Origin of the sequence: Sphingomonas turrisvirgatae, assembly GCF_001721295.1 — a bacterium.
Classification (GTDB): domain Bacteria; phylum Pseudomonadota; class Alphaproteobacteria; order Sphingomonadales; family Sphingomonadaceae; genus Sphingomonas; species Sphingomonas turrisvirgatae.
Window position 1 is genome coordinate 1 of the sequence record NZ_MDDS01000004.1, and the last position, 112,605, is coordinate 112,605.

The following is a 112,605-nucleotide window of genomic DNA, read 5'->3' on the forward strand; positions in this document are numbered from 1 at the left end:
GGCGTTCGCCGCCGAACTTGAACAGCAACGGGCGGGGTTAACCCCGCCCGTTGCTTCACCTGCGCTCATGCGCGACAACACCGGTCGGTCTCTGGTTGCCGCTGGATGAAAGGCGGGGGTCACGTCAGGGGATGTTTACCGGAACTTATCGGAACTCGGAGACTCTAAGATACTCTAAACAAATGACGTTTGGAATTCACCGGAACGCACTAGAACGGCGGACTAAAGCCTCCGTCTCCGCCATCCGCCACTCAACCGCCACCTGTGGCGGAAGTGCGACATTTCACACATTTCGGGTCGCATGCGGAATGGCTGCGACCAATTGGCAACCCGCTCGTTCATGGCGCAAGGAGGTTGCATGGACCAGGATCGTATCGTTGCCGTCGGACTGTTGACTCAGGGGGACCTCGATCGCCTGGGTACGGGGTTTCGCAACGTGATTCCGGTCAAGCGCGACGCGATGTTCGACGATCTGCTGGCGCAACTCGACCAGATCGAGATCGAGCCGGCCGAGCATGGCGTGATGCTGCGATCCGATCATCGCGGCTGATCTTGCGCAGCGGCTTGCCCGCATGCGCCCGCGCTGCCAGAACGGGCCTACGAAAATAGAATGAGGTATGCCGTTCATGCGCCTTGCGCTTCTGGCTCTGCTGGGCCTTGCCGCCTGCAACACGCAATCGTCCGCTCCCGCGGTGGCGTCCGACACGGCCGCTCCCGCCATCCCGCTGGATACGATGAAGGAAGCGGTGCGAACCCTCTCGTCCGACGCGTTCGAGGGGCGCGCGCCGGGCACGCCGGGCGAGCAAAAGACGCTGGATTACCTTGTCCAGCAGTTCCAGAAAGCCGGGCTTCAGCCGGGCAATAACGGCAGCTGGTTCCAGGATGTGCCGCTGGTGGCGATCACCGCGAAAAATGTGAGCCCGTTGAGCTTTACCGGCGGCGCGCAGCCGATGGCGCTCAGATACGGCCCCGAATTCGTCGCCGGCACCTATCGCGTGACCCCGCGGATCGACGTTAAGGACAGCCCGGTGGTGTTCGTCGGCTATGGCATCAACGCGCCGGAAAAGGGCTGGAACGACTATGCCGGCCTCGACGTGAAGGGGAAGACCGTCGTCATCCTGGTCAATGATCCGGACTGGCAGACGGCAGAGGCAAGGGGCGAGTTCAACGGTCGTGCGATGACCTATTACGGCCGCTGGACCTATAAGTATGAGGAAGCGGCGCGGCAGGGCGCCGCCGCCGCGATCATCGTTCACCAGACCGAACCGGCGGCCTATGGCTGGAATGTCGTGCAATCGAGCTGGACCGGCGAGCAGCAGGTGGCCGACGCCGCCAATGGCCATGCCGATCAGTCTGCGGCGATCGGCTGGATCCAGCTCGACAAGGCGAAGGCACTGTTCGCCAGCGCCGGCCAGGATTTCGACAAGCTCGCCGCCGCCGCGAAGGTAAAGGGGTTCAAGGCCGTCCCGCTCGGCAACGTCAAGGCATCGGTCAGCTTCGACAACACCATTCGCCGGCACGCTTCGAAGAACGTGATCGGCATTCTGCCCGGAGCCAAGCGGCCGGACGAATATGTCCTCTATACCGCGCATTGGGACCATCTCGGCCGCTGCGAAGCCGCTGCGGATGGCGACGACATCTGCAATGGGGCGATCGACAATGCGACCGGCACCGCCGCGCTGATCGCACTGGCCCAGGCGAACAAGGCAGCGGGCGCGCCCGACCGCAGCCTGTTGTTCATGGCGGTGACGGCTGAGGAAAGCGGCCTGCTCGGCTCGAAATATTATGGCGACAATCCGGTGTTTCCGCACGCCCGCACCGTAGGCGGGGTCAATATGGACGCGCTTAACATGACCCCGCCTGCGCGGAACGTGATCGTGGTGGGCAAGGGCAAGTCCGGGCTGGAGACGTATCTCGACCGCGCGCTCGCGCAACAGGGCCGGACGGCGAGCAACGAGCCGAACCCGGAAAAAGGATTCTACTACCGCTCGGATCACTTCATGCTCGCTAAGCACGGCGTGCCGATGCTGTATTTCGATGCCGGCGACGACCTGATCGAGGGCGGCACGGCGGCGGGCAAGGCGGCCGCGCAGGAGTACGAGAAGAACCGCTACCACGGTCCCAAGGACGAGTTCGACCCGAACTGGAACTGGGCTGGGGTGGAGAAGGACCTGCAAATCTATTACGCGGTCGGCCGCATGCTGGCGATGACCACCGACTGGCCCAATTGGAACCAGGGCGATGAATTCCGCGCCGTCCGTGACGAGTCGCGCGCAGGAGCCAGGTAAGCCAGATGAAGCCGACGCCGCCGCCCGAATGGGCCAAGCACAAGGCCGTGTGGATCGGCTTTCCCAGCCATCCGGAACTGTGGGACTCGCTCGGTGCCGCTCGCGCCGAAGTCGCTGCTTTCGCCCGCGCCGTCCATGCCGACGGGGCGGGAGAGAAGGTGCTGCTCGTCGCCGCCGATGAAGAGGCCGCCACGGCCGCGCGGCTGCTCGCCGGCGACGCGGCGCAGATCGTCGTCACGCCGTTCGGTGACATCTGGCTGCGGGATACCGGCGTGATCCTCGACAATCAGGGCACCGGCCATGCGTTCGAGTTCAATGGTTGGGGCGGCAAGTACGAATATGAGGGCGACACCGAGGTCGGCGTTGCGCTTGCCGACAAGCGCCGCATTCCGGTGGAGCCGCATGGCTGGGTGCTCGAGGGCGGCTCGCTCGACTGGGATGGTACCGGGCTGGTCGTCACGACCGAACAGTGCCTGCTCAATCACAACCGCAATCCCGGCCTGTCGATGCGCGAGGCGGAAGAGCGATTGTACGAGGACCTGGGCTTCGATCGCGTGCTCTGGCTCGGCAACGGCCTCACCAACGACCACACCGACGGGCATGTCGACAACCTGGCCCGCTTCGTCGGCCCCAACCGGCTCGCGATTCCGGTGGCGGAGGAGAACGATCCCAACTGGCTGATCTATCAGGACGCCAAGCGCCGCGCCGAGGCTTTCGGCGTCGAGGTGGTGTCGATCCCCTCGCCGGGCCGCGTGATCCATGGCGATGAAGTGGTGCCGGCAAGCTATATGAACTTCTACATTGGCAATGCCGCGGTGATCGTGCCGATCTATGGCCAGCCCAATGACCGCAAGGCGGTCGAGACGATCGGCGCGCTGTTCCCGGGGCGCGAGGCCATCGGCTTGCGCGCCGATCGTATCCTGACCGGCGGCGGCAGCTTCCACTGCATTAGCCAACAAATCCCCAAATAGCCTCACCGCGGTGGCTTGGCGCGAGGCGATGGCCAAGCCGCTCAGAATCGCGGCTTAGGCGTGCGATCCTTGTTGCGCCGGTCCGACAGGTAGCTTTGCCCGGTTTCCTCGGCGCGCACGATGTCGAACAGGCCGATCGCCTCGAACAGCTTGGCGAAGTTGCGCGCGCCATAGTTGCGCGGGTCGATCGGCGCCTGTCGCTTCGCCGCGCTGCCGGCGGCGGAAAGCGGGGCCCAGCCGTCATCGCCCGCCGTCGCCTCGACCGCCCCGCGCAGCACGGCGACCAGCTTGGCATCCTGGCTGAGCGGCTTGGACGGCTTGGTCTCGACCGCGTCGGGCTTGGGCGCGGGTGTCGCCACGGGCCGGGGAGCGGTCGGCGCGGCCGATGCCGGGGGTTCGCCCTTGGCCGCTGCGGCGTCTTCCTCACCCAGCCGGTCGAGATAGAGAAAGGCGGTACAGGCGTTGACGAACGGCTCGGGGGTCTTGCGCTCGCCAAAGCCGTAAACGTCGTGGCCGTTCGCGCGCAACTGCATCACCAGCGGCGTGAAATCGCCGTCGCTCGACGCGATGCAGAAGGCATCGAGCTTTTGCGTGTAGAGCAGCTCCATCGCGTCGATGACCAGCGCGATGTCGGTCGCGTTCTTGCCCTTTGAATAGCTGAACTGCTGGATCGGGCGGATCGCATGCTCCTGCAGCTTCGCGGTCCAGCCTTTCAGGCTCGTGCTCGCCCAATTGCCATAAGCGCGACGGATGTTGGCGACGCCATATTTGGAAAGCTCCGCCAGCATCGCGGCGATCTTGCCGTGCGAGACATTGTCGGCGTCGATGAGCAGCGCGATTCGTCGATCGCGGGCGTGGAAGGTGCCTTCAGGGTCCATGCCGCATCCTCGCATGTCCGCCGCGCGCGGTCGAGCGATCACGCGCCGGCTGTCGCGACGCCGGGGTGACGAACCGCGGCCCCGCGCTTACATAGCCGCCATGACCCAGATCACCGTCGCCGCGCTGCAACTCGCCTTCTCGAACGACATCGACCGCAACATCGCCAATGTGTCCGAACTGGTGCGCGAGGCGGCGGGGAAGGGCGCTCAGGTCGTGCTGCCGCCTGAATTGTTCGAGGGCGAATATTTCTGCCGGGTCGAGGACGAGGGCCTGTTCGCCACCGCCAGACCGACGGCCAGCCATCCGGCGGTCACCTCGATGCAGGCGCTCGCTGCCGAGCTTCGCATTCACATCCCGACCAGCTTCTTCGAGGCCGACGGGCCGCATTTCTATAACAGCCTCGCAATGATCGGCCCGGATGGCAAGGTCGCCGGCGTCTATCGCAAGAGTCATATCCCGGACGGTCCGGGATATGAGGAGAAATACTATTTCCGCCCCGGCAATACCGGGTTCAAGGTGTGGGATGGCCCAGCGTCAGACGCGACGCTTGGCGTCGGGATCTGCTGGGACCAATGGTATCCGGAAACCGCGCGCACGATGATGCTGATGGGCGCGCAGCTGCTCTTCTATCCGACCGCGATCGGGTCGGAGCCTTATGATGCCGATCTCGACACCAGCCGCATGTGGCGTCGCGCAATGATCGGTCACGCCGTGTCCAACGTCGTACCGGTCATCGCATCGAACCGCATCGGGACGGAGGGCGACCAGCGCTTCTATGGCCACAGCTTCATCTGCGACGAATGGGGCGACATCCTTGCCGAATTCGGCGGGGAGGAAACGGGCGTGCTCACCGCGACGCTGGACCTCGATCGTGCGCGCAAGCACCGCGCCGGCATGGGCTTCTTCCGCGACCGCCGGCCCGAACTCTACCGCCGCATGGTCGAGGATGTCTAAACGCGGCCGCGCAATGCCAGCGCGCGCGCGAACACGGCCTCGAACATGTCCGCCGTCAGGCGCCCGGTATTCTGGTTGTAGCGTGAGCAGTGATAGCTATCGATCAGCACGCGCCCGTCCGGCATGCGATGCTCGGCCAGATGGCCGAAGCGGCATTTGGGCAGCTTGCCGCCCAGGATCTTGACCGCACTCTGATGTGCGATCTGGCCGAGCGCAATGAAGATCCGCGCGGGGATCGCATTGGCCTGGGCGTCGGCGAACGGGCGGCAATTGCGCGCTTCTTCGGGCGTCGGCTTGTTCTCGGGCGGCAGGCACTTGACCGAGTTGATGATGATCGTGCCCTTGAGCGTCAGCCCGTCGTCCGGTCGCGCTTCGTAAGCGCCTTCGCTCAGCCCGAACTTCGCCAGCGTCGCGAACATCAGGTCGCCGGCATAATCCCCGGTGAACGGCCGCCCGGTCCGGTTGGCGCCATGCTTGCCCGGCGCCAGGCCGATGATGCCGAGCCACGCCTGCGGATCGCCGAACGCCGGCACCGGCGCGTTCCACCAGTCGGGGTGCTCGGCCCGCAGCGTCTGTCGCAACGCCACCAGACGCGGGCAGCGCGGGCAGTCGCGTGGCGGCTCGGTATCGGGCAATGGGCTTGGCGGAACCATGCGGCCGCGATAGGCGCGCGGGATGACCGCCTCAACCCCGCCCGATCGCGCGGTGCACCGCTACGTCATCGCGCTCGGCTCGAACCGGCGGGGCGTGCACGGCGCGCCGGCGGCCGAAGTGCGGGCGGCGATGGCGGCGATTGGGCAGGGGCAGGTGTCCCCGATCCTTGTTACCGCGCCGCTCGGACCTTCGCGCCGACGCTTCGCCAATGCCGCGATGCTGATCGAAAGCGACGAGCAGCCCCCGCAATTGCTTGGCCGTCTCAAGGGCATCGAGCGCGCGTTCGGCCGTCGCCGCGGCCGTCGGTGGGACAGCCGCGTCATCGACCTCGATATCATCCTGTGGTCGGGCGGAGCGTGGTCGAGCCCAAAGGTGCGCAAGGGTGCGCTGACCATCCCGCATTCGCAGTTCCGCCGCCGCGATTTCGTGCTGCGTCCGCTGCTTGCGCTCGTCCCCGGCTGGCGCGATCCGATCACGGGCCATACGGTCCGCCAGCTTGCCGCGCATCTCGCTCGTTCGGGCAGTTGACCGCGCCGGGCGGGGACCCTAAGCGCACCCGACCCCATCAAGTGCGGGCTCGTAGCTCAGTTGGTAGAGCAACGGACTTTTAATCTGTAGGTCTCGGGTTCGAGCCCCGACGAGCCCACCACTTGATGGCAAGCCGACCCCGATCGGCTCTTCAGTCCGCCACCGTCCACGTCCGCTCCAGCTGCGCGAAATAGCTGCGCATCGCGTCCGCCGCGCGCTGCGTCAGCGTGATGTGCGCGCGGCGCTTGTCGCCCGGATCGGGCTCGCGCCCGAACAGCCCGGCATCGTGCAGCGTGCCGATCCAGCGCAGCGCCGTGGTCGGCGGGACGGCCGCGGCAATGCACAGGCTCGACACCGACACCCGCCGCCGCTCCAGCCGCGCGGCATAGAGGTCGAGCAGCATGTCCCAGGCCGGATCGGCGAACAATTCGGCCGAGAAATGCTGTTCGCGCAGGCGCCGCGCACGGATCGCAGCGCGCACCGTACGCGGATCGGGGTCCGGCGCGCTGGCAGGCTCTGCACGGAAGCCGCCGCCAGTCTCGCGCAGGCCGACGCTCGCATCGAACGACGGGCGCTCGGCCGCAAGCTGGCTCAGCACTTCGGCCAAGCGCGCGACCTCCTCGTTCAACAGCCGCAGCCGCTCGGCCTCACGCTCGCGCGTCGCATCGTGCAGTCGCGCGCCGGGCTGGGGCAGCGCGGCGAGCAGGGCCGCGGCGTGCTCGGCCGGACTTGCATCGCACAGCAGCGTCGCGGCGCTGGCGATCAGCGGCGAGGCGACCGCATCGATCGCCGCGGCGGGCAGGGTGGCGACGATGCGGCATTCCCGCTCATCCGCCCAGGCGGCGAGCGCCGCGGCAGTCTCGCTCGCCAATTCGGGCGGGATGCCGGTGGCGTCGAATGCGATCAGGTCGAGCGCGATCTGCTGGGCAATGCGGGCGTCGGCCGCTTCGGGGGTCACTTGCGCCACCAGGCGCGCGCCTGATGCTGCGATCCCCTCGGCATTGGCCACCATCCGCTCCGGCGCTGCGACCAGCAATACCGTCGCGGCCTGGGCTTCCCACCTTAGCGCCGGCTTAACTTGCCTATCCATCGTCCGAAAACCTCCGCTTTGCTCGGCATTGCGGATGATCCGACTGTCGCGCCCTTGCCGCAAAGCGAGAGGTCGCGCCGATCTTGACCCATCCTGGAACAACTATCTCCAGAACGGACCGGGAACGCAAGTGTCACGACGTGCGGTACTGTGCCGAACCGGCATCAGTCCAGGCTCTTGACGATCTCCTCGACCATCTTCTTGGCGTCGGCCAGCAGCATCATGGTGTTGTCCTGGTAGAAGACGTCGTTGTCCACGCCGGCATAACCCACGCCGCCCATGCTGCGTTTGATGAACAGCACGGTCTTGGCCTTGTTCACGTCGAACACCGGCATCCCATAGATTGGCGAGGACTTGTCGGTCTTCGCTGCCGGATTGACCACGTCGTTCGCGCCGATGATGAAGGCGACGTCGGTCTGGGCGAATTCGCTGTTGATGTCCTCCAGCTCGAACACTTCGTCATAGGGCACGTTCGCTTCGGCGAGCAGCACGTTCATATGGCCGGGCATACGCCCTGCGACCGGGTGGATCGCGTACTTCACGCGCACGCCATGTTCTTTCAGCTTGTCGCCCATTTCGCGAAGGACGTGCTGCGCCTGCGCGACCGCCATGCCGTAACCTGGCACGATGATGACCTGTTCGGCCTGTTGCATCAGGAACGCCGCGTCCTCGGCCGATCCGCGCTTCCAGGGGCGGTCGGTCTTGGCCGCGCCAGCCGCGCCACCGCCGCTGTCGCCGCCGAACCCACCGGCTATCACGCTGATGAAGCTGCGGTTCATCGCCTTGCACATGATGTAGCTGAGGATCGCGCCAGACGAACCCACCAGCGCGCCGGTGATGATCATCGCCGTGTTACCCAGCGTGAAGCCCATCGCGGCGGCGGCCCAGCCCGAATAGCTGTTCAGCATCGACACGACGACCGGCATGTCCGCGCCACCGATCGGGATGATCAGCAGGAAACCGATGACGAAGGAGAGGACGAGGACGGTCCAGAACACCCATTCGGGTGCGCTCAGCTCGATCGTCAGGAAGGCGATCAGCCCCAGGATCGCGGCCAGCGTACCCAGGTTGATGACATGCCGTCCCGGCAGCATGATCGGCGCGCCGCCCATATTGCCGTTCAATTTGAGAAACGCGATGACCGATCCCGAAAAGGTGATCGCACCGATCGCGACGCCCAAGCCCAGCTCGATGCGGCTGACCGGCAGGATCAGCCCGGCATATTCGCTGCCGGCTGGGAAGGCGATGCCGAATGCCTGTGGATTGAGATACGCCGCCACGCCGACGAGCACGGCGGCAAGCCCGACGAGGCTGTGAAAGCCCGCGACCAGCTGCGGCATGTCGGTCATCTTGATCTTGCGCGCGACGATCCAGCCGAAGCCACCGCCGATGGCAATTGCGCCGACGATCTCAGGCAGCGACGCGAGCTCGTGCGTGACGAGGGTCGTCACGACCGCGATCAACATGCCGGCCATGCCGAAACGGTTGCCGCGACGGCTGGTCGCCGGTGAGGACAGGCCGCGCAGCGCGACGATGAAACAGACGCCCGCGATCAGATAGGCGAGCGCAACCCAGGGGTTGACGGGAGCAGCCTCGTGCATCGGCTCAGCCCTTCTTCTTGTACATGGCGAGCATGCGCTCGGTGACGGCAAACCCGCCAAAGATGTTCACGCTGGCCAGCGCGACCGCGACAAGGCCGAGCCACTTCGCCGTCTCGCTTCCCGCCGCGGCGCTCGCGATAAGCGCGCCGACGATGATGACCGAAGAAATGGCGTTGGTCACCGCCATCAGCGGCGTGTGCAGCGCCGGCGTGACCGACCAGACGACATAATAGCCGACGAAACACGCCAGCACGAAGATCGACAGGATCGAGATGAAGTCCATGTCAGCGCCCCCCTTTTTGAGCGTGTTATTGTCAGCCGAGCAGCCGCTCGTTCACGATCTTGCCGCCCTGGGTCAGGCGGATCGCGTCGCCGATTTCGGCGTCGAGCACGGGTTTGTTCGCTTCCTTGTCCCAGAAGGCGGACAGGAAGTTGTAGAGGTTGCGCGCGAACAGTGCCGACGCGTCCGATGCCAGTCGCGAGGCCACGTTGCGGTGGCCGACGATCTTGACGCCGTGCTTCTCCACGACTTCGCCCGCAACCGCGCCCTCGACATTGCCGCCGCTCTCGACCGCCAGGTCGACGATGACGCTGCCCGGCCGCATGCTGGCGATCTGAGCATCCGAGATCAGGCGCGGGGCGGGGCGACCCGGGATCAGCGCCGTCGTGATCACGATGTCCTGCTTGGCGATATGGGACGACACAAGTTCGGCCTGCGCCGCCTTGTACTCGTCGCTCATCTCGGTGGCATAGCCGCCCGATCCTTCGCCTTCGATCCCCGCCACCTTCTCGACGAAGATCGGCTTCGCGCCGAGCGAGAGGATTTGCTCCTTGGTTGCGCTGCGCACGTCCGTCGCCGACACCTGCGCGCCCAGGCGGCGCGCGGTGGCGATCGCCTGAAGGCCGGCAACGCCGACGCCCATCACGAACACCTTGGCAGCCGAAACCGTGCCCGCCGCGGTCATCATCATCGGAAAGGCGCGGCCATATTCGCCGGCCGCATCCAGCACCGCCTTGTAGCCGGCGAGGTTCGACTGCGAGGACAGGATATCCATCGACTGCGCACGGGTGATGCGCGGCATGAACTCCATGGCCAGCGCCTCGACGCCCAGTGCGGCATATTCATCGACCCGCGCTCGGCCCCCATTTTCTCCGGCACCGAATGGGTTTAGCCCGGCGGCAAGCCACGCACCCTGCTTGATGCCGTTCAGCGACGCGGGGTCCGGCCCCTGTACGCCCAGCACGATGTCAGCGCCGTTCAATGCCTCGGCTCGGCTACCGATGCTCGCGCCAGCGCTGGCATAACCAGCATCATCGAACGACGCGCTCGCGCCGGCTCCCGCCTCGACCGCAACCTGCGCGCCGAGCGCCACGAATTTCTTCACCGTCTCCGGCGTAGCCGAAACGCGCCGCTCCCCGGCGGCGGTTTCCTTCAGGACCGCGATCTTCATCGCCTGCCTCCCCCTTATGATTGCCGGCGTCCGCCGGGCTCCGCTTCAAGCGGCAACGTCGCGGCGCTGCGTTCCGGCAGCGCGGCGAGCATCACGAAGCGATGAGGAAGACCACCAGCAACGTCACCAGCACGGTCAGGATCGTTCCGACCTTCAACAGGCGGATGAACCCGCCATAGGTGCCTTCATGCGCTTTCATGTCGCCGCTTTGGGCCATCGAACTTCCCCTTGATGTCACGCGTTGAGTGCCTCTTAGACGCCGGCTCTTCCCCCCTCAAGCCCCGCGCGCTTTGGCACGCTTAAGTCCGTCTTTACCCCGCCCGGTCTAGGCCGATGCCCGAAACCGGGACGTTTGGGACAGGGACGCACATGACTCGCAATGGCCAGCGCCAATTGATGCTGATCGACGACGAGCCTGCACAGCGCCGGCTGGTGGCGGCGATTGCGGCGCGGCGGGGCTGGCGCACGGTCTTCGCCGGCGACAGTGAAACGGCGCTGGCGGCGCTCGGCACGCCCGATGGCATGGCGCTGGACGCGATCGTGCTCGATCACTGGGCACCCGATTTCGACGCGGCTGCGCTGATCGCCGAGCTGCGCGCCAATCGACCCATGCTGCCGATCCTGCTGCTGACGGCCAACGGCTCGGTCGCCGCCGCGGTCAGCGCGATGCGCGCCGGCGCCACCGATTTCCTGGTCAAGCCGATTGCGGCCGACCGCCTGCTGGCCGCGCTCGACACCGCGATCGGCGCCAAAGTCACGGGCGAGTTGCGCCCGCTCACCGAAAAGCTCACCGCCAACCTCGCCTTTGACGAGATCGTCGGCAGCGCCCCGCAATTTCGCGCGGCGCTCGCCATCGCGGCCAAGGCGGCGCGCGCCCGTGTTCCCGTGTTGATCGAGGGGGAGAGCGGCGTCGGCAAGGAAGTGGTGGCTGAGGCTATTCACGCCGCGTCCCCCCGTCACGCCCGCCCGATGGTACGCGTAAATTGCGGCGCGATCCCAGCCAACCTCGTCGAATCCGAGCTGTTCGGCCATGAAAAGGGCGCGTTCACCGGTGCGTTCGAGCGCAAGATCGGCCGATTTCAGGAGGCGGACGGCGGCACCATCTTCCTGGACGAAATCGGCGAGATGCCATTGGACGCTCAGGTCAAGCTGCTGCGTGTCGTCCAGTCGGGCGAGGTCCATCCGATCGGCGCGCGACACCTCAGCCATGTCGATGTCCGCATCATCGCCGCGACCAACAAGACGCTGACGGCAGAGGTCGAGGAGGGCCGCTTCCGCGAAGACCTCTACTACCGCCTCAACGTCGTTCAGGTGACAATCCCACCGCTGCGCGACCGCGGCGGGGACATCGCGCCACTCGCCCGCCACCTGCTCGCCCGCATCGCCGAACAGCCGGGCCTGCGCCCGCTCGGCATCACCGACGATGCGATTGCGCTGCTCGGCAGCTATGACTGGCCGGGCAATGTCCGCCAGCTTCAGAACGCGCTGTTCCGCGCCGCAGTGCTATGCGACGGCGACGCGCTCACGCGCGCCGATTTCCCACAGATCGCTCAGCTTTCCGGCGGGCGCGGGGCCGGCCCCCACGCCAGCGGCGGGGCGGCATCGGGGGCAGGGGTCACGCTGTTCCGCCCCGATGGCAATCTGCGCGCGCTCGAAGAGATCGAGGCCGATGTCATCCGCCTCGCCATCGGCCATTATCGCGGCCGCATGACCGAAGTCGCCCGGCGCCTCGGCATCGGCCGTTCGACGCTCTACCGCAAGCTCGGCGAACTGGGAATCGACCAGAACGCGGCATGACCGATGCGCGGTCGGATGTTGATCCGATCGCGCAGGGGCGGCATCATGGTAACCGGTTTCCATGCCCGGAGAGACAATGATGCGTGCGACGTTCCTTGCCCTGCCGCTTGCCCTTGCGGCTTGCTCGCCAGCCCCTGAGGCAGGCAATTCGACCGGCGATTTGGCCGACAACGGCGTGCTCGCCGCCGGACCGGAAACGGCGATTACCAATGTGTCGCAGGGCGACTTGCCGCCCGGTCTCGCCGATCTGGTGGAAGCGACCGTGCCCGGCATGAAGATCGCCGAAGCCGAGCGCAAGGAGCGCGAGGGTCGTGTCTATTACGATGTCGAAGGCACCAGGGCCGACGGCAGCGAGGTTGAGATCGACGTGTTGCAGCAGCCTGACGGCAAGCTCGTCGCGGTCGAGATCCAACGCGACATCGCCTGGGCGACCGCCCCGGCACAGGTCCGCGCGGCGGCCGCGGCCAAGGCCGATGCCTTCACCCCCGAACGCGTGATCGAAAGCCGCCAGGTCGATACCGGCGCGACGATCTACGAACTGTTCAAGCCGGGCGAGAAGGACGAGCCGGCGATGGAAGTGAAGTGGCAGGGCGGCAAGGCCGAGGTGCTCACCGAGCGCGCGATCCACTGATCCCACCCCCTTGACGGGCTGCGAGCCGGCTCCCCATCCTCGCGCGTATACGTGAGGAACAACTAGAACCGTCATGCAGCTCGTCATCGTCGAATCGCCCGCCAAGGCGAAGACCATCGAAAAATACCTGGGCAAGGACTATCGCGTCCTCGCCTCCTACGGCCATGTTCGCGACCTGCCGCCCAAGGACGGTTCGGTGAAGCCGGACGAGGGCTTTGCGATGGATTGGGAGACCTATCCGGACAAAGCCAAGCAATTGAAGGCGATCACCGACGAGGCCAAGAAGGCCGATCGCCTGATCCTCGCGACCGACCCCGATCGTGAGGGCGAGGCGATCAGCTGGCACGTGCAGGAACTGCTCGCCAAGAAGAAGGCGCTGCCCAAGGAGGTCGAGCGAGTCACCTTCAACGCCATCACCAAGAAGGCGGTGACCGACGCGATGGCGGCGCCGCGCCAGCTCGATACCGATCTGATCGACGCCTATCGCGCCCGCCGCGCGCTCGACTATCTCGTCGGCTTCACCCTCTCGCCGGTGCTGTGGCGCAAGCTGCCCGGTGCGAAATCGGCCGGTCGCGTGCAGTCGGTCGCGCTGCGGCTGATCGTCGAGCGCGAGCGTGAGATCGAACTGTTCAAGGCTCAGGAATATTGGAGCGTGCTCGCCCATCTGGAGCATGACGGCACCGCGTTCGACGCGCGGCTCGTGCGGTTCGAGGGCAAGAAGCTCGACCGCCTGTCGATCGGTGACGAAGGCACGGCGATGCGCGCCAAGGCCGCGGTCGAGCAGGGGCGGTTCACCGTCTCCAGCGTCGAGACCAAGCCGGCGACGCGCAACCCGCCGCCGCCGTTCACGACGTCCACCCTTCAGCAGGAAGCCGCGCGCAAACTCGGCTTCTCGGCCAGTCACACGATGCGCGTCGCGCAGGGCCTCTATGAGGACGGTGCGATCACCTACATGCGTACCGACGGCGTGCAGATGGACGGCAGCGCGATCGACGCCGCGCGGAAAGCGATCCACGACCGCTATTCGGGGGCCTATGTCCCGGACAAGCCGCGCCAGTACCAGGCGAAGGCCAAAAATGCTCAGGAAGCGCACGAGGCGATCCGCCCGACCGATTTCAGCAAGGATCGCGCGGGCGGCGGCGACCATGCCAAGCTGTATGACCTGATCTTCAAGCGCGCGCTGGCAAGCCAGATGGCGAGCGCGCGCATGGAGCGCACCACGGTCGAGCTGGAGGAACCGACTGGCCAGGACGCGCTGCGCGCCACCGGTCAGGTCGTGATCTTCCCCGGCTATCTCGCGCTCTACGAAGAAGGCCGCGACGATGAAGGCGACGATGACAGCCGCCGCCTGCCGGTCATCCGCAACGGTGACACGCCGGCCAAGAAGGGCGTCGATGCCGAACAGCATTTCACCCAGCCTCCGCCGCGCTTCTCGGAAGCCAGCCTCGTCAAGCGGATGGAAGAACTCGGCATCGGCCGTCCCTCGACCTACGCTTCGGTCATCCAGGTGCTGAAGGACCGCGCCTATGTCCGCATCGAGAAAAATCGTTTCTTTGCAGAGGAAAGCGGGCGTTTGCTCACGGCATTTCTCGAGCGGTTCTTCGAGAAATATGTCGATTACGACTTCACCGCCGGGCTCGAGGAAGAGCTGGACGACGTATCCGGTGGCCGCGCCGGCTGGCAGGCGATCCTCGAAGCATTCTGGAAGGATTTCCGCCCGCGCACCGACGAGGTGATGGAACGCAAGCCGAGCGAGGTGACCGAGGCACTCGACCAGTTCCTCGAACCCTATCTCTTCCCGGACAAGGGCGATGGCAGCGATCCGCGCGCTTGCCCGGCCTGTGCCGATGGCAAGCTCGCCTTGCGCGGCGGCAAATTCGGCGCGTTCGTCGCCTGCTCCAACTATCCCGAGTGCAAGTTCACCCGCCGCTTCGGCCAGCCGGGTGGCGAGGATGGTGGCGACACCGGCCCGGAAGTGATCGGCCAGGATCCCACGACGGGCGAGGATATTGTTCGCCGCTCAGGCCGGTTCGGGCCGTACATCCAGCGTGGCGAGGGCAAGGAGGCTGCGCGCGCCTCGATCCCCAAGGATGTTCCGGAGCTCGATCTCGAGCTTGCGATCAAGCTCATCAACCTCCCGCGCACGATTGGCGACCATCCCGAAACCGGCAAGCCGATCACGGCGTCGATCGGCCGCTACGGCCCGTACCTCGCGCATGACGGCAAATATGCACGGCTGCAGACCACGTCCGACGTGTTCGAAACCGGCATGAACGCCGCCGTCGTGAAGCTCGCGGAAGCCGCCGCCGGTGGCGGTCGCCCGCAACGTGGCAGCCGCGAGCCGTTGAAGGTCATGGGTGCGCACCCGGTCTCGGGCGCCGAGATCAAGCTGATGGAGGGCCGCTTCGGTCCTTATCTAACCGACGGCACGACCAATGCGACGCTGCCCAAGTCGGTCGATCAAGCCGCGCTGACGCTCGAAGAGGCAGCCTCGCTCATCGACATCAAGGCAGCCGCCGGACCTGCGAAGAAGAAGGGCAAGAAGGCCGCGCCGAAGAAGGCCGCAGCCAAGGCGCCGGCCAAGAAGGCGGCAGCCAAGAAGCCGGCCGCGAAAAAGGCGGCGGCCAAGGCCTAGCGTGACCCCGTCATCCCGGCCGCGTGCCGGGATGACGATCAGCTTTCGCCAAAAGGCTGCTCCATGAGCCCCGGCAGCAAGGGCAACAGCTCGCGCGCCAGGAACCCGATCGGCCCGATCCGTTCGCCCAGTATCCGCCCGGCTTTGCCATGCAGCCACACGCCCCACGCGCTCGCGACATGTGGCGCGACCCCGCGGGCCAGCAGTCCGCCGATGATGCCGGCCAACACGTCACCCGATCCGCCGGTCGCCAAGCCCGGCCCGCCGCCGCGATAGGTCAGCGTCGGCTCGCCCGGCGTCGCGATCCAAGTCTGGGGCGACTTCAGTACCACGGTCGCCCCGAATCGCGCCGCCGCCGCCTCGGCCAGTTCGGCGCAGACATCGTCCGGGTCGCAGTCCATCAGCGCGGCCGCTTCCCCGGGATGAGGCGTCAGTACGATCGGCGCGCTCGCTGCCAGGACTTGCGCCTGCGCGTCGCCCACCGCCGCCAGCATCGCCGCATCCAGCAGCATCGGAACCTCGGGCGCTGCGTCGAGCAAACCGGCCAGGATCGCCGCCGCCTCTGCGTCCATGCCCATGCCGGGCCCCAGCACCAGTGCGTCGCATCGCTCGACCAAGCCCGCGATCGCCGCGCCGGCGTCTCCGGCCATCTCGCCCTCGTCGTTGACGGGCAGGGTCAGCACCGCCGCTTCGGGAAAGCGCAGGCCCAAGCCCAGCATCGCCGGTTCCACGCTCGCCAGCTGCACCTTGCCAGCGCCCACGCGAAACGCCGCCTCGCCGGTCAGCAGCAGCGCCGCCGGCACGGTCAGCGACCCGCCCGCTGCCAGCAGCCGCCCGCGTGCATTCTTGTCCGACGCTTGCGCCGGATCGGGCAGGGGATGCGCCGCGAGCCATTCGGTATCGAGTTCGATCATCCTCGCGCGCCCACCATTGCATCGGGCGCCGACGTCACCGCCGCCTCGTGGCCGCGTTCCATCGGTGCCGTGACGTTGTAGCGGACAAGTTTCAGTCCGCCGTCCTTCCCGTGCGCGGGATCGAACGCATATTCGGTCACCGCGCAGTTCGCGACGTCGCCCGCCTTGTCGATCGCGAGGATCTCGGCTTCCGACAGATTTTCGATGATATAGCGCATGCACAATACCACCACCTGATGCGCCACGATCAGCACGTCGCGCCCGGCATAGTGCAGCGACACCGTGTCGAGCAGTGCGCGCAGGCGAAAGATCACGTCGCACCAGCTCTCGCCACCGGGCGGGCGGTGATAGAATTTGCCCAGCAGCTTGCGGAACTCGGCCTGGCGCGGCTCCTCGGCATGGATGCCCGCAGTGGTCAGCCCGTCGAGGATGCCGAACTCCTTCTCGCGCAGCCGCTCGTCGCTGCAGATGCGCTCGTCCGGATCGGCACCGCCCGCCTCGCGAAACAGCCGGGCGGTCTCCTGCGCGCGAAGATAGGGGCTGGATAGGATGACGTCCGGCCGGCCATTGCCATGCCCCGCCGCGAACCAATGGCCCAGCGCGCGCGCCTGATCCTCGCCCAGCGGCGACAGCGGCACGTCGACGTCGCGAATTTCCAGGGGGATGCGCATCCAGCCCTCCGCATGGGCCAGATCGCGCGCCACATTGCCGGCGCTCTGGCCGTGCCGCACGACCCACAGCCGGCGCGGCCAGCGGCTATGCGATGGGTCGCTCATGGGCCTTCGTGGAGTGGGTCGGTGCCGGGCGGCGGGGCGTCGAACGCCATCGCCGGGCGCGCATCGGATGCGCCGCCGATCGTCTCGCCCGAGCGGGCGGCATTGCCCAGCGCAGCCTCGACCATGCGGGTCCAGGTCGCACCGTCGCCGGCCCGCGCCATCGCCGCATCGGGCTCGCGCAGGGTTCTCAGGATGGCGACCGCGTCGTCGCGAAAGCTTGGCCAGGCTGCGTCGACCGCCTGCGCCGCGGAACAGTCCGCGCCCTCGGCATTGGCGCTCAGCTGCCGGCCCGCCAGGACGCGGGCGATGCGCTCGACCGCGTCGGTCTGCGCGATGTCGTCGGATTGGGGCATGATCAGGCTCCTTTGCCCGATCAACGCGTCTATTCCGGCGTGGTTTCCAGCGGTTGGATCAGGCGGCGCGAACGGTGGTCAGCTGCAGCCAGGATCGCGCCAGCTTCTGGGCCTCGACAATCTCGCGCGCGGTCATGTCCTCGGCCACTTCGCTGCGCATCTCGCAGGCGCGGTCGCTGCCCTTGAGCGCGGCGATGTTGAACCATTTATGCGCTTCGATCAGGTCGACGTCGATTCCTGCTGCGCCGCTCGAATAGACCATGCCCAGTTCATAGGCCGCATCCGCATTGCCGCGCGCTGCGTCGGCCATGCGACTGTCGATCAGGAATTGCGCGCTCTTGTAACTATTGCCCATGACGATGCCCCACTTTGTATCTGTATCCTCATGGGACGCAGCGTGGGGCATTCATGCTAACCAAAGCGTTAACGCTGTTCAGCGGCGCGGCCGAACCCGCATTTTCGCCCGAAGGCACAATGCCATGAACGGGCACGCGATCGCTTGCTTGTGACTTCGTGTGGGCGTTTTCCTACTCGGATTGGCCGATGGCGATGTTGTCGATCAGCCGCGTACCGGCGATGCGCGCCGCGGCGAGCAGCCGGCGCGGTTTGCCCGCGACCGGATCGGCCAGCGTCTCGGCATCGACCAGTTCGACATAGTCCACCTCGAACCCCGCGGCCTCCAGCGATCCGCGCGCAGTGGCCAGCGCCGCCACGACCTCGTCGCCCTTCTCGATCGCCCGCGCCGCAATGCCGAGTGCGCGGGGCAGGGCGACCGCGGCCGCCCGTTCCTCGCCGGGCAGGTAGACGTTGCGCGAGGACAGGGCGAGTCCGTCGTCGTCGCGCTGGGTCGGCACGCCGCGAATTTCGATGTCGAAGTCCAGGTCGGCGACCATGCGGCGGATCACCGCCAGCTGCTGGAAGTCCTTCTCCCCGAACAGCGCGATGTCCGGCCTCACCTGGTTGAACAGCTTGGCGACCACGGTCGCGACGCCGTCGAAATGCCCTGGCCGGGCCGCGCCGTCCAGCGGCTCGCTCACCCCCGAAACGCTGATATTGGTCGAGTGCCCCTCGGGATACATGACTTCGACGGGCGGCAACCACAGCACGTCCACGCCAGCCTCGGTCAGCATGCGCGAATCCGCCTGTTCCTTGCGCGGGTATTTGGCGAGATCCTCGTTCGGCCCGAACTGTTTGGGATTGACGAAGATCGACACGACGACGCGCTGGCCGGCCTGTTTCGCCGCCGCCACCAGCGCCATATGCCCGGCGTGCAGCGCGCCCATCGTCGGCACGAACGCGATCCCCGCGCCTGCCGCCCGCAGTCCCGAAACGGCATCGCGAAGGTCGGCAAGCTGACGGATGGTTTGCACGGGCGTTGGGCCTTGGATATGGACTTTGAAGCGCGGCTCTTATGGGGGTAGGGCCGGGTGAGCAATCAAGGAAGTTAAGCGTTGAGCGAAGCAGCAAACCCGTTGCACGTCCCTAACCCGTTGCACGTCATCGTTTTTGCGAACGAAAAGGGCGGCACCGGCAAGTCGACCACGGCCGTGCACACCGCCATCGCCCTCGCGGCCAAGGGCGCGCGGGTCGCTTGCCTCGACCTCGACCATCGCCAGCGCACGCTCGGCCGCTATCTCGACAATCGTCAGGCGACGATCCTGCGCACGGGCAGCCCGCTGCCGATGCCGCGCTACGAAACGCATGACGGCGAAACCGAATCGCGTTTCAACGAGCTGCTCGAGCAGTTGAGCGAGGGAACGGACTTCCTGATCGTCGACACGCCCGGCCGCGACGACAAGTTCGGTCGCATCGCGATCACCAACGCCGACACGCTGATCACGCCGATGAACGACAGCTTCGTCGATTTCGACCTGATCGGCCACGTCGATCCCGACACGTTCAAGGTGGTGCGCCCCAGCTTCTATTCGGAGTTGATCTGGGATTCGCGCAAGCGCCGGGCCAAGGCGGACGGCGCGACGATCGACTGGATCGTCCTGCGCAACCGCATGCAGCATATCGAGGCACGCAACATGAAGCGCGTGTCCGAGGCGATCGACCAGCTCGCCAAGCGAGTCGGTTTCCGCGTCATTCCCGGCCTGTCCGAACGCGTGATCTATCGCGAGCTGTTCCCCAAGGGGCTGACCATGCTCGATTCCCGCGAATTCGGCGCGATGGGGCTGGCGCATGTCGCGGCGCGGCAGGAACTGCGTGAGATGATGGCCGGCATGGCGTTGCCCGAACTCGCCAGCGCCACGCCGCTCGTCGCCTGATCGCGGCGCCCGGTGGTCTTCAAGCTTCTCGTCGGTCTGGCCATCGCCTGGCTCGGCTGGCGCATGTGGCATGGCTGGGGCCGCCCGCTGCCCGGGTCGCCCCGGCCTTCGGCGCCGCCCGTCCTGCCGGCCGGGCCGGACGCGGACGCCCGCGCCGTCCTGGGTGTCGGCCGCGACGCCGGACCGGACGAGATCCGCGCCGCGCACCGCCGGCTCATCGCCAGCGTGCATCCCGATCGCGGTGGATCGCCTGAACTGACGCGGCAGGTGAATGCCGCGCGTGACACATTGTTGAAAAACAAGGCTGACAGTTGAACTTTTTGTTGCGACTGCGAATTAACCCGTCACCTGTTTGCTGGGAGGCACCATGACTCACCGTTTCGACCCGACCTCGCTGCGCGAGTATGACATTCGCGGCATCGTAGGCCAGGCGCTGGGGACCGATGACGCTCGCGCGATCGGCCGCGGTTTCGCGACCCTGCTGCGCCGTGCGGGCGGGCATCGCGTCGCCGTGGGCCGCGACGGTCGCGTCTCTTCGCCCGAGCTTGAGGCCGCGCTGGTCGAGGGGCTGACTGCTTCGGGCTGCGACGTGGTGCGCGTCGGCCTCGGTCCCACGCCGATGCTCTATTATGCCGAAGCCACGCTAGAGGTGGATGGCGGCATTCAGATAACCGGCAGCCATAATCCCGGCAATTACAACGGCTTCAAGATGGTGTTTCAGCACCGCCCGTTTTTCGGCGCGGACATCCAGACGCTGGGCAGGATGGCGGCCGAGGGCGACTGGGAAGAGGGCGAGGGGACCGTCACCGACGCCGATATCCTGGACAACTACGTCGGCCGCCTGTTCGCTGGCTATGCCGGCGGCACCTTCCGCATCGGCTGGGACTGCGGCAATGGCGCGGCCGGCCCGGTGATCGAGAAGCTGGTCAAGCTCCTCCCGGGTGAGCATCACACGCTGTTCACCGATGTGGACGGCAATTTCCCCAACCATCATCCCGATCCGACCGAAGAAAAGAATCTGGCGGACCTCAAGGCGCTCGTCGCCGAGAAGAAGCTCGACTTCGGACTGGCCTTTGACGGCGATGGTGACCGCATCGGCGCGATCGACGGGCAAGGCCGTGTGATCTGGGGCGATCAGCTTCTGTCCATTCTGGCTGAACCTGTGCTGCGCAAAGACCCGGGCGCGACGATCATCGCGGATGTGAAGGCATCGCAGATGCTCTACGACCGGATCGCCGAGCTGGGTGGCAAGCCGGTGATGTGGAAGACCGGACACAGCCTCATCAAGACCAAGATGAAGGAAACCGGCGCGCCACTCGCCGGCGAAATGAGCGGCCATATCTTCTTCGCGCAGGACTATTACGGCTTCGACGATGCGCAATATGCCGGCGTCCAGCTGATCAACGCCGTGCATCTGATCGGCAAGCCGCTGACTGAGATCCGCGGCGAGATGCCGGCCTTTGTCAACACGCCGGAAATGCGCTTCCAGGTCGATGAGAGCCGCAAGTTCGCTGTGGTCGACGAAGTGCTCGCGCGCCTGAAGGCGGACGGGGCAGACGTCGATGATACCGACGGCGCGCGCGTCAACACGCCCGATGGCTGGTGGCTTCTGCGTGCCTCGAACACCCAGGACGTGCTTGTCGCCCGCGCCGAAGCGCGCAGCCAGGATGCGCTGGATCGTCTGCTCGGCCAGATCGACGCTCAGCTGGCCGCCAGCGGCCTCGAACGCGGTCCGCAAGCCGCCCATTGATCACTGTCCCGGCCGGCGCTGTTGCGTCGGCTGGTCCCGCTCATCCGAAGCTTCGTTTGAAGCTGATCGCGGGGATCAAATAGCGGTTGCGGTGGCGAAGCTCGAACGACGACGGCGTCCTCGTCCGCCGGTCGGGGGCATAGAAGGTCCGCTCGCGTCGTGATGGCGTGGCGGTCAGATTGTCGATGCTCAGCGTCAGGGTGGTGCGCCGGTCCGGCCGATATTCGGCAAAGGCCGTTACATAGGGCGGCACCGAGTAATTCTTGTCGACCTCGTTCAGCCGGTAAAAGCTTCCCGGCGTGCTGCCATCGACGCTGAAGCCCCAGGCGAATTTGCCCAGGTCCTGACGAAAGCTCGCCTGCGCCAGAAAGTCGTTATTCCCCGAAAATCGCCGCGTCTCGCCGGTATAGGGATCGACCACCGACGTGCCGACATAGCTGGCGTAAAGCGTCAGCCGACCGCCCTTGATGCCCAGCTTGGCCAATGGCGCGTCGATACGTGCCCGCGCGATCTTGACCGTCCCGCTGCCCAGATTGCCTGGCGCGTCAAATCCCTCGGGCGTCAGCACGCGGTCTTGCACCTTTTCGATGCGGTTGTACCCCAGCTCCAGCTTGATGAGGCCATCGCCCAGGATCGGCCGCTCGATGGTCAGGAGCGACTCCCACGCCCGCTGCGGCAGCAGCTGCGCATTGCCGCCGTTCACGCGATCGTTGGTCAGCTCGGCGCTCGAAATGAAATCCTCGAACTGCAACTGCGCGACCGTGCGCTGCACCGACAGCTGCAGCCGCCACTTGTTGCCCGGCCGCCAGTCCAGCACCGCGCGCGGCTTCAGGAACGACAGCGATCGCTCGGCCTGCGCGTCGCCCGTCACCGTCAGGCGCGACGTCTCATAGGTCGCGGCCAGGTCCAGCCGCAGGTTCTTCGCCAGCGCGCGTCCGGCATTGACGAACGCCTCGCCGCGATATTCCTTTACCACCGCATCGTCGACCGGCAGGTCGATCCGTGTCGCGGCGCCGCCGCTCGCCAGGCTGAACAGGTCGACCTTGCTCGCCAGCCGGTTGATGACCCCCTCCGCGCCGAGCTCGACGGTCCAGCCGGTGGCATTGGGCCGTGACCACACCAGCCGCGCCAGCGTTTCGCTGCGTTCATCGTCCAGGAACTGCTCGAACCCGCCGATCGTACCGCCATTCACGCGCAGGTATGACCGATCGGCGTTGCGGCGGTTGCGCTGTGTCGCCAGTCCGATCAGCTTGATGCCGCCACCGGCGAGCGGCCGCGTGATGTCGCCGCCGACCTCGTAATTCTCGGACTGATAGCGTTGCGACAATCGATCGTCGCGCAGCGGTCCGCTTGCGGGTGTCACCGCGCTGGTCTGGTCCAGGCGGAAGCGGTCGATCGCGACGCGCGCATTCAGGTTCGCGGTGCGGAACGCCCCGTCGTCATGCGCCCAGGATGCCGACAGCGAAGCGTTGGGATCATTGATGCGGTTGACCTTCTCGCGAGACTCGATCAGCGCCCCGCTCGGCAGCGCGGTAACCCGGTCATAGCCCCGCTCGGTCGTGCGATTGTTGTTGAACTGTGCCGCGACGTTGAAGGTCGACTTGCCCGTCTTCAGCAGCGCGGACACGCTGCCCTCTGGTAACACCTTGCCGGTATAGTCGCGCAGCACGGCGCCCTCGATCGTGCCGGCCAGCCCGCCGCCGGCGGTCAGCACCAGGTTCAGCACTTGCGCCTTGCCGGCATATTCGGCGCCGAACTGTTCGCCCGCCCCGACCTCGACGCGCAGCACGCGACTGGCCGGAATGCGCGACAGGATGGTTTCAAGCGACTCGCTTTTCGAACTCGGCCGTTGGCCGTTGATGACGACATTGCCCGCGGCCGCCGCAAAGCCGCGCACGCTCTCGTCGGCGCTCTGGATCGAGAAGCCCGGCACGCGCGCCACGATCTGCAGCGCGTTGGCCGGCGCGAACTGCGTGAAAAAGGCTGCGTCATAGACCTGCCGCGCCGCATTGCTCGTGACCGGCTGCTCGAGCGGCGCGGGGGCAGGATCGCCGGGCGCCACGACCTGCGCCATCGCCGGGAGTGCCGTCGCCGAAGCCATCACGCTCATCAACACCCTCATGCCGGCCTCCGCGACTACGAATGTAATCACACTGTATTAATACAGCAATACACAACGTCAAGCCCGTTCCGGCGCTGGCTCGTGGGGGTAGTCAAATCACGCGCGAACGCCCACATCGGGCGAATGGCCGCCACGCCCCAGATCATCCGCGTCATCGACCTCGAAACCACCGGCAACGCCCCGCCGCAGCATGGCGTGGTCGAGATCGGGTGGCAGGATGTCGCGCTGGGGCCGGACGGCCGCTGGGCGTTGTCGGGCGAGGGTGGTCAGCGGCTGGTCAATCCCGGCCGCCCGGTCCCGCCGCTCACCATGGCGATCCACCATATCCGCGACGAGGATGTTGCCGACGCGCCGTGGTGGCATGATGTCGCCCGTCCGATCCTCGATCCCTGGCCGCGCCGCGTCGCCCTCGCCGCGCACCGCGCGAGTTTCGAGGAGCAATTCTGCACGCCCTCGCTGACCCGCGGTGCCGACTGGATCTGCACCTACAAATGCGCGCTTCGGCTGTGGCGCGACAGCCCGGGCTTCTCCAACCAGTTCCTGCGTTACTACCGGATGCCTGAGGGGCTTGAGCATGAACGCGGCCTGCCAGCGCATCGCGCCTTTCCGGACGCCTATGTCACCGCGCACCATCTGCGCGACATGCTGAACGAGGCGAGCGTCGAACAGCTGATCGAATGGTCGAAGCTTCCCGGCCTGCTCCCACGCGTGCGCTATGGCCCCGATCGGGGCAAGGAATGGCACGAGCTGGACGAGGACGCGCTCGAAACCTTCGCCCAGGACCGCGACATCGACATCCGCTACACCGCGCAAGTCGAACTCGACCGCCGCCGCGGGCGTCAGACGATACCTACGCCGGACCGCCAGCCGCAGCTTTTCTGAAGCGGGGCGCTGGACGCTGCCACCGGTGTCAGTAAAGTAGGCTTATGCTTGCTCGCCATGCCGCTCCCCTCGCCGCCGCGCTGATCCTGCCGCTCGCGATTGCCGCGCCGGCCGCCGCCCAGTCGCCCGTGCTCAGCGCGCAGTTCACGTTCGAGCACGCGCCCTATGCGCAGGTCCATGCCTCGACCCTGGTTGAAACACGGGCGGGCACGCTGCTGGCCGCCTGGTTTGGCGGCACGCATGAAAAACATCCCGATGTCAGCATCTACCTGGCGCGGTACCAGGACGGGGAGTGGCGGCCTGCCAGACTGGTCGCGGACGGCGTTCAGCCCGATGGCAAGCGTCATCCGACCTGGAACCCGGTCCTGTTCCAGCCAAAAGACGGTCCCTTGATCCTCTATTACAAGGTCGGCCCGGATCCCGAGACGTGGTGGGGCATGGAAATGACCTCGAACGATGACGGACGGACATGGAGCAAGCCGCGCCGCCTGCCCGACGGCATCCTCGGCCCGATCAAGAACAAGCCGGTGGAACTCGCCGACGGCAGCTGGCTCTCGCCAACCTCGGCTGAGGCACCCGGGCGCAAATGGACGCTCCATTTCGAACGCAGCGCCGACCGGGGCAGGACATGGCAGGCAACCGCGCCGGTCGAATCGCCCGAAGGGATCATGGCGATCCAGCCCAGCATCCTGTTCCACAAGGACGGCCAGCTTCAGGCGATCGCCCGCACGCGGCAGGGCGCGCTCGGCGTCACCTGGTCGAAGGACGGCGGCAGGCACTGGGGCCCGCTCATGGCAGTCGACTTGCCCAGCAACAATTCCGGGACCGATGCCGTGACGCTTCGGGACGGACGCCAGCTGATCGTCTACAACCACACCGCGCATCACCCTTCGCGGCTGGGCAAGGGCGGCGTGCGCTATCCGATCAACGTCGCCCTGTCCGACGACGGACTCAGCTGGCGCAAGGTGGTGACGCTCGAAAGTGCCGTGCTGCCCGCCGGCTATGCCTATCCCGCCGTCATCCAGACCCGGGATGGACGCGTGCACATCAGCTATACCTGGGACCGCCGCCGTATCCGCCACGTCGTGATTGATCCGGCACGGCTGCCACGCGGCGACTCGGCCGATACGCCGCTTGCCGTGCCAGCAAACCCGCCGCCGCCCGCTACCGTCTACGTGCCGTGATCGCCGCGCCGCCCTGACCCGTCATCCCGGCGAAAGCCGGGATCTCAGGCGGCTCCATCCGACCGTCAGCCGCCCGGCGAACGCTCAGTACTTCACGCGCTTCGTCTTCACCTTGCGCGCTTTCAGCATCGCCTGAACGCTGTCGCGCCCGGCGAGATGCCCGGCACCCACCGCGACGAACACCGTGCCCGGTTTCGCCAGCCGCGCCTTGATCCAGTCGGCCCAGCGCGCGTTGCGGTCCGCCAGCAACACTTTCGCCAGTTCCGGCGATTCGCGCAGTCCTTCGTTCATCAGCGTGCCCAGTCGCTCGGCGTCGCCGCTCGCCCAGGCCGAGATCAGCTTGGCGAACTCGCCCGGCGCCTCGTCCATCTTGTCGATCGCATCGGTCAACAGCTTCATCTGCGCCGCTTCCGGCAGCGCGTCGAAATAGCCGAATTGCTGGTCGACCGTCTCAAGCCCGCTCACCGGCTTTTTCGCCGCCTTGGCCGCCGCGTCCAGCGCCGCCTCGACTCCGCTGTCGGGGGCATAGCCGGCCCTGATCAGAGTCAGCATCGACAGCTGCGTGCCGGCAAGCCAGGGGTCGAACCGGTCTGCCACCGCTTGCGGCACGCCGGCATCGGCCATTGCCTTCAAGAACGCCGCACGCTTGTCGGCCGGCAGCTTCTCGCTCAGCGGCGGGCCGCTCATGGCGATGCCGTATTTCATCATCGCCGGCTGCACCGTGGCGAGGTCCGGCGTGCTGCCCAATTCGGTCACCAGCTCGCCGCTCGCATCGAACGCTTGCCTCACCGCCTCGTCGAACCAGCTAAGCCCGGGCTTGAGCAGGTGCACCGTCCCGAACAGATAGATGGTCGTGTCCTTGTCCTTCACCACCCATAGCGCCGGATCGGCGTCCTGCGTCGCCGCCGCAGCTGCGGGAGCAGGGGCGGCCGCCTGCGCGAAAGCCGCAGGCGCGTGGAACAGCAACGCAAAGGCTGCGGCACGGGCGAGAAGATTGCGGCGCATCGAAACTCCGATTTGATTTGCGCCTGTCTAGGCGATGGCCGCATCCGCCGCCACGCCCTTTCCGCGCGGAATGGCCGTCACCACAGCCGCGATCAGCGTCCCGATGCAAAGCTGGTAGGGAAAGGCGAGCGCAGTCTGTCCGCTCACGAACGGCTGGAGCAGCAGGACGGTCACGAACCCGGCGATCAGCCCGGCGATCACCGACATGGCGGTCCCGCGCCGCGTGAACACCGCGACGAAATAGACGCCCAGCAGCCCAGCATAGGCGAATACCATCACCTGCAGCGCGAATTCCAGCAGCGGCATGTCGCTGTGCCGCTGCCAATAGAAGCTCAGCACCGCCGTCGCGAACATCGCAAGGCCGACCGCCGCCATGCCCCAGCGCCCGGCGCGCACGAAATGCTTCGGCGTCACCGGGCCGCGCGCCTCGCGCCACGGCTGATAGAAGTCGGCGATCATCACCGACGACATGGCGTTCAGCGCCGAATTGGTCGTCGCCACTGCTGCCGCCGTAACCCCGATCGTCACCAGCCCGCGCAGGCCCGGCGGCACCTGCGTCAGGATGTAGTGGACGAACACCGTCACCTTCTCGCCTGAAAAGCTGGTCGCTGCCTGGTTCGCCTCGCCCATCAAATCGGGGCGAGCATAGAAGATGTGCAGCAACAGCCCGATCGTCACGAACATCGCGATCAGCGGCACGCTGGCGAGCTGCGACAGGATCAGCCCGCGCGCACCGGTTTTGGCGCTGGGACTGGCAAGCAGCCGCTGCGTCGTATCCTGGTCAAGGCCGGCATTGGCGATGTTGAGCAGCAGCAGTCCGGTAAAGATCGCCAGCACCGTGAAGGGCTTCGACAGATCGGTCGAAAAATCGAACAGTCGCAGCTTGTCCACGCCGCCCGGTGCGTGGCGCAGCGCGTCGATCAGCTCGGCGTTGCTTGCCGGGATCGACAGCCGCAGGAACACCAGCACCGCCAGTGCCGAGCCGGCATAGATCACGAACTGGATGAGGTCGTTCCAGATCACGGACTTGAGGCCGCCGTGAAAGGTGAACAGGAAACTGACCAGCATTACGCTCGCGGCCGACGCAATGATCGCATGCGCCTCGATGCTGCCGAACGCGACCATGGCGATCGCGATCGCTGCCAGATACACGCGCGCGCCACCCGCCAGCACCCGCCCGATCAGGAACATGCCGCCGGCCGCCTGCTTGGCGCGCGCATCGAACCGCGCCTCCAGCAGCTCGTACACCGTCGTCGCGCGCATCGCGTAAAAGCGCGGGATCAGCACATGCGCGACGAACAATGCCGCCAGGATCGGCGCGACTACCGCCCCCAGATAAGTATAATCGCCGCGATAGCCCTGATCCGGCGCGCCCAGAAAGGTTGCCGCGCTCTGCGTCGCCGACAGCACGGATACTGCCGCCAGCCATGCCGGCACGCTGCGCCCCGCAAGGAAATAATCGCGCGTATCCGCCGCCTTGAACCGCGAGAATGCCCAGCCGCCGATCAGGATCACGGCGAGATAGGCGGCGACCACGATCCAGTCGAGCGTTGCGAATTGCGGCATCATCGGCAGGGTGTAGCAGCCGTTACGCCGCTGTCATCAAAGTCCCTCTCCCACCGGGAGAGGGAGGGAGCCGCGCAGCGGCGGAAGGGTGAGGGCAGGGGCGCGGACGCTTACGCCTTCGCCAATGCCTCGCCGATCAGCTTCCGCGAATTCTCGACGCCGTACAGCGCGATGAAGCTGCCCATGCGCGGCCCCTGGCTCGACCCCAGCAATGTTTCGTACAGCGCCTTGAACCAGTCGCGCAGCGCTTCCTTGCCGAAGTGCGTCTTGCCGATCTCGTACACCGCGTCCTGGATCGTGTCGGCACTCGCATTCGGCCCCAGCGCCACCAGCTGCGCGTCCAGATCGCGCAGCGCCTCGACCTCCACACCTTGTGGCGCGCGGCGGTTTAGCGTCGGCGCGATGAAGTCGCGGCCATAGGCCAGCGCATAGCCGATCAGCGCGTCGAGCGCCGGGTGCTTCTCGGGCGTCGCATCGGGCAGATAATTGGCGAGATAGCCCCACACCTGTTCCTTGGTCGCTTCGCCCATCACGCCGACCAGATTGAGCAACAGGCCGAAGGTGACCGGCAGCGTCTCGCCCGGCACGTCGCCATTGTGGATGTGATGCACCGGATTGCCCAGCTTCTGCGCCACTTCCTGCGTCGGATAGTTCGCGCGGAACTGCCAGTAATCGTCCACCGCGCGCGGGATCACGCCCATGTGCAGCGCCTTGGCCTTTTTCGGCTCGCGATAGATGTAGAACGCCAGGCTCTCGTCGGGGCCGTAGGTCAGCCACTGGTCCAAGCTCAGGCCATTGCCCTTGGACTTCGAGATCTTCTCGCCCTTTTCGTCGAGGAACATCTCGTAGTTGAAGCCCTCGGGCGGTCGCCCACCCAGCACGCGCGCGATCTTGCTCGATTGCACGACCGAATCGATCAGGTCCTTGCCCGCCATCTCATAGTCGACGCCGAGCGCAACCCAGCGCATCGCCCAGTCGACCTTCCACTGCAGCTTGGCCTTGCCGCCAAGGATCGACTGCTCGATCCGCTCGCCCTCGTCGACGAAGGCGATCAGGCCGGTCTCGGCGTCCACCACTTCGACCGGCACCTGCAGCACGATGCCCGACTTCGGCGAAATCGGCAGCACCGGCGAATAGGTCGCCTGCCTCTCGGCACGCAGCGTCGGCAGCATCACGTCCATGATGCCTTGGTAATGCCGCAGCACGCCCTTCAGCGCGTCGTCGAACTGCCCGCCGGTATAATAGTCGGTCGACGACACGAATTCATACTCGAAGCCGAACCGGTCGAGAAACTGGCGCAGCATGGCGTTGTTGTGATGCGCGAAATTCTCGTATTTCTCGAAGGGATCGGGCACCTGCGTCAGCGGCTTGCCTAGATATTCGGCCAGCATCGCGCCATTGGGCACATTGTCCGGCACCTTGCGCAGGCCGTCCATGTCGTCGCTGAACGCGATGAGGCGGGTAGGGGTGTCGCTCAGCGTCTCGAACGCGTGCCGCACCATCGTCGTGCGCAGCACTTCGTTGAACGTGCCGATATGCGGCAGGCCCGAGGGACCATAGCCGGTTTCGAACAGCACCGGCGCACCCTGCTTGCCCTCGGGATAGCGCTTCAGCAGCTTGCGCGCCTCTTCATAGGGCCAGGCCTTGGAGTCGAGCGCGGCGGCGCGCAGTTGGGCAAGAGGGTGTTCGGTCATGCGTCGGCCATCTGGCTCACCTGCCGCCAAATCGCAATCTAGGACTCGCATGCCGCATTGACAGTGCCGCCGGCAGCGGGATGGTAGCGGTATCATAAAACTGAGGGAGCGCGTGGATGATGCGGGTCGGTCTGGCATTGGCGGCACTTGGCATGACAGGGTCCGCGCTCGCCCAGGAACGGCCGCCGGCTGGTTCGCCGCCGGTCATCCCGATCGCCGCGTCCAAGATCATCCTGGTCGGCGATTCGACGACCGCCGTGGTCGGCGGATGGGGACCCAGCTTCTGCGCCTATAACGTCACTTCCTTTGCTGCCTGCATCAACCTGGCGCGCGGCGGCCGTTCTTCGGGCAGCTATTTGTGGGAGGGATCGTGGAACCTCGTGCAGGGCGAAATGCGCACGCCCGGCTACCGGAATATCTGGGTGCTCATCCAGTTCGGCCATAACGATCAGCCGGGCAAGCCCGGTCGCTCGACCGATCTGGCGAAGGATTTTCCCGCCAATCTCGAACGCTATGTCCGCGACGTTCGGGCGGCCGGGGCGAAGCCGGTGCTCGTCACCCCGCTCACGCGCCGGATGTTCAAGGGCGCTGCGCTCGACAACGACCTTGAACCCTGGGCGGCATCGATCCGCACGGTGGCAAGGCGGCTGAACGTCCCGCTCGCCGATCTGAACGCCGTCAGCGTGAAGGCCGTGAACGAAATGGGCGAAGCCGCGGCCGAGCGTTTCGCGCCGCTCGCGAAAGACGCGGCGCCGTTCACCAGCGGCGGCCCACAGGCGACCGAAGTCGATGATCGGCCCGGCGGCAGCGTGCGGCTTTCGTTCGACCGCACGCATCTTGGCCTGCTCGGCGCGAATTACTTCGCGGACATGATGGCGCGCGAACTGGCCGTCGCAGTGCCCGAGATGCGCCCCTTGCTCCTTTCACTGCAGCAGCGGCCCGATGTGACTAATCATATCCGCCAATGACGCTTCGGCGCGGCGCCAGCCGAAAATACTGGCGCTGCGTGCCGGTAATTGATAATCGCTCGCATTATGAGTCACTCGCTGGCGCGTGCGTCGCGCAACGTCACTGGCACCGTCTCGTCGATCGACTGGGAAGCACTCAGCCCGGCAGAGGCGCGGCGGCTGCGTGAGTTCGGATTGGACGAGGGGGTCGAGGTCGAGCTGGTGAAGCCGGTCGGCTGGCTCGGCGGCCCTGCAGCAGTGCGGATCGGGCGGATGACCGTCGCGCTTCGCCGGCACATTACGGAGGCGATCAAGGTCGCAGTTCCGGCGGAATGAACGCCGTTCCGCTCGTTGCGCTCGTCGGCAATCCCAATGCCGGCAAGACCGCCCTGTTCAACGCCCTGACCGGCGCACGGCAAAAGGTCGGCAACTATCCTGGTGTGACGGTCGAGCGGCATGCCGGCCGCATGGCGCTGGACGATGGCCGTCCGATCGAGCTGGTCGATCTGCCCGGCACCTACAGCCTCGATCCGTCCAGCCCCGACGAACAGGTCACGCGCGACGTCGTGCTTGGCAAGCAGGCGGGCGAGCGCCTGCCCGACGCGCTGGTCGTCGTCGCGGATGCGTCGAACCTCGAAAATCATCTGCGCTTCGTGCTTCAGCTGCGCCAGCTCGGCCGGCCGATGATCGTCGCGCTCAACATGATCGACATGGCCACTCGCGACGGGCTGACGATCGATGCCGACGCCCTGTCCGCCGCGCTCGGCGTGCCGGTCGTCACCACCGTCGCGGTGCGCAAGCGCGGGCTGGATGACCTGCGCGCCGCGCTCGCCGGCGTGCTGCTGGGATCAAGGCCCGCAGCCCCGGCCGAGATCGAATCCGACATCCGCCATTTTCAGCGCGAGGCGCGGCGCATCGCCGCCGACGCGATCGTCGAACAGCCGGGCGGTCGCGCTTTCACGCGCGGTGTCGATCGCGTCGTGCTTCACCCGGTCGCCGGCCCGCTCATTCTCGCCACGGTCATGCTGGTCATGTTCCAGGCCGTCTACGCCTGGTCCGAAGCGCCGATCGGCTGGATCGAGGGGCTGCAAGGCTGGCTTGCGGAGAGCGCCGCCGCCTATCTGCCCGAAAATTTCCTGCGCGACCTGCTGATCGAAGGGATCATCAACGGCGTCGGCTCGGTGGTGGTGTTCCTGCCGCAGATCCTGATCCTGTTCTTCTTCATCCTGCTGCTCGAAGCGACTGGCTATATGGTCCGTGCCGCCTTCCTGATGGATCGGCTGATGTCGGGTATCGGGTTGTCGGGCCGTGCCTTCATCCCGCTGCTCTCGTCCTTTGCCTGCGCCATCCCCGGTATCATGGCGGCGCGCTCGATCGACGATCCCAGGGAACGGCTGACCACCATCCTGATCGCGCCGCTGATGACCTGTTCGGCGCGGCTGCCGGTTTATGCCGTGCTGATCGGCGCGTTCATCCCGGCGATCAGCGTCGGACCCGGCATCGGCTTGCAGGGGCTGGTGCTGTTCGGCCTCTATGTCGCCGGCATCCTCGGCGCGATCGCCGCCGCCTTCGTGCTGCGCATGACCGCGACCCGTGGGAAGGGCGGGGGCTTCATGATGGAGCTGCCGCGCTATCAGCTTCCCTCGATCCGCGACGTGCTGATCGGCATGTGGCAGCGCGCCTGGCTGTTTCTGCGCCGTGCCGGCACGATCATCATGGGCGTCACTGTGGCGCTGTGGCTGCTCGCTTCCTACCCCGTCGCGCCCGAAGGGGTGAAGCAGAGCGAATATTCGATCGCCGGCCGCGTCGCCTCGGGGCTTGAGGTCGTGCTCAAGCCGATCGGCTTCAATCATGAAATGAGCCTCGCGGTGATCCCCGCGATGGCCGCGCGCGAAGTGGCCGTGTCCGCGCTCCAGACGGTCTATTCGATCGATGCCGATGCGGATGAGGAAGGGCAGGCATTGGGTGCCCAGCTCGCCGCGCGCTGGTCGCTGCCGACGGCGCTCGCCTTCCTCGCCTGGTTCGTGTTCGCGCCGCAGTGCCTGTCGACCATTGCCGTCGCGCGGCGTGAGACCAACGGCTGGAAATGGCCGATCGTGATGATCGTCTATCTCTTCGCCGCAGCCTATGTCTTTGCCGGCATCACCTTCTGGACGGCGACCGCGCTGGGGCTCTGACGCGCGGGGCTGTCGACAGTCCCGCTGCCGATTGTCGAACGACGGCTTGAGTTCATCGCTGCAAGTTGGTCGGCATCGTTCTGACGCCCGGTGCCCGCGGGTCCGATTCCGGCCGCGAAATCACGACCGCCGACCCTGTTTCATGCCGCTAAATCATTGTAGTAAAGCGAGAAATTGACGGCGTTTCCTACATGTTCCCCATCCGCTATAATGCCGGCATGGCAAACACCAATGTCGAATCTAGTCCAGCTTGGCGTCGTCGATCGCTTTTTCGGCTCGGCTGCGCGCGGCATTGTCGCGCGCCCGCTCGGCCTTGGTCCGCCCGAACTTCGCGCGATTTGCATTGGCGTTATCCACCGCTGCGGCGCGTGCCTTGGCCTTGCGGGCCTTGTTCAGATTAATGATCTCGGCCATCCCATCCCTCGATAACGAATCTCAGGCGGAGTTAAAATGGCGGGCAGCGTCAACAAGGTCATCCTGGTCGGCAATTTGGGGCGCGATCCCGAAAGCCGCACCTTCTCGAACGGCGGCAAGGTCGTCGAACTGCGCATCGCCACCAGCGAAAGCTGGAAGGACCGCAACACGGGCGAGCGCAAGGAAAAGACCGAATGGCACACGGTCAAGGTCTTCAACGAAGGCCTCGCCAATGTCGCCGAGCGCTATCTGCGCAAGGGGTCGAAGGTTTACATCGAAGGCGCGCTGACCACGCGCAAGTGGCAGGATCAGCAGGGCCAGGACCGTTATTCGACCGAGATCACGCTGCAAGGCTTCAACAGCGTGCTGACCATGCTCGACGGCGCGCCCGGTCAGGGCGGCGGCGGCAGCAGCCGTGGCGGCGACGAGTGGGGCGGCGGCAATGATGAGTTCGCCGGCCAGTCGAGCAATCGCGGCGGCGGCTATGGCGGCGGCGGCAGCTCGGGCGGCGGTTTCGGCGGCGGCAGCCGTGGCGGTGGCGGCGGCGGCAGCAGCGGCGGCCGCAGCGACTTCCCGGACGATCTCGACGACGACGTCCCATTCTGATCGGGGCGCGCCAGCCGCCGCAATCGGCTGGCGCGCTACTGTCTTAACGACCTGTTGACCAAAGCTGCCCAATGGGTCGCCCATGGGTCAGGGACTTACCTTCGACAAGGATCGCGACAGCGGCAGCCACGGCGCGGCATGGCGGGCGCTATGCCGGTCGCAGGCAGTGATCGAATTCGATCTCGACGGCACCGTCCGCTGGGCGAACGACGTCTTCCTGACTCTGATGGGCTATCGCGCGAGCGATCTGTCGGGGCAGCACCATCGCATCTTCTGCGAGCCCGATTATGCCGCCGCGCCGGCCTATGCCGCCTTTTGGCAGCGGCTAGGCGCAGGCGAATTCGCCAGCGGCGAGTTCAAGCGCCTCGACCGGAACGGTCGCCCGTGCTGGCTCCAGGCGACCTACAATCCGATCCTCGACGCAAATGGCCGTCCGGAGCGCATCCTGAAGATTGCGACCGACATCACCCATGCCAAGCTGGTCAGCCTGGCGCTCGAAACCCGGATCCAGCAGCTCGCCGACATCGTGAACACGATCGACGCGATCGCCACCCGGACCAACCTTCTCGCGCTGAACGCCACGATCGAAGCGGCGCGCGCGGGCGAGGTCGGACGCGGCTTCGCGGTGGTCGCGGGCGAGGTCAAGAATCTCGCGGGCCAGACCCGCGTCGCGACCGTGCGCGCGACGCATATGTTGGCGGAAAAACTGTCGGATTTATAGCCGCCGGCCGATCGGCCCGCCCGGCGGCGTAGCCCGCAACCGGCGCTACCCGCGAAAGAAATGGTGCGGTCGAGAAGACTCGAACTTCCACGGCCTTTCGGCCACAACGACCTCAACGTTGCGCGTCTACCAGTTCCGCCACGACCGCACATTTCATGTCCGCCGGCGACCCGGCGGCTGGTAGGCAGCGGCCCCTAGCAAAGGGTTTCGGGGCTGGCAACACCCGTTACCGCGCTTTCCTAAACTTGTTTCACCAGCTACCGCCGCGGTCCCATGTTCGGCTCGCCAGACACTCGCGCTGAAATGCGCCGCATCCTTGCGCTGGCCTGGCCGGTGGTCCTCACCAGCCTCAACTGGACGATCATGCATGTCACCGACGTGGTGGTCGTCGGCTTGGTCGGCACGCATGAAGTCGCTGCGCTCGGTGCCAGCCGGACGCTGACCTATATCGGTATCGTCGTCGCGCTCGGCTGGTTGACGGGCGTCCTCGTTTTCGCCGCCCGTGCCGACGGGGCGGGGGACTTGCCCGCCACCGGCGCGGTGCTTCGCCAGGGGCTTGTGCTCGGCCTGGTGCTTGGCCTGATCAGCGGCGGCACGCTGTTCTTCTTCGCGAGCCCGCTGCTGCTTGGCGTCGGCGTCGATCCCGGAATCGCGCCCGCCGCCGCCAGCGTGGTGCGCACCATGGCGCTCGGCTATCCTTTCCAGCTGCTGACAGTCGCCGCCACCTTCTTTCTCGAAGGGGTCAGCCGACCGCGCCGGGTGATGGCGGTCAACCTCTCGATCCTGCCGATCAACGCGCTGCTCGCCTGGGTGCTTGCGACCGGGCAGTTCGGCTTGCCGGCGATGGGCGCGGTGGGCGCGGCGCTGGCGACCGTCATCGCCATCGTCATCAGCGCCGTCGCGATGCTCGTCGCCGCCTTCACGCTGCCTCGCGCGCGCGAACGGCAGGTGCGCGACTGGCGCGATTTCGGATCGCCTGCGATGTGGCGCGGCGTCTGGGCACTGCTCGCCTTCGGCCTTGTTCCCGCTATCGCCTCGGGGCTCGAGTTGGCCGGATTCTCGATCCTCATCGCGCTGTCCACTCAGCTGGGCGAGGCGACGACGCACGCTTTCCAGATCGTCTTCTCGGTGCACAACGTCACCTTTGCCTTTGCGCTGGGGCTCGGTTCGGCGGCCGGCGTGCGCGCCGGCAATGCGGTGGGGGAGGGGCTTGCCGCGGAGGCCGGGCCGCGCACGGCGATCGCCGCGGGCCTTGCCGCTGCGATCATGGCTGTCCTCGCCGTGCCGCTCACCCTGTTCCCGATGCTGGCGGTCAGCGGCTTTCCCGCGAGCCGCGAGGTGGCGCTCATCGCCGCCGGCATGCTGGGCCTGTGGGCGCCGTTTATCCTGTTCGACGGCTTGCAGGTGGTCTTCGTCTATGCGCTGCGCTCACTCGGCGACCAGGTATTCGCCGGCTTGAACGGTATCCTGTCCTTCTTCCTGCTGACCGGTGCGCTGGGGCTGGTAACCGTCCATGCCGGTTGGGGGGCGCGCGGCCTGGTGGTCGCGTCCGCTGCGGGCATGGTTGCCGCCGCGCTGCTAAACGGTGCGCGGCTCTACTGGATCACGCACCGGTTTCGCCTGAAAAGCTGAACCACAGGCTCTTGCCGGTCTGCGGCACGTCGAGCTTGCCGCTGTTGAACTCAAGGCTGCCGCCCGGCGGCAGCGTGCGTGGATCGGGCGTGATCGTCCAGTTATAGACGACCTTGTTGTTGGCGTCGCGCAACTCGGCCAGGATGTTCGGCACGCGCTGGCGCTCCTTGGTCGGGTTGAGCACTTGCCCGCTGACCACGAACAGCTCTCCGCCATTCAGCCGCGGCTTGCGCTCGACCGTCTGCGAGGTGAAGATGAGCGGCGTCTGCGCAGCGCCGACTGGCAGGCCGAGCTGTGCGGCTAGGCTCGGCGCGCCGCTATAGATGATCGCGCCGGCACCCAGCAGCATCGACACGCCGGCGATGATCGCGGCGGCGGTCCACCGCTTTTCGGGGTTGCGGCGCGGCTTGAACGGCGGCTCGTGCGCGAAGGGGTCGTAGTCGCGCGCCTGGGTTGCGGCCGGGGCAGGCTGCGCCACCGGTGCTGCCGGCGGGGGCGGCGGCGGGGCGGAATATGCGTCGGCGCGGATCACGTCGGGCGCGGGCATCGCCACCACGCCGGCGGGTAGTTGATGCCAGCTGTGGCGACAGCTGGCGCAGCGCACCGTCCGCCCCTCGCCCCCGATGGCGGCATCGGGGACCAGATAGCGGGTGCGGCATTCAGGACATTCGAGGATCATCGCGTTGACCAGTTCGGCACGCGACGGTTCAGGCCGTCGCCGGTCCCGAATCTAAACACCTGGTTGGCACGATTGGCAAGGGGCAAGCCGCTGCGCTTGAGCCGATGGGACGGCTGTGCGATGGCTGGGTCTTCGGGGGTTTGTTGATCAGGAGCGGCCGGGCGCCGGCACATGGCCAATATCGTTCAGTTCGAGAATGTCGGCCTGCGCTATGGCACCGGGGCGGAGACGCTGAGCGACATCAGCTTCACGCTGAGCGCCGGCAGCTTCTATTTCCTGACCGGCGCATCCGGTGCGGGCAAGACCTCGCTGCTCAAGCTGCTATATCTTGCGCAGCGGCCGACGCGCGGCATCGTGCGACTGTTCGGCGAAGATGCCGGCGCGCTCCCTCGCAAGCGACTGCCCGGCTTCCGCCGCCGCATCGGCGTGGTCTTTCAGGATTTCCGCCTGCTCCCGCATCTTTCCGCCCACGACAATATCGCGCTGCCGCTGCGCGTCGCGGGCATGCCGGAGGACGAGATCGAGGGCCCGGTGCGCGAGATGCTCGCCTGGGTTAATCTGCGCGACCGCGCCCATGCCAAGCCGCCGACGCTATCGGGCGGCGAGCAGCAGCGCATCGCCATCGCCCGTGCCGTGATCACCCGGCCCGAGGTGCTGGTCGCCGACGAGCCGACCGGCAACGTCGATCCGGAAATGGCCGAGCGCTTGTTGCATTTGTTCGAATCGCTCAACCGGCTGGGTACGACAGTGGTCGTCGCCACGCACGACTTTCAGCTCATCAACCGCATCCCGGATGCGCGTATGATGCGGATCGAGCGCGGACGGCTCAGCGATCCGACCGGTGCGCTGCGCCACCCGCCGGGCCGGGCTGGATCGGGCGACGCTGCATCCAGCAATGGCCCCGTATGAGCTGGCCGTTCCGCGACCAGCCGCAGCGCCGCCTGCTCGACGAAAGCCTGCGCACCAAGTCGATGCTGTGGATCATGGGCATCATGCTGTTCCTGACCACGCTCGCCGCTGCGGCGGGCTTGGGAATGGCAAGCGCCAGCCGGGCGCTCGACCGCCAGCTTGCCGGGCGGCTGACGATCCAGCTGGTCGAAGCCGACGCCGCCCGCCGCGATGCTGCGGTGCGCGGCATCATGGCCAGCGTCCGCCGCCTGCCACAGGTGCGCCGCGTCGCCGAGGTCGATCGCGCGCGGCTGGCCGAATTGCTCCAGCCTTGGCTGGGCGATGCGGGGCTCGATGCCGAACTGCCGATGCCGGCGATGATCGACGTCGATCTCGCCTCGGGCGACGAAGCCGATGTGGCGGCGGTTAAGCGCGCCGCCCAGACGGTCGCGGCGACGGCGCGAGTCGATCGCCATGCGCAGTGGCTCTCGCCCGTGGCGAGCTTCCTCGCCATCATGACTTGGTTCGCTGCGGCGCTGGTCGTGCTGATGGCGCTTGCCACCACCGCCGTGGTGCTGCTCGCAGCCCGTGCCGGTCTCGACATGCACCGCGACACCATCGCCGTGCTGCACATGCTGGGTTCGACCGACCGGCAAGTGGCGCGCCTGTTTCAGCGGCGCATCGCGTTCGATACGCTGATGGGCGGGTTGCTCGGCACCTGCGCCGCGCTGGCCGCGATCTGGCTGCTCGGGCGACAGGCCGGCGCGCTCGGCTCGGAACTGCTGAGCGGCGTCGCGCTTGCGCGATCCGACTGGCTCATGCTGGCGGCAATCCCCGCCGTCTTCGCCTCGATGGCCATGGTTGCCGCGCGATCGGGCGTGCTGCGCGCCCTGGGACGGACGCTGTGATCTGGCGCATCCTCGGCCTGCTGGTCCTGGCCTGGGCGCTTGGCTTCGCCTTGTTCATGCTGGCGCTCGGCAAGCCGCTCGATCCTGGCGTGCGCACAGACGGCATTGTCGTACCGACCGGCGGGGCAGGGCGCATCGATCGAGGCATCGCGTTGATCGAGGCACGCGCGGCAAAGCGCATGCTCATCACCGGTACCGACCCCACCGTCCGCCCGATCGAACTGGCGGTGCAGTACAAGGCGCCGCCGCGCCTGTTCGCCTGCTGCATCGACCTGGGTCATGAAGCGGTCGATACCCGCTCCAACGCTGACGAGAGCGCCGCATGGGTTCGCAACCGGCGCTACAAGTCGGTGCGCCTTGTGACGGCCGACTGGCATATGCCGCGCGCGAAGCTGGAACTGTCGAACGCGCTGGGCGGCGAGGTTCAGGTGATCGGCGACGGCGTGCGGACCCAGCCGCGTTTCGCCATGCTGCTGCGCGAATATCACAAATATCTGGTCCGCCGGATCGTCCTGCTGGCAAGGATCGGCGATGGGTAACTGGCTGCGCAATCTTGCCTTTTCGATCGTGTTCTATGGCGGCTCCGTGCCGATCGTGCTCGGCGCGCCGATCGCCGCCATGTTCGGCAAGAAGGTCATTCGCCCCTATTGCATGGGCTGGGCCGGGTTCGGCGTGTGGTGCGCGCGACACATCATGGGCATCCGCTTGGCGATCGAGGGGCAGCAAGTCGCGGGTCCGGCGCTTTATGCCGCCAAACACCAGTCGATGTTCGAGACGATGGCGCTTGCGCGCGCGCTCGGCACGCCGGCGATCGTGATGAAGCAGGAACTGGCGCGCATCCCGATCTGGGGTTGGGCGACGCAGCAATATGGTATCATCCTGGTCGATCGGGAGGCCTCGGCAGCCGCGCTGCGGCGGATGATGCGCGAAGCGGGCGAGGCGCTTGCCGAAGGCCGCTCGATCCTGATTTTCCCTGAGGGCACGCGCGTGCCGCCGGGAGAGACGCCCCCGCTGCGCTCAGGCTTTGCGGGCCTCTACCGCGCGCTCAAGCTGCCGGTTGTGCCCGTCGCGCTCGACAGCGGGCTGGTCTGGCCGCGCAAGGGGCGCAAACGGCCCGGCACCGTCACCTTCCGCTTCGCAGCGCCGGTGCCGCCCGGCCTCAAGCGGGATGAGGTCGAAACCATCGTGCATGGCGCGATCAACGCGCTCGAGCCGCCCGCGCCGAGCTAGGCTGCTTTCCCGGCCGCCAGGCTTTCCGCCAGCAAGCCGTTCGCCTCGGCGATGAACTGCTGCGTGATCTCCGCGGCAAAGGGATTGAGGTTCTGGATCGCGAAGAACAGTTCCTTGGTGTCGTCACGGATCAGCCCGCACAGTTCGAGCAGATGCTGATAGCTGTTGGTCTTCAGCTCTTCGTCGGGAATTCGGATGTTCACCAGCGTCCGCCCGATCAAGTGGGTGAGCGCCTGGACATAAGCCATTTCGCGGTCATGCTCTTCGGCAGTCGTGATTGAGACCTTGAGGCCCAGGCTGCGGCCGAAGGCTGCGACCTTTTCATGCCGGTTGCCGCGCACCGGGCACACCACCAGCGGCTGGCCGGTAAGGCCGTTACGGGCGCTCTGCGGGCCGAACAGCGGATGCGTCGCCACGATATCCACGCTCGGCGGCAATGCCTCGGCCATCCAGCGTGCCGGCAGCATCTTCACCGAAGCCACATCCAGGACCAGCGCACCGGGGCGAACCACCGGCGCGATCCGGGCGATGACGCCCGCCATCGCCTGCACCGGCACGGCGAGCATGACGATGTCGGCGGCGGCGGCCGCTTCGATCGAGCCGGTTGCGACATTCAGGCCCTGTGCCGCCGAAACATCGCCGGGATCAGCCACCATCACGTCGAAATGATCGCGCAAGTGTCGCGCGGCGAGTTGTCCGAAGCGCCCGAAACCGATGATGCCGAAGCGTTTCACCCGCGCGCGTCGGCGATCAGCCGCTGCAGGATCGCGACCACCGCCTTCGTCTCGTCCTCGGTCCCGATGGTGATGCGAAGGCCATGCGCCAGCCCCTGGCCAGGCAGCCAGCGGACGATGTACCCCTCGTCCATCAGCCCCTTGTACGCGGCCTCGGCGGTCAGCGTGCCTTCGAACAGCACCAGCACGAAATTCGCCTGGCTCGGCACTGCGCGCAGCCCGGCATTGCCCAGCTTTGCGATCTCGTCGGCGAACCAGCGCCGCCACTGCGCATTATGCGCGCGCGTATGCTCGATGAACTCGGCGTCGTTCAGTGCCGCGACCGCCGCGGCCGTGCCGGCGATGGTGATGCTGAAAGGCAGGCGGATGCGGTGCATCGCTTCGATGATCTCGGCCGAGGCATAGCCCCAGCCGATCCGCTCGGCGGCAAGGCCATAGAGTTTCGAGAAGGTGCGCGTGACCAGCACGTTGGGTGCGGACGTCGCCAGCTCCATGCCCCCGTCATCGATCTCGCCGTCGATATATTCGGCATAGGCGTGGTCGAGCACGAGCAGGATGTCGCTGCGCAGGCCAGCGTGCAGCCGCGCGATCTCTTCGCGGCTCGCATAGGTGCCGGTCGGATTGTTGGGGTTGGCGACATACACCATCCGCGTGCGGGGCGTCACGCTGGCGAGGATCGCGTCGACGTCGGTCGCATAATCCTTGTCCGGCGCGATCACCGGCACCGCGCCCACCCGGCGGATCGCGATCGGATAGACGGCGAAGCCATAGTTCACATAGATGACCTCGTCGCCCGGCCCGGCAAAGGCGCCGGCCACAAGGTGCAGGATCTCGTCCGATCCATTGCCATAGATGATGCGCGCCGGATCCAGGCCATGCTTGGCGGCTAGCGCCTCGCGCAGCTCCACCGCGCTCGCATCGGGATAGCGTTCCAGCGAACCCGATGCCGAGGCAAAGGCCTCGCGCGCGGCGGGCGAGGTGCCGAGCGGGTTCTCGTTCGACGACAGCTTGATCGCCTTGCGGCCGTCATCGGTCTGGGCGCGCCCCGGCACATAGGGGGCGATGTCCATGATCCAGGGCTTTGGGACAGGTGCGTTCATGGCGGCGCATCTGCCCGCTAACCGCGAGCGACGCAAGGTTGCGACCCAGTGTTGTTGCCCAGTGTTGCGGACAACTCGCATGGCTCGTAACACGCCCGCCATGTCGGATGACGCACGCTACGGCCTCGCCCGCCACGTGACGCTGCCGGGGCCGCTGCGCCTCGACGGCGGCGTGCTGCTGTCGCCGGTCGAAATCGCCTATGAAACCTATGGCGAGCTGGCGGCAGACGGCGGCAATGCGATCCTGATCTGCCACGCGCTGACTGGCGACCATCACGTCGCCTCGCCGCACCCGGTGACGGGAAAGCCTGGTTGGTGGACGCGCATGGTAGGGGCGGGCAAGCCGATCGATCCCGCGCGGCACTTCATCATCTGCGCCAATGTGCTGGGCAGCTGCATGGGGTCTTCCGGCCCGGCAACGATCAATCCCGCGAGCGGCGCGCCATGGGGGATGAGCTTCCCCGTCATTACCATTCGCGACATGGTGCGCGCGCAGGCGATGCTGCTCGATCACCTGGGGGTCGGTCGGCTCAAGGCAGTGGTCGGCGGATCGATGGGGGGGATGCAGGCGCTCAGTTGGCCTGCGACCTTCCCCGATCGAGTTGAGGGGACGGTCGTCATCGCCTCGACCGCGCGGCATTCGGCGCAGAATATCGCGTTTCACGAAGTTGGGCGACAGGCGGTGATGGCCGATCCGCGCTGGAACGGCGGAGCTTATTACGGATCGGAACCGCCGGCTGCGGGCTTGGCCGTGGCGCGTATGGCGGCCCATATCACTTACCTGTCCGAAGCGGGGCTGACCGAGAAGTTCGGGCGACGCTTGCAGGCGCGAGAGGCCAAATCGTTCGGTTTCGACGCCGACTTCCAGGTCGAATCCTATCTGCGCCATCAGGGGCTTAGCTTCGTCGATCGGTTCGATGCCAACGCCTATCTCTACATCACCCGGGCAATGGACTATTTCGACCTTGCCGAAGAACATGGCGGCGTCCTTGCCAACGCATTCCGCGAGACCAGATCGCGTTTCTGCCTCGTCAGCTTCGACACCGACTGGCTGTATCCGACGCGCGAATCGCGTGCGGTCGTCCACGCCCTCAACGCTGCCGGTGCGCCGGTCAGCTTCGTCGAACTGTCTTCGCCCTATGGCCATGACGCCTTTCTGCTCGAGGCGCCGGAGTTGAATCGCGTCGTCGATGGCTTTTTGAGAGCCGGGCGATGATCGCGCTGCGCCCGGACCTTGCGATCATCGCGGCAAATGTCGCGCCGGGCAGCCGCGTGCTCGATGTCGGCTGCGGCGACGGCGCATTGATGGCCGCGCTGCGGGACGAACGCGGCTGCGACGCCCGGGGGCTCGAACTCGATCCGGCCAATGTCGCCTCGGCCGTCGGGCGCGGCCTGTCGGTGATCCAGGGCGACGCCGACACCGACCTGGCCGATTATCCCGACGCCAGCTTCGACTATGCGATCCTCAGCCAGACGCTGCAGACGACGATGCGACCGCATGTCGTGCTCGATCATCTGCTACGGATCGGCGAGCGGGCCGTCGTCTCCTTCCCGAATTTCGCACATTGGCGCGTGCGGCTTTCGCTGCTGTGGGGCGGACGCATGCCCGTCACGCGGCTGCTGCCGGTGCCCTGGTATGCGACGCCCAACATCCACCATGTCACGATCGACGATTTCCGGGCGTTCGTCGGGGAACGGGGCATCACGGTCGAGCGCGCCTGGTTCCTGTCGGGCGACCGGTCGACCAGCGCGGCGGCCGCCAACTTCCGCGCCGAACACGCCGTCTTCCTGCTGCGCAGATAAGCTCTTAACGCCACCCGTTTCGGCCGTTACGACTTGGCGCATAACAGGGTTCAGGAGGCTTCCAGCATGCGTCACTCGGTCGCCGGCGTTCTCGCCGCGCTTTTCGTCATGGGATCGGCGCAGGCTCAGGACAGGCCCGCCGACAAGCCGAAATGGGACGTCAACGCGCCGCAAGGCGCGGTGCTGAAACAGGCTGCGATCGACACCGACGAAGGCACCTGGATGGATGTCGACGTCTCGCCCGACGGCCGGACCATCGCCTTCACGCTGCTGGGTGACATCTATACGATGCCGATCACCGGCGGCACGCCGACGCGGATCGCGGAGGGGCTGGCATGGGAAGTCCACCCGCGCTTCTCGCCCGATGGCCGCCGCATCGCCTTCACCTCCGATCGTGGTGGCGGCGACAATATCTGGATCATGAACGTCGATGGCAGTGACAAGCGCCAGCTGACGAAGGAGGATTTCCGCCTCCTCAACCAGCCGAGCTGGTCGCCCGACGGCCAGTATATCGTCGCCAAGAAGCACTTCACCACGCAGCGCTCGCTCGGCACCGGCGAGATGTGGCTCTACCACGTCTCGGGCGGCAGCGGGGTCAAGCTGGTCAAGCGCGCCAACGAGCGGCTGCAAAAGGAGCTGGGCGAGCCGGTCTATGCGCCGGACGGCAAGTCGGTGTTCTTCACGCGCAACATCACGCCCGGCAACATATTCGAATATGCGCAGGATTCGAACACGAACCTGTTCAACATCGAACGCTATGACCTGGAAAGCGGCGAGGTCACGACCGCCGTTTCCGGCCTCGGCGGCTCGGTGCGTCCGACGCCGTCGCGTGATGGCAAGAAGATCGCCTTTGTCCGGCGCGAAGCCACGCGTTCGAAGCTCTACGTCAAGGACCTGACGAGCGGCGAAGAGCGCAAGATCTATGACGCGCTCGATCAGGACGTGCAGGAAACCTGGGCGGTCACCGGCGTCTATCCCAACATGGCGTGGACGCCCGACGACCGGTCGATCATATTCTGGGCACATGGCAAGCTGCGCCGCATCGATGCTGATGGCGGCAATGCCACGGTGATCCCGTTCCGCGTTGCCGACAGCCGCACGGTCGCTGCCGCGCCGCACCCGCAGATCGAGGTCGCGCCGGCCAGCTTCAGCACCAGGATGCCGAAATTTGCCGCGGTCTCGCCCGATGGTGGCCGCGTGGTGTTCGAAACGCTGGGCAAGCTGTGGATCCGCCCGGTCGCCGGTGGCGCGCCGCGCCGGCTCACCAACCTGGCCGAGGATGCCGGCCTCGAACTGTTCCCCAGTTGGTCGCGGGATGGTAAGTCGATCGTCTTCGTCGAGTGGAATGACGCAAAGCTCGGCCGTATCCGCACGGTGTCCGCCAGCGGCGGCGCGGCTCGCGACGTGACGAGCCAGCCAGGCAATTATGCGCGGCCCAGTTTCTCGCCCGATGGCAAGACCATCGTATTCGAAAAGGGCGGGCAGACCGGCCTCACGGCGCCGGGCTGGTCCGACAATCCCGGCATTTATCGAGTCGCCGCAACGGGTGGTACGCCGCAGCTGGTCGCCAAGGGGTTGGAGCGGCCGCAGTTCGGCGCGTCGAACGACCGTGTGTTCATGATGGAGGAGGGCGACGGCAAGAACACGCTCGTCAGCACCGACCTTTCGGGCGGCGGCAAGCGCACCCATGCCAGCGGCGAGCTTGCCAACGACTTCATCGTCGCGCCTGACGGGCGCAGCGTCGCATTCCGCCAGAACTATCAGGCCTATGCCATGCCGCTGATGCCCGGCGGGCAGGAAGTGGCCGTGGGGCCCAAAACCGACGCGCTGCCGGTGGTGAAGGTCAGCACCGATGGCGCCGATTACATTCACTGGTCGGGCGACGGATCGCGTCTCCACTGGAGCACCGGACCCACGCTGTTCACCGCTGACCGTGCGGCCTTTTTCACCAATGTCCCCGGCGGCGCGAAGCCGACGATCGCCACGCGGACGACGTCGCTCTCGATGCCGGTACAGGCGGCGCGCGCCACCGGCCGCTATGCGTTGACCGGCGCGCGCGTCGTCACCATGGCGGGTCAGGATGGCGGCATCATCGACAATACGACGATCCTGATCGATGGCGATCGCATCGTTCAGGTCGCGCCGACCGCGGCGATCCAGCTGCCCGCCGGCACGAAGACGATCGACGTCACCGGCAAGACGATCATCCCGGGGCTGGTCGATGCCCATGCCCATGGGCCGTATGGCGCGGACGAACTGGTGCCGCAGCAGAACTGGTCGCTGATCCAGAACCTCGCGCTCGGCACGACGACGATTCACGATCCGTCATCCTCGGCACGAACCGTATTCGCTGCGCAGGAGCGTCAGCGCGCCGGCAAGCTGCTGGGCCCGCGCATCTTCTCGACTGGGGAGATCGTCTATGGCGCGCGCAACGCCAACGTCTATGCCGAGATCAACAGCTATGAAGATGCGCTCGCGCACGTCCGCCGGCTGAAGGCGCAGGGCGCACACAGCGTCAAGAACTACAACCAGCCGCGCCGCGAGCAGCGCCAGATGGTGGTCGCCGCCGCCCGCGCGGAAGGGATGCAGGTGGTGGCCGAGGGCGGATCGCTGTTCGGCATGGACATGAACATCATCGCCGACGGCAATTCGACGCTGGAACACAACATCCCCGCGGACATCTTCTACAAGGATGTGGTGCAGATGTTCGGCCAGTCGGACACCAATTACACGCCCACGCTGGTCGTCAGCTATGGCGGCATGGCTGGCGACCCCTATTGGCGGCAGGCGACGAACGTCTGGGAAAACCCGCTGATGGTCCACACGCCCCCGGCGCAATTGCGCGCCGATAATTCGCGTGTCGTGAAGGCGCCCGAGAGCAACTTTGTCGATGACGACAATGCGCGCGAGGCGCTCAAGATCGCCCGGACGGGGAAGCTTGTGGCGATCGGCGCGCATGGGCAGCAGGCGGGCATCGGTTCGCACTGGGAATTGTGGAGCTTCGTGCGTGGCGGCATGACCCCGATCGAGGCGCTGCGCGCCGGCACGATCGATTCGGCAAAGTCGCTCGGCTTTGCCAAGGATGTCGGCTCGATCGAAGCGGGCAAGCTCGCCGACCTCGTCGTCCTCGACGCCGACCCCACCGCCGACATCCGCAACAGCGACAAGATCAGCCGCGTGATGCTGGGCGGGCGGTTGTATGATGCCAAGACGATGAACGAGGTGGAGACCGGGACGGCGAAGCGCGCGAAATACTGGTGGGAGTGAGACGCAGGCCGTCCTCTTGCTCCGTCATTCCGGCACAGGACCGGGATGACGCGGCGGTGGGTCTCGCTCACTCCGCCGCCAGCAACGTCTCCGCTCCGCCAAGATCGACGCTCACCAACCGGCTGACCCCGCGTTCCACCATGGTCACGCCGAACAGCCGGTGCATGCGGCTCATCGTCGCGGCGTTGTGCGTCACGATCAGGTAGCGCGTCGCCGTCTCTTGCGTCATCGCGTCGAGCAGGTCGCAGAAGCGTTCGATATTCGCGTCGTCCAGCGGCGCGTCCACTTCGTCCAGCACGCAGATCGGCGCGGGGTTGGTCAGGAACAGCGCAAAGATCAGCGCCACTGCCGTCAGCGCCTGCTCCCCGCCCGACAACAGGGTCAGCGACTGCAGCTTCTTGCCTGGCGGCTGCGCCATGATCTCCAGGCCGGCCTCCAGCGGATCGTCGCTGTCGACCAGTTCGAGATGCGCCTGGCCCCCGTTGAAGAGCGTCGTGAACAGTCGCCGAAAATGGCGGTCCACCGCCTCGAACGCAGCGAGCAGCCGCTGCCGCCCCTCGCGATTGAGCGTGCCGATGCTGCCGCGCAGCCGATGCACCGCCTGGGAAAGCTCGTCGCGTTCCCTGGCGCTCTCCGCCGCGCTGGCGGTCAATTCGGTCAGCTCGGTCTCGGCGACGAGGTTCACCGGCCCGATCCGTTCGCGCTCGGCGATCAGCCGGTCGTGCGTGGCGGATTCGTCCTGCGGATTACCCACCGTATCGGCGTCGAACCCGGCGCGTTCGGGCAGCAGCGGCGGCGGGCATTCGAACCGCTCGCCCGACAGCCGCCCCATCTCGACCCGGCGCATTTCCTGATTCTCTAGCCGCGCGACCGCGCCCGCGCGAGTCTCGCGTGCCGCGCCCAGCGCGTCGCCTGCCGCCCGCACATCACCCTCGGTGCCGCGCAGTGCCGCCTCGGCCTGCTGTTCGGCCAGCTGCGCCGCCGAACTCTCGCCGCGCAGCCGCTCGTTCGCCGCTTCGGCCTGCGCCACTGCCGCGTCCAGCTCGGCCGGCTTGGCCGCCAGCGCCTCGCGCGCCTCGACCAGCTCGACGGCGCGCTTGTCCATGTCCGCGATGCGCCGCGCCGCCTCGCCCGCGCGCGAGGTCCAGCTGCGGCTTTCCGCCTGCGCCGCTGCCAGCCGTTCGCGCGCGGCGGCGATCTCCCGCTCCAGCCCGCCGCGCTCCGTCCGCGCCGCCGCAACGACGGTGCGGCGTTGTTCCGCCTCGCTCGACAGCGCCGCCACGCGCGCACGAGTTGCGCTTCCGTCGGGCAGGCTGGCCCTCGCAGCCTCCGTCCGCGCCAGCTCGCTCGCCGCTTCATCCTGCTCCGCCGCCGCCCGCGCGCGCCGCGCCTCGATATCGGCGCGCTGTGCGTCCAGCCGTTCGATCGCCGCCGCCGCTCGATCTTCGGCCCGCGCCGCCTCGCGCCCGGCAGCCTCGGCATGGTCGAGCACGCGCTTGCAATCGGCCGCCTGCTGCCGCGCCTCGGCAATGTCGCCGTCGATCCGCGCCAGTTCGGTGTCCGCTGAGTCCACCGCTCGCATCGCCGCCGGCCGGGCCTTTTCGATCGCACCCAACCGGTTGATCTGCTCCAGCCGCGCCGCCGCTGCCGCGCCGCCTGACCTGGCGACATAGCCATCCCATCGCCGCAGCACCCCGGCCAGCGTCACCAGCCGCTGCCCCACGGCAAGCGGCTGCCCCTCGTCCGCGGACACCACCAGTACCTGCGCCAGCCGCCGAGCGAGGGCAGGGGGCGCGTCGACCTGCAACGCCAGCGGCGTCGTGCCGTGCGGTACGTCCGGATCGCCCGGCTGCCCGTCCGCGCCGGCCCAGAATCGCTCGGCACGCTCGTCCAGCCCCGCCTCGAGATCGTCGCCCAGCGCCGCCGCCAGCGCGCGCTCATAGCCCGGCGCGACCTTCACTCGATCGAGCAGGCGGTCCTTGCCGTTCGGCCGCGTTCCCTTGGCCAGCGCCGCCGCTTCGCTATCGAGTTGCGCCAGCTCGGCATGTGCCTGCGCTCGCGCCGTCTGCGCCCGCGTCCGCGCCTCGTGCCCCGCGCGTTCGACCGCATCGGCTCGAGCCAGCCCCATCCGCCCGGTTTCGGCCTGCCGCTCAGCCTGCGCTCTGGCTTCGGCGGCACGTTGGCGTTCGACCTTCAAGGGCTCTACATCGCCAAGTGCGCGAAGCTCCGCACCCACTCGCGCCGCTTCACGCTCGGCCCGCTCGACTCGCGCACGTGCCGCGCTTAGCGCCGCCTCCGCCACGCGGATTTCCGCCGCCTCGCTCGCCTGTGCCGACAGCGCCTGCGCCAACGCCACCTCCGCGTCCCGCGCCGCCTGCTCGGCGTCCGCCAGCGCCGCCGCCAGCCCGGGCAGCTCGCGCTCGGCCGCCTCGATCCGCGCCTTCAGCGCCGCCGCTTCCTCGCCCAGCCGCGCCAGCGCCTGCGCCGCGTCATGCGCCAGCGCGCCCTCGCGCCCCTTGTCCGCCTCCAACCGCGCCGCACTGTCGGTCAGCTCGGCCAGCCGCCGCTCCACCGCGCCGCGCTCACTGCGCAGCGCCGCCAACCGATGCAGCGCCTCGCTCGCCCGGTCGCGCAACGTCAGCGACTCCGCGCGCAGTCCGGCCAGGGTGCCCGCCGCGGCCTGCTGCGCCGCCAGCGCCGCCTCCTGCGCCTCGCTGGCCGCACGCACCGCCGCTTCGGCACCCGCCGCCTCCTTCTTTGCCTGGTCCGCTGCCGCCGCCGCGTCGCGCCAGCGCGCAAAGATCATGCGCCCTTCGGCAGTACGGATACGGTCGGACAGCTCGCGATAGCGCTCGGCCTGCCGCGCCTGGCGCTTCAGCGCCGCGGCGCGCGCCTCCTGGTCGGAAATCAGCTCGTCCAGCCGCGTCAGGTTCGCTTCGGTCGCGCGCAGCTTCTGCTCGGCGTCCTTGCGCCGGACGTGCAGGCCGCTGATCCCGGCAGCTTCCTCCAGCATCGCGCGGCGCTCGCCGGGCTTCGCCATGATGATCGCGCCGATCCGCCCCTGGCTGACCAGCGCGGGGGAGTGGGCGCCGGTCGCGCTGTCGGCGAACAGCAGCGCCACGTCCTTGGCACGCACGTCGCGCCCGTTGATGCGATACGCCGAACCCGCGCCGCGCTCGATCCGGCGGACGACCTCAAGTTCCTCGTCGCCCGCCTGTTCGGCCAGGATCGACACTTCGGCAAAGTCGCGCTGCGGCCGCGTCGCGGTGCCGGCGAAGATCACGTCTTCCATGCCCGCGCCGCGCATCGACTTGGCGCTGTTCTCGCCCATCGTCCAGCGCAGCGCTTCGAGCAGGTTGGACTTGCCGCACCCGTTCGGGCCGACGATTCCCGTCAGCCCGGGTTCGATGCGCAGTTCGGCAGGGTCGACGAAACTCTTGAACCCCGACAGGCGGAGCCGCTTGATCTGCATCTCAGCGGCCCCGCGCCAGCGTTCAGGCTCCGGCTTGCTTGAGCGCCGCCTCGACCTGCGGCCAGGTGCCGGTATTCTCCAGCACCTTGCCGTTCAGGATAAAGGTCGGCGTGCCGGGAATGCTGTACTGCTTGGCGGCGTCCTCGTTCGACTTCACCAGCGCCTGCACCTTGGCCTGATCGGTCAGGCATGCGCGCGCCTGTGCCTCGGGCACGCCGCGCTCCTGAACGAAGGAGAGATAGCCGAACCGCTCGGCCAGCGCGACGACGCGCTGCTGCGGCGGCATCGCCTCGATCTGCTTGGCAAAGGCTTCGTCCTGCGGCGCGTTCTTCAGGATTTCCGCCTGCTGCGCATACATCTGGTCCATGATCGCAAAGAACGCGCCGGGACCGGCGCATTGGCCCAGCAGCGCCGCGCCAAGGTCGATCGGGTTGAGCAAGAAGTCGCGGAACTCGAAGCTCACCTTGCCGCTCGCGACATAGCCTTTCAGGCCTTCCATCGCCGTCGTGGCAAAGGCCGCGCAATGGCCACAGGTGCGCGACCCATATTCGATCAGCTTGATCGGCGCGTCCGGGTTGCCCATGCGGAACCCGCCTTCGGCCGTCTGCTCGACCTTGTCGACCCAGGCCGATCCGGCCGGCGCCGCTGCGCCCGCCACGGGGGCCGCCGGCGAACCGGTGGGCGCAGCGATGTTATCGCTGCCACCGCCGCCGCATGCCGCCAACAGGGTCGCCGCGGTCAATCCATACACGATACGCATTCGGTCGCTCTCCAATCGAAACTCAGCGCGCGCCCGCGGCGCGCAATTGCGGTTCAAGGCTGGCCCAGTCGCTCCCGTTCACGGCGGTGCCGTTGACCGTGAAGCTCGGCGTGCCCTGAATGACCGCCCAGGACGCCTTCGTCATCGTCTCCAGCCGCTTCATACCGGCCGGCGTCGCAAAACATTGGTCGATCGTTGCCGCCGTCATCCCGCGGCCGCGCATCAGCTGGGTCAGGCCGGACGCATTCGCCACGGCCTTCAACTGCGCCAGCTGCGATTGCTTCTGCAGCGTCGCGCCGTTCGCCTGCCACCATTGTGCGCCGCGTTGATACCAGGCGGCCTGCTGCGCGAAGATCGCTTCGCTCGCGCCGGTAAAGCCGCGCGGCCCGCTGCAGCGGGCCAGCATCGCCGCCGCCATGTCGAGCGGATCGCGCACCGCGTGGCGGAACTCGACCCGCACCATGCCGCGGCGGACCAGGTCGTCGTGCAGCGGCGCTTTCGACTCGGCCACGAAGTGCGCGCAGTGCGGGCAGGTATAGGAAAGATATTCGACCAGCTTCACCTTCGCTGCCGAGTGACCGATGGCATAGGCGCCGTCGGGCAGCATGACGACGTTGGTCCGCCAATCCCGCACCGGCGCAGGCGCCGGCTTGACTGGCGTCGCCTTGGGGACCTGCGCCGCAACGGGGGCGGCGATCAGCGCACCGGTATTGGCGGCAAGCAACAGCGCGAAACGGCGCATCAATCGATCTTTCCAAGTTTGAGGACGGGCATGGCGACTCCGGCGGCAAGCCCTTCCAGCACCGCGCGCAATTCGGGGTCGGCGATCGCGCGCAGGCTCTCGCCCATTTCGGGCGGCACCGGCGCGGGCTCTGGCAGCGGGGCAGGGCGGGGGGCACGCGCCACCTCACCCTGCCGGATCGTCAGGCGAGCGACGGCGGGATAGCCGAAGAAGCGGTTCACCCGCTCCATGATCTCGGGCGCGATATGCTGCATCATCGGCGCGTGCGCGCCCTGCACCACCAGCGTCAGCACGCCGTTCGCGCGCTGTCCGTGGGGGAAGCGGATCGATTCGGGCGCCGACACGCCGGCATAGCGTTCGCCGACGATCTCGCTCCAGCGGCTGATGACCGCACTCTGGACAAAGCCGAACTTGCGGAACGCGACTCGGCCGACATCGGGCACCAGTTCGGCCACCGGACGAATCCGGTTGCTGCGCTTGGGTTCATCCTTCGAGGCGGTCGGCTTACGCATCCGCTTCGTCCATGCCATAGCCGGGGCGTGCCCGACAACGCCTCTCGCGACATCGCCGCCCCTTTGCTCGCATGGTACGACGCCAATGCGCGCGTGTTGCCCTGGCGGGCGCCGCCGGGAACACCGCCGCCCGACCCTTATCGCGTCTGGCTGTCCGAAGTGATGCTTCAACAGACCCAGGTCGCGACGGTGATCCCGTATTTCGAGAAGTTTCTGGCGCGCTGGCCCGATTTCGCCAGCCTGGCCGCCGCCGACGATGCCGAACTGATGACTGCCTGGGCCGGGCTCGGCTATTATGCCCGTGCGCGAAACCTGCTCGCCGCCGCACGTGCCGTCGCGGACGAACATGGCGGCAAGCTGCCGGCGAGCGAGGCGGAGTTGCGTAAGCTGCCCGGCTTCGGTGCCTATACTGCCGCGGCGGTTTCGGCGATCGCGTTCGGCGAGCGCGCGGTGGTCGTGGACGGTAATGTCGAGCGGGTGATCGCGCGTTTGTTCGCACTGTCCGACCCGCTGCCCGGCGCGAAGCCGCGTATCCGTGTGCTGACCGACTCGGTCACGCCAGTGACCCGTGCCGGCGATTTCGCGCAGGCGATGATGGATCTCGGCGCGACGATCTGCACCCCGCGCTCACCCAAATGCCTGCTCTGCCCCCTTGCCGATCATTGCGACGCGCGTGCGCAGGGCTTGCCCGAGGCCTATCCGGTAAAGGTGGCGAAGAAGGCGCGCCCGATTCGTCATGGCACGATGTTCTGGGCCGAGCATCATGGCCGCGTGTTGCTCGTCCGCCGCCCGGCCAGCGGCCTGCTCGGCGGCATGCGCGCGCTGCCAACCGGGCCATGGACCGACGTGGCCCCCGCGCTCGACGGTGCGCCGTTCGCTGCCGGCTGGACGTTGCACAACGCCACCGTCAGCCACGGCTTTACCCATTTCGAACTCGTCAGCGCGCTTGCGAGCGTCACGCTGGACGGGCAAGTTCCGGTGATACAAGGCGAATGGTGGCCGATCGACGATCTCGACTCGGCAGGGTTGCCGACGGTGTTCGCCAAGGCGGCAGACCAGATACGGAGGATGCGATGAGGAAGATGTGGCTGGCGGGTGCGGCAGCGGTGGCGAGCGTCAGCGCGCCGATGGCGGTGGGGCAGGCGGTCGGGCCGGCGACCCAGACGGCACCGGCAGCACGGATGGAATCGCCCGCGCAACTCGCACAGCGCTATGTCGCAGAGGGCAAGGCGCCCGGCATTGTGGTCGCCTATGCGAAGGGCGACGTCGCGCCCACCGTGGTCGCAGCAGGCGGGCTTTCGCTCGAACCCGGCGCGGCTGTGACCGACATCGATTCACTCTGGCGCGTCTATTCGATGACCAAGCCGATCACGGGCATCGCGGCGATGATGCTGGTCGAGGACGGCAAGCTCGGGCTCGACCAGCCGATCGGCGACTTCTTCTCCGGCTTCAAGACCAGCAAGGTGCTGACCGATCCGGCGAACAGCCTCGCCTCGCGCCCCGCCGCGCGTCCCATCACGGTGCGTCACCTGCTCACCCATACGGCGGGGCTGGGCTATACGATCGTGACCAAGGGGCCGCTGCTGGCCGAATATAACCGCCTTGGCCTCATCCCCGCCGCGCTCGCCCCGGCAATGGAGCCTGAGTTGCGCAAGGTTCGCCCGGCCTCGCTCAAGGAGTTCGCTGATCGTGTCGCTACCGCACCGCTGATCGCCGATCCCGGCACCGTATGGAGCTATTCGATCAGCATGGACGTGCTGGCTGCGGTGGTCGAGGCTGCCGCCGGCATGCCGTTCGAACAGTTCCTGCAGACGCGCATGTTCGGGCCGCTCGGCATGACATCGACCTACTGGACCGTGCCTGCGGGCGAGACGAAGCGCTTTGCCACCAACTTCTTCTGGACCGGCGACAAGCTGACGCCGTTCGACCGTCCGGACGCTTCGGCCTTCACCGCCCCGCCGTCCTTCCCCTATGGCGGTGCCGGTCTTGTCATGTCGGCGCGCGACTATGACCGGTTCCTCCACATGCTGGTCAATGAAGGGACGCTGGACGGCAAGCGGGTGATGAAGGCCGAGACGGTTCGGCTTGCCATGTCCGACCTGCTGCCTGCCGGCGTGACCTTCACCATGGCGCCCGGCGGCAGCGGCGGAGATCTCGCACGCGTGCCGATGGGTTATGGCGCGGGCGGATCGGTCTATCTCGCCAGTGTGCCGGGTGGACCGGGCAAGGGCACCTATGGTTGGGGCGGGGCAGCCGGCACTGCCGCCTGGGTCGACCCGGAGAATAAGGTGCGCGCGACCGTGATGGTCAACTACATGCCGTCGGATAAATGGCCGCTGCGTGCCGACGCGGTGAGGGCGATCTACGGTCCGGCGCGCCGATGAGCGTTGCGGTCGGGTTTACCGGCGCCGTGCTCGACCGCGCCGATCACGAGCGGGACGATCCCCAGGCGCTCACGCGCGCGCTCGGCGACTGTCGCGCACGGCTGCTGAAGCTCGACGGCCTCGACCCGCAGCTCGATGGCGACGGCCAGCTCGTCTGGACCAGCCTGGCCGATCTGCCCGACGACGCGCAGCCGCTGCTGCTCGGCTACATCGCCGGCAGGTCGCATTTCGTGCCGCTGCGGCAGCGTGAGGCGCATGCACCGGTGCGCTCGCCCGCCTTGTTCCACATGCTCGGCCTGATGCCGCCCGGCCAGGCTGGCCTCTATGCCGCCGCGCGCAGCCTTGTCGATTGGCACCAGCGCCATGGCTTCTGCGCCAATTGCGGCAGCGCGACCGCGATTCACCGGGCCGGCTGGGCGCGGCGCTGTGCCGGCTGCGCCGCGGAGCACTTCCCGCGCACCGATCCCGTGGTCATCATGCTCGCCGAGCATGACGGCCGCGCCCTGGTCGCGCGCCAGGCCAGCTGGCCGGCGGGCCGCTATTCCGCGCTCGCCGGCTTTGTCGAGGTCGGCGAGTCGATCGAGGAAGCGGTCGCGCGTGAAGTGCTGGAGGAAGCCGGCGTCCGCGTGGGCAACGTTCGCTATATTGCCAGCCAGCCCTGGCCGTTCCCGTCGTCGCTGATGATCGCCTGCGTCGCGCAGGCCGAGGATGATGCACTGACGCTCGACACCAACGAGCTTGAGGACGGCTTCTGGATCACTCGGGAAGAAGCGCGCGCCGCGCTCGCCGGCGACCCGGCCGCCCGCTTCGGGGCGCCGCCGCCTTACGCCATCGCTCACAGCCTGCTGCGGCACTGGGCGGACGGCGAATAAAGGGCCGGCCGCGGCGCGCAGGCGCGCCACGGCCGGCAAGGTCAAGCCACCCCTTCGGGGTCCCGGAAACTCAAATCTTCACCATCCGCACCGCGATCCACGGCTTGCCCGGCAGCGCGATCATCGGCCGCGCCGGATCGCCCATGTCATAGTCGCCGATCTGCTGCATCGCGAACTCGCCCGGAACGGGGGTGACGGTCATGTTCCAGGTGTCGACGATGTCGGCGCGGAAGCGGTGCTTGGGCGCGTCCTTGCGACTGTGCAGCCGCACGCGCCACTCGGTCGGCGCTGCGGCACCGAAATATTTGAGGTAATAGGCGTTCGGCTGGCCGCCGAGATGATAGTCCCACAGATGCTGGATGGGGTCGATCCCCGGGACCGGTCCTTCCTCCATGATCTTTTTCAGAAAAGCGAGGCGCGGCGCGCTCGTGCCCTTGAGCGTGCCGCCCTGGCCGAGCCACGAGGTGTCGGCATTCTGCGCGGGATCGTACGTCTCGCTATGCCCGACATAGGTGCCGCCGATCAGCCCCCACCAGAACCGCTCGACCATCTGCTCGCCGGTCAGGTTGCCCCAGCGCTGGGTCGAGTTGCCCTCGTATACAACCTCGTCGAAGATGACCGGCTTCAACGTGAACTCGCGATGGATCGCGGCGCGATTGTCGTCCAGCACCGCTGCGCCGTTCTGGACGCTGGCATGAGTGATCCACGGCTTGCGGTGGTCGTAGTAGATGTTGAGGTTGTGGATCGATCGCAGGCGATCGTGCGGGTCGGCGCCGACTAGCACCTGGAACAGATGATCCCAGTCCGCGACCGTCTTGGTCTTCACGATGTCGTATTCGTTCGCCATCGACCACCAGACGTGGCGGTAAGCGCCCCAGCGTGCAGCGCAGTAGCGGACATAGCGCTCATCATCGGCGCGCTTCATGTCGTTGTAACCGCGCTTCTCGTCATAGGGGTGGAACAGGATGACGTCCGCCTCGATGCCAAGTTGGCCGAGCTTGATCAGGCGGTCCTCGTACCGCCGGAAATAGGCGGGATCGAAGCGCGCCGGGTCCCAGTCGCGAGGCCCCCTGCCGGTCCGGGCAAAGGGGTCGGTGGCGACCGCCGCAACGTTCGGCGTCACCAGCATCCGCATCTTGTTGAACGGCGCGGTCTTGAGCGTCGCCAGAGTCTGCGCGCATTTCGCGTCCGATTGCAGCGCCCAGGCATAGCAGGTCGTGCCGATCTGCCGGAACGGCGTCCCGTCGGCATAAGTGAAATGATAGCCGTCCGCGCTGACCCGCACCGGACCATGATTGCCGGGCGAGGGGGCGACGCACGCAAAGCTGCCGCGCTGGCGCGCGAGTTCGCTGGCGCTGCTTTCGGTTTCCCAGTTCCAGTCACCGATTTCCGGCGGGCTGAAGCGGATGCGGTAGGTGCCGTCGCCGTCGTAGAAGCCGGGAACGCGGATCGTCCGCCCGGCGCCCTTGAACACCGCAGCCAGTTCGACATCGACGACGGGATTGCCGTGGCGCGGACCCTCGAACACCAGCTCGTGCACGCCCCAGCGTTCGGTCTGCACGACACCTTGTGCCATCCCGGGCGTTGCCGCGGCGGCGCCTGCGACGAGACCCGTCTTCAGGATGGTGCGACGCGAGACGTTCATGCCGCGGCCCGTTCGGCGTCGAGCTGCTCGAGCGACTTGCCTTCGTTGCGCGGCGCCCAGACGAAGCCGATGATGCCGCTGATCGTGAGGAAGCCGACCAGGATCCAGGCCAGCGTCGTGAAGCTGGTCGCGGTCAGCCACGGAACGAAGAAGCTGAAGACGCCGAGCGCGATGCGCACCACCGCGAACATCACCCCCTGCGCCGTGGCGCGCAGCGCCGTCGGGAACATCTCGCTGCTCCACAGCTGGAAGAAGCATTGCGCGCCGAACCCCTGGCCGATCGCCATCAGGACGACATGGATAATCGCGACGGGCAGCGTCAGCGGAAAGATCGCCAGCAACGCCATGCCGACGATCTGCGTGATCGCCGACAGGCCGAACAGCAGCCGCTGGTTCACCTTGTCCGACAGCTTCATGAAGATGAAGAAGATCGATCCCATGCCAAGCAGGAAGCTGAACGCCTGGATCGCGACCGACATGGCGTGGCTCTGGTTGCCGACGGTGCTGAGGATGTAGGGGAAGAAGAAGCCGTTGGTACCGGCCCACAGGTTCCAGAACAGGTACATGCCAGCAAGGAACGCCATCGACCCGATATGCTGACGGGTGAACAGGTCCTGCCAGCGCCAGCGCTGCGCGATCTCGGCATTGGCCTGCGCCTCTTCCCAGCGCTTCGACTCGCTCATCTTCGAGCGCAGAAAGGTGAGCGCGATGGCAAGCACGGCAAGGTGCGCGAACACGATCCGCGCGCCCAGGAGCCCAAGCGGCTCGAGGATCAGGAACAGCACCAGCACGACGACCGGCCCCAGATACCACAGCACCTGCGCGACGCCGCTGTGTTTGCCGCGTTTGTCGTCCGGAGCCATCTCGGCGATCAGTGACCAGCTTGCCGGGATGTCCGCGCCGACCGCCAGGCCGACCAGGAAGAAGCCGATGACGATCATCCACGCGTTGACCGCGAAGACCAGCCAGAACATGCCGAACGCATAGAACAGCATATCATACTGGTAGATCTTCTTACGCCCGAACAGGTCGCACAGCCGCCCGCCGATCAGCGCGCCGACGCCTGCCGCGATCGCATTCGGCCCGAACGCGCCGATCATGCCGACGAAGTCGGTCGACAGGCCGTATGCCTTGACCCACAGTGCCAGCGCCGCGGCGCCCGCGACGATCGACCCTGCGTCGATGTAATTGGCCAGGCCCGCAAGGATGGTGTTCTTCCAGTCCTCGCGCTCGCTCGAACTGGCGGCAGTGGCAGCGGTCATCTCTGGCTCTCCCAAGAAGTGGCTGTGCGGACGCTCTTGCGCCTCGTCATCATTGTGTTTCGCGTGCGTGGGCGACAACCTGCCCGACCGTGATCCGCCAGTTGCGGCGGACCGCATCGCCGATCGCCTGCGCCATGGCTGGCGCAACGCGCGCGGGGGGTTCGCCCGCCGGCTGCCCGGAAAGGCCCAGTGCCGCCGCCGCCATGCGCGCTACGCCCAGCGCGCTTGCCTCCGCAATTGCCGGGCGCGCAATGACATGGCCGGTGAGGTCGGCGAGCAGCTGTACCAGCAGCGGGTTGCGGGCTGCGCCGCCGTCGATCGACAATTCGGTGAGATGGATGCCGAGATCGGCCTCGATCGCGTTGAGCACGTCGCCGATCTGGAGCGCGATGGCTTCCAGCGTGGCGCGAGCGACATGCGCCGGCGTCGTGCCCAACGTCATGCCGCTGATCGTGCCCCGCGCGCGCGTTTCCCAATGCGGTGCGCCGAGGCCGGCAAGAGCAGGAACGAACGTCACACCTCCGCTATCGAGAACGGTCTGCGCCAGTTGTGTCAACTCGCCTTCGTCGGCCAGGCCCAGCAACTTGGTGGCGAACGCCGCGGCATGACCCGAGACCGAGATATTGCCTTCCAGCGCATGTTGCACCCCACCATCGACGCGGCTCCACGCGATCGTGCTGGATAGCCCATGCGCGGATCGCACGCGGCTTGCGGTGGCCGCCATCAGCGAACTGCCCGTGCCGATCGTTGCCTTGACCCGGCCCGGCGCATGGATGCCGTGCGCGAACAAGGCCGCGTGGCTATCGCCCAGCAGCACCTGCACGGGCGTGCCGGCGGGTAGCGCGGTAATCCCGGCGGCGACTTCCCCGAAGCCGCTGTCCGACGGCGCGATATGCGGCAGGATGTTGAGCGGCACGTCGAAGATGCGCGCCAGCTCAGGGTCCCAGTCCAGCGTGTCGAGATTGAACAGCTGGGTGCGAGAGGCATTGCTATGGTCGGTCGCGTGGACCGCGCCGCCGGTCAGGTTCCACAGCAGCCAGCTGTCGATCGTGCCGGCCTTGATCTCGCCCTTTGCCGCCCGGTCGCGTGCACCGGGGATGGCGTCAAGCAGCCAGGCAAGCTTGGCGGCGGGGAATAGCGGGTCGATGTGGAGGCCGCTGCGCGCCGCGATCGTCTCGCCATGACCGGCAGCCTTCAGTGCGGCGCAGCGCTCGGCCGAACGCGCGCACTGCCAGATCACCGCGGGCGCGATCGGGCGGCCAGTCGCGGCTTCCCACAGCACGATCGTCTCGCGCTGGTTGGAGATGGCGAGCGCTGCGACCTCGACCGCCGGCTCGGCAGCGTGAAGTTCGCCGATCAGCGCCGCGACCGCTTCCCAGATGTCCGACGCCGGTTGCTCGGCCCAGCTCGGCTGCGGATAGCTGACTTGCATTGCGCGCGAGCGGCTGGCCAGCACCGTCCCGTCCGGCGCGACCAGCAAGGCCTTGGTGTTCGTCGTCCCCTGGTCGATCGCCAGGATGACCGGGCCGGACATTATGCCTTCGCGTCCAGCAGCTCGCGCGCAGCACGGGCGATGCCGTCCGCGGTCAGCCCGAACTTCTCCATCAGCCAGTCTGCCGATCCGGTTGGCAGGAAGCCGGGGAAGCCAATCATGCGCATCCGCGTCGGGCTATGCTGCGCACAATATTCCGCGACCGCGCCGCCCAATCCGCCATGTGCCAGGCCCTCTTCGGCAGTCACGATCGCGCCGGTGACGGCCGCAGCGGCGAGCAGCTCGGTATCGAGTGGGGTGACGCTCGACAGGTTGATCACGCGCGCCGCGATGCCTTCGCTGGCTAGCGCGTCGGCCGCAGCCAGTGCGCGGTGGACCAGCGTGCCGTTGGCGATGATCGCGATGTCGCGCCCATCGCGCAGCGTCTCGCCCTTGCCGATCCTGAACGTGGCGCCCTCCGGCCTGGGGAGCGCGGGCACTGGCATGCGGCTGATCTTGATATAAACGGGGCCGTCATGCGCGGCGGCGGCCTTGATCGCCTCGCCAGTCTCCCATGGATCGGACGGCACGATCAGCGTCAGCTTGTCGATCGCGCGCATCCACGCCACGTCCTCGATGCTGTGATGCGTCGCGCCCAGTTCGCCATAGGCGACGCCAGACGAGATGCCGCACAGCTTCACATTCTGTTGGCTATAGGCGCAGTCAGCCTTGATCTGCTCCATCGCCCGCGCCGTTAGAAAACAGCCCGCGCCGCTCACGAACGGGATCTTGCCGCCGTTGGCAAGGCCGGCGCCGATGCCGACCATGTTCTGCTCGGCAATGCCGACATTGATCAGCCGATCGGGGAAACGATCGCGAAACTTGCCCAGCTTGGACGAGCCGACGGAGTCGTTCACCACCGCGACGATGCGGTCGTCGTTCGCCGCCAGTTCTTCCACTGTGGCGACATACGCGTCGCGGCAATCGAACATGCCCGCAGGTGCGCTTGGCGATGCCATTATCGTGCCTCCACGTCGAATGCGGCCTCAAGCTCCTGGATCGCCTGGGCATATTGGTCTGCGTTCGGCACGCCATGGTGCCAGCCGGCCTGATCCTGCATGAAGCTGACGCCCTGACCCTTGTGCGTATCGGCGATGATCACCAACGGCTTCTCGCGCGGTTGCACGGCGGCATCGAGCGTGGCGAGCAGCGCGTCATGATCGTGGCCATCAACGCCAACGACCTCCCAGCCGAACGCGCGCCACTTGTCCGCGAGCGGCTCCAGGCTGTTCGTGTCCTCGGTCTTCGCGCCCTGCTGCAGCCGGTTGCGATCGACGATGACGGTCAGGTTCCCCAGCTTGCGGTGGCCGGCGAACATCGCCGCCTCCCACATGCTGCCTTCCTGCAACTCGCCGTCACCGGTCAGCGCGAACACGCGATAGCCGGCCTGGTCGATCTGCCCGGCGACGGCGATGCCGACTGCGACCGGCAGCCCATGGCCAAGCGGCCCGGTATTGGTCTCGACGCCTGGCAGATAGGTGCGGTTGGGATGGCCGTTCAGCCGCGATCCGGGCTTCAGATAAGTGTCGAGTTCGTCCTCAGCAAAAAACCCCGCCCCGGCCAGCGCCGTATAGAGCGCGCCGGTACAATGACCTTTGCTCATCACGAAACGATCGCGGTCCGGGGCGGTAGGTGAGGACCCATCGATGCGAAGAATGTCGAAATAGAGGGCGGCGAGGATGTCGGCGGACGAGAGGTCGCCACCGGGATGGCCCTGACCTGCATCGACGATCATCTTGAGCAACCGTCGCCGCATCCAGAAGGCGCGCTCGCGAACATGCCTCGCGCGCTCGGCACGGCTGGCGTTCGCATTCGGCGGCTGGACAGCTGCAATTGATGACATGTATTACCTCTCTAGGCCGTGAGATAGCGCCGCAGCGAATCGCTTGCAAGTGAATTGCTTTCGATTGCTTTCGTATTGACAGGCTTCGAAAGTTTCCGCAACGCTTGATGGTACAAGCGGCGGCAGACCGGCGTGGAGCAGTGATGAGCAAGGGCGTTTCGGCAGTGGCGGGACAGGCGCGACGCAGCGATGCTGGCGGGTCACGCAATCGCGCGCTTGGCGAAGCGCGTCGGGCGGGCATCCTTGCCTGGCTTGAGGAAGAAGGCAGCGCACGCGTGCGTGTTCTGGCTGAGGCGTTCGATGTCTCCGAGGTCACGCTGCGTCAGGATCTCGAGAAACTCGAGGCCGACGGTCACATCGTCCGCGAACATGGCGGCGCGTTCCTGAAGTCGATGACCCAGCAGGTGCGCGCGATTGCGCTGCAGCACCAGGGCAACATGCCCGCCAAGCAGCGCATCGGCCGCGCCGCCGCCGCGCTCGCCAACGATGGCGAGACGATCATCCTCGATTCCGGCTCGACGACGACTGAAGTTGCGCAGGCGCTGATCGGCCGCCGCGACATGACCGTCATTACCAACGCGCTCAACATTGCGTTGATGCTCGGCGCGGAACCCGGCTTCGACGTCCACATGACCGGCGGGCATTTCAAAGCGCCTACGCTGTCGCTTTCGGGCGAACGGTCGGCCGACTATTTCCGCGGCCTGTTCGTGCAGAAGCTGTTCCTGGCCACCGCCGCGATCGATCTCGATGCGGGTCTCACCTATCCGGCGCTGTCCGACATTCCGGTCAAACGCGCGATGATCGACGCGGCGGCGCAGGTCGTGCTGGTCGCGGATTCGAGCAAGATCGGCGCTCGCTCCTTCTCGGCGCTGGGCGGAATCGAGCTCGTCCATTTGCTCATCACCGACGATGGCATCCGTGACGAAGACCGTTCCGCGATCGAGGCGGTCGGCGTCCAGGTGCATATCGCCTGACAATCAAGAAGAGGATCGACACGTGAGCAAGCAGAAATACGGCGCCGGCATCTGGCATTTCGCCACCTTCGTCGATCGTTATGCGACAGACGGCTACGGCCCCAGCCGCTCGCTTGTCGAGATGATCGACCTGGCCGGTCAGGTCGACGACTTGTCGGTTGTGGACATCAACTACCCGTTCGTCGACCCCAGCCTGTCGCTGAGCACGGTGGACGAAGCGCTTAAGCGCAACAACCTGTCGGTCATCGGCATCACGCCGGAAATCTACACGCGGCAGTTCGCCAAGGGCGCGTTCACCAATCCCGATGCCGGCATCCGGAAACTCGCCAACGAGATGTGCAACGACGCGGCCAATGTCGTCCGTCATTTCGGCGCCGATTACGTGAAGCTCTGGCCGGGACAGGACGGCTGGGACTATCCCTTCCAGGTCGATCACCGGAAGCTGTGGCAGATGAGCGTCGAGGGCATCGGCGAACTCGCCAGCCAGAACCCCGACCTCAAGTTCGTGATCGAGTACAAGCCGCGCGAGCCACGCTGCCACATGAGCTACGACAGCGTGTCGCGCACGCTGCTTGGCATCGAGCGGATGGGCCTGCCGAACGTGGGCATCCTGCTCGACTTCGGCCACGCGTTGTACGGTGGCGAAAGTCCGGCGGACTCGGCGCAGCTCGCGATCGACCATGGTCGGTTGTTCGGCATGGACGTGAACGACAATTTCCGCGGCTGGGACGACGATCTGATGGCCGGATCGGTTCACCCGATCGAGTTGTTCGAATTCTTCTACACGCTCCGCAAGAACAAGTGGGAAGGCGTGTGGCAGCTCGACCAGTTCCCGTTCCGCGAAGACAGCATCGCCGTCGCGAACGGCGCGATCAGCTTCCTCAAGGGCATCGAGCGGGCGCTCGACAAGCTCGACTTCGCCGCGATGCAGGATGCGCAGGATCGTCAGGACGCGGTCACCGCGCTGCGCATCGCGCGCGAAGCCCTGTTTACCTCCTTCTAGGTCGCCTCATGCCCGTCATCGCCTCGTCTCACGATTTCCGGAAGGCCGCGCGGCGCCGCGTGCCGCGCTTCCTGTTCGATTATGCCGAGGGCGGGGCGTATGACGAGGTGACGCTGGCGCGCAACGTTGCCGATCTCCAATCGGTTGCGTTGCGCCAGCGGGTGCTGAAGGACGTCGCGAACGTCGATCTGTCGACCACGCTGTTCGGCCGCGAGTTCAAGCTGCCGGTCGCGCTCGGCCCGGTCGGGATCAGCGGCATGTATGCCCGGCGCGGCGAGGTTCAGGCGGCGCGCGCAGCCCGGGCCGCGGGCATTCCCGCCTGCCTCTCCACCGTGTCGATCTGCACGCTCGAAGATGTCGCGCAGGCGGCCGATCCGTTCTGGTTCCAGCTCTATGTCATTCGCGACCGGGGTTTCATGCGCGAACTGATCGCGCGGGCCAAGGCATGCGGGGCGGAGGCGATGGTGTTCACCGTCGACATGCCGATCCCCGGCGCACGCTATCGCGACGCGCATTCGGGCATGTCGGGGCGCAGTGGTCCGGTACGCCGGGTGCTCCAGGCGATGGGCAAGCCGGGCTGGGCGTGGGACGTGGGTGTGCGCGGTCGGCCGCATACGCTGGGCAATCTGCTGCCGGTGCTGGGAAAGGACAGCGGCCTCAACGACTATATGGGCTGGCTGGGCAAGAATTTCGATCCGTCGATCGTCTGGAAGGACCTCGACTGGATCCGGTCCGAATGGGATCGTCCGCTAATCATCAAGGGGATCCTCGATCCCGAAGACGCGCGGGAGGCCGCCGCGATCGGCGCGAACGGCATCGTCGTTTCCAATCATGGCGGGCGTCAGCTCGACGGCGTGCTGTCTAGCGCCCGCGCCTTGCCGCCGATCGCGCAAGCGGTGGGCGACCAGCTGACCGTCCTCGCCGATGGCGGCGTTCGCACCGGTCTCGACGTCGTGCGCATGCTTGCGCTCGGCGCGGACGGCGTGCTGCTCGGCCGCGCCTGGCTCTATGCCCTTGCGGCGCAGGGGGAGGCGGGGGTGACGAAGCTGCTCGACCTGATCGCGCGCGAGATGCGCGTCGCCATGACGCTGACCGGCGTCAACCGCATTGACATGATCGACCGCTCCATCCTGGCTGAGGAACTCAAGTGAAGCTGTTCAACCGCATTGCCGCGCTGCTCGGCGGCACCATGCTGGCACTGACGCCCGCGATCGCACAGGTGCAGGCGCAAACGCCGCCGTTCAGCGTGTCCGCCAACCACCGCTACCTGCTCGCCGGTGGCAAGCCGTTCTTCTGGCTCGGCGACACCGCCTGGTTGCTGCTCAGCCGGCTCGACCGCGACGAGACCGAAGCCTATCTGGCGACACGCCGGGAACAGGGCTTCAACGTCATTCAGGTAATGGTGCTCCACACCAACAAGATGACGGCCCGCAACGGAGCGGCGGCGCTCGTCGATGGTGATCCGGGCCGGCCGCGCACGACCCCCGGGGCCGATCCGGCGAACGCCGGCGAGTATGATTTCTGGGATCATCTCGACTGGGTGATCGCGCGGGCTGCTGCGCACGGCATCTATGTCGCGCTGGTGCCGGCGTGGGGCGACCTGGCGATGGAGCGTCAACTCAACGAGAAGAATGTCGGCAGCTACGCCCGTTTCCTGGCCGAACGCTATGGCAGGGCAAGCAACGTCATCTGGCTCAATGGCGGCGACACGCGTAGCGAGATGCGCAGCGCCGTATGGGACGAGCTTGGCACGACGATCAAGCGCATCGCGCCGCGCCAGCTGATGACCTTCCACCCGATCGGCCGAACCACCTCGTCCTGGCAGTGGCATGAGGCGCCCTGGCTCGACTTCAACATGTTCCAGTCGGGGCATCGCAGCTACGCTCAGGAGGGGCCGAACGCCATTGCCGAGGACAATTGGCGCTACGTCGCGCAGGATCTCGCCCGCACCCCGCCCAAGCCGACGATCGACGGCGAGCCGAGCTATGAGAATATCCCACATGGCTTGCACGAGCAGAACCAGCCGCGCTGGCAGGCAGCCGATGTGCGCCGATACGGTTGGTGGAGCGTGATGGCCGGCGCGTTCGGTCACACCTATGGCGAGAACCACGTCATGCAGTTCTTCGCCGCCGGATCGAAGGACGCCAATTTCGAGCCGAACCAGCACTGGCGCGCCGCGCTTCAGGCGCCCGGCGCCACGCAGATGCGGCACCTGCGTACCCTGATCGAGTCCCGCCCTATGCTTGAACGAGTGCCGGACCAGTCGCTGATCGCGAACAACGGCGCGCGCTACGATCGCGTCGCCGCCAGCCGGGGGAACGGCTATGCCTTCGCCTACAGCTATACCGGCGCGCCATTCACGATGCGGCTCGGTGCGATTGCCGGGCGACAGGTCAGAGCCAGCTGGTACTCGCCGCGCGACGGCCGCTTCACGCCGATCGCCACCTTCGCCAATCGGGGCGAGCGCCGGTTCGATCCGCCGGGCACCACCGCGCCGGGCAATGACTGGGTGCTGGTGCTCGACGGGGTCGGTAAGTGAGTGTGCGCCCGCCGTTGGTCGATCCGCACGTCCACCTCTGGGATCTGGCTCATATCCGCTATCCATGGCTGACCGGGCCATTCGACACCGACAACCCAAATGGCAGCGTTGAGCCGATCGCCGTAGACTATCCGCTCGACGCCTATCTCGCCGATGCACAAGCCTGGGACGTGCGCGGGATCGTCCACATCGATGCGGGTGCCGACCCGGCCGACGCGCTCAAGGAAACGCAGTGGCTTCAGGCCATGGCGGACACGCGCGGCCTGCCCAGCGGCATCGTTGCCTTCGCCGCGCTGCATGAGCCGCAGGTGGAAACCCTGCTCGCCGCGCATGTCGCGCATGCCAATGTCCGCGGCATCCGCCATATCATCAACTGGCATCCCGATCCTGCGCGCAGCTATTCGCTCGCCGATATCACCACGACCAGCGAATGGATGCGCGGCTTTGGCCTGCTCAGGAAGTTCGGCCTCAGCTTCGACCTACAAGCCTATCCGGGGCAGTTCGCGCATCTGGCCGCGTTGATCGCCAAACATCCCGATACGCAGGTGATCCTCAATCATACCGGTATGGCGATCCCCGGCGATCCCGACGGATGGGAGACGTGGCGGCGAGGCATGGCGGCGTTCGCGGCGCTGCCCAACGTAGCGGTCAAGATTTCGGGCATGGGGTTCACCTGGCGGCCATGGAGTGCCGATTTGGCGCGGCCTCATGTGCTCGAGACGATCGATCTGTTCGGCACCGACCGCGCGATGTTCGCCAGCAACTTCCCCACCGACAAACTGTTCGGCAGCTTCGACCAGCATTTCGACGCCTATGATGCGATCACCGCAACCTTTTTGGCGGACGAGCGCGCGGCGATGTTTGGCGGCAACGCCAACCGTATCTACCGGCTCGGGCTGGACCTTTGATCAAACGGAACGCTGCATCGCCCTTACGCTGCCAGCGAAAAGGGTGAGGGCGAGCCACTTTGCGGTGTTGAACTGATGAACATTGTCGATCTGCGTGCCGAGTATACGACGAACCTGCTCGGTACGGAGGTACGTCATCCGCGTCTTTCCTGGCGATTGGAAGGCGCCGCTCGCCAGCACAGCTACCGCATCCGCGCCGCGGCCAGCGAGGCGGCCCTGGCGTCCGGCGATCTGCTGTGGGACAGCGGCACGGTCACGAGCGATGCGACATTCGACATCGCCTATGGCGGGCCCGCGCTCGCCAGCATGCAGCGCGTGTGGTGGTGCGTCGAAGTCGGCGCTGACGGTGCAACGGCCACCTCCGCGCCGGCCTGGTTCGAAGCTGGCTTGCTTGTCCCGGACGATTGGCGCGGCGAGTGGATCGAGGCGGAGGACGAACTTGCCGCCGCCGACCGCGCCGCGGGGGTGAGCTGGGTGTGGGGTGAAACCTCGCTCGACGCGCGGCCCCATGCCTTCCGCATCGATTTCAACGCGCCGGCCGATCTGGTCCGGGCGGAGGTTCTGATCGCAGGCAAGGATCATCTGCGCGGCGTGTGGATCAACGGCGTCAAGTCGCCACTGGACTGGCATTTCGACTGGGACACCTATCTGCCGTTCTGGGGCACGCTCGCTGCTTACGAGGGCGAGGTAAAGCCCGGTCACAACAGCGTCTGCGCGCTGGTCGAGGCGGATACGACCGGCTTTTTTCCCGTCGATGGCGGCGCCTTCGCGGCGCTGATCCGACTGCATCGCACCGATGGCCAAATCGACCGCATTGTCGGCAGCGCCTTTCGCGTCCTGCCTGATCCCCCCGCCGGCTGGACCCAGGCCGCGTTCGATGCTGCGGGCTGGCCGGGCGTCGTCCCCAGCACCAGCTGGGCGCAGGGCGATCCGCGCCCCACCGAGCCGGCGATGCTGCTGCGCACCGAGTTTACCATCGACCGGCCTGTCGCCGCCGCCCGACTCTATGCCACTGCGCTTGGCGCTTACGAGGCCGGCATCAACGGCCGCACCGTGTCGGGCGCGATCTTGGCACCCGAGATCAGCGTTGCGAAAAGCCATGTCCTGTATCAGACCTATGATGTCACCGATCTGCTCGCCGCGGGTGCCAACGCGCTCGGCGCGACAGTGGCGGACGGCTGGTATGCCTCGCCGTTCGGCTGGCGCATCGAACGCTATGGCTTCGGCCCCGCGCCGCGGCGTTTCCGTGCCTCGCTGCGGATCGACTATGTCGACGGCACGCAGCAATGGGTTACGACCGGTCCCGATTGGCGCATCGGAACGTCGCCGATCCTGAAGTCCGAGATCTATGACGGCGAGACGCTGGACGCACGGCTGGCACAACCGGGCTGGGACTTGCCCGGCTTCGATGATCGCCATTGGTCGCCGGTCAAGCTTGGTGTCGCACCCGACACGCGGCTGGTCGCGCAAACCTCGCCGGCGCTCGAACGGATGACGGCGCTCAAGCCGCGTTCGATCGGCGAGCCGGCGCCGGGGCGCTTCGTGCTCGATTTCGGCCAGAACTTCTCGGGCTGGGTGCGTCTGCGCGCGCGCGGCGCGGCGGGCACCACGATCCGCCTGCGCTTTGCCGAACTGCTGAACGCCGACGGCACCGTGGATCAGGCCAATCTGCGCCTCGCGCGCGCGACCGACACCTTCATCTTGGCCGGCACCGGCGCGGATGAATGGTTCGAACCGCGCTTCACCTATCACGGCTTCCGCTATGTCGAGATCGACCATCCGGTCACGTTGGACGATGTCGAAGGCGTCGTCGTCTATAGCGCCTGCGTGGATACCGGATCGCTCCACTTCCTCGATGCGCCGCTGCTTCAGCAGATCACCGATAACGCGATGTGGGCGCAGCGCTCCAACTTCTTCGCGGTGCCGACCGATTGTCCGCAGCGCGACGAGCGCATGGGCTGGATGGGGGACATTCAGGTGTTCCTCGATGCCGCAGCATTCAACATGGACGTCGATCCGTTCATCCGCCGCTTCCTGATGGAAGCGCGCGCGGCGCAGCGCGAGGACGGGGCCTATCCGATCGTCGTGCCGCAGCCCTTGTCCTTTCCCGACGTTGTGACGGCGGGCTGGAGCGAGGCCGGGATCATCCTGCCGTGGCAGCTGTGGCAGCGCTATGGCGACACCGCCGTGATCGACGAGAACTGGACCGCGATGGAAGCGTGGATGGCGTTCGTCGCGCGCGACAATCCGGACCATGTCTGGCGCGAGGGCAGGGGACTGGACCTTTGCGACTGGCTGTCGGTCGATGCGATCAAGCCCGATGACGAGACCACGCCGCGCATCCTGTGCGCCACCGCCTATTGGGCGTGGAGCGCGCAGCTGATGGCCGAGATGGCAGCCGCGAGCGGTCGCGACGCGGCACCCTGGCAAAGTCTGCGCGATTCGATCGGTCAGGCCTATGCCGCCGAGTTCGTGCGCAAAGACGGGACTTGCGGCAATGGGAGCCAGACCAGTCAGGTGCTCTCGCTTGCTTTCGGGCTTGTGCCCGACGATCGCCGCGCTGCCGCCGCCACGGTGCTGGCCGCGAACATTCGCGCGCGGGGCATGAAGCTGTCCACCGGCTTCCTTGGCACACCCTATCTGCTCGACGTGCTGGCCGATGCCGGGCTGCACGAGGAAGTCGCCGGGTTGATGCTCCAGCGCGAGTATCCGAGCTGGGGCTATATGCCGCTGAATGGCGCGACGACGATGTGGGAGCGCTGGAACGGCGACACCGGCGACCTCAGTATGAACAGCTACAACCACTACGCTTTCGGCGCAGTGGTCGGGTTCTTCTGGCGTCGCCTTGCCGGCATCGCCCCGGCCGCGCCAGGCTTCAGCCGCATCGCAGCGCGGCCGCTTTGGTTGCCCGCCGTGGGGCGCGTCAAGGCGCGGTTCGCCTCGCCGGTCGGTGAGATCGCGACCGCGAGCGAAGGCGATGACCAGCGGCTGACCGCCTTTGAACTGACGGTTCCGGCAAACGCGATTGCCGAGGTCGAACTGCCCGGCTCGGGCTGGCAGGGCGTACCCGCCATCGGCAACGACGTGAGCACGCGGTTCGAAGTCGGGGCAGGAACCTACCGCTTCACGCGCTGAAATCAGCCGCGATCAATTAAACCGGTTGCTGTTTCCTGCGTGCGCGGAGGAACAGCGCTCCGCGTCACATTCTGCACTCATGAAAACACCCCGGCACTTGGTGCCGGGGCGCAAGGTGTCGCTTCGGGGAGAAGCGAGGGGGTTCAGAAGCGGACGCGGACGCCTGCCGATACGCGGCGGCCGGTCTTGCGGTATTCCTTGGTGCGATCCTCGCTCACCGAGTAGATGAACTCCCTGGCGTTGTTGAGGTTGATCGCGTCGGCAAAGACGGTGAAGTTTTTGCCGATGTCATAGGCAAGGCTGACGTCCAGCTGCCCATAGGCATCGAAATATTCCGGCTCACCGTTGCGACCCGATGCGACCGCCAAGAAGTTGTCGCGATAGGTATATGCGGCGCGCGCGGTGATGCCGTACTTTTCATAGAAGCCGACCAGGCTGTATGAATTCTTCGACAGACCTTCGAGCCCGAACGACACGTTCGCCACCGCGTTGGTATAGAGCGCGTTCGAGTCGGTATAGTTGTAGCTCGCCTGGATACCGAACCCGCTCAGCACGCCGGGCAGCCAGGTGTCGAACGACTGGCGATAGCCGACTTCGAAGCCCTTGACCGTCGCACCCTTGCCATTGCCCGGCACGGTAACCTGGAACTGGACCTGATCGACCAGCTGCGGCGTGGTGACTAGCGTCACAAAGGACTGGATATCCTTGTAGAAGCCAGCGACGTTGATCAGCGAACCCGGCGCGAAATACCATTCGGCGCCGATCTCCGCCTGCTTGGCGCGGAACGGTTGCAGATCCGGATTGCCGCGGCGGATCGTCTCGTTACCCGGATTGGTCTGGATCGTCTGACGCGGCGACAGGTCGGACAGCGTCGGTCGGGTGAGCACTTCGGAGGCCGCGGCGCGGACGATGAAGTTGTCGGTCACGCCGAGGCGCACGTTCACCGAGGGCAGCCAGTCGCGATACTTCCCGCGGAAGCTGATCGGTTGAACCGGCGAGACGGTGATGATGTTCTGTCCCGCGCCGTTCGGCACGGCGCTCAGCACCTGCCGCGATGCGCCCGACGAGGTGTAATCGGTATCCTCGTAGCGGATGCCGACATTGACGGCGAGGTCCATGCCGCCGACCTGCGTCTCCCACGCTGCCATCGCATAGGCCGAATAGACCTTCTCGTTCACCACCGAAGAGGCGGAAGGCGAGAACACGCCCGGGTTGAACGCTTTGTTATCCTGCGCGGCGAACTGGTCGATCGTCCGGATCATTTCCTGCGGGCTGTAGTACAGCCAATCGCGGGCGATGTTACCGCCGCCGCCGGAGAAGAAGTTGCGGTTGGTCGGCGTGAACAGTGAGGCCGGCAAGGCGCGGTTCGAGTCGCAATAGGTGCACTGCTCGCCAAACGGCGTCTCGGCGGCATTGATCGTCTTGATGCGGCTCTGCGCTTGCGCGCCGGCATAGATCGTCAGGCCGGTCGCGGGCTTCCACTCCACGTCCGCCTTATATTCTTCGATCTCGTCGTCGATATCCGAACCACCGCCCCAGATATAGTAATGCGCGGTCAGGCCGTTGGGATTGGTGGCCGCGTTGGCATAGTTCGGGCTGCTCAGCCCGTAATCGTAGATCGGGCTGCCGCTGCGGCGGTCGAAGAAGAAGTCGATGCCCTTGCGACGAACGGTCGTGAAGAGGTTGTTCTCCTTGCCCCGGCGGCGCGCGTCGGAAACCGAGCCGTCGAGCCGGACGCGCAGCGTGTCGGTGGGCTGCCAGTCGACGTTGATGCCGAACTGATCGGTCGTGACGTTACGGTCGTCATACTGGATGATCTGGTCGACGAAGCCGCCGACATAGCGCTGGTATACCGCTTCGCCGCCGGTTTGGACGCCGTTGACGACGCTGCCGCCCTGCACGACCTGTTCGGCCAGGATGCCGCCGGCGAAGTCATAGGCGAGACCCGTCTGCTGTTCGCGGAAGCGCGCCTTTGAATACAGCGTATCGACCGTGACGGTGAGCGTCTCGCTCGGACGCATCTGGACCGAGCCATTGACCGCCCAGCGGTCGAGCTGGCGCTCGAAGAAGAATGGCGAGAGGTTCGACGGCATCGACACGCCGCTGAAGTTCTGAACGCCTGCACCGAGGCGGCCGCGCGACACGCCGGCCAGGTTGTAATAGCTGTCGCCTGCCGAGCGTCGCACATGGCCCGCACCGATGGTGAATTCGTCGATGCGGTTGTCCTGCTCGGAATACACGCCGGCCAGCGCGATGCCGAACGTGCCGGCGTCGTTCTTCCAGCTGGCGACGCCCGAGAATTCCGGGTTCCAGCTGTCGGCGATCTCAGACCACATGCCCGTCGCCGAACCGGCGAACTTGAACCCTTCGCGCTGGTCGAGCGGGCGGAGCGTCTTGACGTTGATGGTCGCACCGATCGACGAACCGTTGAGGTTCGCCTGCGGCGACTTGAACACGTCGGCGCCCGAGATCACCTCGGACGGGATCGTGTCGAACGAGAATTCGCGGCCGTTATTGTCGGTGGCGAGCAGGCGGCCGTTGACGGTGACCGCGTTGAACTTGGGACCAAAGCCGCGGACGGTGACGAAGCGGCCTTCGCCCCGGTTGCGCTCGATCGTCACGCCGGGAACGCGCTGGAGCGATTCCGCGACGTTTTGGTCGGGCAGCTTGCCGAGATCCTCGGCGACGATCGAATCGACCACTGCTACCGAGTTGCGCTTGATGTCGATCGCGGCGCGCTCCGAGGCGCGGATGCCGGTGACGACGATCGCTTCTTCTTCCTCGGCCGGGGCGCCGGTCGCGGCCTCGGCGGCGTCCTGCGCGAGCGCCGGTGCGGCGATCAGCGCGCTGCCGGCGGCAGCGAGGAACAGCGAATGACGGAATGCGAGACGTTGCCGCATGGGAATCCCCCTCCTGAAAAGTTGTTAACGTTGCTCATGCCATCGACCACCGCCGATGTCAAATTACATCATACGTATGATGTTATATGGCGTTATCGAACGCCCTTGATCGGGAAGACGCACAACGCCGAGCCGAACACGAAGATGACCGCCGCCCAGAAGATCGTGCGATAGTCGTTGCCGAAGGCGCCGAGCAGCGCCGCGGCCATGACGGGGCTGATGATCTGCGGGATGTTGACCGCGGTGGTCAGGATGCCGAGGTCCTTGCCCTCATCACCCAGCGCGCTTTTCGGCAGCACCTGAGTCATCAGCGCCATGTCGATCGACATGAACATGCCATAGCCGACCCCGATGATCGCGGCATAGGCCCACATGCCCTGCATGGTCGGCAGCGCGAGCGGCGCGACCATGGCGCAGCCCATGATGAGGCTGCCCAGCACCACGAACGGCTTGCGCGCCTGAAACCGGTCGGAAAGCCAGCCGGAAATCAGCGATGACGCGACGAGGCACACCAGCGTGATGATCGCCATGTTGGCGATGGCGATGTTCGATTCAGCGTTACCGAGGCCAATATAGTCGCGCAGGATGTAGAGCAGATAGGCGGCGACCGCCTGATAGCCCATGTAGATAAAGAAGCGGCTGGCGAAGGCCCAGGCGAAGTCGGGATGTTCGCGGGGCGAAATCCAGAAACCCTTGAGGAACTCGCCCCAGCGCATCTCGCGCCGGGGAAGGGTGTCGCTCGGCGGTTCGCGGTTGATCGCGACGAAGGCGAGGCACGAGGCGGCGATAGCGCCTGCGAACAGGCCATAGGCCAGCACGCGCTCGCCCGCGAGATAGCCGGCCACGACCGTCCCGGCGGTAAGCCCGGCAGTCATGCCCGCGCCGACGATTCCCGATACGCCGCCGCGCGTCTCCGGCGCGAAGCGGTCGGCGATCAGCGTGGTCATCGCCGGCTGCATCGAATTATAGGCGATGGCCGCCATCACCCACAGCACCATCAGCGACCAGAAGCTGGTCATCCACGATACGCCGAACAGCGCGAGCGAGCCGATGAGCGAGGCGATCGCGATCCACGGCGTGCGACGGCCCCAGCGGCTGCGCGTTCGATCCGACAGTGCGCCGGCGATCGGCGTGGTCAAGGTCGAGAAGATCGACGTGATGAAGAAGATCAGCGCAAGGTTGTTGGCCTTGTTGCCCTCGTCCAGCTCGGCGATTTGGTTGGGCAGCAGCACGCCGAGCACGCCGCTGTAAAGCGCCATCAGCAGGAAGAAGTTGACCATCAGCGACAGCTGCAGCTTCAGGCGCTGCGGGCCGAGCACATAGGATGGAGCGGGCTGCGCGGCCGAGGCCATTCTTCTCTCCGGTATCGTTCTGTCGTTCTATGCGGCGGTCATTCGGCGGCGAGCGGCCCGTCGGGAACGAGCCGCAGGCCCGCCTGACGCGCGCGTTTGTGCGGTCCGCCCTTCGCGTTCCAGCCTTCGCCCGCACCGGTCAAGGCCGCTTCATCGACGGTGATGCCAAGCCCGGGCGCATCGCCCAGACGAATGCCGCCATCGACGATCTGCTGATCGACCTGAAGCCCGATCGGCCAGTTGGTATCCTGAATCTCGATCCCGATCATGTTCGGCATTGCGGCCGCAGCATGGGCGACGGGATTGCAGTCATAGGCGACTGGCGAAACCGGCAGGTCGCGCGAATGCGCCGCCATGGCGACGCGCATGAAGTGAGTGATACCCCACACGCTGCCGGTCTGCACCACATCGACTGCGCCCGCGTCGAACAGCGGCGCGAACTGATCGAGGCCGGTCAGGTTCTCACCCGTCGCCACGGCCGCGCGGCACGCGCGCGAAATCCGCGCATGGCCGGCCGCGTCCCAGCGGCGCAACGGTTCCTCGATCCAGGTAAGGTCGAGCCGCTCCTCGATCAGCGCAAGGTGACGCACCGCCTGCTTGGCGTTCCACGCTTCGTTGACGTCGAGCATCATCGCAGGGCGTGAGGTGTTGGCCGAAAGGACGTCGCGTGCCGCCAACAGGCGATCGATGTCGCGCGCCACGTCCTTGCCGCCCTTGATCTTGGCCGAGGTGAAGCCGCGCCCGGCCCAGCCGCGATAGTGATCGACAAAGGCATCGTCGTCGAGGCCATAGCAAAGCCCCGAAGCGTAGCCCGGCACGAAGCGATCGAGCGCGCCCAGCGTGCGCCACAACGGCTCGCCCGCCATCTTGGCCTTCAAATCCCACAGCGCCATGTCGACGGCGGCGATCGCGCCATAGGTCGCGCCAGCATGGCCGCTCTTGAACACATGGGCGAGCATCGAATCGTACAATGCAGTGACGCCGCGCGGATCCTTGCCCTCAACCGCCGGGAATACGCGTGCGATGTCGGCATGCTGGCCGAGGCCGATCCCGGTCAGCCCGCCGTCGGTTTCGATCAGCAGGACCGGCACCTCGGTAACGCCCGACGCGATGACACCGTTGACGTCGCCGACGGGGCGGCCCCAATCGTGCGTCGTCGTAAGGCTGCGGTAACCGGTGATCTTCATGCGTGATCCTGCATCCCCATGTCAGCGCCTACGATCACGCTGCCCAGTTGTATTATGTATGATATCTGTTTCGACGCAACCCTAAAGCGTTGCGAGACTTGACGCTTGTCCGCTTGGCGCTCAATTCATGGATGGAACTGGCGAGAACGAGAAACGCATGAACGACGAAGCCGCCGCTCCCCAACGAACCCGCCGCCGTCCACGGCTGTCCACCGCGGTGGTCGAGGACCTGGTCAACGCGATCGTGGCCGGCACGTACCCGCCGGGCACCGCATTGCCGCCCGAGAACATGCTGTGCGACATGTACGATGTCAGCCGCACGGTGGTGCGCGAGGCGACGACCGCGCTGACCGAAAAGGGGCTGGTCGTATCGCAACAGGGGCGGGGCACGATCGTTCGCGACAGCCGCAGCTGGAACATGCTGGACCCGGCGATCCTGTCCGCTTTGTTTCAGGGCGATGAAGGGCTGCGCTATCTCGACAATCTGTCGGAGGTGCGCACGCTGCTCGAATCGGCCATGGCGGCGAAGGCGGCGGCCAATGCCACGCCGGAACTCGTCGCCGAGCTTGCGGCGCAGGTCGAGACGCTGGAGCGGCTGGTGACCATGCCGTCGGCCTATGTGCACGAGGATCTGAAGTTCCACGACATCATCATGCGTATGTCGGGCGATCGGCTGAGCAAGGCGATCATCGACGGTATCCAGTCCGAAGCGCTGCGCACCCATGGCTATTCGGGCAAGCTGTCCGTCGAGCATGTGCGCGCCACCCAGGATGCGCATCGCAAAGTCTATGAAGCGATCGCGGCCGGTGACGCCGATGCGGCGGAAGACGCGATGCGCGAGCATATTTCGGGTTCGTGGACGAAGCGGCGAGCGCGACCGCGAGCCTAGTCGTCATCCCGGCGAAAGCCGGGATCTTGTGCGGCTCCTGTCCCACCCCTTTCGCCCGAGATCCCGGCTTTCGCCGGGATGACGGTGATGGCGCGCGTTACGTCGGCTGATCCGCCAGCGAATAGATCGGTTCCATTTCGACCCAGGTCTGCCCTGGCGCGAACGGCAGCGGCTTTTGAAACTGCGCCATCAACGCGTCCCAGGCGGCGACATCGGGGTTGCCCGCGTCACGAGCCCGCTTCGTTTCAGGGTCCGGCATGCGCGCGCTGTCCTGTTCCATGATCATGAACAGGCGATCGCCCGCGAACCATATTTGTAGCGACTCGACACCGTCCGCGCGGATCGCCGCATTGACCGCGGCAGGTGGTCCGCCCGGAGCGTGCCATTTGCGATAGGCGGCGATCCGTTCGGGATCGTCGTGCAGGTCCACAGCGAAGCAGCGGCGGATGAGCGGCATGACAGATTCTCCCGATGCGCCGATTGACGCGAACCGCTATCCTGCCCTAAACATAATATGTCTTACAACATGAAGATGGAGCGGATGGGTGCCTGAGCTGTATGGCGAACGGATCGCCCGACGTGAACTGGCCGCGCGGTCGGGGTCGCTGTCGCAATTTGCCGGAGTGCGGTTGTCCACGCTGGGCGACGGGGTCGAGCGCGGTGTGCGCAGCCTCGAGTTCCGAACGGGCAGCGGGCTGCGCTTCACCGTGCTGGTCGATCGGGCGATGGACATTGCCGAATGCGAGCATAATGGGCGAGCGGTCGGCTGGCATTCGCCCAGCGGGTTCCGCAACCCCGCGCTGCATGATTATGAGGGCGAAGGCGGGCTTGGCTGGTTCCGTTCGATGTCCGGGCTGCTGATCACCTGTGGCCTCGACCACGTGCTGTTCATGCATGACGATCCGGCCGGTCACTATCACTATGGCCCGCGCGAAACGGTATCGTCGTCGCTGCACGGCCGGATCGGCACGATCCCGGCGAGGCTGACCGGCTATGGCGAAAGCTGGAATGGCGATGAGTGCGTGTTGTGGGCCGAAGGGGTCGTCCAGCAATCGACCGTGTTCGGCGAGGACCTGCACCTCATCCGCCGGATTGAGGCCGATGTCGGGGGGAACGAGATCCGGCTGATCGACCGCGTGGTCAATCACGGTTTCTACCGCACGCCGCACATGTACTGCTACCACATCAACGTCAGCCATCCGGTGGTGGCTGAGGGCACGCGCTATGTCGCGCCGATCCGCGATGTGATCTGGGCAGCGCATGCGGACCAGTATCGCGAACAGGGCGTCGGATATCGCACTATGCCCGCGCCGATCGTCAACTTCCACGAGCAGGTGTGGCAGCACGACATGGCGGCCGACCCGGCAGGCAAGGTCAATGTGGCGCTGGTGAACGAGGCGCTGGGCTTCGGGTTCGAGGTCGAGACGCGCAAGGACCAGTTCCCGGCCATGTACGAGTGGCAGAACCTGCACGCCGGCCATTATGCGGTGGGGATCGAGCCATCGACCAACCATGTCATGGGCAAGGATTTCGCACGTGAGCGCGGCGAGTTGATCTGGCTCGAGCATGGCGAAGAGCGGCAGTATGACAGCGTCTTTCGCGTGCTGCCCGACGCCGCTGCCTGTGCCGACGCGGTGCGGCGGATCGAAGGCGTCGCGAGACAGCCGCAGGATGAATATCCCGCGCCGTCGGGCAACTTCCCGCCGATCGGGGGTGGCCAGTGAAGGGGCGGACGGTCCTTTATACCGGCGCGGCCGGCGGGCTGGGGCTCGAGACCACGCTGCTGCTGCTGGAACGCGGCGCGCGAGTCGTGGCGGTCGACAACGACCTGACCAAAGTGGCGGCGCTGGAGCAGGCTGCGGCCGGGAAGGGCGACCTGATCGTCTCGACCGCAGATCTGTCCGACCTTGCCGGATTTCGCGCGACGTTGGACGATCTGATCGAGCGCACCGGCGGGTTCGACGTCGTGATCAACAACGCCGCGATCTATCCGTCCAAGCCGTTCGAGGACTATACGATCGAGGAGCATCAGGCGGTGCAGCGCGTCAACGTCGACGCGGGCATCGTCGCGGTGCAGGCCGCGCTGCCGGGGATGCGCGAACGCGGGTTCGGGCGGATCGTCAATGTCTCGAGCATCACGCTGTCCGGAGGGTGGGCAAACCTGTCACCCTATGTGGCGTCGAAGATGGCGCTGGTCGGCCTGACGCGGGCCTGGGCGCGCGAGTTCGGACCCTATGGAGTGACGGTCAATGCGATCGCGCCGGGTGCCTTCCCAACCGACGCCGAGAAGATCCATCCCGATCCCGAAGGCTATAACCGCATGGTGCTCGACGCGCAGTCGATCAAGCGCCGCGGCACCGCGCAAGACATCGCCAACACCATCGCCTTTTTCGCGAGCGACGAGTCCGGTTTCGTTACCGGTCAAACGCTGCACGTGAATGGCGGCTGGACCATGAACTGAGGACGGACAGTGCAGAATATCCTGAGTGGCATCCGTGTGCTCGATTGCTCGATCGCGATGGCGGGGCCCTTTGCGGCGCAGCGCATGGGCGACATGGGTGCCGACGTCGTGAAGGTCGAGCCGGTGACCGGCGAGTGGCAGCGGCATGCCCCAGCTGGCGGTGCGGTCGGCAACGAGGTGTGCGTCTCGTTCCTCTCATTGAACCGCAACAAGCGCAGCCTGGCGATCGACCTGAAGGCGCCGGAGGGCAAGGCGCTGCTGCTCGAACTGGTCAAGGACGCCGACGTCTTCCTGCAGAACTACCGTCCCGGTGTCGCCGAGCGTCTGGGCGTGGATTATGCGACGCTCTCGGCGATCAACCCGAAGCTGATCTATGTGTCGATGTCGGGCTATGGCGAGGACGGGCCGTATCGCTTTCATCCCGGGCAGGACCTGCTGCTTCAGGGCATGTCGGGGGCGATGATGTCGGCTGGATCGGCCGATGCGCCGCCGTCCGCCGCGGGCCAGTATCTGGTCGATGCGATCACTGCCTATTCCGCGTTCGAGGGGGCGCTGGCCGCGCTGTTCCATCGCGAGCGGACGGGCGAGGGGCAGCTGGTGCAAGTCAACATGCTCGACGCGATCACCACGATCCAGATGCAGGAGCTGTCGGTATTCACCGTCGGCGGCGTGCCGCAGGCGCGTTCGGCCGAGCCGCATGCGCACAGCTATATCCGCTCGCCCTATGGCGTGTTTGCGACCAGCGACGGGTATATCACGCTGGCCATGGCGAACTATTCCAAGCTGGCGGAACTGTTCGCCGACCCGTTCTTCGAGGGGCTGGAGGATCAGCGCGACGGCTGGGCGATGCGCGACGAGATCTTCGCGCGGTGCCGCGAGAATCTGCTCAAGCGCACCAGCGCCGAATGGCTGGAAGCGATGCGCGAGCGCGATATCTGGTCGGGGCCGGTCTATGGCTATGCCGATCTGGTCGAAGACGCGCAGATCAAGCATAACGGCACCTTCGTCGAGTATGATCACCGCACGGAAGGCCGGGTGAAGGTGCCGGGCTTCCCGATCCGCTTTTCCAAGACACCGTCGAAGATCGAGCGTGGGGCGCCGCTGGTCGGTGAGCATAGCCGCGAGGTGCTGGCCGAAGCGGGGCTGGACCAAGGTGCGATCGATCGTCTGATCGAAGCCGGCGTGGTCAAGCAGCACGGATGAGCGTCCCGACCTATCGTGGCCTGACCTGGGACCATCCGCGCGGCTATAATGCGCTGGCGGCTGCGGCGGCGCAGGCGGAAGGGCTGGCGCTGACCTGGGACAAGCATTCGCTCGAGGGTTTCGAGGCGCATCCCATTGCCGATCTGTGCGCGCGCTACGACCTGGTTGTGCTCGATCATCCGCATGTCGGCGAGGCGGTGGCGGGCGACTGCCTGGTGCCGATCGAAACGCTGTTCGGCGCGGACGGGATTGCCGCATGGGAGCAGGTGGTCGCCGGGCCGTCACTGGCGAGCTATCACTATGCCGGCCAGCATTGGGCATTGCCGCTCGACGCCGCGACGCAGGTGATGGCGTATGGTCGGGACAGGATCGAGGTGCCGCCGACAACATGGACCGAGTTGCCGCAATTTGCTGCGCAGCATGCGGTGGCGCTGTCGCTTGCGGGACCGCATGCGATCCTCTCGTTCCAGTCGGTGTGCGGGGCGCTCGGCGCGGCGCGCGCCGGCGGGACGTTTGTGGATCGCGCAATCGGTCGCGAAGCCTTTGCGATCATGGCCGCGCTGACCGGCGAGGTGACGGTCCGCGCACAGGCGCTCAACCCGATCGCCATGCTCGGCGCGATCGAGCGGGAGGAGGGGATCGACCTCTGCCCGCTGATCTATGGCTATGTGAACTACGCAACGCGCGGCGTCGGATTTTCCAACGTCCCGGCAGGACGGGGTGGGCGGATCGGATCGACGCTCGGCGGCACCGGGATCGGGATTTCCAAGCGTTGCGAGGTAACGCCGGCATTGCTCGACCATTTGCGCTGGTTGATGAGCGAACCCGTGCAACGTGGTTTCATTCCCCGCCATGACGGGCAACCGGCGCTTCGCTCGGCATGGCAGGACGCCGAGGTGAACGCTGCCACGGGCAATTTCTTTGCCGATACGCTGGACACCGTGGAGGCGGCGCTGCTGCGGCCGCGGCATGACGGCGCCATCGCGTTCCAGACCGCGGCGTCCGCACGACTGCGTTCCGCCTTGCTGGACGGTGCGGCGGCCGATCCCGTGCTGGACGATCTCGAGACATTCTACCGCACCCATCACCCGGCCGGAGCCGAGACATGACCGACGATCTGCTGTTCACCGTGGCCGACCATGTGGCCACCATCACGCTCAACCGCCCGGCCAAGCTGAATGCGCTGACGCCCGACATGGCCGCCGCGCTGATTGCTGCGGTGACCCAGTGCAACACGAGCGATGCGGTGCGCTGCGTCGTGATTACCGGCGCAGGTGAAAAGGCATTCTCGGCCGGGTCGGACATCACCACCCTGGATCAATATGCGACGCCATGGGATTTCCGGAACCGCGACGATTATTGCGACGCGCTTCGCGCCTGCCGCAAGCCGGTGATTGCGGCAGTGAACGGCTATGCACTGGGCGGCGGGCTCGAGACGGCGATGGCCGCCGACATCCGGATCGCATCGACCAACGCGCGCTTCGCGGCGCCGGAGATCAAGCTGGGCTGGATCGGCGGCGGCGGCATGGCGGCGGGCCTGACCTATTCGATGGGCGCGTCGAACGCGGCAATGATGCTGCTGACCGGCGACATGATCGATGCCGACAAGGCGCTCGCCTGGGGGCTGGTCAGCGAAGTCGTCGCGGCCGATGCGCTGCTGACCCGCGCGCAGGAGATCGCCGCAACGATCGCATCGCGCGCCCCGATCGCTGCCGAAACCGCCAAGCTTAACCTGCGCGCATCGCACACCATGCCGTGGGAAAAGGCGATCGAATATGAGCGCGACCTGCAGGCGATCTGCTTTGCAACCGAGGATGCAAAGGAAGGCCGCGCCGCCTTTGCCGAAAAGCGCCCGCCAGTGTTTCGCCGCCGCTAGCCCGAACGCATGACCAGACTCCGCATCCTGCTCACCCGTCGTTGGCCCGACGCCGTCGAGGCACGGCTGGCGGCGAGCTACGACGTGACGCGCAACGACCCCGACGTGCCGATGGACGCTGCCGCGCTGGCGCAGGCGATGCGCGATCATGACGCGCTTTGCCCCACGGTGACCGATAGGATCAGCCGCGACGTGATCCTGACCGAAGGACGACGCGCCCGCATCATCGGCAATTACGGCGCCGGGTTCGAGCATATCGACCTGGATGCGGCGCGCGAGGGCGGGATTGCCGTCACCAACACGCCCGACGTACTGACCGACGCGACCGCTGACATCGCGCTGACCCTGATCCTGATGGCGACTCGCCGTGCGGGTGAAGGGGAACGCGAGCTGCGCGCGGGAAACTGGAGCGGCTGGCGCCCGACGCATCTGCTCGGCCGTTCGCTGCGCGGCAAGGTGCTGGGCCTGGTCGGCTATGGCCGCATCGCGCGCGCGGTGGCGGAGCGTGCGCGTGCGTTCGGGATGCAGGTGGTCGTACACAGCCGCAGCCGCGCGGACGATGTCCCTGAAGCCGCTTACCACGCCACGCTCGCCGCGCTGCTGCGCGTCGCCGACGTGGTGTCGCTGCACGCCCCCGGTGGTGCCGCGACTCGGCACATGATCGACGCGGCGGCACTTCGCACGATGAAGCGCGACGCGGTGTTGGTGAACACCGGTCGGGGCACGTTGATCGATGAAGCGGCACTAGCGGCGGCGCTGAAGGCCGGCACGATCGCGGCGGCAGGCCTGGACGTTTACGAGCACGAGCCGGCGATCGACGCTGCGCTGATCGACTTGCCCAATGTGGTGCTGCTGCCGCACCTCGGCTCCGCCACGCTGGAGACGCGTGAGGCGATGGGTATGAAGGTGGCGGACAATCTCGATGCCTTCTTTGCCGGGTGCGAACCGCGGGATCGGATCGTCTGAAAACCTGACTTACAGGTTGCGTCCTGCTCTGCCGTAATTCATCATATGATTGTCAGAATGGGAGAAGACGGGATGCTGGATCGGGCCGAATTCAGCCGCCGGGCGGCGATCGCGGGGCTGGGTGCAGCGATGGCGGCGAGCGCTTCGCCGGTCCGAGCCGCGGGCTCGCTCAGTGGCTTCCACAATGTCCGCGACTATGGCGCGAAGGGTGATGGGCGCACGATCGATTCGCCCGCGTTCAACCGCGCGATCGAGGCAGCGAACCGCAAGGGCGGCGGGACCATCGTGGTGCCACCAGGCCGATATCTCTGCTTTTCGATCCGGCTGAAGAGCCACATCACGCTGGTACTGATGCCCGGATCGGTGATCGAGGCCGCTAGCCCGGATCGGCACAAGGGCCAGTACGACCTGCCCGAAAACGCGTATGAAGAACAGTTTGTCGACTATGGCCTGGCGCATTTCCACAACAGCCTGATCTATGGCGACGGCATCAGCGACGTGGCGATCGTCGGCCATGGCTTGATCCACGGCCTGGGTCTCGACCGCGAAGGGCCGCCGCAGGGCTGGCACGGCATCGCTGGCTGGAAGTCGCCCAGCGAACGCGGCCTTACGCCCGAGCAGGCGCGCCGCGCCAATGCCGAGGAAATGAAATACGAAGGCCGCGGCAACAAGGCGATCGGGCTGACGAATTGCCGCAACGTGCTGCTCAAGGACTTCTCGATCCTGCAGGGCGGGCATTTCGCCTGCTATGTCATCCGCAGCACCAATGTGCGGGTCGAGGGGCTGACCGTCGACACCGACCGCGATGGGATCGACATCGACGGGTGCCGCGACGTGCGCGTGGTCAACTGCACGGTCAACGCGCCCAAGGACGATGCAATCGTGCTGAAGAGCAGCTTTGGCCTGACCGAGGCGCGGATGTGCGAGGACGTGCAGGTCATCGGCTGCAAGACCAGCGGCTATCTGCTCGGCTCGTTGCTGGACGGCACCTACCGCCCCTCGCCCTATCTCTCGACCGACAAGGTCGGCGTGCTGGGGCGGATCAAGCTCGGCACCGACAGCGTGGCGGGGTTCCGCAACGTGCTGATTGCCGACTGCATCTGCGAAAATACACGCGGGCTGCAACTGGGCGCGATCGATGGCGGGGTGCTGGAGGACGTGACGTTCCGCGACATCAACCTCATCAACCCAGTCAATCATCCGATCTTCCTGCGCTTGTCGGCCCGCAACCGAGCGCCGAAGGGCGCAGGGGTGGCCAAGGTGCGGCGCGTGCGCTTCACCGACATCCAGGTGTCGGGCGCGCGCATGGAATATCCGTGCGGCGTCGTTGGCATTCCGGACGGGATCATCGAGGATGTGAGCTTTCGCGGCGTGCACGTCCGTGCGGCAGGCGGCGGCTCCGCTGCGGACGCTGCGCGCGACGTGCCGGAGCGGCGCACGTCGAGCCTGGAGCCGAGCTTCATGGGCATCCTGCTCGCGCACGGCCTGTACGCGCGGCATGTCCGTAATCTAGCCGTGACCGATTGCGGCTTCGACACCGCAGCCCCCGATGCGCGCCCGACGATTGCGCTGGAGAATGTGCAGGGCGCTGTGATCGATCGACTGGCGACGGCCAAGCCGCGCGCTGCCGCGGTGCGGACCGGTCCCGATTGCCGCAACGTGGCCGTCGGGTCGATCCAGACGCTGACGCGCTAGCGCCGGTTCATCCCCACAGCGCGGCGCGATAGGCGTCGAAGCACCGCTTGCCGCAGTTCAGCCGGATCAGCGCGCCTTCGGCGATCGCGGTGGCGCGGCGTGGGTCTTCCTCCACCGCCGGGCGGATCGCCTCCTTGTTCCAGGCCGCGCTATGCTTGACGTCGAGCACGGCGTGGACCGAGAAATATCGTCGCTCCTTGCCCGAAAAGCCGAGGCGTTTGAGGCCGTCAGCGACCATCGCGGAGCGGCCGGGCGCGGTCAGCTCGATCACGCCGAGCGCGCCGACTGAGTGCCAGGCATAACGGCGCGTCGACGCCATCGCGGTCATCGCGTTGGCGAGGCAGAGGCTTTCCCAGACGGTGCGCTCGATCGACGGATCGACCTTCAGCGTTTCGACCAAAGCGTCCAACATCGGGCCGTGCATGCCGATTTCGGTGCCATGGCCCATCTCGTCCCAGTAGTTGCGGGCGAGCTCCAGCTTCGGTCGGGTCGGCAGCTTGACCTGAGTCATCGCGACCAGATCGTCGAACCCTGCTTCGCCCGCCGCCTCCTGCTCGAAGAACCAACGGAACTGGTCAATATCGGCCTCGTCGCGAAGCCACGGGAACAGCGGATCCCCCTGGCCGGGACCAGTGTCCATCAGCCCCTCGAACCACGCCATGAAGCCGTCGGGGTCAGTGGGCGCAGCGGCGGCCTCGTCGATCACCTCAGCGCGTAGTTCCTCAAGGAACGCGCCTTCCAGCCGCTGCATCCGCGTGTCGCGCTCTAGCGTGCGCTGCCAGTCGTCTTCCGGGAAACCCGGGGAAAGCCGTTCGTGATTCCAGTGCGACAGACCGCGCTGAAAACTCTGCGTAAGGAACTGCGATCCGGCGGTCTGTTCGCCGCCAATGAACCGGGTTGCCATCGTTGTAATCTCCTATTCACCCGGGGAAACCGGGGAATAGGGGCGATGGTTCCGCCTCTTGACCTGGATCAGCGTTGCGGTCTTGGCCCGGCCGCCTCGATCACCTTGCGCGCTTCGGCCGGCCAGTTTCGGTCGGGCACGAGGAAGTTGCCGCGTGCGTCATTGCCGATTTCGGGCAGCCAGCGCCCCCCGGTCGACATCGAGTTGTGCCAGTTGCCCACTGCGCGATTGTCGGTCGAAATGCGGCGCGCGTACATCTTGCCGGCGGTGTTGATGTTCAGCCACTTGCCGCCCGTCTCGACGACGTTGCCGGTGACGGTGAAGTGCTTGCTCCCTTCGTCCAGATAGATGGCGATGCGGTTCGAGATGTCGAAGATGTGGTTGTTGCGGATCACCGAATTGGGGTTGGCCGACAGGTTGTAGATCGCGCCGCCATCCTCGTACCACAGCTTCACGCCATGAATGCGATTGCCCTCGACCAGCGTGTTGCGCAGCGTGGTCGGCGTCGTGAACTTGGGGTTGTGGACATAACCCTTGGCGTTTTCCTCGTAGTTCGGATTGCCGCCGGCATCGTTATAGCCCCAGCCCCAGCCGACCGCGATCGCATCGTACGGGGCGTCGCTGATGTCGTTGTGCAGGATCTTCGCGCCGTCGATATAGGTCGTCAGGATCGCGGCATTGTCCTTATAGTCCTGGCTGACGGTGACGATCGTGTTGTCTGCGATTTCGAGGTCGCGGTTGACGAGGTTGGGGTCGGACGGATGGTGCGCGTCGGTGCGCACGCCGCCTGCCATGATCGCGCCGCCCGCGAGCGTGTCGAAGCGGTTGCGCACGACGCGAATGCCGCTGGTGGCAAGACCGACGCCGGAAAGGTTGGCGGTCGGTTCGTTGCCGATGCCAAGCGCAATCTGGCCCAGCTGAGTGAAGCTGTTGCCTTCGAACGTCACGTCGCGCGCGGCAGCGACCTGGATGGCGGCGGGCATCTGGTGCCATTTGAGGCGCATCGATTCGAACTCGACACAGCCCCAGCCGCACTTTTCCCACGCGTCCTTGGGCCGGATGGGGGAGGTGTCGCTGAGGTACGAGCCGCTCTGCTGATTGGCATAGCCGGTCGGCTTGCTCGGCCCCATCCAGCTGCTGTGCGCGAAGGTCAGCCCGCGAAAGGTGAGGCGTTCGACTGGCGCGCCGGGGGTGCCGGCGATCGAGACGAGCGTTTCCAGCGTGGGGACGACGACCTTCAGATCGGTGATCGCCTCGTCGATCCCGGTGCGCAGGTACAGCTTGCCCGCCTGCGGGTCGATCACCCACTGGTGATAGCGCGCGTGCCAGTCGTTGGTCTTGCCGATGAATTCGAGCGCGTTGACCAGGAACAGGCGCGAATCGTCCGGGAAGATCGGCTTGCTGATCGTATCATAGCCCCAGGTGTTGTTGTCCCACGCCGGCTGCTGCATCGTGATGCGGTTGCCGTCGATGGACTTCACGGGCGAGTAGCGGTCGGTGAAGAAGCCGGTGGCCTCAAGCTCGAGCCGGTCGGGACGAGCGAGCTTGGCGACATAGTCGAACTTGGGATTGGTGATCTCGAACCCGGTCGGGCCGAATTTCACGTCCGATGACTTGAGTTCGATCCACGGGCGTTCCGCGACCGTGCCGTTGACCCAGATCTGGCGCGTATCCAGCCCCTTGGGCGTGTTCGCGACATAGATGCGGCGTTCTTCGTCATAGGAGGTAAAGCCGGTGACCGCGATGCCGGACGAGATGATCGGCCGGGCACCGGGCGCAGCGCGCCATTCGACCCGCTTGCCATTCTGTCCACCATCGGCGCGGCGGAAGAGAAGTGGGGCGGTCAGCTTGTAGGTGCCGTCGGCAAGGACGACCGTGACGTCCTGCCGGGCGTTCTTCGTGCGGACCAGCGCCTGCGCGCGCTCCAGGCTGCGCACAGGCTTGCCCTGCGTACCCGCGTTGCGATCGTCGCCGGCGGGCGAGACATGGACAGTGACCTGAGCCATCGCGGTCGAAGCGCAGAGCATGGCTGCTGCAATAACCAAGGTGCGTGCGATCATCGGGAACCTCTCCAAACCGTCATCCCGGCCTGAAGCCGGGTCCACTATGCCGCGCGCGCTGCGCCCGGCCATCATCGTCCTCGCCCGCGTCCCGCTGGACCCCGGCACAAGGCCGGGGTCCAGCGGGACGGGGTCTTAATTCACCCAGCCGCCGTCGATCACGTTGATCGTGCCGGTCGTGAATGCGCTCTCGTCGCTCGCCAGATAGACGGCAAGCGCCGCAAGTTCGCTGGGCCGTCCGAACCGGCCCATCGCCTGGCGCGCGGTGAACTCGGCATAGGCTTTGTCGAAATCGCCGGTGTCGTGCAGTCGTTGAAGCAGCGAGGGCGTTTCCACCGTCCCGGGGCAGATCGCGTTGCAGCGGATGCCCTGCGTCACATAATCGACGGCGACCGATTTGGTGAGGCCGATGACCGCCGCCTTGGTCGCGCCATAGGCAAAGCGGTTCGGCACCGCCTTGATGCTGGAGGCGACGGACGACATGTTGATGATCGATCCCCCGCCATTGGCGATCATGTTGGGCAGGACCGCCCGGATCATGCGATATTGCGCTGTCACGTTAAGCGAACAGGCAAAGTCCCAATCGTCCTCCCCGCAATCCAGGATCGTGCCGGCATGGACGACGCCCGCGCAGTTGTAGAGGACGTTAAGCTCAGGGAATTCGGCGCCAATGGCGGCGACAGCCTGTTTGTCGGTAACGTCGAGCACGCGCGTCTCGGCGCCGGCCAGCCCCTCAAGCGCTTCGGCGCGCACGTCGGTTGCGATGACGCGTGCGCCTTCGGCAACGAACGCCTCGACGGTGGCTCGGCCGATGCCCTGGCCCGCGGCGGTAACCAGTGCGATCTTGCCTTCCAGACGGCCCATTCCATTCTCCCAAGGGACGATATGCGCGCTAGACAGCGGCGTTGACATTCGTATGATGAATTATGTTTGACGCACGTGCAAGCCTTGATCGGCGCTCCACCCTTGGTCTTCTCGCGCTTCTGCTGGGCAGTCCTGCCGCCGCGCAGACGGCCTTGCTCAGCGGCGCGATCGAGGATGTGCGAAAACATGGCGCCCGCGGCGATGGCAAGGCGATCGACAGCCCGGCGATCAACCGTGCGATCCGCGCTGCCGCGAAACGGGGCGGGGGCGTGGTGCTGGTGCCGCCAGGCCGCTATCTCAGCTTCTCGATCCGCTTGCTCGATAACATCACGCTGGCGCTGAGCGCCGGCGCGGTGATCGAGGCGGCCGATCCCGATACGCATGGCCGCAACTACGATCCGCCCGAAAACTATATGGAAGAGCAGTTCCAGGATTTCGGGATCACCCACGTCAACAACAGCCTGATCTATGCCAATGGCGCGTCGAATATCGGCATCGTCGGGCCGGGTATGCTGCATGGCCTGGGCCTCGATCGCGAAGGGCCGGGCGATCACTGGTGGGCGCGTCCAAACTGGAAATCAGCCAAGGCGCTGGGGATCAGTCCCAAGGAACTCTATCTGCGCGACCCCAAGGAAGCCGCGCAGGTCGGGCGCGCGAACAAGACGGTCGGCCTGCGCGATTGCCGCAACGTGCGATTGCAGGACTTCACGATCCTGCAGGCCGGGCATTTTGGCATCATCGCGCATGGCTGCACCAACATGGCCGTGGAGGGTATCGTCATCGATACCGATCGCGACGGGATCGACATCGACTGCTGCCGCGACGTGCGCGTGGTCAACTGCACCGTCAACGCACCCAAGGACGATGCGATCGTGCTGAAGAGCAGCGGGGCGATGGGCCGCCCCGTGCTGTGCGAGGATATCCTGATCCAGGGATGCAAGACCAGCGGCTATGCGATGGGCTCGCTGCTCGACGGCACGTATCGAAAGTCGGACTATGGCTCGCCGGACAATGTGGGCGTACTCGGCCGGATCAAGATGGGGACCGAGACGATCGGCGGCTTTCGCAACGTGCGGATCAGCGACTGTATGTGCACCAACAGCCGCGGCATCCTGGTCGGGATCGTCGATGGCGGGTTGATGGAGGACGTGGTGGTAAGCGGGATCACGTTGCGCGATCCGGTCAACGCGCCGCTGTTCGTCCACCATGCCGCACGCATGCGCGCGCCAAAGGGCACGCCGGTGGGCAAGATCCGGCGCGTGCGGTTCGAGGATGTGCAAGCGTCAGGCGCGCTGCCGGGCTATCCATGCGGGGTCGAGGGGATCGCCGACGGGCCGATCGAGGACGTGACGTTCCGCGGCGTCGAGGTGACTGCGCGCGGGGGCGGCAGCGTGGCGGGCGAGCCCGAATATCGCCGCGAGACCAGCCTCGAGGTCAGCTATCTCAAGAACATTCCGGCCCATGGCCTGTGGGCACGTCACGCCCGGCGGCTGACCGTCAAGGATTGCCGATTTGCGGTCGAGACGCCGGATGCGCGGCCGACGATCGCGCTGCGCAACGTCGCAGGCGCCGTGATCGACGGGCTTTCATCGAGCAAGCCGCGCGACGCCGCGGTTTCCGCCAAGGAGAGCAGCAACGTCGCGATCGGCGACGTGCGAGTCCTGGCATGATGGATCTGGGCGATCTGGCATTCGGCGCGGCATCGATCGGCAACCTGTATCGCGCGGTGCCCGAGGATCAGGCGTTTGCCGTCGTGCAGCGCGGGTGGGACGCGGGCATCCGTTACTATGACACTGCGCCGCATTACGGGTTCGGCCTCAGCGAGAAAAGGCTGGGCGCGGCGCTGGCGCAGCTTGATCCCGATCAGGCGGCGATCGTCTCCACCAAGATCGGCCGGCGGCTCGATCCGCGTCCCGACGCCGACCTGACCGTGCCGCGCCAGGCGTTCGTGTCGCCCGAACCGTTCGAGAGCGTGTTCGATTATAGCTATGACGCGGTGATGCGATCCTATGAGGGCAGCCTCAAGCGGCTCCGCCGCGATCGCATCGACATTCTCTATGCGCACGATATCGGCAGCTTTGCGCATGGCGATGCGCATCCCGGGCTGTTCCGCACCTTCCTCGACGGCGGCTATCGCGCGATGCGCGAACTTCGCGATAGCGGCGCGGTGAGCGCGATCGGTATCGGCGTCAACGAGACCGCCGTGTGCATCGAGATGCTGGAGGCGGGCGAGATCGACCTCATCATGCTGGCGGGGCGCTATACCTTGCTGGAACAGGACCCGCTCGACGACCTGCTGCCGCTGTGCGCGGCGCGTGGCGTGCGGCTGGTGATCGCTGGACCTTATAACAGCGGTATCCTGGCCAAGGGTGTGCGCCATGGCGGGAAAATTCCGAACTTCAACTACGAACCGGCGCCGCCGGCAATCGTCGAACGAGTCGGCGCCATCGAGGACATTTGCGCGCGGCATGCCGTGCCGCTTGCGGCCGCGGCGCTGCAATTCCCGCTGGCCCATCCGCAAGTCGCTTCGGTGGTACCGGGCATGGGATCGGTCGCGCAGGTCGATGATGCGCTGAAGCTCGCCGCGCATCGGATCCCGCCTGCGCTATGGGGTGAGCTCAAGGCAGCCGAGCTGGTCCGCGCGGACGCGCCGGTGCCGGCTTGAGGAAGATGATGGCGCCCCGTGCAGGACAAACATAACGAATATATTTCGCCCTTTGCACTACTATAGGACTGCCATTTAGCGCCGTCTGCTGACGGCCGCCGAAATGCAGTGCCTCTGATAGTACGACGGGTACACCAGCAGCCGCACGAAAGGTGGGCTGCCGTCGGCAGCTCACTCATACGCTGTGGTAGCCGATTCAAGACGCCGGTCCTGTGAGCGGACATTCTGAACTAAGGTTCTGACATCCGTAAACCTACGGAAATCCATAAAAGCGCGGCAGGGTCAAAATTGACCGGTTTTGACACCGACGCTGACGAGTGTCCTGATCAGCCCCGCGGGAATCCCCCTACGATTCAAATTAGCCGCATGATTTACCAATGATCTGAGTGCCCATATTCGTCATGCCGGCCGCGCCAGCTTTCTCTGTGCGCGTGGTCGCTCCGCCCTGTCAGACGGCGTAGACAGGTGCGAAGCCGCCGCCCGGCGTTCTGAAGTTGGTGGTCTGCCCCTGGTAGACGCGAGCGGCGGCGATCAGCAGGTCACTCCGGTAGGTGTAGAGGCGGACATCCAGCTTCAGGGATCGGATCTCACCGTCGATCCGGATCCGCCGCTCGCTGGGGGGAGCGATCTCCTGGGCGATGAATCCTCCGCGTGAGACCTCCGCCCATGCGCCGCGGGTGATCTTGTCGCCCCGGAATACGGCCTTGCCGCCGTGTCCGCCGGCCGGTTTGAAGAAGAAGTCCTTGCGAGCCGTCCACATCGTATCGGCGTTTTCGGGGCCCACCAGCACGGTCCTCGGAACCGCCTTCAGGCTGCGCTGTTGCTGCGCCGACAGGTTCCAGGCGCCGCTGTTCGCCGGGTCCGACAGCAGCCGCAGATTTCGCTTGTCGGCCAGCAACGCGTGATGGCGCGGGTTCGGGGTGACGACCGCCGCGCCGGCGAGATAAGCCTCCTTCAGGGCCCCGTGTCCCTCAGCGCCGAGATTAAAATCGACCAAACGATTGTAGACCAGATCGATCGCGAGCCCGCGGCTGCTCAGGCGACCATCAACGAACTGCAAGGCCGCAGGATCGACGATGACGGCCTCCACGCCGCGCCGGCGGAAGAAGCGCTGCGCCAGCAGGAACTCCGGGAAAAGATACTGGTCCGCAGGCGCATCGTCGACGATGGCCACGGACTGAGGGCGCCCGGCACGCCCCTGCAGACGCCACTCGCTCAGGAACATCGTCCAGACCGAGTCGTCGAAGGCATCGGCGCTCGCGGTCGGAAACGCAGCCTCCGCTTCCCGGCAACAGGCCGCCTGGGAACGCGCCAGGAAGGCGTTGAGAAAGGCGCCGCCGGCGTTGGTGTTCACCTCGATCAGGCGGGGCTCGGCGCCGCCGAGGTGGAAGTCGTAACCCATGAACACGCCACGCGGCCCGAAATCATGGCGGGCGATCTCCGGCGCCCAAGCCAGCACGGCCTGCTGAAAGGCGGGGGCCGCGGCCGCCGCCTCGATCGCGGCGACCACCTCCAGCATCGCCGACAAGTCCCGCCTCGCCAGGAAAACCGGAGCCTGGGAGAACAGGTGCGGCCGTGCCGCCAACAAAGCGTCGGCGAGCTCCGGATCATCCGCTTCGGCTCGAATCGCCGAATGCAGGGCTTCTCGCTCCAAAGTTATGCAGAAGCACTCCCGATTCAGTACGGTGTCGGGATCGTCAGCACCCAGCTCTTGTTCGCCCACACACGGCCTCCCAGCGCTCGTCTTTGCCAGACGGCTAATCGCGCCGCGACCGGCGCATTTTCGCCGCGGTAACGGTTTGTCTCTGCGACTCAGGCGCGGCTGAGTTCGGCTGCGCCTCAGGGCACTTGTTCGATCCGCGCCTTGATCTGCTCCATCTGATCAATTTCAGAGCGTTGAGCGCCCATGATGTCGTCACATAGACTGATGAGCTCCGCGTCGGTCAACGTCGCTTCTCGACACATGAGTATGGCTCCGGAATGGTGAGGTATCATGGAGTCGATGAACTGCCCGTCGTCAATAAAGGCTTGCACGCGGGTCGCGGCGAACGATGCAATCGTCAGGATGATGAACACAGCGTAGAGTGCGGTGTTGAGAGCCTTCTTGGGGAACATACCGGGCATGGTGGCCAGCATGAAGACGCCCATCGGCGCCCACATGGTGACCGCCATGTAGAACATATTGAGATTATTCCGAAAATCCCGGGCACCGTCGATCATCGAGAACATCACGACGTACATGACGATCAGGCCAAGCGCCATGTTGATCCAGAACATCAAATAGGGGCGACCGGAGTCCCCGTGTTTGTGTTCGGTCGTGGGTGCAGAATGGGTCATGTCGAACATCCCTTATCGCGCGCTGTCCGGTGAGCCGAGCCCAGAGCCGGAGGTGGACCTTAAATCCGGATGGCTCGGAGCCTCAAAGCATTTGTGATGACCGAGACCGACGACAGCGCCATCGCACCCGCCGCAATCGCGGGCGAGAGAAGCCAGCCGGTGAACGGATAGAGCAGGCCTGCCGCGATCGGCACGCCGGCTGCGTTATAGACGAAGGCGAGGAACAGATTCTGGCGGATGTTGCGCATCACGGCATGGCTGAGCCGCTGTGCGCGCACGATCCCCGTGAGATCGCCCTTGAGCAAGGTCACGCTGGCGCTCTCGATCGCCGCGTCGGTGCCGGTGCCCATCGCGATGCCGACATCGGCCGCGGCGAGAGCCGGCGCGTCGTTGACGCCGTCACCGGCCATGGCCACGACTCGACCTTCCCTCTTCAGGCGCTCGACCACCGCACTCTTCTGGTCAGGGAGGACGTCCGCCTCGACTTCGTCGAGCCCGAGCCGGCGCGCCACCGCTTCCGCGGTGACTCGATTGTCGCCGGTCAGCATGATCACGCGGACGCCGGCCTTCTTGAGCACTTTGAGTGCCTCCGGGGTCGATGCCTTGACGGGATCAGCGACGGCGATCACGCCAGCGGGCGCGCCGTCGATGGCGACCAGCACCGCGGTGGCGCCTTCGCGTCGGAACTCGTCCCCGGACTCAGTGAGCGCCCTCGCATCAACGCCCATCTCACTGAGCCACGCGGCCTTGCCGATCGCGACGCGACGGCCTTCCACCGTTCCGATCACGCCCTTGCCGATCGGCGCGTCGAAATCGGCGACTCCGGGAACCTGCAATCCGCGCGACTCGGCGGCCGCGACCACCGCCAGCCCGAGCGGGTGCTGGCTCGACCGCTCCACGGCGGCCGCCAGCCGAAGCACTTCTTCTTCGCTGGCGTCGCCGAATGGCTTCACCGCCACCACGGCGGGCTTGCCCTCGGTCAGCGTCCCGGTCTTGTCGACGACCAGGGTGTCCACCTTCTCCATCCGCTCGAGCGCCTCGGCGTTCTTGATGAGCACGCCGGCCTGGGCGCCGCGCCCGACGCCGACCATGATCGACATAGGCGTGGCCAGGCCCAGCGCGCATGGGCAGGCGATGATCAGGACGGACACGGCCGCGATCAGGCCGAAGCTCATCGCCGGTTCGGGTCCGAACAGCGACCAGGCGACAAAGGCCAGAACGGCGATACCGATCACCGCCGGAACGAACCAGCCCGACACCCGATCGGCGAGCCGCTGGATGGGGGCACGGCTACGTTGCGCCTCCGCCACCATCTGAACGATGCGCGCGAGCATCGTGTCGCGGCCGACCTTGTCGGCGCGCATGATGATCGCGCCGGTGTGGTTGAGGGTGCCGGCGATCACGCTGTCTCCAATGTCCTTGGTCACGGGCATCGACTCGCCCGTCACCATCGACTCGTCGAGCGCGGTGCGGCCTTCGACCACCTCGCCATCGACCGGCACTGACTCGCCGGGGCGGACGCGGAGCCGGTCGCCGACAGCGACTTGGTCAAGGCCGACCTCTTCATCCGAGCCGTCGTCACGCATCAGACGCGCCGTCTTGGGCGCCAGGTTAAGCAGCGCGCGAATGGCGCCGCCGGTGCGTTCGCGCGCGCGCAGCTCGAAAAGCTGACCCAAGAGCACAAGCACGACGATAACCGCCGCGGCCTCGAAATAGACCGGCACCGCCCCGTGCTGGTCGCGGAAGGCCGCCGGGAAGATGCCGGGCGCGGCAGTCGCGATCACGCTGTAGGCCCAGGCAACGCCGGTTCCCATCGCGATCAGGGTGAACATGTTGAGGTTGCGGCTCTTCAGCGAAGCCCAGCCGCGCTGGAAGAACGGCCAGCCCGCCCACAGCACGACCGGCGTGGCGAGCGCCAGTTGCAGCCAGTTGGAGATTCGCGCGTCGAGCCCGAAGTCCAGGCCGAACAGGTGCCCGCCCATCTCGAGCACGAAGATCGGCAAGGTGAGCACCAAGCCCACCCAGAAGCGGCGGGTGAAGTCGATGAGTTCGTGGTTCGGCTGCGCCTCGGCGGTGGCGAGATCAGGTTCGAGCGCCATGCCGCAGATCGGGCAGGAGCCGGGCCCGACCTGCCGCACATCGGGGTGCATCGGACAGGTGTAGATCGCGCCTTCCGCCACGGGCTCCGGCGCGCGGGCTTCGGAGGCGGTCAGGTACTTGGCGGGATCGGCCAGGAACTTCGTGCGGCAGCCGGCGGAGCAGAAATAGTAGGGACGGCCCGCATGCTCGGCCCGGTGGGGCGTCGTATGGGGGTCCACCTGCATCCCGCACACCAGATCCTTCACCGTCCCGGTCGGGTCATCGGCCGCTTTCGGGGCGCAACCGGAGTGGCCGGGGCTGTGATGAGAGTGGTCGTGCTCCACGGCTAAACTCCTTGTGTTTTCTCGTGCCCGCTGGATATGCTCCTTGACATCATGTGAAGGTCAAGGGGCGGCGCGGAATGAACATCGGTCAGGCTTCGAAGGCGTCGGCGGTGTCCCAACGCATGATCAGGCACTACGAAGCCATAGGGCTGATCCCCAAGGCGGCCCGCCGCGAAAGCGGGTATCGCGACTACGACGACCGCGACGTCCACACGCTGCGCTTCATCGCTCGTGCTCGCGACCTCGGCTTCCCGATCGAGGAGATCGGGAGGCTCCTGGCGCTCTGGCGGGACCGAAGCCGAAGCAGCGCCGAGGTGAAGTCGCTTGCACTCGCCCGCGTCGAGGAACTCAAGAGGAAGGAGCGCGATCTGCGGGAGATGCGGCGCACGCTCGAGCAGCTGGCCCAATCATGCCACGGCGACGATCGCCCCGACTGCCCGATCATCAAGGACTTGGCGGCCTCGGATCCATGACCTAGCCAGGCCGGTTCCGGCGTCCTTCGGACGATCCACATCATCACTGTCCTCCGTCCTCCTGATTCTATGGATACCATCTGTCCACACCCTCAGACGTTGTTTTGTAGTGCGCTGCCCGCTCGACGATCGCGAGCATGTTGCGCGCGGCCTCGATGGTCAGACGGTGAGGCGTTGCGCCTGGCCTGGGCGAGATGTACGCGGCCATTTCCCGCACCAACTCGGACTGGCTCTCGGGAGCCCCGGCCAGCAGCGCCACGATGAGGTTCTCGAGCGCGATCAGCCGCACACGCAGATTGCCGGCCTCTGCATCGCCTATCTCTCCGGCGACGGTGGGCGTCCGATGCTCGTGCAAGCCGGTGAAGGCGCCGCCCTCATTCTCCCACCGGCCGATCGCGCGGTCGTGCGCCCCCGCCCTCGCATTGTCGAACCCGGTTTTGTCCGTCGGCATGGTCGCCGCATCCCTTTCGCTATGTTTCTCGGGCCGTGCGCTGCCCGGAGCACCTACTTGTTCCACTTCGCCCGCCGACCAGATTTACGACATTGACCCTACGTGCCGCCTGATCCCCTGCACCATCCCATAAACTCACTTGCCAGCAGCTGGCTCAGTCTTTGCCCGCCGCAAAGGTAATCCCACCGGGACCCCGGCCCACGGGCACGTTGTCGACGACTTTGCGGCTCACCGGGTCGATGATCGTAGCCGTATTGGCAAAGATGTTCGAAACGAAAACCCGGTCGCCGCTGTTGCTGACCGCGACTCCATGAGCACCCGCGCCGGTGACGATATTTGCAACGACTTTCCGGCTCGTGGTGTCGATGACCGACACGGTGTTCCCGGGCGCCGCTTCGGTTCCCTGGTTGGCAACATAGACCTCACGCCCATTGGGTAGAGCGAAAAGCTGGATCGGGCCGGGTCCAACGGGAACCTTTGCGATCACACGCCGGCTTGCGGTGTCCACCACGGCCACGCTGTTCTCGTTACGCAGGGAGACGTAGTTGTACCGCCCGTCTGGAGTGAAGGCGACCTGGACTGGAGCTTTGCCGACGGGGACCCGCGCGACCTCGGTCAAGTCTTGGACGTTGAGGACCGAAACGGTTCCATCGGCTGTATTGGCGACGTAGATGGTCCCGCCATCGGGGCTCATGCGCAGCCCGTGAGGTGATTTGCCGACGGCGATGCTCTTCATCGTCTGCCGCTGGGCAAGGTCGATCACTGAAACGGTGTTGTCTCCGCCGTTGGTCACGAAGGCTCGCGTGCCTTGCGGATCGACTATGACGTGCGCTGGCGCCCTACCGACCTCTACCCTGAAGACTGGACCGCTGGAAACGACGGCCGCGTTGAAGCCAAGCAGCCGGCCAGGGCCGCTCATATCATGGCCTCCCCCAGATGATCCGACGGCGAAGAGCGATCGTCCGTCTCTTGAGGTCTGCGCATTGTGGGGTGAAATCGGGATCGGTGTTGTTTCCACCTTGCTCGTCTGCAGGTCGATGACGCTGATCGAGTTTCCTTGTTCGTCGGCCGTGAAGACCACTCCGCTCGCGCGACTCGTTTGAGGTTGGGTCGGTGCATTTTCGGGACTGCAGCCTTGGGTGAGGGTCGCGCTAGCTGCCACTATGATCAGCGCAGCAACTGTATTTCTGAAGCTCATGGTGCTCTCCTTGCTTTGGACTTCCGGTAGGACCCGGAAGCGTGCTCGAATGAGCATTTCACACGCCTGCTGCGCCGTGCCTTCCAAATCATCGCACAGGTGCCCGCGAATCGCCGTGCTGATGCAGGCCAGCGAAAGATCCGCCTTCAATCGCCCATCGCCCGACGGCTCGACGGTGCATCTGAGCACGCGAGGAGTCGAATTCGCCCTCGGTCTGCATAATCTGATTTCCCCCAGCTTGTTCGGCGGTTCATCCGTGACCGGCATGAGGAACAGTCATCGCGCCCGGCCCGGGCTCACGCCGCATTATGTCGATCGCCGCCGCCCCCTCTTCGGCCGCAAGACAGCGTTCCTCGATCTGCGTGGTCGAGAAGTAGATATTGAAGCGGTCGCGCAGGAGCGCGTTCACGTCTCGCAGGATGCGCTCCGCCTCTGCCATGTCGCGCACGCAGACGTGGCTCGCGAAGACATTGACCCCCGAGGTCAGGCTCCATGCATGAACGTGGTGGATGTCGGTGACGCCTTCCACGTCACGAATGGCCGCGATGGCAGCATTGAGGTCCAGATCTTCAGGCGTGCCTTGCAGAAGGATGTGGAGCGCGTCCCTGGTAATCCCCCATGAGGCCCACAGAAGCACCACTCCGAACGCCATTCCAAGCAGCGGGTCGATCGCCAGGAACCCGGTGAAGCGGATCACCAAGGCCGATACGATGATCAGGAAGCTGCCGACGAAGGTCTGGAGAATGTGCCAGAAGGCCCCGCGGAGATTCAAGTTGCCCTTCTGACGTTCGTAGAGCAGCCAAAGTGCGACCAGTTCCGTGGCAATGCCCCCTGCGGCAGCGATCAACATGGGCGTCGTCGGCAGATCGATCGGCTCCATCAGCCGCATCGCGCCCATCCAGAAGACAAAGAGGGCCATGATCGCGAGGAACAGGCCATTGAAGAGGGCGCCCAGTATCTCCGCGCGGACATAGCCGAATGTCCGGGCGGGGCTGGATTTGCGCTCCCCGAGCCGAGTCGCGACCAGGGCGATGAGGATACCGCCGACCGCCGAAAAAGTGTGGAAAGCGTCGGAGGTGACCGCGACGGAGCCCGTCCAGAGACCGATCCCCAGCTCGATCACGAAGTACACGCCGGTGAGCCAGCCGGAAATAACCAGCGCGCGTTTGTCGGTAGTCGCAGGCATGTGCCCCGAATGACCGGAACCGTCGCTCCTAGAGCCGCTGCGCTCACCGTCGGTCATGACTCTGCACCTTCATTCATTTGTGCTGCAGAACGCATACAGGCCCGGTGCGCTTATGATCGCGAGGCGGGCGCGTGCGGATCACCGCACAATCCTTTTACGCGCCCGCCCGCCAAAGCCCTCAAGCAAAATGGGGCTTTATTGCGTCACCGCGAAGCCGGCCTTGTCGATGGCCTGCTTGAGATGCTGTACATCGGCCGTCGAGGTTACCGAAACGGTCTTGCTCGCCGTCGACGTTGCGAAAGAACAGGGTTGACCTTGGACTGTGGTCCGAGCCGTAAGAGCGGTGAGGCCCCCACGCCAGCGAGGGATAGCGCGAAGAACCGCGTATCTAGGAAGGGAGCGGGGCTACATGGAAGGAAAGACAATGCATCAGATCGACTCCGAGATGAAGGCGTGCATGGACGCCTGCCACGAATGCCACATCACCTGTCTTCACATGGCGATGAATCACTGCCTCGAGGCGGGGGGCCGACACGCCGAGCCTCAGCATATGAAGCTGATGCTGGACTGTGCTCAGATTTGCAGCGTCGCGATCGACTTTATGGCCCGCAAGTCCGAGCACCACGCTGATATCTGCCGCGTATGCGCCGAAATTTGCCGGGCGTGCGCGGCGAGCTGCGAACAGCTCGACGGCATGGAGGATTGCGTCGCTGCGTGCCGGCGGTGCGCCGATGCCTGCGATAGGATGGCGGCCTAAGCAGCGTGCGGGCGGCGGTCGCCGCCCGCACCAGCCTTATATCGCCGAGACTGGCGGTTCGAGCATTCCCAGCCAGGCCACCAACCCCAAGATCGTGACGACGCAGGCGGTCTCGACCGCCAAGCTGGCGCGCAGCGCGCCGAGCGCGCCGCGATGATCGGCGGCTGCGATCGACGCCTCGAACGCCGGCGTCAGCCGGAAGCGGTTGAGCGAAGCCAGCCCAAGCATGGCGACGAACAGCGCCAGCTTGGCGAGCAGGAGGCGGCCGTAAATCGTCGAGCCCAGCGATCCGAGATTGCCGATCCCGACCAGCAGCCAGCCATTGACGAGCCCGGTGACGACGATCGTGCCCACCACGATCGTGCCGACCGTGCCGAACCCGTGCAGCGCGCGGTGCGTCAGGCCGAGATGCTCGGCATCGACCCGCACAGCCGGTCGCGAGACGAGTAGGCAACGACGTCCGAGGACCCGAACAATGAGCCGGCGCGACTTTCGACTTTCGAGCCCGGCTCCAAAGAAAAGGGTTGACCTTGGACTATGGTCCAAGCCGCAAGAGCGCTGCCGGAGGTAGGTCATGGCCGGCATCACCATCGGCGCGTTCGCGAAAGCGGCAGGAGTCCGGACAGACACGATCCGCTATTATGAGCGGGGCGGGCTCCTCCCTCCCCCGGTACGCACGGCCGCCGGCTACCGGCTGTATGACGATTCCGACCTCGAGCGCATCCGTTTCATCCGCAAGGCGCAGGGGCTCGGCTTCACGCTGAGCGAGATCGCGGCGTTGTTGGCGCTGCGCGCGTCCGACACCGCCCGCGCCGCCGATGTTCTCGACATCACCGAACGCAAGATCGCGGAATCCATCGCCCGGATCACCGAGCTGAGCCGCATCAGCGCTGCGCTTAAGCAGCTCGCCGAGCAATGTCCGGTAGAGGCTCCGGTGACGGACTGCCCGATCTTAGCGCACCTCGCCAACACCAGCACCGCGCCGAGCAAGGTCTAGCCGTGAGCACCGCCTTCCCGACGATTTTCAAGACAACAGAACGGGCGCGGCCCGCACGGGAGAATGCCGGGGCAATCATCTGAACAGAGGAAGGACATGACAATGAAGCGACTTCTCATAGCAGCCACACTCCCGATCATCGGGCTAGCGGGATGCGCCACCACGCGCGAAGCGACCGCCGAGCAGCGCGTGAGCTGCGAGCGCATGGAACAGGATATGGGCCTCCGCACCACCCACGATCACGCCGCGATGAAGGGGATGGGAATGAACCCGATGAACCTCAGCCACGAGCGCTGCCAACAAATCCTCGCTCAACCCCAATAGACGAATGGCTACCGTTCGCCGGGCTTTCCGAGAGCCCGGCGAATAGCGGCCTAACGAAGGACAGAGACATGAACAATCGAACGACACCTTTATGGAAATCCGCCCTAGCGCCGACCGCGGCGATCCTCGCCGCATTGAGCGTCTCCGCCTGCGGGGGAGCCGACACCGGCACTGCACCCGTCGACGCGCTCGACTGAGTGCTCCCAATGTCATGTGCCGCCGCCGAGCCACAATATGATGCACTTCGAGATGGTTTCTCAGCGCGTCGCCGGCAAACGCGCGCGGGTCGAGCAGTGCTACGCCTGCCACACGACCGACGCCTGGAACAACATCAGGGGGGTTGGTTGGTATGTTCACCATTGATGCGACCGGCGACGGCCTCGCTGAACTCGTGAGACAGTGCTCGATCCCGAGCTTGTCGAGACGACATTCAGATGACATTTGAAATTCGCCAACTGCGCTACGCCATAGCGGCCGCCGATCATGGAAGCTTCTACCGCGCGGCCCGAGCGCTCAACATCGAGCAATCGACGCTCAGCCGGAACATTTTGAAGCTGGAGCGGGCGATCGGAATGCCAATTTTTGAACGCTCCCGTGCGGGTGTCACCTCAACATTGGCAGGGAGCGCATTCCTTCGCGGCGCTCGACCGATGGTAGCTAGCGCCGATAAGCTCATAGCGATGATGCGGGCCGCTGGCCAAGGCCGTGCTGGTGGGTTGAGGCTGGGACATAACAGCTCAGTCTCGGCTGGCAATCTTCGTGCGACAATGATGAGCTGGGGGCACGCTCATCCCGATGTTCAGGTCGATTGTGTCGAAGCCAATCGCAGCGTGCTCCTCGCCGAGCTAGACACTGGCGAGATTGACATAGCAATCCTGATGGGAGCGAACGGCCATCGCGGCTTTCGCTGCAAGCAGTTTTGGAGCGAGCGCATGCTAGTTGCGCTGCCTGCTACGCATTCGTTGGCCGAGCGTGACGTGGTTCACTGGACCGACCTGTGGAACGAGCGCTTCCTACTGCCTGCGGCCGATCCAGGTCCTGAGATTAGAGATATGCTAGTCGGACGACTGTCGGTCTCGGGTATCAAGCCGGAGATTGAAATGGCTCGATCTAGTCGCGAGACGATCCTGAGCATCCTCGGTGGCAGTTCGGCGATGACTATTGTCTGCGAAGGCTCGACGGGCGCCCGCTATCCGGATGTTGTTTATAAGCCGATCCACGGCGAGCAAGGACCGGCACTCACCAGTTATTCTGGTTATTGGCGGGACGACAATCTGAATCCGGCCCTGCGGCGCCTCCTTAGTTTTATTAAGGCGCGGTTTGCCCTGCATTTTGATTATTAGGAGCGATCCCAGTAGTTAGGTATGAATCTCTTGGAGTTATTGCCATGTCGCAAGGAAGAACTATCGTAATTGGGATTGTTACGTTGGCCATTGGCTTCGCAGGTGGATTTGTCTTGCGACCGGTGATTGCGCCAAGGCAACAAACAGAGATGGCCGCTGCTCCGCCGCCTACGGCCGCTGTGTCGAGTGAGGCGCGGGGCACGCAATACTTCGTGGCGAATATCGACGAGGCGCGGCAGGTCGTGGCCGGATGCCGCGATGGCTCGGTGCGGAGCGGCGAATGCGCCACTGCCGAGGAAGCGATAATCAAGGTCGAGGCTCAGGAGCGCCGCAAGCGGTTCTTGGGTAACTGACGGCAGCGCGTCAACTCAGTCCTTGCGGGCTCCCCGACGCCGCGAAAAAGCCCGGTCGCTTGCCATGAACCGTGCCAACATGGGTGAAACTAGCTTCTCGGGGGAAACGACTTCCCCGCCGGTTTCGGCCGCGAGAGCAGCGGCGTAGGCGACAAGATCGCGGTGAACGGCCGCGGGCAGTTCGACCGTCAGCTTAAGAGGTCGGTCGTCGGCCAGCGGCCCCAGCTTCAACTTTGTCATCGTGTCGCTCCGATCGGTTCGAGCACAAGGTCGCGGGTCAGGACCACGCGCAGCGGATGACCCGGCCGGATGGTGAGCGTCGGCTGCACGTTGAGCTGCCGTCGCACGATCTGCTGGCCGGTCTGATTGATGGTGTCTTGCGAGCCGCGCCGTAGCGCGCGGGTCAGGTCGTTGTCGCTGTCCGCGCCCAGCTCGGCCCCGACGCCGAGCAGTGTCGAGATGGCGGCGGCCTTGAGCAAATTGCCCCAATGCTGATTCACCCGGTCCTGCAAGCCAGCGAACCCTGCTCCGTCCGCACCTGGCTGGCGCTCGAGAACGATCGAGCGGCCGTCCGGTAGGATGAGGCGGTCCCAGGCAAGCAGCACGCGGGTCTGGCCTGCGGCGACTTCGCTGTCGTATTCGCCAATCAGCCGCGCGCCCTGCGGGATGAGCAGGACGCGGCCGGTCGGGCTGTCGTAAACATTGGCCGTCACCTGGGCGGTGATCTGGCCGGGTAGGTCGGAGCGGATTCCGGTGATGAGCGCGGCTGGGACGACGCTACCCGCCTGCACGACGTTGGGCGACGCGGGTGCAGCGAGCCGTTCGACGCTTACCGTGTGCTGGTTGGATACCTGCACCATGAACGCGCGCTTGCCGGCCTGATCGCCTTGCGCGACTTGCTGGCCTGGCTCCTGCCCGGACGGCGCTGGCAAGCCCGGCGCCGCGACGGGCTCCGCGCCTGCGCGCGCGCCGCCGCTGCCGAGGAAGACCGAGCTGATGCGCGCCGCATCGCGCTCCTGCGCGGCGCGCTGCCGGGCGGCTTCCGCCGCCTGTGCGCGCGGATCGGGCGGACCCGGCTGCGCGCCGATCGGTGGCACGGGCACGTCCTCGCCCTGCTGCTGCGCCGACACGATCGGGCGGCCGAGGTCGCCGGGAAGCGGCGGGCCGAGCCTGGGCGCCTGGGCATAGTCGCGCGGCCCGGACGTGATCGTCTCGGATGTGGCTCGGCTGTCAGTGTTGTAGAGTTCCTGCGCGGCCTTCTCACCGGGCGGCCGCAGCGCATAGATCAGCGAACCGCCGATGCCGAGGCCGGCGGCAACTCCGACGACGGCGAGTGCCTTGCGGGACAGCCGCATGACGCGGGGCGGATCGCCGCGAAGCTGGAACGCGGCGGGATCGGGCCGTTCCGCTTGGGGCATGGGCCGGTCTTCAACGGCGGGATCGTGGCTATCAGTCACGGCCGCCCCCTCCGCCCATCGTTGCGCAGGATGCGGACGCGCTGTTCGCTGCGCCGGTCGCCCAGGCGCAGCTCGGCGGCGGCGAAAAGGCGATCGACCACCATGTAGCGGCCCTGCACGCGGTAATTGACCAGCTCGGCGTCACCGGCCGCGCCGGTCACGAACAGCGGCGGCATCTCGCCCTGCGAGATCCCGGCTGGAAACTCCACAAACACCTGCCGGCCATCGTCGAACGCGCGAACGGGCTTCCACGCCGCGCGGTCGCCTTCGATCCGGTAGCGGAAATTGAGCGCGGCCACGTCCACGCCAGTCGCCACCGGTGTGGCGAATGCAGCAGCCGCGTTGCGACCCTGCAAGGCAATCAGCGCGTCCTGCGGATAGGTCCACGAGACTGAAGCCATGTAGGTCGCAGTCGTGGCGCGCAGCTCCAGATGGTAGGTGCGTCGGTCGGTGTTGATGACGAGGTTCGTGGCGAGGTCCGGCCGGGTGGGCTTGACGAGGATATGCACCCGGGCCGTGGCGCCGCTGCCGCTAACCGTGTCGCCGATGATCCAGCGCACCGTGTCCCCGGCCGCGACCGGCCCCGGCCCCACGAGCTGCTCACCTTCCTGTAGCGCGATGTCCGTCACCTGGCCGGGCGCGGTATAGACCTGATAGAGCGCGCCGTCGGTCCAGGGATATTGCTGGATGGCGTTGAGGAAGCCATCGCGCACCGGCTGGATTCGGGCGGCGGCATTGGCGTCTCCGACGCGACGGCGCGGGTCGGCAGGCTCCGCCCGTCGCGGGCTCTCCGCCACCGGCTTCAACTGACCGGGCAGCGGCAACGGTTCGGGGATCGTCACGATCTCGACGGCGCGCGGCTCGGCTGCGAGCGTCGCCACGATCGCGGGCGGCGGATCGTCATAGGCGATCACGGGCGGCTTGGCCGACATGGTGGCGCAGCCGGCGAGCGCGAATGCGGAGACGAGGAGAACCGCCGAAGCGGAGCGGAATGACGGGCGCTTCATTGCGACAGTTCCTTTGACCAGTTGAGGGCGTTGACGAAGACGCCGAGCGGGTTCTTGCGCAGGGCGTCAGGCGTGCGCGGCGGCTGGACGACGATGGTGAGGATGGCCGACCAGCGCTCGGTGGCGGCGAGGCTGCCGTCCTGATAGCGCCGCTCGGTCCAGGCGACGCGGAAGCTGTCGGGCGATGCGCGGATGACGCTCGACACGTCCACCGCGACCTGCACCTGGCCGACATTGGCGAACGGGTCGTTGGCCCGCGCATAATCGTTGAGCGCCAGCGCACCGCGATCGGTCGTGAAGTCGTAGGCGCGTAGCCAGTTCTGGCGGACGATGACCGGATCGGCCGGGATGCTCCGCACCTGCTCGATGAAGCGGGCGAGATGGAACGCGACCTGCGGATCGTTCGGACGGTAGCCGGCTTCGGCCGGCGCAACCGCCTGCGCCTCGCCCAGCCGATCTACTTGCACCACCCAAGGGACGATATGCCCGCGCGTCGATTGCCAGACGAGGCCGCCGGCGAGCCCGCCAGACAAAACGAGCGCGCCGAAGCACGCGAGCCGCCAGCTCCGCGCCTGAATCCGCGCCGAGCCGATGCGGTCGTCCCACGCCTGCGCCGCGCGCTGGTAGGGCGTCGCCGGCTCGGGCGTCTGGCTATAGCGGATAGAGGGTCGTCGAAACATGGATCAATCCTTCTGGCTGGTATCGACGGACGTGCCGCCACCGCCGCCGTCGCCGGAGCGCAGCGTGTGGGCGGCGACGGTCGCGCCGTGGGTCATGGTCTGGCGGCGTTTCATCGCGGCCGCCCAGGCGGGCTGGCCGGCCTCGGGCGATGGCGTGGCGCTGCCGCCCGAAATCGTGCCGCCGGTGGCGGTGACGGCGGCGCGACCGCCGGAGCGGTAGCTGTCCTTGAGTGAGGCGGCCGCCTTGCGGAGCGGCGACATCGCGGCGCCGGCCGCCGCCTGGCCGACACCGCCAGCGCCGCCGGCGACCGCAGCCGCGCTGATCTTACCGGCCGAGCCGAGCGCATACGCACTGTTGGCGGCGCCGGAGGTGAAGGCTGCCCCGCGGGCTGCACCGCCGATCGCGCCTGCCGTCGCGCCGACACCGAGCCGGGCGGCGGCAGCGCCGCCGGCCAGCGCGCCGCCAGCCGCGAGCACGGTTCCGGCCGCGGCGCCCGCGCCGAGCGCCGGGCCGCCTGAGACGATGCCATTGGCGATGGACGGACCGAAGATGCCAAGCCCCAGCAGGCAGAGTGAGGCGAGTGCGACGGCCATCGCATCCTCGATGCTCGGCTGCGCGCCACCGAACCCGGCGCGGAACTCGTCGAACAGCGTCGAGCCGATGCCGACGATCACGGCGAGCACCAGCACCTTTACGCCGGACGAGATGACGAGCCCCAGCACGCGCTCGGCCATGAAGGCGGTCTTGCCGAACAGGCCGAACGGGATGAGCACGAAGCCGCATAGCGTCGCCAACTTGAACTCGATCAGCGTCACGAAGAGCTGGATCGACAGGATGAAGAAGGCGAGGATGACCAGCAGCCAGGCCATCAGTAGCACGGCGATCTGGATGAAGTTCTCGAAGAACGCGACCCAGCCCATCAGATCGGAGATCGACTGTAGGATCGGTTGGCCGGCCTCCAGCCCGACTTGGGCGACGCGGCCCGGCTGGAGCAGTTCGGCGGCGGTGAAGCCGGTGCCGGATGCTTTGAGGCCGAGCCCGGCGAAGCTCTCGAAGACGATGCGCGCGAGGCTGTTCCAGTTGCCGATGATGTAGGCGAAGACGCCGACGAACAGCGTCTTTTTCACCAGCCGGGCGATGATGTCGTCACCTTCGCCCCATGTCCAGAACAGCGCGGCCAAGGTCACGTCGATGACGATCAGGGTGGTGGCGATGAACGCCACTTCGCCGCCCAGCAGGCCAAACCCGCTGTCAATGTAGCGGGTGAAGACATCCAGAAAGCGATCAACGACGCCGGTGCCGCCCATGTTCAATTCTCCTTGGCCGAAGTGTCGTCGGCGATACGGGGGGCAGGACGCGCGCCGGGCGCGAGGAACCGACGACGGTTCTCGCCCCAGGCGCGAAGGCAGGCGGGGTCGCTCGCCCCGGCCGCGCCGATCGATTGGCAGCGGCGCAGTTCGATCAGCAGCGGGTCCATCGCCGATGTCTCGGCGACGGCCGCCGGCTCCGCACGCGCGGTTTCAGGAGCACGGCTCATCTCGATCGCCGTCATCGTGATTGCGATGGCGATGAAGATGACGGCGCCGATGCGGGCGAGGAGCTTGGTGTCCACGACAGTCAGTCGCGAAACATGCGCGCGTTGCCCGGCTGGTAGCCGATGCGCGGGGTGAGGAAGCGGCGGAGCCGTTCGCGGCTTTCGGCTTCGACGGCCGCATTGCGCGCCGAATCCAGCGCCTGCGCCCGGCCCTGCGCGGCGAGCAGCGCCGTCAGGTCCGCGAGCTGCTGCGATTGCAGCGCGAGAAGCTGGTTGCCCGCCTGCGCGACCTGAAGCGCGCCCGTCGCCGACTGGCTGGACGAGACCAGGCTGTCCATCGTCGTGCGCGCGCCGTCGATATTGCCGACGACGCCGGCTTGAACGCGCAGCGCGTCCTCGAACGCGCCGACGCTATCCTCCCAGCGGGCATTGGCGTTGGCGACCATCTGCGCGTGGCTGCCGGTCAGCGCCGCGCCCTTGTAGCGGCCGTTGAACACCTGCTGGACGTTCTGCACGTCGTAGGCGATGCGCTGCGCTTCGCCGAGAAGCTGCTGGGTGCGCTGCACCTGCTGCTGCAATTGCTGGAGCGAGTTGAACGGCAGCGAAGCCAGATTGCGCGCCTCATTGATAAGGCTGGTCGCCTGCTGCTGGATTTGCTGGATCTGATTGTTGACCTGCTGGAGCGACCGGGCGGCCGTCAGCACGTTCTGCGCATAGTTGGTCGGGTCATAGACGATCCCGCCGAACTGGGCGTGGGCGGGCGTGGCGGCGGTGATGCCAATGACGCTCGACGTGGCGATGGCGCCGGCCAGGATGGCTCGGCGCAGGATGGTGGTCTTCATATCGGTAACTCCTGCTGGCTGGGGGGAAGAAGCTCGACGGCCCAGGCGCAGCCGCGATGGCGCAGCCATTCGGCGGCGAAGCGCTCGCGGCCGTGGGTCTCGATCAGTTCGGCGATGCGGAGCTGGTCTGTCTTGGAAGAGGCGGCGGCGAAGGCGAGCGCGACCTCACCCAGCCCCAGCTCAAACAGCCGGTTGCCGCGGCGCGACTGGCAGTAATAGTCGCGCTTCGGCGTCGCTCGGCTGAGAATTTCGATCTGGCGGGCGTTCAGGCCGAAGCGCCCATAGATGGCCGCGATCTGCGGTTCGGCGGCGCGCTCGTTCGGCAGGAAAATGCGTGTCGGGCAGCTTTCGATGATAGCCGGCGCGATATTTGAGGTTTCTATGTCGGCGAGGCTCTGCGTGGCGAAGACGACGCTGGCGTTCTTCTTCCTGAGCGTCTTGAGCCACTCGCGGAGCTGCGCCGCGAAGTCCGGGCTGTCGAGGACAAGCCAGCCCTCGTCGATGATGATGAGCGTGGGCGAGCCGTCCAACCGACCTTCGATCCGGTGGAACAGATAGGACAGGACCGCGGCGGCCGACTCGGCGCCGACCAACCCCTCCGTCTCGAACGCCTGGATCAATGCCTCGCCGAGACGCTCGGCCTCGGCATCGAGCAACCGGCCCCACGGCCCGCCGATGCAGTAAGGGGCAATGGCCTGCTTGAGCTGCTGGCTCTGCAACAGCACGGCTAACCCGGTCAGCGTGCGTTCGGAAACTGGCGCGCTGGCGAGGGAGCCAAGCGCCGACCAGATGTGCTCCTTGGCCTGCGGATCGACCGCGACGCCTTCGGACGCGAGGATCGCCGCCAGCCATTCGGCTGCCCAGGCGCGCTCGGCCGGATCGTCGATGCGGGCGAGCGGCTGGAGCTGGACGCCATCGCCCGCCTCGTCGGCGAGCATCCCGCCCAAGTCCTGCCAGTCGCCGCCCATGCCGATCGCGGCGGCGCGGATGCTGCCGCCGAAGTCGAAGGCGAAGACCTGCGCACCTTCGTAGCGGCGGAACTGCATCGCCATCATCGCGAGCAGGACGCTCTTGCCCGCCCCGGTGGGGCCGACGATCAGCGTGTGGCCGACATCGCCGACGTGAAGGGAAAACCGGAACGGGGTCGATCCTTCGGTCTTGCCGTAGAGCAAGGGGGGAGCACCGAAATGATCGTCCCGTTCCGGCCCCGCCCATACTGCTGACAGGGGGATCAGGTGGGCGAGATTGATGGTGGAAATCGGGGGCTGGCGGACGTTGGCGTAGGTGTGGCCGGGAAGTGAGCCGAGCCACGCTTCGATCGCGTTCATGCCCTCGTGGATGACGGTAAAGTCGCGGCCTTGGATCACCTTCTCGACCAGCCGCAGCTTTTCGGCGGCAATGGCGGGATCGCGGTCCCATACCGTCACCGTCGCCGTGACATAGGCCATGCCGGCATAGTCAGCGCCCAGTTCCTGCAAGGCGATGTCGGCGTCGGCTGCCTTGTTCGAGGCGTCGCTGTCGAGCAGCGCGCTCGCTTCGTTGGTCATCACCTCTTTCAGGATGGCTGCGACGGACTTGCGCTTGGCGAACCACTGGCGGCGGATGCGGCTCAGCAGCTTGGTCGCGTCGGTCTTGTCGAGCATGATCGCGCGGGTGGACCAGCGATACTCGAAGGCGAGCCGGTTCAGCTCGTCGAGCAGGCCGGGGAACGTGACGCTCGGGAATCCCGTGATCGTCAGCGTGCGGAGGTGATGGTCGCCGAGCTTGGGTTCAAGCCCGCCGGTCAGCGGCTCGTCGGCCAACAGGGCGTCGAGGTGCATCGGCGTTTCCGGCACCCGCACACGCTGGCGACGGGTCGAGACGGAGGAATGAAGGTAGGTCAGCGTCTCGGCATCATCGAGCCAGCGGACCTCGGGCACGAAGCCTTCGACCAAACCCAGCACCCGGTCACTGCGATCGGTGAAGCCTTTGAGCAACTCCCACGGATCGACGCCGGTCGTGGCCCGGCCCTCGTAGAGCCAACCTTCGGCGCGTGCGGCTTCCTCGGCGGGCGGCATCCACAGCAGCGTAAGGAAATAGCGGCTCTCGAAGTGCGCGCCTTCCTCGCTGAACTGCTCGCACCGCTCCGTATCGACCAGCGCCGACACGGGATCGGGGAAGTCGGAGGCCGGGTAGTCGAGCGCTGGCGTACGCTGCGCGTCAACGAAAATCGCCCAGCCCGAGCCCAAGCGCCGGAGCGCTCCATTAAGCCGCGAGGTCGTGGCGACCAGCTCGGCCGGTGTTGCGCTGTCGAGATCGGGACCGCGGAAGCGCGCCGTGCGCTGGAAGCTGCCGTCCTTGTTCAGAATGACGCCTTCTCCGACCAGCGCCGCCCAAGGCAGGAAGTCGGCCAGGTGCGCAGCTTTGCTGCGATATTCACGCAAGCTCATCATGGCCGCATCCATGTCGGGTAACGGAGGTGGCGGCGGGCCACGTCCACGAATTGCGGGTCGCGGCGCGCGGCCCAGACGGACAGCCCGTGGCCGACGGCCCAGATGACCAACCCAGCGATCCAGAGCCGCAGGCCCAGACCGATCGCGCCTGCCAACGTGCCGTTGACGATGGCGAGCGACCGCGGCGCGCCGCCGAGCAGAATCTGCTCGGTCAGCGCCCGGTGAACCGGCGCGAAATAGCCGGGGATCGGCTCGGCCGCGTCCAACATCAGACCAACGCTCCGCCGCCAAAGCTGAAGAAGCTGAGGAAGAACGAACTGGCCGCAAACGCGATCGACAGGCCGAAAACGATCTGTATCAGCTTGCGCGCACCGCCCGACGTGTCGCCGAACGCTAATGTCAGGCCGGTGATGATGATGATCATCACCGCGATGATCTTCGCCACCGGTCCCTCAATGCTTTCGAGGATCGACTGAAGAGGAGCTTCCCACGGCATCGACGAACCGCCCGCATGGGCCGGGGCGGCGATTGTCAGCGCGACGACGCTGGCGGTGGCGGCGAGCATGGCGCGGCGTGCGCCATGCCGAAGGGCATGGATCATTGTTCGTCTCCAAGGTTCTGGGCTGTGAGGGAATTCAGGCGGTAATCGTCGCTGGCGGGGTCGAGTCCCTCGACGCGGGCCAGTTCGGTAAGCCGGCGGCCGTGTCCGTCGCGGACCAGCACGGCGATTAGGTCGATGGTCTCAGCGATGAGCGCGCGCGGGACCGTCACGACGGCCTCCTGTATGAGTTGCTCCATGCGGCGAAGCGCGCCGAGCGCGGTGCCGGCGTGGATGGTGCCGACGCCGCCCGGATGTCCGGTGCCCCAGGCTTTGATGAGGTCGAGCGCCTCAGCACCACGCACTTCGCCGATCGGAATGCGGTCCGGCCGCAAGCGCAGCGACGAGCGGACCAACTCGGACAGCGACACCACGCCGTCTTTGGTCCGCATGGCGACGAGGTTGGGCGCGGCGCATTGCAGCTCGCGCGTGTCTTCGATCAGAACGATGCGGTCGCTGGTTTTCGCCACCTCGGCGAGCAGCGCGTTGACCAGCGTCGTCTTGCCG

Annotated in this window: 106 protein-coding genes, 2 tRNA genes and 1 pseudogene (1 of these 109 only partly in view); 54 read left to right on the forward strand and 55 right to left on the reverse strand. The window is 66.3% G+C overall.

Annotated elements, in window-relative coordinates:
• Window positions 1–358: 358 nt before the first annotated feature.
• The 3 genes from BFL28_RS00750 to BFL28_RS00760 all read left to right on the forward strand — a co-directional run bounded on the left by BFL28_RS00750 (window position 359) and on the right by BFL28_RS00760 (window position 3,259).
• The gene (locus tag BFL28_RS00750) at window positions 359–550 is read left to right on the forward strand and encodes a hypothetical protein (RefSeq protein ID WP_069318741.1); all 192 of its coding nucleotides are present in this window, start codon (window positions 359–361) and stop codon (window positions 548–550) included.
• Window positions 551–626: 76 nt separating this feature from the next.
• On the forward strand, window positions 627–2,288 hold the full coding sequence (locus tag BFL28_RS00755; RefSeq protein ID WP_069318857.1) for a M28 family metallopeptidase: 1,662 nt from the start codon (window positions 627–629) through the stop codon (window positions 2,286–2,288).
• Window positions 2,289–2,293: 5 nt separating this feature from the next.
• Window positions 2,294–3,259 carry an agmatine deiminase family protein gene (locus BFL28_RS00760; RefSeq protein WP_069318742.1) on the forward strand — a complete coding sequence of 322 codons (966 nt, stop codon included), beginning with the start codon at window positions 2,294–2,296 and terminating at the stop codon, window positions 3,257–3,259.
• A gap of 41 nt (window positions 3,260–3,300) precedes the next feature.
• On the opposite strand, the gene BFL28_RS00765 is transcribed toward BFL28_RS00760, so the two are convergent.
• Window positions 3,301–4,137 carry an NYN domain-containing protein gene (locus tag BFL28_RS00765; protein ID WP_069318743.1) on the reverse strand — a complete coding sequence of 279 codons (837 nt, stop codon included), beginning with the start codon at window positions 4,135–4,137 and terminating at the stop codon, window positions 3,301–3,303.
• Window positions 4,138–4,237: 100 nt separating this feature from the next.
• Between BFL28_RS00765 and aguB the strand changes: the two genes are divergently transcribed.
• On the forward strand, window positions 4,238–5,092 hold the full coding sequence (gene aguB / locus BFL28_RS00770; RefSeq protein ID WP_069318858.1) for an N-carbamoylputrescine amidase: 855 nt from the start codon (window positions 4,238–4,240) through the stop codon (window positions 5,090–5,092).
• Here aguB and BFL28_RS00775 read toward each other — a convergent pair.
• Window positions 5,089–5,745: a uracil-DNA glycosylase gene (locus tag BFL28_RS00775; RefSeq protein WP_069318744.1), complete on the reverse strand. Its 657-nt coding sequence runs from the start codon at window positions 5,743–5,745 to the stop codon at window positions 5,089–5,091. The genes aguB and BFL28_RS00775 overlap by 4 nt on opposite strands.
• Before the next feature lie 22 nt (window positions 5,746–5,767).
• Here BFL28_RS00775 and folK point away from each other — a divergent pair, with 22 nt between their 5' ends.
• Window positions 5,768–6,274, forward strand: a complete 507-nt coding sequence (folK, locus tag BFL28_RS00780) for a 2-amino-4-hydroxy-6-hydroxymethyldihydropteridine diphosphokinase (protein ID WP_069318745.1) — start codon at window positions 5,768–5,770, stop codon at window positions 6,272–6,274.
• 45 nt (window positions 6,275–6,319) lie between these two features.
• A tRNA-Lys gene (locus BFL28_RS00785) sits at window positions 6,320–6,395 on the forward strand.
• 30 nt (window positions 6,396–6,425) lie between these two features.
• Here the strand turns inward: BFL28_RS00785 and BFL28_RS00790 are convergent.
• The 5 genes from BFL28_RS00790 to BFL28_RS19980 form a co-directional block, all read right to left on the reverse strand.
• Window positions 6,426–7,364: a helix-turn-helix domain-containing protein gene (locus BFL28_RS00790; protein ID WP_069318746.1), complete on the reverse strand. Its 939-nt coding sequence runs from the start codon at window positions 7,362–7,364 to the stop codon at window positions 6,426–6,428.
• A 164-nt stretch (window positions 7,365–7,528) separates the two neighbouring features.
• Window positions 7,529–8,965 (reverse strand): NAD(P)(+) transhydrogenase (Re/Si-specific) subunit beta, encoded by a 1,437-nt coding sequence (locus tag BFL28_RS00795; RefSeq protein WP_069318747.1) that lies wholly within the window; start codon window positions 8,963–8,965, stop codon window positions 7,529–7,531.
• Window positions 8,966–8,969: 4 nt separating this feature from the next.
• On the reverse strand, window positions 8,970–9,248 hold the full coding sequence (locus tag BFL28_RS00800; RefSeq protein WP_069318748.1) for an NAD(P) transhydrogenase subunit alpha part 2: 279 nt from the start codon (window positions 9,246–9,248) through the stop codon (window positions 8,970–8,972).
• Window positions 9,249–9,279: 31 nt separating this feature from the next.
• The gene (locus tag BFL28_RS00805; RefSeq protein ID WP_069318749.1) at window positions 9,280–10,416 is read right to left on the reverse strand and encodes an NAD(P) transhydrogenase subunit alpha; all 1,137 of its coding nucleotides are present in this window, start codon (window positions 10,414–10,416) and stop codon (window positions 9,280–9,282) included.
• Window positions 10,417–10,507: 91 nt separating this feature from the next.
• The gene (locus tag BFL28_RS19980; protein WP_079246849.1) at window positions 10,508–10,633 is read right to left on the reverse strand and encodes an aa3-type cytochrome c oxidase subunit IV; all 126 of its coding nucleotides are present in this window, start codon (window positions 10,631–10,633) and stop codon (window positions 10,508–10,510) included.
• A 152-nt stretch (window positions 10,634–10,785) separates the two neighbouring features.
• Between BFL28_RS19980 and BFL28_RS00810 the strand changes: the two genes are divergently transcribed.
• From BFL28_RS00810 to topA, 3 genes are all read left to right on the forward strand, one after another.
• Window positions 10,786–12,213 carry a sigma-54-dependent transcriptional regulator gene (locus tag BFL28_RS00810; protein WP_069318750.1) on the forward strand — a complete coding sequence of 476 codons (1,428 nt, stop codon included), beginning with the start codon at window positions 10,786–10,788 and terminating at the stop codon, window positions 12,211–12,213.
• 79 nt (window positions 12,214–12,292) lie between these two features.
• Window positions 12,293–12,844, forward strand: a complete 552-nt coding sequence (locus BFL28_RS00815) for a hypothetical protein (protein ID WP_206599050.1) — start codon at window positions 12,293–12,295, stop codon at window positions 12,842–12,844.
• A gap of 73 nt (window positions 12,845–12,917) precedes the next feature.
• Complete coding sequence (topA, locus tag BFL28_RS00820; protein WP_069318751.1) at window positions 12,918–15,479, forward strand: type I DNA topoisomerase; 2,562 nt, start codon at window positions 12,918–12,920, stop codon at window positions 15,477–15,479.
• A 38-nt stretch (window positions 15,480–15,517) separates the two neighbouring features.
• On the opposite strand, the gene BFL28_RS00825 is transcribed toward topA, so the two are convergent.
• The 5 genes and pseudogenes from BFL28_RS00825 to panC form a co-directional block, all read right to left on the reverse strand.
• Window positions 15,518–16,393, reverse strand: a complete 876-nt coding sequence (locus tag BFL28_RS00825) for an NAD(P)H-hydrate dehydratase (RefSeq protein ID WP_069318752.1) — start codon at window positions 16,391–16,393, stop codon at window positions 15,518–15,520.
• Window positions 16,390–17,169 carry a histidine phosphatase family protein gene (locus BFL28_RS00830; RefSeq protein ID WP_069318753.1) on the reverse strand — a complete coding sequence of 260 codons (780 nt, stop codon included), beginning with the start codon at window positions 17,167–17,169 and terminating at the stop codon, window positions 16,390–16,392. The genes BFL28_RS00825 and BFL28_RS00830 overlap by 4 nt, the downstream gene beginning before the upstream one ends.
• Window positions 17,170–17,276: 107 nt before the next feature.
• Window positions 17,277–17,522, reverse strand: a pseudogene (locus BFL28_RS00835) (hypothetical protein); the annotation flags it as partial.
• A gap of 58 nt (window positions 17,523–17,580) precedes the next feature.
• A complete protein-coding gene (locus tag BFL28_RS00840; RefSeq protein WP_069318755.1) occupies window positions 17,581–17,877 on the reverse strand; it encodes an SEL1-like repeat protein in 297 nt (98 codons plus the stop codon).
• Between the two features lie 172 nt (window positions 17,878–18,049).
• Window positions 18,050–18,892, reverse strand: coding sequence for a pantoate--beta-alanine ligase (panC, locus tag BFL28_RS00845; protein ID WP_069318756.1), 843 nt, complete (start codon window positions 18,890–18,892; stop codon window positions 18,050–18,052).
• Window positions 18,893–18,973: 81 nt separating this feature from the next.
• On the opposite strand from panC, the gene BFL28_RS00850 reads away from it, so the two are divergent.
• From BFL28_RS00850 to pgmG, 3 genes are read left to right on the forward strand one after another with little or no spacing between them, the layout of a single operon-like run.
• Entirely contained in the window at window positions 18,974–19,792 is an 819-nt protein-coding gene (locus tag BFL28_RS00850) for a division plane positioning ATPase MipZ (RefSeq protein ID WP_241527164.1), read from the forward strand.
• Window positions 19,793–19,804: 12 nt separating this feature from the next.
• On the forward strand, window positions 19,805–20,107 hold the full coding sequence (locus tag BFL28_RS00855) for a J domain-containing protein (RefSeq protein WP_241527165.1): 303 nt from the start codon (window positions 19,805–19,807) through the stop codon (window positions 20,105–20,107).
• Window positions 20,108–20,159: 52 nt separating this feature from the next.
• Window positions 20,160–21,542, forward strand: a complete 1,383-nt coding sequence (pgmG, locus tag BFL28_RS00860; RefSeq protein WP_069318757.1) for a phosphoglucomutase/phosphomannomutase PgmG — start codon at window positions 20,160–20,162, stop codon at window positions 21,540–21,542.
• A gap of 40 nt (window positions 21,543–21,582) precedes the next feature.
• Here the strand turns inward: pgmG and BFL28_RS00865 are convergent, their stop codons facing one another.
• Window positions 21,583–23,664, reverse strand: coding sequence for a TonB-dependent receptor domain-containing protein (locus BFL28_RS00865; protein WP_173655649.1), 2,082 nt, complete (start codon window positions 23,662–23,664; stop codon window positions 21,583–21,585).
• Between the two features lie 123 nt (window positions 23,665–23,787).
• On the opposite strand from BFL28_RS00865, the gene BFL28_RS00870 reads away from it, so the two are divergent.
• Together BFL28_RS00870 and BFL28_RS00875 are read left to right on the forward strand one after the other, a co-directional pair.
• Window positions 23,788–24,546 carry an exonuclease domain-containing protein gene (locus BFL28_RS00870; protein ID WP_069318759.1) on the forward strand — a complete coding sequence of 253 codons (759 nt, stop codon included), beginning with the start codon at window positions 23,788–23,790 and terminating at the stop codon, window positions 24,544–24,546.
• A gap of 44 nt (window positions 24,547–24,590) precedes the next feature.
• Window positions 24,591–25,730 carry a sialidase family protein gene (locus tag BFL28_RS00875; RefSeq protein WP_069318760.1) on the forward strand — a complete coding sequence of 380 codons (1,140 nt, stop codon included), beginning with the start codon at window positions 24,591–24,593 and terminating at the stop codon, window positions 25,728–25,730.
• Window positions 25,731–25,814: 84 nt separating this feature from the next.
• On the opposite strand, the gene BFL28_RS00880 is transcribed toward BFL28_RS00875, so the two are convergent.
• The 3 genes from BFL28_RS00880 to BFL28_RS00890 all read right to left on the reverse strand — a co-directional run bounded on the left by BFL28_RS00880 (window position 25,815) and on the right by BFL28_RS00890 (window position 29,995).
• Window positions 25,815–26,735, reverse strand: a complete 921-nt coding sequence (locus BFL28_RS00880) for a TraB/GumN family protein (RefSeq protein ID WP_069318761.1) — start codon at window positions 26,733–26,735, stop codon at window positions 25,815–25,817.
• 27 nt (window positions 26,736–26,762) lie between these two features.
• Window positions 26,763–28,301 carry a sodium:solute symporter gene (locus BFL28_RS00885; RefSeq protein WP_241527166.1) on the reverse strand — a complete coding sequence of 513 codons (1,539 nt, stop codon included), beginning with the start codon at window positions 28,299–28,301 and terminating at the stop codon, window positions 26,763–26,765.
• A gap of 110 nt (window positions 28,302–28,411) precedes the next feature.
• On the reverse strand, window positions 28,412–29,995 hold the full coding sequence (locus BFL28_RS00890; RefSeq protein ID WP_069318763.1) for a lysine--tRNA ligase: 1,584 nt from the start codon (window positions 29,993–29,995) through the stop codon (window positions 28,412–28,414).
• 116 nt (window positions 29,996–30,111) lie between these two features.
• Here BFL28_RS00890 and BFL28_RS00895 point away from each other — a divergent pair, with 116 nt between their 5' ends.
• The 3 genes from BFL28_RS00895 to feoB all read left to right on the forward strand — a co-directional run bounded on the left by BFL28_RS00895 (window position 30,112) and on the right by feoB (window position 33,119).
• Window positions 30,112–30,963 carry a rhamnogalacturonan acetylesterase gene (locus tag BFL28_RS00895; protein WP_241527167.1) on the forward strand — a complete coding sequence of 284 codons (852 nt, stop codon included), beginning with the start codon at window positions 30,112–30,114 and terminating at the stop codon, window positions 30,961–30,963.
• 66 nt (window positions 30,964–31,029) lie between these two features.
• Complete coding sequence (locus BFL28_RS00900; protein ID WP_069318764.1) at window positions 31,030–31,278, forward strand: FeoA family protein; 249 nt, start codon at window positions 31,030–31,032, stop codon at window positions 31,276–31,278.
• Window positions 31,275–33,119 carry a ferrous iron transporter B gene (feoB, locus tag BFL28_RS00905; protein ID WP_069318765.1) on the forward strand — a complete coding sequence of 615 codons (1,845 nt, stop codon included), beginning with the start codon at window positions 31,275–31,277 and terminating at the stop codon, window positions 33,117–33,119. The genes BFL28_RS00900 and feoB overlap by 4 nt, the downstream gene beginning before the upstream one ends.
• Window positions 33,120–33,359: 240 nt before the next feature.
• On the opposite strand, the gene BFL28_RS00910 is transcribed toward feoB, so the two are convergent.
• Window positions 33,360–33,533, reverse strand: coding sequence for a DUF4169 family protein (locus BFL28_RS00910; RefSeq protein WP_069318766.1), 174 nt, complete (start codon window positions 33,531–33,533; stop codon window positions 33,360–33,362).
• Between the two features lie 36 nt (window positions 33,534–33,569).
• Between BFL28_RS00910 and ssb the strand changes: the two genes are divergently transcribed.
• Together ssb and BFL28_RS21645 are read left to right on the forward strand one after the other, a co-directional pair.
• The gene (gene ssb, locus BFL28_RS00915; RefSeq protein WP_069318767.1) at window positions 33,570–34,139 is read left to right on the forward strand and encodes a single-stranded DNA-binding protein; all 570 of its coding nucleotides are present in this window, start codon (window positions 33,570–33,572) and stop codon (window positions 34,137–34,139) included.
• Between the two features lie 82 nt (window positions 34,140–34,221).
• Complete coding sequence (locus tag BFL28_RS21645) at window positions 34,222–34,860, forward strand: methyl-accepting chemotaxis protein (protein ID WP_069318768.1); 639 nt, start codon at window positions 34,222–34,224, stop codon at window positions 34,858–34,860.
• A 61-nt stretch (window positions 34,861–34,921) separates the two neighbouring features.
• Here the strand turns inward: BFL28_RS21645 and BFL28_RS00925 are convergent.
• Window positions 34,922–35,008: transfer RNA gene (locus BFL28_RS00925), tRNA-Leu, on the reverse strand.
• Between the two features lie 155 nt (window positions 35,009–35,163).
• Between BFL28_RS00925 and BFL28_RS00930 the strand changes: the two genes are divergently transcribed.
• Window positions 35,164–36,492 carry an MATE family efflux transporter gene (locus BFL28_RS00930; protein WP_241527168.1) on the forward strand — a complete coding sequence of 443 codons (1,329 nt, stop codon included), beginning with the start codon at window positions 35,164–35,166 and terminating at the stop codon, window positions 36,490–36,492.
• On the opposite strand, the gene BFL28_RS00935 is transcribed toward BFL28_RS00930, so the two are convergent.
• Complete coding sequence (locus BFL28_RS00935) at window positions 36,464–37,171, reverse strand: zinc-ribbon domain-containing protein (protein ID WP_069318770.1); 708 nt, start codon at window positions 37,169–37,171, stop codon at window positions 36,464–36,466. The genes BFL28_RS00930 and BFL28_RS00935 overlap by 29 nt on opposite strands.
• A 171-nt stretch (window positions 37,172–37,342) precedes the next feature.
• Here BFL28_RS00935 and ftsE point away from each other — a divergent pair, with 171 nt between their 5' ends.
• From ftsE to BFL28_RS00955, 4 genes are read left to right on the forward strand one after another with little or no spacing between them, the layout of a single operon-like run.
• Window positions 37,343–38,080 carry a cell division ATP-binding protein FtsE gene (gene ftsE, locus BFL28_RS00940; RefSeq protein ID WP_069318771.1) on the forward strand — a complete coding sequence of 246 codons (738 nt, stop codon included), beginning with the start codon at window positions 37,343–37,345 and terminating at the stop codon, window positions 38,078–38,080.
• Complete coding sequence (locus BFL28_RS00945) at window positions 38,077–38,967, forward strand: cell division protein FtsX (RefSeq protein WP_069318772.1); 891 nt, start codon at window positions 38,077–38,079, stop codon at window positions 38,965–38,967. Before ftsE ends, BFL28_RS00945 begins: the two co-directional genes overlap by 4 nt.
• The gene (locus BFL28_RS00950) at window positions 38,964–39,506 is read left to right on the forward strand and encodes a YdcF family protein (protein WP_069318773.1); all 543 of its coding nucleotides are present in this window, start codon (window positions 38,964–38,966) and stop codon (window positions 39,504–39,506) included. Before BFL28_RS00945 ends, BFL28_RS00950 begins: the two co-directional genes overlap by 4 nt.
• Window positions 39,499–40,197: a lysophospholipid acyltransferase family protein gene (locus BFL28_RS00955; protein WP_069318774.1), complete on the forward strand. Its 699-nt coding sequence runs from the start codon at window positions 39,499–39,501 to the stop codon at window positions 40,195–40,197. Before BFL28_RS00950 ends, BFL28_RS00955 begins: the two co-directional genes overlap by 8 nt.
• Here the strand turns inward: BFL28_RS00955 and BFL28_RS00960 are convergent.
• A complete protein-coding gene (locus BFL28_RS00960) occupies window positions 40,194–40,931 on the reverse strand; it encodes a prephenate dehydrogenase (RefSeq protein WP_069318775.1) in 738 nt (245 codons plus the stop codon). The two genes, BFL28_RS00955 and BFL28_RS00960, sit on opposite strands and share 4 nt — an antisense overlap.
• Entirely contained in the window at window positions 40,928–42,031 is a 1,104-nt protein-coding gene (gene hisC / locus BFL28_RS00965; protein ID WP_069318776.1) for a histidinol-phosphate transaminase, read from the reverse strand. The genes BFL28_RS00960 and hisC overlap by 4 nt, the downstream gene beginning before the upstream one ends.
• Before the next feature lie 100 nt (window positions 42,032–42,131).
• Between hisC and metX the strand changes: the two genes are divergently transcribed.
• The 3 genes from metX to BFL28_RS00980 all read left to right on the forward strand — a co-directional run bounded on the left by metX (window position 42,132) and on the right by BFL28_RS00980 (window position 47,101).
• Entirely contained in the window at window positions 42,132–43,247 is a 1,116-nt protein-coding gene (metX, locus tag BFL28_RS00970; protein ID WP_069318777.1) for a homoserine O-acetyltransferase MetX, read from the forward strand.
• Window positions 43,247–43,834 carry a methionine biosynthesis protein MetW gene (gene metW / locus BFL28_RS00975; protein WP_069318863.1) on the forward strand — a complete coding sequence of 196 codons (588 nt, stop codon included), beginning with the start codon at window positions 43,247–43,249 and terminating at the stop codon, window positions 43,832–43,834. Before metX ends, metW begins: the two co-directional genes overlap by 1 nt.
• A 66-nt stretch (window positions 43,835–43,900) precedes the next feature.
• On the forward strand, window positions 43,901–47,101 hold the full coding sequence (locus BFL28_RS00980) for an amidohydrolase family protein (protein ID WP_069318778.1): 3,201 nt from the start codon (window positions 43,901–43,903) through the stop codon (window positions 47,099–47,101).
• Window positions 47,102–47,168: 67 nt separating this feature from the next.
• Here BFL28_RS00980 and BFL28_RS00985 read toward each other — a convergent pair whose 3' ends face one another.
• Genes BFL28_RS00985 through BFL28_RS01000 form a run of 4 tightly spaced genes read right to left on the reverse strand, consistent with a single transcriptional unit; the run spans window position 47,169 to window position 52,587 of the window.
• The gene (locus BFL28_RS00985) at window positions 47,169–50,573 is read right to left on the reverse strand and encodes a chromosome segregation SMC family protein (RefSeq protein ID WP_069318779.1); all 3,405 of its coding nucleotides are present in this window, start codon (window positions 50,571–50,573) and stop codon (window positions 47,169–47,171) included.
• A 22-nt stretch (window positions 50,574–50,595) separates the two neighbouring features.
• Window positions 50,596–51,333, reverse strand: a complete 738-nt coding sequence (locus tag BFL28_RS00990; protein WP_069318780.1) for a thioredoxin domain-containing protein — start codon at window positions 51,331–51,333, stop codon at window positions 50,596–50,598.
• A 22-nt stretch (window positions 51,334–51,355) separates the two neighbouring features.
• Window positions 51,356–52,075 (reverse strand): DsbA family protein, encoded by a 720-nt coding sequence (locus BFL28_RS00995; RefSeq protein ID WP_069318781.1) that lies wholly within the window; start codon window positions 52,073–52,075, stop codon window positions 51,356–51,358.
• Entirely contained in the window at window positions 52,075–52,587 is a 513-nt protein-coding gene (locus tag BFL28_RS01000) for a DUF721 domain-containing protein (RefSeq protein WP_173655650.1), read from the reverse strand. The genes BFL28_RS00995 and BFL28_RS01000 overlap by 1 nt, the downstream gene beginning before the upstream one ends.
• Before the next feature lie 27 nt (window positions 52,588–52,614).
• On the opposite strand from BFL28_RS01000, the gene mutY reads away from it, so the two are divergent.
• Genes mutY through nudC form a run of 3 tightly spaced genes read left to right on the forward strand, consistent with a single transcriptional unit; the run spans window position 52,615 to window position 55,843 of the window.
• Window positions 52,615–53,664: an A/G-specific adenine glycosylase gene (gene mutY / locus BFL28_RS01005; RefSeq protein WP_069318783.1), complete on the forward strand. Its 1,050-nt coding sequence runs from the start codon at window positions 52,615–52,617 to the stop codon at window positions 53,662–53,664.
• On the forward strand, window positions 53,661–54,971 hold the full coding sequence (locus BFL28_RS01010; protein ID WP_069318784.1) for a serine hydrolase domain-containing protein: 1,311 nt from the start codon (window positions 53,661–53,663) through the stop codon (window positions 54,969–54,971). Before mutY ends, BFL28_RS01010 begins: the two co-directional genes overlap by 4 nt.
• Window positions 54,968–55,843, forward strand: a complete 876-nt coding sequence (gene nudC / locus BFL28_RS01015) for an NAD(+) diphosphatase (RefSeq protein ID WP_069318864.1) — start codon at window positions 54,968–54,970, stop codon at window positions 55,841–55,843. The genes BFL28_RS01010 and nudC overlap by 4 nt, the downstream gene beginning before the upstream one ends.
• Before the next feature lie 70 nt (window positions 55,844–55,913).
• On the opposite strand, the gene BFL28_RS01020 is transcribed toward nudC, so the two are convergent.
• From BFL28_RS01020 to BFL28_RS01040, 5 genes are read right to left on the reverse strand one after another with little or no spacing between them, the layout of a single operon-like run.
• Window positions 55,914–57,488 carry a DUF5060 domain-containing protein gene (locus BFL28_RS01020; RefSeq protein ID WP_069318785.1) on the reverse strand — a complete coding sequence of 525 codons (1,575 nt, stop codon included), beginning with the start codon at window positions 57,486–57,488 and terminating at the stop codon, window positions 55,914–55,916.
• A complete protein-coding gene (locus BFL28_RS01025) occupies window positions 57,485–58,750 on the reverse strand; it encodes an MFS transporter (RefSeq protein ID WP_069318786.1) in 1,266 nt (421 codons plus the stop codon). The genes BFL28_RS01020 and BFL28_RS01025 overlap by 4 nt, the downstream gene beginning before the upstream one ends.
• A gap of 49 nt (window positions 58,751–58,799) precedes the next feature.
• Entirely contained in the window at window positions 58,800–60,284 is a 1,485-nt protein-coding gene (locus BFL28_RS01030; protein WP_069318787.1) for an FGGY family carbohydrate kinase, read from the reverse strand.
• Window positions 60,284–61,240, reverse strand: coding sequence for a transketolase family protein (locus BFL28_RS01035; protein WP_069318788.1), 957 nt, complete (start codon window positions 61,238–61,240; stop codon window positions 60,284–60,286). Before BFL28_RS01035 ends, BFL28_RS01030 begins: the two co-directional genes overlap by 1 nt.
• Window positions 61,240–62,124, reverse strand: coding sequence for a transketolase (locus BFL28_RS01040; RefSeq protein ID WP_079246851.1), 885 nt, complete (start codon window positions 62,122–62,124; stop codon window positions 61,240–61,242). The genes BFL28_RS01035 and BFL28_RS01040 overlap by 1 nt, the downstream gene beginning before the upstream one ends.
• Window positions 62,125–62,267: 143 nt before the next feature.
• Here BFL28_RS01040 and BFL28_RS01045 point away from each other — a divergent pair, with 143 nt between their 5' ends.
• The 6 genes from BFL28_RS01045 to BFL28_RS01070 all read left to right on the forward strand — a co-directional run bounded on the left by BFL28_RS01045 (window position 62,268) and on the right by BFL28_RS01070 (window position 70,683).
• On the forward strand, window positions 62,268–63,098 hold the full coding sequence (locus BFL28_RS01045) for a DeoR/GlpR family DNA-binding transcription regulator (RefSeq protein WP_079246852.1): 831 nt from the start codon (window positions 62,268–62,270) through the stop codon (window positions 63,096–63,098).
• Between the two features lie 22 nt (window positions 63,099–63,120).
• Complete coding sequence (locus tag BFL28_RS01050; RefSeq protein WP_069318789.1) at window positions 63,121–64,101, forward strand: sugar phosphate isomerase/epimerase family protein; 981 nt, start codon at window positions 63,121–63,123, stop codon at window positions 64,099–64,101.
• A gap of 8 nt (window positions 64,102–64,109) precedes the next feature.
• A complete protein-coding gene (gene lldD, locus BFL28_RS01055; RefSeq protein ID WP_069318790.1) occupies window positions 64,110–65,252 on the forward strand; it encodes an FMN-dependent L-lactate dehydrogenase LldD in 1,143 nt (380 codons plus the stop codon).
• On the forward strand, window positions 65,249–66,640 hold the full coding sequence (locus BFL28_RS01060) for a glycoside hydrolase family 140 protein (protein ID WP_241527169.1): 1,392 nt from the start codon (window positions 65,249–65,251) through the stop codon (window positions 66,638–66,640). Before lldD ends, BFL28_RS01060 begins: the two co-directional genes overlap by 4 nt.
• On the forward strand, window positions 66,637–67,548 hold the full coding sequence (locus BFL28_RS01065; protein WP_079246854.1) for an amidohydrolase family protein: 912 nt from the start codon (window positions 66,637–66,639) through the stop codon (window positions 67,546–67,548). Before BFL28_RS01060 ends, BFL28_RS01065 begins: the two co-directional genes overlap by 4 nt.
• 75 nt (window positions 67,549–67,623) lie before the next feature.
• On the forward strand, window positions 67,624–70,683 hold the full coding sequence (locus BFL28_RS01070; protein WP_069318792.1) for an alpha-L-rhamnosidase: 3,060 nt from the start codon (window positions 67,624–67,626) through the stop codon (window positions 70,681–70,683).
• 143 nt (window positions 70,684–70,826) lie between these two features.
• Here the strand turns inward: BFL28_RS01070 and BFL28_RS01075 are convergent, their stop codons facing one another.
• From BFL28_RS01075 to BFL28_RS01085, 3 genes are all read right to left on the reverse strand, one after another.
• On the reverse strand, window positions 70,827–73,583 hold the full coding sequence (locus tag BFL28_RS01075) for a TonB-dependent receptor (protein WP_069318793.1): 2,757 nt from the start codon (window positions 73,581–73,583) through the stop codon (window positions 70,827–70,829).
• Between the two features lie 92 nt (window positions 73,584–73,675).
• Window positions 73,676–74,935: an MFS transporter gene (locus BFL28_RS01080; RefSeq protein ID WP_069318794.1), complete on the reverse strand. Its 1,260-nt coding sequence runs from the start codon at window positions 74,933–74,935 to the stop codon at window positions 73,676–73,678.
• Between the two features lie 38 nt (window positions 74,936–74,973).
• On the reverse strand, window positions 74,974–76,122 hold the full coding sequence (locus BFL28_RS01085) for a mandelate racemase/muconate lactonizing enzyme family protein (RefSeq protein ID WP_069318795.1): 1,149 nt from the start codon (window positions 76,120–76,122) through the stop codon (window positions 74,974–74,976).
• A gap of 157 nt (window positions 76,123–76,279) precedes the next feature.
• Here BFL28_RS01085 and BFL28_RS01090 point away from each other — a divergent pair, with 157 nt between their 5' ends.
• Window positions 76,280–77,011: a FadR/GntR family transcriptional regulator gene (locus tag BFL28_RS01090; protein ID WP_069318796.1), complete on the forward strand. Its 732-nt coding sequence runs from the start codon at window positions 76,280–76,282 to the stop codon at window positions 77,009–77,011.
• A gap of 97 nt (window positions 77,012–77,108) precedes the next feature.
• Here the strand turns inward: BFL28_RS01090 and BFL28_RS01095 are convergent, their stop codons facing one another.
• On the reverse strand, window positions 77,109–77,468 hold the full coding sequence (locus tag BFL28_RS01095; protein ID WP_069318797.1) for an L-rhamnose mutarotase: 360 nt from the start codon (window positions 77,466–77,468) through the stop codon (window positions 77,109–77,111).
• 88 nt (window positions 77,469–77,556) lie between these two features.
• On the opposite strand from BFL28_RS01095, the gene BFL28_RS01100 reads away from it, so the two are divergent.
• The 7 genes from BFL28_RS01100 (at window position 77,557) to BFL28_RS01130 (ending at window position 85,212) form a co-directional block, all read left to right on the forward strand.
• Window positions 77,557–78,735 carry an aldose 1-epimerase family protein gene (locus BFL28_RS01100; protein ID WP_069318798.1) on the forward strand — a complete coding sequence of 393 codons (1,179 nt, stop codon included), beginning with the start codon at window positions 77,557–77,559 and terminating at the stop codon, window positions 78,733–78,735.
• Complete coding sequence (locus BFL28_RS01105; RefSeq protein WP_069318799.1) at window positions 78,732–79,472, forward strand: SDR family NAD(P)-dependent oxidoreductase; 741 nt, start codon at window positions 78,732–78,734, stop codon at window positions 79,470–79,472. The genes BFL28_RS01100 and BFL28_RS01105 overlap by 4 nt, the downstream gene beginning before the upstream one ends.
• A 9-nt stretch (window positions 79,473–79,481) precedes the next feature.
• Window positions 79,482–80,675 (forward strand): CaiB/BaiF CoA transferase family protein, encoded by a 1,194-nt coding sequence (locus BFL28_RS01110; protein WP_241527170.1) that lies wholly within the window; start codon window positions 79,482–79,484, stop codon window positions 80,673–80,675.
• A complete protein-coding gene (locus BFL28_RS01115) occupies window positions 80,672–81,784 on the forward strand; it encodes a type 2 periplasmic-binding domain-containing protein (protein WP_069318800.1) in 1,113 nt (370 codons plus the stop codon). Before BFL28_RS01110 ends, BFL28_RS01115 begins: the two co-directional genes overlap by 4 nt.
• A complete protein-coding gene (locus BFL28_RS01120) occupies window positions 81,781–82,551 on the forward strand; it encodes an enoyl-CoA hydratase/isomerase family protein (protein WP_069318801.1) in 771 nt (256 codons plus the stop codon). The genes BFL28_RS01115 and BFL28_RS01120 overlap by 4 nt, the downstream gene beginning before the upstream one ends.
• Before the next feature lie 9 nt (window positions 82,552–82,560).
• The gene (locus BFL28_RS01125) at window positions 82,561–83,517 is read left to right on the forward strand and encodes a 2-hydroxyacid dehydrogenase (protein WP_069318802.1); all 957 of its coding nucleotides are present in this window, start codon (window positions 82,561–82,563) and stop codon (window positions 83,515–83,517) included.
• Between the two features lie 72 nt (window positions 83,518–83,589).
• Window positions 83,590–85,212, forward strand: coding sequence for a rhamnogalacturonidase (locus tag BFL28_RS01130; RefSeq protein ID WP_069318803.1), 1,623 nt, complete (start codon window positions 83,590–83,592; stop codon window positions 85,210–85,212).
• Between the two features lie 7 nt (window positions 85,213–85,219).
• Here BFL28_RS01130 and BFL28_RS01135 read toward each other — a convergent pair whose 3' ends face one another.
• From BFL28_RS01135 to BFL28_RS01145, 3 genes are all read right to left on the reverse strand, one after another.
• Window positions 85,220–86,116 (reverse strand): iron-containing redox enzyme family protein, encoded by an 897-nt coding sequence (locus BFL28_RS01135; RefSeq protein WP_069318804.1) that lies wholly within the window; start codon window positions 86,114–86,116, stop codon window positions 85,220–85,222.
• 68 nt (window positions 86,117–86,184) lie between these two features.
• Complete coding sequence (locus tag BFL28_RS01140; protein ID WP_241527171.1) at window positions 86,185–88,122, reverse strand: right-handed parallel beta-helix repeat-containing protein; 1,938 nt, start codon at window positions 88,120–88,122, stop codon at window positions 86,185–86,187.
• 189 nt (window positions 88,123–88,311) lie between these two features.
• Window positions 88,312–89,040, reverse strand: coding sequence for an SDR family oxidoreductase (locus BFL28_RS01145; RefSeq protein ID WP_069318806.1), 729 nt, complete (start codon window positions 89,038–89,040; stop codon window positions 88,312–88,314).
• Window positions 89,041–89,102: 62 nt separating this feature from the next.
• Between BFL28_RS01145 and BFL28_RS01150 the strand changes: the two genes are divergently transcribed.
• Both BFL28_RS01150 and BFL28_RS01155 read left to right on the forward strand, forming a co-directional pair.
• Complete coding sequence (locus tag BFL28_RS01150; RefSeq protein WP_069318807.1) at window positions 89,103–90,710, forward strand: rhamnogalacturonidase; 1,608 nt, start codon at window positions 89,103–89,105, stop codon at window positions 90,708–90,710.
• On the forward strand, window positions 90,707–91,705 hold the full coding sequence (locus BFL28_RS01155) for an aldo/keto reductase (protein WP_069318808.1): 999 nt from the start codon (window positions 90,707–90,709) through the stop codon (window positions 91,703–91,705). Before BFL28_RS01150 ends, BFL28_RS01155 begins: the two co-directional genes overlap by 4 nt.
• 448 nt (window positions 91,706–92,153) lie before the next feature.
• Here the strand turns inward: BFL28_RS01155 and BFL28_RS01160 are convergent, their stop codons facing one another.
• The 3 genes from BFL28_RS01160 to BFL28_RS01170 form a co-directional block, all read right to left on the reverse strand.
• The gene (locus BFL28_RS01160; protein WP_069318809.1) at window positions 92,154–93,428 is read right to left on the reverse strand and encodes an ATP-grasp domain-containing protein; all 1,275 of its coding nucleotides are present in this window, start codon (window positions 93,426–93,428) and stop codon (window positions 92,154–92,156) included.
• A gap of 116 nt (window positions 93,429–93,544) precedes the next feature.
• Window positions 93,545–94,042 carry a DUF305 domain-containing protein gene (locus BFL28_RS01165; protein ID WP_069318869.1) on the reverse strand — a complete coding sequence of 166 codons (498 nt, stop codon included), beginning with the start codon at window positions 94,040–94,042 and terminating at the stop codon, window positions 93,545–93,547.
• Window positions 94,043–94,101: 59 nt separating this feature from the next.
• Window positions 94,102–96,465 (reverse strand): heavy metal translocating P-type ATPase, encoded by a 2,364-nt coding sequence (locus tag BFL28_RS01170; RefSeq protein ID WP_069318810.1) that lies wholly within the window; start codon window positions 96,463–96,465, stop codon window positions 94,102–94,104.
• 77 nt (window positions 96,466–96,542) lie between these two features.
• Here BFL28_RS01170 and cueR point away from each other — a divergent pair, with 77 nt between their 5' ends.
• Complete coding sequence (gene cueR / locus BFL28_RS01175; protein WP_079246856.1) at window positions 96,543–96,938, forward strand: Cu(I)-responsive transcriptional regulator; 396 nt, start codon at window positions 96,543–96,545, stop codon at window positions 96,936–96,938.
• Between the two features lie 67 nt (window positions 96,939–97,005).
• On the opposite strand, the gene BFL28_RS01180 is transcribed toward cueR, so the two are convergent.
• From BFL28_RS01180 to BFL28_RS01190, 3 genes are all read right to left on the reverse strand, one after another.
• The gene (locus BFL28_RS01180; protein ID WP_069318811.1) at window positions 97,006–97,389 is read right to left on the reverse strand and encodes a hypothetical protein; all 384 of its coding nucleotides are present in this window, start codon (window positions 97,387–97,389) and stop codon (window positions 97,006–97,008) included.
• Between the two features lie 154 nt (window positions 97,390–97,543).
• Window positions 97,544–98,737 (reverse strand): YncE family protein, encoded by a 1,194-nt coding sequence (locus BFL28_RS01185; protein ID WP_206599051.1) that lies wholly within the window; start codon window positions 98,735–98,737, stop codon window positions 97,544–97,546.
• Window positions 98,738–98,837: 100 nt separating this feature from the next.
• Window positions 98,838–99,830, reverse strand: a complete 993-nt coding sequence (locus BFL28_RS01190; protein ID WP_069318812.1) for a cation diffusion facilitator family transporter — start codon at window positions 99,828–99,830, stop codon at window positions 98,838–98,840.
• Window positions 99,831–100,197: 367 nt separating this feature from the next.
• On the opposite strand from BFL28_RS01190, the gene BFL28_RS01195 reads away from it, so the two are divergent.
• On the forward strand, window positions 100,198–100,530 hold the full coding sequence (locus BFL28_RS01195; RefSeq protein WP_069318813.1) for a four-helix bundle copper-binding protein: 333 nt from the start codon (window positions 100,198–100,200) through the stop codon (window positions 100,528–100,530).
• 36 nt (window positions 100,531–100,566) lie between these two features.
• On the opposite strand, the gene BFL28_RS01200 is transcribed toward BFL28_RS01195, so the two are convergent.
• Entirely contained in the window at window positions 100,567–100,959 is a 393-nt protein-coding gene (locus tag BFL28_RS01200; protein WP_241527172.1) for a CopD family protein, read from the reverse strand.
• 145 nt (window positions 100,960–101,104) lie between these two features.
• On the opposite strand from BFL28_RS01200, the gene BFL28_RS01205 reads away from it, so the two are divergent.
• From BFL28_RS01205 to BFL28_RS01220, 6 genes are all read left to right on the forward strand, one after another.
• Window positions 101,105–101,527: a heavy metal-responsive transcriptional regulator gene (locus tag BFL28_RS01205; protein WP_069318814.1), complete on the forward strand. Its 423-nt coding sequence runs from the start codon at window positions 101,105–101,107 to the stop codon at window positions 101,525–101,527.
• A 102-nt stretch (window positions 101,528–101,629) separates the two neighbouring features.
• Complete coding sequence (locus BFL28_RS01210) at window positions 101,630–101,851, forward strand: hypothetical protein (RefSeq protein ID WP_069318871.1); 222 nt, start codon at window positions 101,630–101,632, stop codon at window positions 101,849–101,851.
• Between the two features lie 68 nt (window positions 101,852–101,919).
• Window positions 101,920–102,048: a hypothetical protein gene (locus BFL28_RS21650; protein WP_277620984.1), complete on the forward strand. Its 129-nt coding sequence runs from the start codon at window positions 101,920–101,922 to the stop codon at window positions 102,046–102,048.
• Between the two features lie 16 nt (window positions 102,049–102,064).
• Window positions 102,065–102,214: a hypothetical protein gene (locus BFL28_RS19990; protein ID WP_241527173.1), complete on the forward strand. Its 150-nt coding sequence runs from the start codon at window positions 102,065–102,067 to the stop codon at window positions 102,212–102,214.
• A gap of 71 nt (window positions 102,215–102,285) precedes the next feature.
• Entirely contained in the window at window positions 102,286–103,194 is a 909-nt protein-coding gene (locus tag BFL28_RS01215) for a LysR family transcriptional regulator (RefSeq protein ID WP_069318815.1), read from the forward strand.
• A gap of 149 nt (window positions 103,195–103,343) precedes the next feature.
• Window positions 103,344–103,547 (forward strand): hypothetical protein, encoded by a 204-nt coding sequence (locus tag BFL28_RS01220; RefSeq protein WP_241527174.1) that lies wholly within the window; start codon window positions 103,344–103,346, stop codon window positions 103,545–103,547.
• A gap of 15 nt (window positions 103,548–103,562) precedes the next feature.
• On the opposite strand, the gene BFL28_RS01225 is transcribed toward BFL28_RS01220, so the two are convergent.
• The 11 genes in view from BFL28_RS01225 to trbB are tightly spaced (at most 5 nt apart) and all read right to left on the reverse strand, a layout consistent with a single transcriptional unit that may run on beyond the window.
• Window positions 103,563–103,787: a DUF2274 domain-containing protein gene (locus tag BFL28_RS01225; RefSeq protein ID WP_069318817.1), complete on the reverse strand. Its 225-nt coding sequence runs from the start codon at window positions 103,785–103,787 to the stop codon at window positions 103,563–103,565.
• Window positions 103,784–105,004, reverse strand: a complete 1,221-nt coding sequence (locus BFL28_RS01230) for a TraB/TrbI/VirB10 family type IV secretion system protein (protein ID WP_069318818.1) — start codon at window positions 105,002–105,004, stop codon at window positions 103,784–103,786. Before BFL28_RS01230 ends, BFL28_RS01225 begins: the two co-directional genes overlap by 4 nt.
• Entirely contained in the window at window positions 105,001–106,011 is a 1,011-nt protein-coding gene (trbG, locus tag BFL28_RS01235) for a P-type conjugative transfer protein TrbG (RefSeq protein ID WP_069318819.1), read from the reverse strand. The genes BFL28_RS01230 and trbG overlap by 4 nt, the downstream gene beginning before the upstream one ends.
• Window positions 106,008–106,691: a conjugal transfer protein TrbF gene (gene trbF / locus BFL28_RS01240; RefSeq protein WP_069318820.1), complete on the reverse strand. Its 684-nt coding sequence runs from the start codon at window positions 106,689–106,691 to the stop codon at window positions 106,008–106,010. Before trbF ends, trbG begins: the two co-directional genes overlap by 4 nt.
• A gap of 3 nt (window positions 106,692–106,694) precedes the next feature.
• Window positions 106,695–107,999, reverse strand: coding sequence for a P-type conjugative transfer protein TrbL (trbL, locus tag BFL28_RS01245; protein ID WP_069318821.1), 1,305 nt, complete (start codon window positions 107,997–107,999; stop codon window positions 106,695–106,697).
• A gap of 2 nt (window positions 108,000–108,001) precedes the next feature.
• The gene (trbK-alt, locus tag BFL28_RS01250) at window positions 108,002–108,304 is read right to left on the reverse strand and encodes a putative entry exclusion protein TrbK-alt (RefSeq protein WP_069318822.1); all 303 of its coding nucleotides are present in this window, start codon (window positions 108,302–108,304) and stop codon (window positions 108,002–108,004) included.
• A gap of 5 nt (window positions 108,305–108,309) precedes the next feature.
• The gene (gene trbJ, locus BFL28_RS01255; protein WP_069318823.1) at window positions 108,310–109,068 is read right to left on the reverse strand and encodes a P-type conjugative transfer protein TrbJ; all 759 of its coding nucleotides are present in this window, start codon (window positions 109,066–109,068) and stop codon (window positions 108,310–108,312) included.
• The gene (trbE, locus tag BFL28_RS01260; protein WP_069318872.1) at window positions 109,065–111,500 is read right to left on the reverse strand and encodes a conjugal transfer protein TrbE; all 2,436 of its coding nucleotides are present in this window, start codon (window positions 111,498–111,500) and stop codon (window positions 109,065–109,067) included. Before trbE ends, trbJ begins: the two co-directional genes overlap by 4 nt.
• Window positions 111,497–111,769: a VirB3 family type IV secretion system protein gene (locus BFL28_RS01265; RefSeq protein ID WP_069318824.1), complete on the reverse strand. Its 273-nt coding sequence runs from the start codon at window positions 111,767–111,769 to the stop codon at window positions 111,497–111,499. The genes trbE and BFL28_RS01265 overlap by 4 nt, the downstream gene beginning before the upstream one ends.
• Window positions 111,769–112,101 (reverse strand): TrbC/VirB2 family type IV secretion system protein, encoded by a 333-nt coding sequence (locus BFL28_RS01270; protein WP_069318825.1) that lies wholly within the window; start codon window positions 112,099–112,101, stop codon window positions 111,769–111,771. Before BFL28_RS01270 ends, BFL28_RS01265 begins: the two co-directional genes overlap by 1 nt.
• Window positions 112,098–112,605, reverse strand: the 3' portion of a protein-coding gene (gene trbB, locus BFL28_RS01275; protein WP_069318826.1) for a P-type conjugative transfer ATPase TrbB. 479 nt of this gene lie beyond the right edge of the window; the window shows 508 of its 987 coding nt (coding positions 480–987); the start codon falls outside the window, past its right edge; the stop codon is at window positions 112,098–112,100. The genes BFL28_RS01270 and trbB overlap by 4 nt, the downstream gene beginning before the upstream one ends.

Coding starts and splice junctions, on each gene's coding strand:
- BFL28_RS00750 (WP_069318741.1), top strand. CDS start 359: ATGGACCAGGATCGTATCGTTGCCGTCGGACTGTTGACTCAGGGGGAC.
- BFL28_RS00755 (WP_069318857.1), top strand. CDS start 627: ATGCGCCTTGCGCTTCTGGCTCTGCTGGGCCTTGCCGCCTGCAACACG.
- BFL28_RS00760 (WP_069318742.1), top strand. CDS start 2,294: ATGAAGCCGACGCCGCCGCCCGAATGGGCCAAGCACAAGGCCGTGTGG.
- BFL28_RS00765 (WP_069318743.1), bottom strand. CDS start 4,137: ATGGACCCTGAAGGCACCTTCCACGCCCGCGATCGACGAATCGCGCTG.
- aguB (WP_069318858.1), top strand. CDS start 4,238: ATGACCCAGATCACCGTCGCCGCGCTGCAACTCGCCTTCTCGAACGAC.
- BFL28_RS00775 (WP_069318744.1), bottom strand. CDS start 5,745: ATGGTTCCGCCAAGCCCATTGCCCGATACCGAGCCGCCACGCGACTGC.
- folK (WP_069318745.1), top strand. CDS start 5,768: ATGACCGCCTCAACCCCGCCCGATCGCGCGGTGCACCGCTACGTCATC.
- BFL28_RS00790 (WP_069318746.1), bottom strand. CDS start 7,364: ATGGATAGGCAAGTTAAGCCGGCGCTAAGGTGGGAAGCCCAGGCCGCG.
- BFL28_RS00795 (WP_069318747.1), bottom strand. CDS start 8,965: ATGCACGAGGCTGCTCCCGTCAACCCCTGGGTTGCGCTCGCCTATCTG.
- BFL28_RS00800 (WP_069318748.1), bottom strand. CDS start 9,248: ATGGACTTCATCTCGATCCTGTCGATCTTCGTGCTGGCGTGTTTCGTC.
- BFL28_RS00805 (WP_069318749.1), bottom strand. CDS start 10,416: ATGAAGATCGCGGTCCTGAAGGAAACCGCCGCCGGGGAGCGGCGCGTT.
- BFL28_RS19980 (WP_079246849.1), bottom strand. CDS start 10,633: ATGGCCCAAAGCGGCGACATGAAAGCGCATGAAGGCACCTATGGCGGG.
- BFL28_RS00810 (WP_069318750.1), top strand. CDS start 10,786: ATGACTCGCAATGGCCAGCGCCAATTGATGCTGATCGACGACGAGCCT.
- BFL28_RS00815 (WP_206599050.1), top strand. CDS start 12,293: ATGCGTGCGACGTTCCTTGCCCTGCCGCTTGCCCTTGCGGCTTGCTCG.
- topA (WP_069318751.1), top strand. CDS start 12,918: ATGCAGCTCGTCATCGTCGAATCGCCCGCCAAGGCGAAGACCATCGAA.
- BFL28_RS00825 (WP_069318752.1), bottom strand. CDS start 16,393: ATGATCGAACTCGATACCGAATGGCTCGCGGCGCATCCCCTGCCCGAT.
- BFL28_RS00830 (WP_069318753.1), bottom strand. CDS start 17,169: ATGAGCGACCCATCGCATAGCCGCTGGCCGCGCCGGCTGTGGGTCGTG.
- BFL28_RS00840 (WP_069318755.1), bottom strand. CDS start 17,877: ATGGGCAATAGTTACAAGAGCGCGCAATTCCTGATCGACAGTCGCATG.
- pgmG (WP_069318757.1), top strand. CDS start 20,160: ATGACTCACCGTTTCGACCCGACCTCGCTGCGCGAGTATGACATTCGC.
- BFL28_RS00865 (WP_173655649.1), bottom strand. CDS start 23,664: ATGAGGGTGTTGATGAGCGTGATGGCTTCGGCGACGGCACTCCCGGCG.
- BFL28_RS00870 (WP_069318759.1), top strand. CDS start 23,788: ATGGCCGCCACGCCCCAGATCATCCGCGTCATCGACCTCGAAACCACC.
- BFL28_RS00875 (WP_069318760.1), top strand. CDS start 24,591: ATGCTTGCTCGCCATGCCGCTCCCCTCGCCGCCGCGCTGATCCTGCCG.
- BFL28_RS00880 (WP_069318761.1), bottom strand. CDS start 26,735: ATGCGCCGCAATCTTCTCGCCCGTGCCGCAGCCTTTGCGTTGCTGTTC.
- BFL28_RS00885 (WP_241527166.1), bottom strand. CDS start 28,301: ATGCCGCAATTCGCAACGCTCGACTGGATCGTGGTCGCCGCCTATCTC.
- BFL28_RS00890 (WP_069318763.1), bottom strand. CDS start 29,995: ATGACCGAACACCCTCTTGCCCAACTGCGCGCCGCCGCGCTCGACTCC.
- BFL28_RS00895 (WP_241527167.1), top strand. CDS start 30,112: ATGATGCGGGTCGGTCTGGCATTGGCGGCACTTGGCATGACAGGGTCC.
- BFL28_RS00900 (WP_069318764.1), top strand. CDS start 31,030: ATGAGTCACTCGCTGGCGCGTGCGTCGCGCAACGTCACTGGCACCGTC.
- feoB (WP_069318765.1), top strand. CDS start 31,275: ATGAACGCCGTTCCGCTCGTTGCGCTCGTCGGCAATCCCAATGCCGGC.
- BFL28_RS00910 (WP_069318766.1), bottom strand. CDS start 33,533: ATGGCCGAGATCATTAATCTGAACAAGGCCCGCAAGGCCAAGGCACGC.
- ssb (WP_069318767.1), top strand. CDS start 33,570: ATGGCGGGCAGCGTCAACAAGGTCATCCTGGTCGGCAATTTGGGGCGC.
- BFL28_RS21645 (WP_069318768.1), top strand. CDS start 34,222: ATGGGTCAGGGACTTACCTTCGACAAGGATCGCGACAGCGGCAGCCAC.
- BFL28_RS00930 (WP_241527168.1), top strand. CDS start 35,164: ATGCGCCGCATCCTTGCGCTGGCCTGGCCGGTGGTCCTCACCAGCCTC.
- BFL28_RS00935 (WP_069318770.1), bottom strand. CDS start 37,171: ATGATCCTCGAATGTCCTGAATGCCGCACCCGCTATCTGGTCCCCGAT.
- ftsE (WP_069318771.1), top strand. CDS start 37,343: ATGGCCAATATCGTTCAGTTCGAGAATGTCGGCCTGCGCTATGGCACC.
- BFL28_RS00945 (WP_069318772.1), top strand. CDS start 38,077: ATGAGCTGGCCGTTCCGCGACCAGCCGCAGCGCCGCCTGCTCGACGAA.
- BFL28_RS00955 (WP_069318774.1), top strand. CDS start 39,499: ATGGGTAACTGGCTGCGCAATCTTGCCTTTTCGATCGTGTTCTATGGC.
- hisC (WP_069318776.1), bottom strand. CDS start 42,031: ATGAACGCACCTGTCCCAAAGCCCTGGATCATGGACATCGCCCCCTAT.
- metX (WP_069318777.1), top strand. CDS start 42,132: ATGTCGGATGACGCACGCTACGGCCTCGCCCGCCACGTGACGCTGCCG.
- BFL28_RS00980 (WP_069318778.1), top strand. CDS start 43,901: ATGCGTCACTCGGTCGCCGGCGTTCTCGCCGCGCTTTTCGTCATGGGA.
- BFL28_RS00985 (WP_069318779.1), bottom strand. CDS start 50,573: ATGCAGATCAAGCGGCTCCGCCTGTCGGGGTTCAAGAGTTTCGTCGAC.
- BFL28_RS00990 (WP_069318780.1), bottom strand. CDS start 51,333: ATGCGTATCGTGTATGGATTGACCGCGGCGACCCTGTTGGCGGCATGC.
- BFL28_RS00995 (WP_069318781.1), bottom strand. CDS start 52,075: ATGCGCCGTTTCGCGCTGTTGCTTGCCGCCAATACCGGTGCGCTGATC.
- BFL28_RS01000 (WP_173655650.1), bottom strand. CDS start 52,587: ATGCGTAAGCCGACCGCCTCGAAGGATGAACCCAAGCGCAGCAACCGG.
- BFL28_RS01010 (WP_069318784.1), top strand. CDS start 53,661: ATGAGGAAGATGTGGCTGGCGGGTGCGGCAGCGGTGGCGAGCGTCAGC.
- nudC (WP_069318864.1), top strand. CDS start 54,968: ATGAGCGTTGCGGTCGGGTTTACCGGCGCCGTGCTCGACCGCGCCGAT.
- BFL28_RS01020 (WP_069318785.1), bottom strand. CDS start 57,488: ATGAACGTCTCGCGTCGCACCATCCTGAAGACGGGTCTCGTCGCAGGC.
- BFL28_RS01025 (WP_069318786.1), bottom strand. CDS start 58,750: ATGACCGCTGCCACTGCCGCCAGTTCGAGCGAGCGCGAGGACTGGAAG.
- BFL28_RS01030 (WP_069318787.1), bottom strand. CDS start 60,284: ATGTCCGGCCCGGTCATCCTGGCGATCGACCAGGGGACGACGAACACC.
- BFL28_RS01035 (WP_069318788.1), bottom strand. CDS start 61,240: ATGGCATCGCCAAGCGCACCTGCGGGCATGTTCGATTGCCGCGACGCG.
- BFL28_RS01040 (WP_079246851.1), bottom strand. CDS start 62,124: ATGTCATCAATTGCAGCTGTCCAGCCGCCGAATGCGAACGCCAGCCGT.
- BFL28_RS01045 (WP_079246852.1), top strand. CDS start 62,268: ATGAGCAAGGGCGTTTCGGCAGTGGCGGGACAGGCGCGACGCAGCGAT.
- lldD (WP_069318790.1), top strand. CDS start 64,110: ATGCCCGTCATCGCCTCGTCTCACGATTTCCGGAAGGCCGCGCGGCGC.
- BFL28_RS01070 (WP_069318792.1), top strand. CDS start 67,624: ATGAACATTGTCGATCTGCGTGCCGAGTATACGACGAACCTGCTCGGT.
- BFL28_RS01075 (WP_069318793.1), bottom strand. CDS start 73,583: ATGCGGCAACGTCTCGCATTCCGTCATTCGCTGTTCCTCGCTGCCGCC.
- BFL28_RS01080 (WP_069318794.1), bottom strand. CDS start 74,935: ATGGCCTCGGCCGCGCAGCCCGCTCCATCCTATGTGCTCGGCCCGCAG.
- BFL28_RS01085 (WP_069318795.1), bottom strand. CDS start 76,122: ATGAAGATCACCGGTTACCGCAGCCTTACGACGACGCACGATTGGGGC.
- BFL28_RS01090 (WP_069318796.1), top strand. CDS start 76,280: ATGAACGACGAAGCCGCCGCTCCCCAACGAACCCGCCGCCGTCCACGG.
- BFL28_RS01095 (WP_069318797.1), bottom strand. CDS start 77,468: ATGCCGCTCATCCGCCGCTGCTTCGCTGTGGACCTGCACGACGATCCC.
- BFL28_RS01115 (WP_069318800.1), top strand. CDS start 80,672: ATGAGCGTCCCGACCTATCGTGGCCTGACCTGGGACCATCCGCGCGGC.
- BFL28_RS01120 (WP_069318801.1), top strand. CDS start 81,781: ATGACCGACGATCTGCTGTTCACCGTGGCCGACCATGTGGCCACCATC.
- BFL28_RS01125 (WP_069318802.1), top strand. CDS start 82,561: ATGACCAGACTCCGCATCCTGCTCACCCGTCGTTGGCCCGACGCCGTC.
- BFL28_RS01130 (WP_069318803.1), top strand. CDS start 83,590: ATGCTGGATCGGGCCGAATTCAGCCGCCGGGCGGCGATCGCGGGGCTG.
- BFL28_RS01135 (WP_069318804.1), bottom strand. CDS start 86,116: ATGGCAACCCGGTTCATTGGCGGCGAACAGACCGCCGGATCGCAGTTC.
- BFL28_RS01140 (WP_241527171.1), bottom strand. CDS start 88,122: ATGGCTCAGGTCACTGTCCATGTCTCGCCCGCCGGCGACGATCGCAAC.
- BFL28_RS01145 (WP_069318806.1), bottom strand. CDS start 89,040: ATGGGCCGTCTGGAAGGCAAGATCGCACTGGTTACCGCCGCGGGCCAG.
- BFL28_RS01150 (WP_069318807.1), top strand. CDS start 89,103: ATGTTTGACGCACGTGCAAGCCTTGATCGGCGCTCCACCCTTGGTCTT.
- BFL28_RS01155 (WP_069318808.1), top strand. CDS start 90,707: ATGATGGATCTGGGCGATCTGGCATTCGGCGCGGCATCGATCGGCAAC.
- BFL28_RS01165 (WP_069318869.1), bottom strand. CDS start 94,042: ATGACCCATTCTGCACCCACGACCGAACACAAACACGGGGACTCCGGT.
- cueR (WP_079246856.1), top strand. CDS start 96,543: ATGAACATCGGTCAGGCTTCGAAGGCGTCGGCGGTGTCCCAACGCATG.
- BFL28_RS01180 (WP_069318811.1), bottom strand. CDS start 97,389: ATGCCGACGGACAAAACCGGGTTCGACAATGCGAGGGCGGGGGCGCAC.
- BFL28_RS01190 (WP_069318812.1), bottom strand. CDS start 99,830: ATGACCGACGGTGAGCGCAGCGGCTCTAGGAGCGACGGTTCCGGTCAT.
- BFL28_RS01195 (WP_069318813.1), top strand. CDS start 100,198: ATGCATCAGATCGACTCCGAGATGAAGGCGTGCATGGACGCCTGCCAC.
- BFL28_RS01205 (WP_069318814.1), top strand. CDS start 101,105: ATGGCCGGCATCACCATCGGCGCGTTCGCGAAAGCGGCAGGAGTCCGG.
- BFL28_RS01210 (WP_069318871.1), top strand. CDS start 101,630: ATGAAGCGACTTCTCATAGCAGCCACACTCCCGATCATCGGGCTAGCG.
- BFL28_RS21650 (WP_277620984.1), top strand. CDS start 101,920: ATGAACAATCGAACGACACCTTTATGGAAATCCGCCCTAGCGCCGACC.
- BFL28_RS01215 (WP_069318815.1), top strand. CDS start 102,286: ATGACATTTGAAATTCGCCAACTGCGCTACGCCATAGCGGCCGCCGAT.
- BFL28_RS01220 (WP_241527174.1), top strand. CDS start 103,344: ATGGCCGCTGCTCCGCCGCCTACGGCCGCTGTGTCGAGTGAGGCGCGG.
- BFL28_RS01225 (WP_069318817.1), bottom strand. CDS start 103,787: ATGACAAAGTTGAAGCTGGGGCCGCTGGCCGACGACCGACCTCTTAAG.
- trbG (WP_069318819.1), bottom strand. CDS start 106,011: ATGAAGCGCCCGTCATTCCGCTCCGCTTCGGCGGTTCTCCTCGTCTCC.
- trbF (WP_069318820.1), bottom strand. CDS start 106,691: ATGTTTCGACGACCCTCTATCCGCTATAGCCAGACGCCCGAGCCGGCG.
- trbL (WP_069318821.1), bottom strand. CDS start 107,999: ATGGGCGGCACCGGCGTCGTTGATCGCTTTCTGGATGTCTTCACCCGC.
- trbJ (WP_069318823.1), bottom strand. CDS start 109,068: ATGAAGACCACCATCCTGCGCCGAGCCATCCTGGCCGGCGCCATCGCC.
- trbE (WP_069318872.1), bottom strand. CDS start 111,500: ATGATGAGCTTGCGTGAATATCGCAGCAAAGCTGCGCACCTGGCCGAC.
- BFL28_RS01265 (WP_069318824.1), bottom strand. CDS start 111,769: ATGTTGGACGCGGCCGAGCCGATCCCCGGCTATTTCGCGCCGGTTCAC.
- BFL28_RS01270 (WP_069318825.1), bottom strand. CDS start 112,101: ATGATCCATGCCCTTCGGCATGGCGCACGCCGCGCCATGCTCGCCGCC.